The following is a 112,820-nucleotide window of genomic DNA, read 5'->3' as shown; positions in this document are numbered from 1 at the left end:
CTCAGGTCCTGCGCATAGGCCGTCAGGTCGATCCCCGGCAACTGCGGCAGCGATCCCGCCGCCGCCGCCAGATGGCGCGCAACCAAGGGTGCCAGATCGTCGTCGGCCATCACGTCTCGGACGTAGCGGCAGCCCGCGTGGAAGCCTGCATAGGCCAGCATCGAATGCGTGCCGTTCAGCATGCGCAGCTTCATCTGCTCATAAGGGGCGACGTCGTCGACGAAGATCGCCCCGGCGGCCTCCCAGTCGGGTCGGCCCAGCGGGAAGTGATCCTCGATCACCCATTGACGGAAGCCCTCGGTCTCGATCGCCGCCTCGTCGCGGAAGCCGGTCAGGCGCGCGGCCTCGGCCCGGGTCTCGTCCGTGGCCGCCGGGGTGATCCGGTCGACCATGGTCGAGGGGAAGGCAACCTCGGCCCCGATGCGCTCGGCCAGCGCCGGGTCGAGACGGCGGGCGAAATCGATGACCGCGCCACGCAGCAACGCGCCGTTGTCCGGGAGGTTGTCGCAGCAGAGCACCGTGAAAAGCGGAACGCCCGCCGCGAAGCGCAGCGACAGCGCCCGCACCAGCAGGCCCAACACCCCCGCCGGAGCCTCGGGCGCCTTCAGGTCCGCCTTCACCGCCGGATGCGAGGGATCGCACCCCTGCGCCGCCCGGTCGAGGCCGTAGGCCTTTTCGGTCACCGTCAGGCTGACGATCCGGCAGGCCGGGTCGGTCAGCGCCGCCATCACTTCCCCGGGCGCCTCCGGCAGCGCCAGCACCCGGCTCACGGCCGCGATCACATGCGCCTCGGTCCGGGCCGCGCTGCGTTCGATCAGGGTGTAGCGCCCGTCCTGCGGCGTGATCTGCGCCGCAGGTTCGACGGATCGCAGCGAGACGCCGGTGATCCGCCAGTCGCCGCCGGATCGCGCCAGCGCCGCCTCGGTGTAGGCGGCCTGGTGCGCCTTGTGGAACGCGCCGAAGCCGATGTGCACGATTCCCGTGCCGTGGGCGGCGGGATCATAGGCGGGGCCGATCCCTTCAGGCAGTGCGGCGGCGGCGGTCAGGCGCGGCAGTTCCATCGCTCAGGCCCCCGTGACCAGCGGATGGTCGAGCGCGGTCATGATCCCGCGCAGTTCGGCCAGACCCTTCAGCCGGCCGATCGCGGGATAGCCCGGCTGCGCGCGGCGCGTCAGGTCGTCGAGGATGTCCTGCCCGTGGTCGGGACGCATCGGGATCGACCAGTCGGCACGGCCCGCAGCGCGGCGCTTGCGCTCTTCGCCAAGGATCGCCGCGATCATCGCCACCATGTCGGTCTGGCCCGCCAGATGCTCGTCCTCGAAGAACGAGCCGCGGATCTGGGAGGGATCATCGAGCGAGACATTGCGCAGGTGCAAAAAATGCACCCGGTCGCCCATCCGGGTCATCATCCCCGGCAGGTCGTTGTCGGCACGGGCGCCGAGGCTGCCGGTGCAGAGGGTGATACCGTTCGCGTTCAGATCGACCGCCTGCATCACCTTGCCGTAATCGGCCTCGGTCGACATGATCCGCGCCAGGCCCAGCAGCGGGAACGGCGGGTCGTCCGGGTGGCAGCAAAGCCGCAGGCCCAGGTCTTCGGCCAGCGGGGCCACCTCGGACAGGAAGTCGATCAGGTTGTCGCGAAGGCGATCCTCGCGGATCGCGTCGTATTGCGCGAGATGCGCGCGCACATCCTCGAGCGTGAAGGACTCGGCCGCGCCCGGCAGGCCGAAGACGACGTTTCCGGCCAATTGGGCGCGGTCTTCATCGCTCATCTTCGCGAAGCGTTCCGCGGCCTCGGCCACCACCGCCTCGGGGAAGTCCTCGGCCGCGCCGGGGCGCGCCAAGACATGGATGTCGAAGGCCGCGAAGTCGATAAAGTCGAAGCGCATGCAGGTCGCGCCGGTCGGGCGCCGCCAGGCAAGGTCGGTGCGCGTCCAGTCCAGGACCGGCATGAAGTTGTAGCAGATCACCTCGATCCCCGCCTGCGACAGGTGCCGCATCGAGGTCTTCCAGTTTTCGACATGGCCGCGCCAGTCGCCCTGCTGCTTCTTGATATCCTCAGAGACCGGCAGGCTTTCGACCACTTCCCAGGCAAGGCCCGAGGGTGCGCCGTCGCGCATCGTGGCGATCTGGCGCTGGCGCGTCGCGATCTCTTCCGGCGTCCAGACCGCGCCGGTGGCCACGTGATGCAGCGCAGAGACGACGCCCTCGACGCCCGCCTGGCACATGTCGTCGATGCCGACGAGATCCTTCGGCCCGAACCACCGCCACGTCTGTCTCATGCTGTCCTCCCGCATTCCTGGCCTGACGCCTGTCCGCCACGACGTGGCCAGACGCCGCGGCATGACAATCCTCTATCATCCCGACTCGTGGTTGACTAGTATGGAAGTATGGAGCTATGGTCCGGGCCGGGAGGACGAGACGCGATGCACAGCAGCCTTGATCGGGAATCGGTGAATGCCGCCGCGGCCGTCGGACCGCAGCTGCAGCGCATCCTGCGCGAACGGATCATCCGCAACCGGCTGCGCCCCGGCGAGCGCATCTCGGAAGCCGAGATCGCGCTGCAGTTCGGCGTCAGCCGACAGCCGGTGCGCGAGGCCTTCATCAAGCTGGCCGAGGAAGGCCTGCTGGAGGTGCGGCCCCAACGCGGCACCTTCGTGCGCAAGATCTCTGTCGCCGCGGTGATGGACAGCCGCTTCGTGCGCGAGGCCATCGAGGCCGACATCGTCAAGCTTCTGGCCGAGGCGCCCGACGCCGCCCTGGTCCGCGAGCTTGACCGCCAGCTGGCCGCGCAGCGCGCGCTGGTCGATGTCGATCCGCAGAGCTTCCGCCCGCTCGACGACGAATTCCACCGCACCCTCGCCGAGGGCGCGGGCAAGACCCACGCCTGGAGCGTGATCGACGGCATGAAGACCCAGATGGACCGGGTCCGCCAGCTGTCGACCGAACGCTTCCCGACCGACAAGCTGATCGACCACCACACCCGCGTCGTGCGCGCCATCGAGGCCGGCGATCCCGCGGCTGCCGAAGCCGCGATGCGGCTGCACCTGCGCGAGATCCTGAACGACCTGCCGGTGGTGCAATCCAGCCTGCCGGAGCTTTTCGACTGATCCGGACCCCGGACACGCGATACCGACGACCCAAGGGAGGAACCATGACCGTCGCCACCAAGACAACCCGCCTTCTCGCCGCCGCGCTCGCCGCCTGCACGCTGCTGGGCGGCGCCGCCTCGGCGCAGGAAATCACGCTGAAGCTCGGCCACCTCGCGAACGAACAGAACATCTGGCACAAGGCCTCGGTGAAGTTCGGCGAAGAACTGTCGGCCCTGACCGACGGTCGCATCAAGGTCGAGGTCTACCCGAACGAGACGCTCGGCAAGGAAGTCGACCTGATCAACGGGATGCAGCTCGGCACCGCCGACATGACCATCACCGGCGAGTCGCTGCAGAACTGGGCGCCGATGGCCGCGCTGCTGGCGCTGCCCTATGCCTATACCTCGCTCGAGCAGATGGACGAGGTTGCCAGCGGCGAGATCGGCAAGGAAATCGAGGCCCAGATCATCGACAAGGCCGGCGTCCGCCCGATCGCCTACTTTGCCCGCGGCCCGCGCGAACTGACCTCGAACCGGCCGATCACCAAGCCCGAGGACCTGAACGGCCTGAAGATGCGCGTACCGAACGTGCCGCTGTTCCTGAACGTCTGGCAGGCGCTTGGCGCGCAGCCGACGCCGATGGCCTTCTCCGAGGTGTTCACCTCGCTGCAGAACGGCACGATCGAGGCGCAGGAAAACCCGCTGGCACTGATCCAGTCGGCAAACTTCAACGAGGTTCAGAAGAACATCAACATGACCGACCACGTCCGGTCCTGGATCTATCTGACGATCTCGGAACTGACCTGGGAGAAGCTGTCGGAAGACGACCAGAAGGCGGTGATGGAAGCCGCCAAGCGCGCCCAGGAGTATGAGCGCGGCCTGTTCGCCGACAACGAGACCGCGATCCGCAAGGATCTGGAAGCCAAGGGCGTGACCTTCACCGAGGTCGACCAGGCCGCCTTCGCCGCCAAGGCCAAGGACGCGGTCCTGTCCGGCGTCAGCGAAGAGATCCGCCCGACGGTCGAGAAGATCTTCGCGATGCAGAAGTGAGCCGCGATCGGGGGGCGGCCAACGCCCCCCGGTCCGCACGGCCCCGGGGGCGGGTTCCTCCCGCCCGCCCCTCTCCCCGCCTGACGTCCCCCTGAACTCCGGCGCCTGACACCCGGGCCCGAACCGGCCCGTCCGGAACCTGCCCGTCCAGCACCCGAAGGACCCACCCATGCTAGCCGTCATCCGAGCTGCCGAGGGCGTGATGCGCGCCCTGACCGGCCTGTCATTCGCCGTGATCATCATCGCCGTCATGATGCAGCTTCTCGGTCGCGCCGGCTGGATCCAGGCCGTGCTCTGGACCGAGGAGATCTCGCGCTTCGCCCTGCTCTACCTTGCCGCCTTCGGGGCGGGCCTGTCGCTGCGCACCGGCGACATGGTCAACGTCGACCTGATCGCCGAGGCTCTGCCCGGCGTCCTGCCTTGGGCGCTGCGCCTGCTGGGCAGCATAGCCACCTTCGGCTGTGCCGCGGCACTTGTCGCGCCCAGCTGGTTCTTCACCTCGATCGGCAAGCGCCAGACCGCGCCAGCCTCGGGGATCCGCATGGACCTGATCCATGCCTCGGTCCTCGTCCTGATGATCGGCCTCGCGCTCTTCGCCGGGCTGCGCATCATCGCCATGCTCCGCGGCACCGAGAACGGCCTGCCCCACAAACCCGAAGAGGAAGTCTGACCATGGATCTCGCCGTCCTTCTGGGCACCTTCATCGGTGGCCTGATCCTTGGGATCCCGGTGGCCATCACGCTGGCGCTGTCCTCGGTCGCCTATGTGCTTTACGCCGGCATGCCGCTGGTCGTGATCCCGCAGAAGATGTTCGCGGGCATGGACAGTTTCGTGCTGCTCTGCATCCCGGGCTTCATCCTTGCCGGCAACCTGATGAACATGGGCGGCATCACCGAGCGGATCGTCCGCCTTGCCCAAGCGATGGTCGGCTGGTGCCGCGGCGGTCTGGGGCTGACCAACGTCGCGGCCTCGATGCTGTTCGGCGGCATATCGGGCACCGCTGTCGCCGACGCGGCCTCGGTCGGCGGCATGATGATCCCGGGCATGAAGAAGGCGGGCTACCCGGCCGACTTCTCGGCGGCGGTCACCGCCGCCTCGTCGACCGTCGGGCCGATCATCCCGCCCTCGGTGCCGATGATCATCGTGGGCTCGCTCTCGGGGATCTCGGTCGGCAAGATGTTCATGGCGGGTGCGATCCCCGGCCTGCTGATGGGCTTCGCGATGATGTTCACCGCCTGGCTGATCGCACGGAAGAAGAACTTCCCGCGCCAGCCCTGGCAGGGCTTCGCCGAGCTGGGCAAATCGTTCCTCGGCGCCTTCTGGTCCGTCGCGATGACCGGGCTGATCATCGGCGGGCTGCTCTCGGGCTTCTCGACGCCCACTGAAACAGCCGTCGTCGCCTCGATCTATGCCTTCGTCATCGGCGTCTTCGTCTACCGCGACCTGCCGCTGCGCGCCGTGCCGAAGATCGTCATCGAAAGCGCGGTCTCGGCCGCGGCGATCCTGGCGCTGGTCGGCTTCGCCAACGTCTTCGGCTGGATCCTGGTGTCGGAACGCATTCCCCAGACCATCGCGGACGGCGTGCTGTCGATCACCGACAACAAGATCCTCGTGATCCTGCTGATCAACCTCGTCCTGCTTTTCGTCGGCATGTTCATGGAGACGATCGCGGCCTTGATCATCCTCTTCGTGCCGCTGCTGACGCTGGCACAGGGCGTGGGCGTCGACCCCCTGCATTTCGCGACCTTCGCGGTGCTGAACCTGATGATCGGCCTGACCACCCCCCCGGTCGGTGTCTGCCTGTTCATCTGCGCCAACATCGCGCGGCTACCGCTCGGGCCGGTGATCCGGGCCATCGCGCCCTTCATCCTGACCAACATCATCGTGCTGTTCATGGTCTCGTATTACGCGCCGCTCGCCACCTGGCTGCCGTCGCTGCTCGACAAGTGAGGACCCCGCCCATGGAAACCCGTATCTGCCGCCTGCACGGCCAGAACGACCTGCGCCTCGAGACCGCGACCTTCGATCCGCCCGGCCCCGGCGAGGTGCTGGTCGCCCCCGGTGCCGGCGGCATCTGCGGATCGGACCTGCACTATCTGCTGGACGGCGGCATCGGCACGATCCGGGTGCGCGAGCCGATCATCCTCGGGCACGAGGCGGCGGGCACCGTGGTCGAGATCGGCGCGGGGGTCGAGGGCCTCGCCCCCGGCGACCGAGTCGCGCTCAATCCCAGCCAGCCCTGCGGCACCTGTCGTTTCTGCACCGCCGGTCAGCCGCGCCACTGCCTGTCAATGCGCTTCAAGGGCTCGGCGATGCTTCTGCCGCACACGCAGGGCATGTTCCGCGACCGCATGGTGATCGCCGCCGAGCAATGCCTGAAGGTGGGCCCGGATGTACCGCTGGCCGCTGCCGCCTGCGCGGAGCCGCTGGCGGTCTGCCTGCACGCCCTGAACCGGGCCGAGGCCGTCGCCGGGCCACTGACCGGCAAGCGGGTGCTGGTGACCGGCGCCGGCCCGATCGGCGCGCTTTGCGTGGCGCTGGCCCACTGGCGCGGCGCGGCAGAGATCGTCGTCACCGATCTGCAGGACCGCACGCTCGAGATAGCCGCGGCGATGGGGGCCACCCGGACCGTCAACGTCGCGCACGACGGCGCGGTCATGGCAGAGTACGAGGCAGAGAAGGGCCAGTTCGACCTGGTCTTCGAATGCTCGGCCGCCGCGCCCGCGATCCGCACCGCGCTGGCCTGCCTTCGCCCCACCGGGACATTGGCGCAGGTCGGCGTCGCGGGCGAGCTGGCGATCCCGCTGAACGTGCTGGTCGGCAAGGAAATTAACTTCATCGGCAGCCAGCGCTTCGACATCGAGTTCGCACAGGCCGTCGCGCTGATCGCCTCTGGCACAATCCCGGTCGAGCGCATCGTCACCGCCTCGTTCCCCGTGGAAGAGGCGGCCGACGCCTTCAGAGTCGCCAACGACCGCACCCGCTCGGTCAAGGTGCAGCTGACCTTCGCCGGCGCCTGAGGCCGCGGTCGCCCTGCTCGCGGGCCTAGCGGGCGAGGGCGAAAAGACCGTCGAGGTCGAGATGCGCGGCAAGATGGGCGGCAAGCCCGTCGAGCGCGCTCTCGACCATCGGCCCCCAGGCCATGCCCGACCCCGTTGCGCCGAGCCCGGCAAGAAACGCCCGCCGGAAGGCGTCCTCGGCGAAGAGGCCGTGCAGGTAGCTGCCCATGACCAGCCCATCCGCGCTGAGCGCGCCCTCGGGTCGGCTCTCGACATGGGCGAAGGGGCGCGCGCGGTCCGCGCCCTCGGTCCGCCCGATGTGGATCTCGTATCCCTCGACCGCGCGACCGCTGGCGGCATGCACCGCGCGGGTCCGCGTCAGCCGCTTGTCGGGCGTCATCACCGTCGTGACGTCGAGCAGCCCGAGCCCCGGGTCCGCGCCAGCCGGCCCCTCGATCCCCTGCGGATCGGCGATCGATCTACCCAGCATCTGATAGCCCCCGCAGATCCCCAGCACCCGGCCGCCGCGACGGTGATGCGCGATCAGGTCGATGTCCCAGCCCTGCGCCCGCAGGAAGGCAAGATCGCCCCGGGTCGATTTCGACCCCGGCAGGATCACCAGCGCGGCATCGCCCGGGATCGGCTCTCCGGGGCGGACCATCACCAGATCGACGGCCGGCTCTGCCGCGAGCGGATCGAGGTCGTCGAAATTCGCGATGCGGCTCAGTGCGAGGCAGGCGATCTTCACGCCCCCCGCGCGCCGCACCCCGCGCAGGTCGAGCGCATCCTCGGCCGGCAGCGCCGTGGCGCCCGGATAGAACGGCAGGACCCCAAAACCACGCCAGCCGGTGCGCACCTCGATCATGCGGTAGCCATCGTCGAACAGCGTCGGGTCGCCGCGGAACTTGTTGATAAGGAAGCCAGCCACCAACGCGTCATCCGCGGGGTCGAGCACGGCCTTGGTGCCGACGAGCTGCGCGATCACCCCGCCGCGGTCGATGTCGCCCGCGATCACCACCGGCACCCCGGCCGCGCGGGCGAAGCCCATGTTGGCGATGTCGCCGGCGCGCAGGTTGACCTCGGCCGGGCTGCCCGCCCCCTCGACGATCACCAGATCATGCGCGGCCTTCAGCCGACCGAAGCTTTCCAGAACGGGCGCCATCAGCCTGGGCTTCATCGCGGCATAATCACGCGCCTTTAGGGTGGCGACCCTGCGGCCCTGCACGACGACCTGGGCACCGACATCGGTTTCGGGCTTCAGCAGCACCGGGTTCATGTCCGTCACCGGCTCCAATCCCGCAGCGCGGGCCTGCAGGGCCTGCGCCCGGCCGATCTCGCCGCCATCGACGGTGACCGCCGCGTTGTTCGACATGTTCTGGGGCTTGAACGGCGCGACGCTCAGCCCGCGCGCCCGCGCCGCCCGGCAAAGGCCCGCCACGATCAGCGACTTGCCGACGTTGGAACCTGCCCCCTGGATCATCAGCGCCCGCGTCATGCCCTGCCTCCGCCTGTCTCGGGCCTGTGATAGCGCAGGGCCCGGACGGCAGGAAGGGCGAGGCCGGGGAGACCGGCGGGATCAGTAGATGTAACGGATCTGGTCGGACCAGAACCGCTCGATCCGGCGCAGGCCCGAATTCAGATGTTCGAACCCGTCGAGCGACAGGGTATGGCGTTCCTCGATGGTGCCGGCCTGCCGCGCGAAGAGATCGGCGACCATCGCCCGCACCTCTCGCCCGCGCGGCGTCAGCTTCACCCGGACCGAGCGGCGGTCGATCGTGCAGCGCTCGTGATGCATGTAGCCGGCCTCGACCAGCTTCTTCAGGTTGTAGCTGACGTTCGAGCCCTGGTAATAGCCCCGGCTGCGCAGCTCGCCCGCCGTCACCTCGTTCTCGCCGATGTTGAACAGCAGCAGCGCCTGGACCGAATTGATTTCCAGCACCCCGAGGCGCTCGAATTCATCCTTGATGACGTCGAGCAGCAATCGGTGTAGTCGTTCAACCAGCGACAGCGTGTCGAGATAGCTGAGCATGTAGCCGGATCGGCTGCCATCCTTGAGCGGCGCGTGAACGGTCATCCTGTGCCCCCGGGTGTTGCGTTCCCGGGGATCGTGAGGATGAAATCCGAATTTTGTCTTAATCGGAGCGCTTCGAATGCACAGCACGCAGCGCCCGATGCCCGGGCGCGCTCAGCCGGCCGGGCGCAGGCGGGCGCGGGCGAAGGCCGCGATCTCGTCCAGCAGCGGCGCGATCGCCTCGGGCGCGGCCTCGGCCGAGGTGACCCAGCGGTAAAGATCCTGGTCGTTCTCTTCCAGCAGGATCTCGTAGACCGCGATCCGCGGCTCGGTCAGCGCGGCCAGATGCGCATCCGCCCAGGGCCCAAGGATCATGTCCATCTCCTTGGTGCCGCGCCGCCAGCTGCGCATCTTCAGCCGCTTCAGCCGGGCTTCCGCCGTCTCGGTCATCACTTCTCCTCCGCCAGCGCCGCCAGCTGTGCCTCGAGCCGTCCGAGCCGCGCGGCCAGCNGCCGCCAGCTGCGCATCTTCAGCCGCTTCAGCCGGGCTTCCGCCGTCTCGGTCATCACTTCTCCTCCGCCAGCGCCGCCAGCTGTGCCTCGAGCCGTCCGAGCCGCGCGGCCAGCCCCGTCAGTTCCGCCTTCACCCCGCGCACCTCGTCCAGCAGCGGCCGGAAGCCCGGGCGCCGCGCGCCCTCGCCCGGGGCCGCGGGGCCGTCGCCGGCCCCGGTCAGCAACCAGGGAATCGACACGCCGGTCACCCCCGACAGCATCTGCAGCTTGTTGCCGCGCGGTTCGGCCATGTCCTCTTCCCAGGCGACCAGCGTGTCAAGCCGCACGCCCAGCCGGGCCGAAAGCTCGTCCCGCGACAGGCCTGCCGCCTCGCGCGCGCCGGTCACCCGGTCGCCGAAGGTTGCGGTCTCGGGGCCGTACCAGTCATCGGACAGGTCTGTGGTCATCTCTTCCTGGACCTCGTCGGGCATCGGGCACCTCCTTCGTCCTTGAACGTCATCCCGTGCAAGCCTAAGACATGGCCCCGGCAGATACAAACCGGAGCACCCCCGACATGGCCTTCCTCTCCGACACGCTTTCGCGGGTGAAGCCCTCGCCGACCATCGCGGTCTCGAACCTCGCGCGCGAACTCGCCGCGCAGGGCCGCGACGTGATCGCGCTTTCGGCGGGCGAACCGGACTTCGACACGCCCGAGAACATCAAGGCCGCCGCGAAGGCCGCGATCGACGCCGGCAAGACGAAATACACCGCCGTCGACGGCCTGCCCGAGCTGAAGAAGGCGATCTGCGCCAAGTTCGAGCGCGAGAACGGCCTGCATTACAAGCCCAGCCAGGTCTCGGTCGGCACCGGCGGCAAGCAGATCCTCTACAACGCGCTGGTCGCGACCCTGAACCCCGGCGACGAGGTGATCATCCCGGCGCCCTACTGGGTCAGCTACCCCGACATGGTCTATCTCGCCGGTGGCGAGCCCGTCTATGTCGAGGGCCCGATGCAGACCGGCTACAAGATCACCGGCGAACAGCTGGAAGCCGCGATCACGCCGAAAACCAAGTGGTTCATCTTCAACTCGCCCTCGAACCCCTCGGGGGCCGGCTACTCGCGCGAAGAGCTGAAGGAACTGACCGACGTCCTCAAGCGCCACCCGCATGTCTGGATCATGACTGACGACATGTACGAGCACCTGTCGTTCGGCGACTTCAAGTTCTGCACCCCGGCCGAGGTCGAGCCCGAGCTCTATGACCGCACGCTGACCTGCAACGGCGTGTCCAAGGCCTATGCGATGACCGGCTGGCGGATCGGCTACTGCGCCGGTCCCGAGGCGCTGATCAAGGCCATGGGCATGATCCAGTCGCAGTCGACCTCGAACCCCTGCTCGATCAGCCAGTGGGCCGCGGTCGAGGCGCTGAACGGTCCGCAGGACTACATCACCGAAAGCCGCGACGTCTTCCAGCGCCGCCGCGATCTGGTGGTCGGGCTGCTGAACGAGTGCGAGGGCATCAAGTGCCCGATGCCCGAAGGCGCCTTCTACGTCTATCCGTCCGTCGCGGGCTGCATCGGCAAGACCTCGGCGGCCGGCACCAAGATCGACAGCGACGAGGCCTTCGCGACCGCGCTGCTGAACGAGACCGGCGTTGCGGTGGTCTTCGGCGCGGCCTTCGGCCTGTCGCCCAACTTCCGCATCAGCTACGCGACCTCGGACGCGCTGCTGACGGAGGCCTGCGGTCGCATCAAGACCTTCTGCGCCGGCCTCGTCTGAGGCCGGTCGGGATGGGCGATCTTCCCGACTACTACTTCAGGGTCCGCGAGAACGGCGCGGCGGTGTTCCGGGTCGATACCGAGAACCGCCAGCGCCGGCTGGAAATGGACCTGATCGCCATGGTCAACACCCGCAACGGCGAGATCAAGCCGCAGGGGGACCGCAAACTGTCGGACGAGGATCTCGCGCAGATCAGAAGCTGGCTGGCCGCGCGCCAGCAGCTGCTGGCCGCGCGGGACATCGACGACATCCTGCGCACCGTCGATCACCTGAACCTGACCGCGCACTGGGCGCAGACCAAGGCCGGGGAGGCGCAGCTCGAGCAGGTGACAGATGCGCTGCTGCTGGCGATGCACGACCTGCGCACCGTTCTGGTGAAGAAGAAGGCAGATCGGCTGACCCGGACGGGCGGCGCGCAGGACTGATCCGGCGCGTCCGCACGTCAGTTCATGCGCAGGCTCAGCCCCGCGCGGCCAAGGCGTCGGGCAGCGTCTCGGGCCGCAGGTATCCGCTCCAGAACCGCAGCATCAGCAGGATCGCCGCACAGGCAAGGCCGCTGACGAGACCGAACCACAGCCCCACGCCCCCCATGCCCATCGGGAAGGCCAGCAGGTAGCTGACCGGGATCCCGACGATCCAGTAGCTGAAGCTGGCGATCCACATCGGCGCGGCGGTGTCCTGCACCCCGCGCAACAGGGCCAGCGCCAGCGCCTGCAGCGCGTCGAACAGCTGGAACACCGCCGCAACCGCCAGAAGCGTGGTGCCAAAGGCCAGGATCTCGGCCGCGGCCGGGTCGTGATCCTCGACGAAGAGGCCGACGATCTGCCCGGGCGCCGACAGGAAGACCACGATCACCACCGAGGCCACCGCCATCGAAACCGCCACCGCCGCCAGCGCCGCGCGGCGCATCTCGACCGCCTGCCCCAGCCCGTGGAAGCGCCCGACCCGCACGGTCGCCGCGTTGCCGATGCCGATGTGGATCATGAAGGTCAGCGCCGCCGCCTCGAGCGCGATGCCATGCGCCGCCAGCTGGACCATGCCGATCCAGCCCATCATCAGCGCCGCGGCGTTGAAGAGGCTGCCCTCGGCGACCTGGGTCAGGCCGACCGGCAGGCCGCGCCGGGCGAGGTGGAAGAACACCGGCCAGTCCGGGCGCCAGAGGCGGCGGAACAGGTGGAAGCGGCGCATCGCCGGATGCCAGAAGGCGCAGGCGGCAACCACCGAAAGCGCCATGACCTGCGAACCGAGCGTCGCGAACGCCGCGCCCTTCAGCCCCAGCTCGGGCGCGCCCCAGTTGCCGAAGATCAACATCCAGTTCAGCACGCCATTCATCAGCGCCGCCGCCACCGTCGACATCAGCACGATCGACACCCGCTCGAGCGCTGCGGCGAAGCTGCGCAGCACCATCACCACCAGCGAGGGGATCAGACCCAGCCCGATGATGCGCAGATAGTCCTGCGCGCCCGCGGCAAGGCCCGGGTCCTGGCCGAACAGCTTCAGGATCGAGCCCGAGAAGTAGAAGACCGGATAGACCGCGCAGGCATAGATCAGCGACAGCCAGATCGCCATCCGCACGTCGCGGCGGACCTGCGTCTCGTCATCGCGGGCCATCGCGCTGGCGACCATGCCCATCGCGGCAGAAGCGAAGCCCGAGCCGAGGATGAACAGGATGAAATAGCTCGATGCGCCCAGCACGCCCGCGGCCAGCGCCCCGACGCCGTACCATCCCAGCATGACCGTGTCGGTCACATGCATGGCGAAATGCGCGAGCTGGCTGCCCGCAAGCGGCAGCGCCAGCCGGATGGTGGCGCGCAGGTGATGGCTGAAGGTGCGGGGGGCGGTTGTCATGGCCGCCACGCCATAGCGCGCGGGCCGACCGGATACCATCGAAGGTTGCGTGAGTCCCTCAGGATTTTCGGGCCCGTGGCGGGCCGGTAACGCTCGGTTGGCATCGCATCGGACCTCAGGGCAGGCGGATGTAGCCAAGCGCCATCGAGATGCTGCGCGCCGCCTCCATCACATGGGGCGCGATCTCCTTCAGCTGCTTGCGCTTGATCCGGCTGTCGGGGCCAGACATGCCGATCGCGCCGGCCAGATCGCCGTTGCGGTTCAGGACCGCACAGGCGCAGGCCGCGATTCCCTCGCGCCATTCGCCCTCGGGCACCAGCGCATAGCCCTGTTCGCGCGCGGTGCGGATGTCCTCGCGCAGCTCCTGGATCGTGGTGCGGGTGGTGTCGGTGTAGCGTTCCAACGGGTCGCCGAATCGTTCGAGGTACTCGTCGGGCATATGCGCCAGCATCGCCTTGCCGGTCGCCACCGCATGGGCCGGGGCGCGGGCGCCGACGCTGGTATGGGCGCGGATGTGATGCGCGCTCTCGATCTTGTCGACATAGACCGCCTCGATCCCGTCGAGCACGGACAGGTGCACCGTCTCGCCGGTGATCTCGGCCAGCCGCAGCATCGCCGGGCGCGCCACCTTGATCAGGTCCATCCGCCGGATGACATGGCTGCCCAGCTCCCAGATCCGGGTCGTCAGTTCGTACTGGCTGAGCGGCGGCACCTGCCGGACGTAGCCCTGCGAGATCAGCGTCGCGAGCAGGCGGTGCACGTTGCTTTTGGTCAGCTCGAGATCGCGCGCGAGCTCGGAGATGCCGCGGGGCTGGTCGCTGAGCGCGAGCGCCTCGATCAGGCGCAGCCCCTTGATGAATGCCTTGTCCATTGTCCGTCCGCTTCCCGGGCCCGGCCCGCCTGCACCGATGCCCGCAGACCAGACTTACATCGGGTCGCGGCGCGATGCCACGACCCGACGACGGTCACTGCGCCAGAAGCGCGTTCAGCTTCTCTTGCCCGTATTCCTCGTTGGTCATCTTGCCGTCGGCGGTCATGCCGCCCCAGTAGTCGGGGCTCCAGGCGATGGCCTTCTCGAGGTTGGTGGGGTTGTTGGCCCAGTATTTGCTGATCTCGGGGTCGGCCGCGGCATAGACCAGTTCCGAGGGCAGCGCGACCGGATAGGTCGAGGTCAGCTTCGCCGCGCGCTGCGCGTCAAGCCGCCAGGACAGCAGCTTCAGCGCATTGTCGTAGTTCGGCGCGCCTTTCGGGATCGCGAAGAAGTCGTAATAGACGAAGCCCTGGTTCCATTCGACCTCGAGCGGCGCCCCCTCCAGCGCGAGGACCGAGGACGAGCCGGTGTAGGCCATGCACATGTCGGCCTCGCCATCCAGCAGCAGCTGCGGCGCCTGCGCCGAGGTCGTCCACCACTTCGAGACATGGGGCTTGATCTCGGCGATCTTCTTCAGCGCCCGCTCGACATCCACCGGGTAGAGCTGGTCCTTCGGCACCCCGTCGGCCATCAGCGCCGCTTCCATCACGAAGCGCGGCCAGGCAGGCAGGCAGCGCTTGCCCGGGAATTTCTCGACATCCCAGAAGTCGGCCCAGCTTTTGGGCTGCTGCTCGGCATAGGTGTCGGTGTTGTAGACCATTGCCACGCCGATCACCTGCAGCGCGACGCCCTTGGGCCGCTTCAGGTTGTCGGGCATCGTCGCCAGCGTCTTCTGCGCCTCGGGCGACAGCTTGGAATAGTCGATGTCGGCCAGGCAGCAGTCGCCCAGCAGCTTGGTCTCCTGGTCGAAGATGAAGGTCAGGTCCCATTCGGTCTTCCCGGCCTCGACCTGCGCCTTGATCCGCGGTCCGGACCGCGCCTCCTGCACTGTGACGACGTCGATGCCCATCTCCTTCTCGAAGGTGTCGTACATCACCTCTCGAAGGGCATCGCCGTATTTCCCGCCGGGATCCTGCATCACCACCTCGCCATCGGCGAGCGCGGGTCCCGCCAGGACAAGCACCATCGCCAGGGACCTGATCAGCCCCCGGGGTCGTTCAAAAGCACGCATTCCATCTCCTCCCTAGGAATAGGCCTTGAATTGGAAAGTCAGTCCTCGCGCCGGCGCGTCAGCACCGGGCGGCACAGGACGATGCCGCCGATCACCAGCAACACCTCGAGCGTCGAGACCACGGCCAGAACCGGGTTCAGCTGGTAGTTGATGTCGGCCCAGAGCATCAGCGGCAGCGTCTTCATCCGCGGGCTCGACAGGAACAGCGACAGCACGAGCTCGTCGAACGAATGCAGGAAGGCGAAGAACACCGCCGCCGCCAGCCCCGGCGCAATAGCCGGCAGCGTCACCAGTCGGAACACGGTCAGCGGCGACGCGCCGTGGATCGCTGCGCCCTGCTCTTGCCGGCGGTCGACCGCCTGCAGCGAGGCCGCGACGATGACCACCACGATCGGGATGCCGCCCACCGCATGGGCCGCCGCCAGACCCAGATGCGTGCCGACCAAGCCCATCTTCAGGAACAGGCTGTAAAGCGACAGGCCCAGCACCACCGGCGGCACGATCATCGGGCTGACCAGCAGCAGCATCAGCACCGACTTGCCGCGGATCTCGCTGCGCACGATCCCCATCGCCGCCGTCGCCCCCAGCGTCACCGCGATCACCGCCGACAGCGCCGCGATGCCGACCGAGTTCGAAAAGGCATCCATCCAGTTCGAATCCGAGAAGAACTTCTCGTACCAGCGAAGCGACCAGTCCGGCGGCGGGAAGGTCAGGTAGCTGGCCTTGCTAAACGAGATCACCATGACCACGAGGATCGGCAGCATCAGCGTGGCGATCACGAGGCCGCCCATGATCCGCACCGTCCAGCGTCCGCAGCCGGCGGGCAGGCGCCCCATCAGGCGCAGCAGCGGCCAGCCGATCGCATCGGCGATCATCATCCCGGGGCCGCGGACCGCGGCACGTTCGCGGGCCGTGGCGCGCGGTTTCGACGGACCCGCCTGCAGCTTGCCGCCGCCCCAGATGAATTCGAAGCCCATGATCCGACCGGCGACACCGACGACCAGCAGCGTGATCACCAGCAGAACCACCGCCAGCGCCTGCAGGAAGCCCTCGCCGGTGACCGAATCCGCCTGCTGCGTGATGTGCATCGCGAACATCTGGTCGCCGGGTCCGCCAAGCAGCGTGGGCGTGATGAAGAAGCCCAGGGCCGCGACGAAGACCAGCAGGAAGCCCGCGCCGATCCCCGGGAAGGTCAGCGGCAGGAGCACGCGCCAGAACACCGCCAGTGGCCCCGCGCCCGAGGCGAGCGCCGCCCGGGTCAGGCCGTGATCCAGCCGTGCGACGCTGGCATAGATGCTCAGCACCATGATCGGCAGCAGAACGGCCGTCATCCCCAGCAGGACCGAGCCGCGGTTGAACAGCAGCGCCAGCGGCGTGTCGATGATCCCCAGCGTCTGCAGCAGCTTGTTGATCGGCCCGTTGCGGCCCAGCAGCACCATCCAGGCATAGGTGCGGATCAGGATCGCGATGAAATAGGGCAGGATCACCGCCGCTGCGATCAGCACCTGCGTGATCCCGCGGCTGCGATGGATGAGAAGCGCGGTGGGATAGCCCAGCACCGCACAGAGACAGGCGACGGTGAAGGCGATCTGCATCGTCCGCACCAGAGATTCCCAGTAGAGCGGGACCGAGAACACCCGGTCGAAATAGGTCCACCAGGTCGCGCCGGAGACCGAGACCCGCACCAGGTCGATCAGCGGCATCAGGTAGATCACCGCAAGGAACAGCGTCGCCGGCACCAGCAGCAGTGCCGGATTTTTCAGGCGCCGGCGCAGGCTGGCACCGGTGGCGGCGGCGGCCGGCAAGCTCGCGTCGCTCATGACAGCACCCAGCCGTCGGCCGCGCCCCATCCGACATGCACCCGCGCGCCGACCTGCGGCAGGCTGCGCGCCGCGGTGTCGGTGCAGCGGATCAGCAGGCTCTGGCCGTCGTCCAGTACGACCTCGACGCGCAGCACCTCGCCCAGGAACAGGGCCGAGGTGACGGTTGCGGCGACCGTCCCGGGCCCGCGCGTCTCGGACAGCGTGATGCGCTCGGGACGGATCAGCACCGTGGCGGTGCCGCCCGGGGTGCCGCCCGGCGCGCCGTCGCGCGATTCGGCCTCGAAGACATGGCCGCCGGGCAGCCGCAGCGTCAGGTGGCGCTCGTTGCGCCCGACCACGGCGGCGTCCAGCAGGTTGCTTTCGCCGACGAACGAGGCGACGAAACGGCTCTGCGGCTGGCGGTAGATTTCGGTCGGGCGGCCGACCTGCACGATGTGGCCCGCATCCATGACCGCGATGCGGTCGGACATGGTCAGCGCCTCGGACTGGTCATGGGTGACGAACAGAATCGTGCTGCCAAGGGTCTGGTGCAGATCGCGGATCTCGATCTGGATCGATTCGCGCAGCCGGCGGTCCAGCGCGCTCAGCGGCTCGTCCATCAGCACCACCCGCGGCCGCATGACGATGGCGCGGGCGATGGCGACGCGCTGCTGCTGGCCGCCCGACATTTGCGCCGGCGTCTTCCGCGCGTGCTCGGACAGGCGCATCATCTCCAGCGTCTCGGCCACGCGCCGGTCGGTGGTCTGCCGGTCCATCCCGGCCATGCGCATCGGGAAGCCCACATTCTGCGCGACGGTCATGTTGGGGAACAGCGCATAGCTCTGGAAGACCATGCCGAAGCCGCGCCGATGCGTCGGCACGTCCTGGATCGGGCGCCCGTCGACAAGGATCTGCCCGCCGTCGATCGACTGGAATCCTGCAATCAGGTTCAGAAGCGTGGTCTTGCCACTGCCTGAGGGGCCCAGAAGAGTAATGAATTCCCCCGGCTCGATGCTAAGGCTGATGCGGTCTGCGGCGCAGAATGCCCCGTACATCTTGGTCACGTCATTGATCGCGATCCCGGCGCCGATCACTTCGCGGCCGCGTGGCGTCGGGGCAGCCGGCATCGTTGACGCGTCAAGGCGCATGTCGCGCCGCGCCAGTATCTGAGCCATGTTTTCCTCCCTGCGTTCCATATTATAGAACGCCTTCCCACATTTATTGTCGGTCGGATTTTCCGCTTGTCAACATTTTCCGCGCAGCCCCTCGAAGAGCCCTGATTGGCTCGATCTGACGCCACGGCGGCTGCCTGACAGCGATTGACTTCCCCCGCCGCTGCCGCCTAGGCTGTCAATCAGAATGCCGTTCCACAATTCGGAACGCTTCGGGATCCGCCTGGGAGGCGCGGATCGACAGGGAGGAACCGGGATGGCAAGTGACCTGATGGCGCTGGCACGGCATGTCCGGCCGGGCATGACACTGGGGATGCCGGTGGATTACGCCGGCGTCTCGATGGCGATGACCCGCCCGCTGATCGAACATGGCGCAGGCGATCTGCACCTTGTCTGCGTTCCCACCGGCGGCTTGCAGGTCGACAAGCTGATCGGCGCCGGGCTGGTGCGCACGGTCGAGACGAGCGCGGTGACACTCGGCGAGGCGGGCGGCGCGCCGCGCTTCAACGCCGCGGTGCGCGAGGGCCGGATCGCGATCCGTGACGCCACCTGCCCCGCGATCCATGCCGGGCTGATGGCGGCGCAGAAGGGCGTGCCCTTCCTGCCGATGCGCGGCCTGATCGGATCGGACGTGCTGGCGAGACGCGGCGACTGGAAGGTCATCGACAACCCGTTCGCGACGGGCGGCGACCCGATCGCCCTGATCCCCGCGATCCATCCCGATGTCAGCCTCTTCCACGCGCCGATGGCCGACCGCAACGGCAATGTCTGGATCGGCCGGCGGCGCGAACTGGCGGCGATGGCCTATGCCTCGACCGAGACGCTGGTCACGGTCGAGCGGATCATCGACACCGACCTGCTGGCGGACGAGACGACGGCCGCCGGAACGCTGCCCGCGCTCTATGTCACCGCGGTGGCCGAGGCGCCGCGGGGCGCCTGGCCCTATGGCCTCTGGGGCGAATACGCGACCGATGTGGACGAGCTGCGCCGCTATGCCGCCGCCGCCCGCAGTGCCGAGGGCTTCGCCGCCTACATGGCGGAAACCGGGGTGGCGGCATGAGCCCGGTCCTGCCGCGAGAGATCCTGATCTTCACGATCGCGCGCCTGCTCGACGGGGTGCGCCATGTTGCGGTTGGGGCCTCGTCCCCGATACCGGCGGCGGGCGCGATGCTGCGCCGCGCGCTGGACGAAGAGCGGCGCCGCGTCCGCCTGTCGGTCCTAGGCTCCGTCCGCCACAACTTCTTCACCAACGGCTCTGCCGAACTGTTCGACAGCGCCGCGCAGGGCAGGCTCGACGCCTTCTTCCTGGGGGGTGGCCAGATCGACGGGCAGGCGAACGTCAACCTCGTGGGCACGGGCGACTATCCGCAGGTCGACGTGCGCTGGCCGGGCTCTTTCGGCTCGGCCTACCTCTATTTCACCGTGCCGCGGGTGATCCTGTTCCGCGAGGAACACAGCCCGCGTGTCATGGTCGACAAGGTCGATTTCATCTCGGCCCCCGGCACCAGCGCGCCCGGCGTCTACCGACCCGGCGGCCCGGTGGGGCTTCTGACCAGCCGCTGCTGGTTCAGCTTCGACCCAACCCGCCCCGGCTTCACGCTGGAAAGCCTGCACCCCGGCACGACGCTGGACGAGGTGCGCGCGGCCACCGGCTTCGACTTCCGCCACGGGCCCGCCCCGGCGACGACCCCTGCCCCCGATGCCGCGACGCTGGCCCTGATGCGCGGCCGGGTGATCGACGAACTGGCCGAAACCTATCCCGCCTTCTCGGCCGACTGGCGCCGGGATCTGGCCATCCACCACCGCGAAGGAGCCCCCGCATGACGCAGCCCGGATCCCTGGCAGACCTGCGGGTGATCGACGCGAGCCGCGTGCTCGGCGGTCCCTATGCCGGCCAGATCCTTGCCGATCACGGTGCCGATGTCGTCAAGCTCGAGCCACCCGCGGGGGACGAGACCCGCGGCTGGGGCCCGCCCTTCCTCGGCGACGCCGCCAGCTACTTCCTTGGCCTGAACCGCAACAAGCGCGGGATCGCGGTCGATCTTGCCGCCGATGCCGGGCGCGACCTGCTTCTGGCGCTGCTCGAAGACGCCGATGTCCTGATCGAGAACTTCAAGACCGGCACGCTGGAACGCTGGGGCCTTGGACATGAAGAACTGGCGCGGCGCTATCCGCGGCTGGTGCATTGCAGGATCTCGGGCTTCGGGGCCGACGGACCGATGGGCGGCCTGCCCGGCTATGACGCGGCGATCCAGGCGCTGTGCGGGATCATGAGCGTGAACGGCGAGGCCGGCGGCGCGCCGCTGCGGGTGGGCCTGCCGGTCGTCGACATGGTCACCGGGCTCAATGCCGCGCTGGGCGTGATGATGGCGATCCACGAACGCGCGACCAGCGGCCGGGGCCAGTTCATCGAGGCCAGCCTTTACGACTGCGGCGTCTCGTTGCTGCACCCCCACCTGCCGAACTATTACCTTTCGGGACAGGTCGCAGGCCGCTCAGGCAACGCGCATCCCAACATCTGCCCCTACGACTGCTTCGAAACCGGGACCGATCCGATCTTCCTCGCCGTCGGCAACAACCGCCAGTTCGCCACGCTGTGCGAGATCATCGGCCGCCCCGACCTGGCGGCCGACGCCCGCTTCGCCTCGAACAGCCAGCGCAACATCCACCGCGACGCGCTGAAGTCCCAGCTCGAAGCCGCGCTGGCCACCTTCGACTGCGAGACGCTGTCGCACCGGCTGATCACCTCGGGCGTGCCCTGCGGCGCGGTGCGCTCGATCGACCAGGTGGTGGCCGATCCGCACACGATCCACCGCGAGATGGTCGTCGACATCGGTGCCTACCGTGGCACCGGCAGCCCGATCAAGCTGGCCCGCACCCCCGCCAGCTATCGCCGGGCCCCGCCCGCCTTCGCCGAGCACAGCCTCGAGGTGCTGGCCGAACGCGGCATCGACCCCGAAAGCTACCGCGAGGTCCTGCCGGGCCTCGACCCCGCCACCAGCAAGAAACGGGCCTGACCGTGCAGATGACCGAAACCGAACCCACCGCGCAGACGCTGACCATCGGCATCATCGGCGACGGCTTCATGAAGCCCGCGGTCTTCGAGGCGGCGCTGCGCGAGCGCCTTGGCGACCGCCCCGTGACCCTGCGCAGCCTCGAGATGGACTGGCCGCTGCGGCTGAAGACCACCAAGCATGACCCGACGCTGCCGGTGGGCGAGTTCCTCGGCCGGCCAGAGGATTACTTCGACGCGCTCGCCGATCTCGACATCCTCGTCACCCACCTGACCCCGATCACCGCCGAAAGCCTGCGCCACGCGCCGCGGCTGAAGGTGATCGCCGTGGCGCGCGGCGGCCCGGTGAACATCGAGATGGCGGCGGCCCGCGCCCGCGGCATAACCGTCGTGAACACGCCCGGCCGAAACGCCTCGGCGGTGGCCGAATTCACCGTGGCCTCTCTGCTGGCCGAAACGCGCAACCTGCTGCGCGGCCACCGCAGCGTCGCCAGCGGCGAGTTCGCCCGCAGCTTCTATCATTACGACCATGTCGGGCCCGAGCTTTGCGAGCTGACCGTGGGCATCGTCGGCTATGGCGACATCGGCACCCGCGTCGCGCGCCTGCTGCAGCCCTTCGGCTGCAAGATCCTGATCTACGATCCCTTCAAGAAGCTGACCGAGGAAGAACGCGCGGCGGGGCTCGAGGCCTGCGACCTCGACGACCTCGTGCGCCGCGCCGACGTCGTCACCCTGCACCCCCGCGTCACGCCCGAGACCAAGGGCATGATGTCGCGAGAGCGGATCGCGGCGATGAAGCCCGGCGGCTACATCGTCAACACCACCCGCGGGCAGGTGCTGGACTACGCGGCCCTGCACGAGGCGCTGGTTTCGGGCCATCTGCGCGGCGCGGCGCTCGACACCTTCGACCCGGAACCGCCGCCGCCCGACTGGCCGCTGCTGTCGCTGCCCAACGTGACGCTCTCGCCGCATATCGCCGGGGCCTCGCGCCACTCTGCGCACAAGGCGGCGAAGATGATCGCCGAAGACATCGCCCTGATCCTCGACGGCCAAGCGCCGCTTTACCCCTGCAAGTGAGGTTGCCATGACCGACGAAGAGCGCGCGCTGCGCACGGAACTGATCGAAGCCTGCCGCAGCATGAACCGGCTGGGCATCAACAAGGGCACCTCGGGCAACATCAGCGTGCGTTGGGGCGACGGCTTCCTGATCTCGCCCACCGGGATCCCCTACGACAAGCTGACGCCCGAACATGTGGTGGCGATGAACTGGGACGCGAGCTACGCCGGAGAGGTCCAGCCCTCGTCCGAATGGCGCTTCCACCGCGACATCCTGCAGGCCCGGCCCGACCTGAACGCCGTGGTCCACACCCATTCGACCCATGCCACGACGCTGTCGATCCTCGGACGCGACATCCCGGCGATCCACTATGTCATCGCCGCCGCGGGCGGCAGCACGATCCGCTGCGCACCCTATGAAATCTTCGGCTCGCAAGAGCTGGCCGACCGCGTTGTCACCGCGCTTGAAGGTCGGCGGGCCTGCCTGCTGGCCCATCACGGGGTGATCGCCGCCCATGCCAACATCGCCCGCGCGCTGGCCCTGGCCGTCACCGTCGAAGAGCTGGCCAAGCAGTATCTGCTCTGCCTGCCGATCTGCGAACCACCGGTGCTGAGCGACGAGCAGATCGCCGAGGTGCTGGTCAAGTTCAAGACCTACGGCCAGCAGAGCTCTGCCGCGCTGGAAGGCCTGCGTCAGGCCTCGTGACCCATGCCCGAGATCCTGCTCTGCCTCGATTCCGGCACCACCGCCGTGAAGGCCGCGGCCTTCGACGCGGGCGGCCGGCTGCGCGCGGCGGCCGAACGGCCGAACGGCGCGCTGCGCCGCGCGGGCGAGCGGGTCGAGCAGGACATGGCGGTGACGCGGGACGAGGCGCTGGCGGTGCTGGCCGAGTGTGTCGCCCAGCTTGACGGGGCAGAGGTTTCGGCGCTGATCCTGACCGGACAGGGTGACGGCGTCTGGCCGGTCGATGCCGCGGGCGCGCCGCTTGGCCGGGCGATCACTTGGCTCGACGGTCGCGCGCGCGGCATCGCCGCCAGTCGCGGCCCGGCGCTCGACCGCGTGCAGGCGCTGACCGGCTCGCGCCCCACGGCGGCGGCGGCGACGCTGCAGCTTCTTTGGCTGCAGGAGGCCGAGCCGGACCGCTTCGCCCTGATCGCCCATGCCCTGCGCCTGAAGGAATGGCTGTTCCTGTCGTTGACCGGCGAGGTGCTGGCAGAGCCCGGAGTGCTGCTGCCGGTCTGGGGCGACTGGCGCAGCGGACGCATCCTGCCCGAGGTCGGCGAGACGCTGGGACTGACGCGGGCCGAGGCGCTGCTGCCCGCGACGCGCCCGGTCGGCGAGGCCCGCGCCGGCCTGCAACCCGACATCGCCGCGCGGCTGGGGTTGCCACCGGGCCTGCCGGTGCTGATCGGGCCGGGAGACGTGCAGTCGACCCTGATCGGGCTTGGCCTCGGCGTGCGGCCTGCGGTGACCCGCGCCTCGATCTTCGGGACCAGCGCGATCCACGCCTGCCTGCGCAGCGACCCAGACGGCATGCCCGAACGGCCCGCAGGCGCGATGGTCCAGCCCTTCGCGCTGGGGCAGGGCTATCTCTGCTTCCATCCCTCGTTCAACGGTGCCACCGCTTTGGCGCATATGGGGCGGCTTTTCGCGGACCTGCCGGCGGCCACCCCACCGCGCTATTCCGCGCTGATCCTGCAACCTTTCCTCGAGCCCGGCGGCGAACGCGCGCCCTGGACCGATCCGCGCGCCAGCGCGACGCTGTCGGGGCTGAACGCAGCCGCCGAACCGGCAGAGATCGCCTGGGCCGCGCGCGAGGCGCTGGCCTTCGTGACCCGGCGCAGCCACGCGATGATGGGCGCACCCGAGGGCGTGCTGTCGCTGGGCGGCGGTTTGGCCCGCGACGGCCATTTCGCGCAGTTCCTGTCCACGCTGACCGGTAGCCCGGTCGAGCGTAGCCCGGGCGGCCATGCCGGCCTGCGCGGTCTTGCCGCCATCGGCGCCCGCTTCCTCTTTGACACCGATACAATAAATCTCGATCAGCGCTGGCTTGGCGCGCCCGAAGAGCGTCTAGTGCCCGCAGCGGGAGCGGTCGCGGCCTATGCCGGGCGCAAGTTCCGACTGTTCTGCGAAATGGTCGAGACGGCGCAGTCCTTCTGGGGACCGCTCGCCCAGCTCAGATCCGAAGCCGAGGCCCTGATGAAAGACCCTGCCCCATGAACGGCGCCGACCTCCTGTGTGAAACCCTGCTGGCCAACGGCATCGACACCTGCTTCGCCAACCCCGGCACGTCAGAGATGCATTTCGTCGCAGCGCTGGACCGCCAGCCGCGGATGCGCTGCGTGCTGGGCCTGTTCGAGGGCGTGGTGACCGGCGCCGCCGACGGCTATGCCCGGATGGCGGACCGGCCCGCGGCGACGCTGCTGCACCTAGGGCCGGGCCTCGCCAACGGTCTTGCCAATATGCACAACGCCCGGCGCGCGCGCACGCCGATGGTGAACGTGGTCGGCGACCATGCGACCTACCACCTCGCCCTCGACGCGCCGCTGACGTCCGACATCGAAAGCCTCGCACGCCCGATGTCGCATTGGGTGGGCCGCGCGCAGACCGCCGCTGACCTCGGCCCGCGCACGTCCGAAGCGATCGCGGCCGCACGCGCCGGCGCCGGCGGCATCTCGACGCTGATCCTGCCCGCCGATGCCGCCTGGACCGACACCGACGCCGCGATCCCTGCCCCGGTCGCAGCGCCAAGCCTGACCGCGCCCGATCCGGCACAGGTCCGCGCGGCCGGGCAGGCTCTGGCGGGTGGCGCCTCGGTCACGATCCTCGCGACCGGCCTCGCCCTGCGCGAGGCGCCGCTCGCCCTTCTCGACCGCATCGCGCAGAAGACCGGCGCGCGGATCATGGCCCAACAGGCCAACGGCCGGATGCAGCGCGGCGCGGGCCGGGTCGCGATGGACCGCGTTCCCTATGTCGTCGATCAGGCCGTGGCCACGTTCGCCGCGACCGAAACGGTGATCCTCGTCGGCGCCAAGGCCCCGGTCGGCTTCTTCGCCTACCCGGGCAAGCCCGGCAGCATGCTGCCCGAGACCTGCCGCGTGATCCCCCTTGCCGGGCCCGACGACGACCTCGTGGCCGCGGTCGAGGCGCTGGCCGACGAGACCGGCGCGCGTGCGCTGCCGCAGGCGCGGGTTTCGGCGCGCGCGGCGCCAGAGCTTCCGCAGGGCGCGCTGACCCCCGACGCGATCGCGATCTCGCTCGCGCAGCTGATGCCAGACAACGCGATCGTCTGCGACGAATCCGTCAGTTCTGGCCGCGACTTCTTCAGAACCACTCACGGCGCCGCGCCGCACGACTTCCTGCAACTGACCGGCGGCGCGATCGGCGCGGGCATCCCGATGACGACCGGGGCCGCCATCGCCTGCCCCGACCGCAAGGTCATCGGGCTGCAGGCCGACGGCAGCGGCATGTACACGGTGCAGGGGCTCTGGACGCAGGCGCGCGAGCGGCTGGACGTGGTCACCATCGTCTTCGCCAACCGCCGCTACCAGATCCTGCATGGAGAGCTGGCCAATGTCGGCGCCGGCCAGCCCGGAGAGAACGCGCGGCGCATGCTCGACCTCGACGATCCCGCGCTCGACTGGGTGGGCATCGCCCGCGGCATGGGGGTCGAGGCCGCCCGGGCCGATACCGTCGCCGCGTTCCACGACATCCTCAGGGGCGCGCTTGCCGGCCGCGGCCCCTTCCTGATCGAAGCCGTCCTGTGAGGCCCCCGAAGATGATCCGTCGCATTCCGCACTGCAGCCACTGGGGCGCCTACACGATCCTCGTCGAGGACGGCCAGATCCGCGGCGTCGAGCCCTTCGAGCACGATCCCGCCCCCTCGCCGGTGATCCAGTCGGTCACCGAATGGGCGAAGCCGGACCGCCGCGTCCTGCGCCCGATGATCCGTGAAGGCTGGCTGGCCGCGCGCGAAGCCGCTGACCGGCGCGGCCGCGGGCAGGACCGGTTCGTCGCCGTCCCTTGGGACGAGGCGCTGGACATGGTCGCGGGCGAGATCCGCCGGGTGACCGCCGATCACGGGCCGGCGTCGATCTTCGCGGGCAGCTATGGCTGGACCTCCTGCGGGCGGTTCCACCACGCCTCGTCGCTGCTCAAGCGGATGCTGAACCTCTCGGGCGGCTTCACCGGCCATGTCGACACCTATTCGATCGCAGCGGGGCCGGTGATCCTGCGCCACGTGCTGGGTGACGAACGCGCCTGCGGCGGGCAGGCCAACACCCTGGACACCATCGCCGATCACACCGACACCCTTGTCGTCTTCGGCGCGATGTCGCCGCGCACCGCGCAAAGCGAGGCCGGCGGCATCGCCGGGCATTACCTCGAGGGCTACCTGCGAAAGATCGTGGCGCGCGGCACGCGGATCATCCATGTCTCGCCGCTGCGCGACGACCTGCCGGACTGGGTCGGCGCCGAATGGTGGCCGATCCGCCCGAACACCGACACCGCGCTGATGCTGGGCCTTGCCGGCGAGATCCTCGCCGCCGGCCTGCAGGATGACGACTTCCTCGCGCGCTGCACCAGCGGCTCGGACGCGTTGCTGGCCTACCTGCGCGGCACGGACGACGGCCAGCGCAAGGACGCCGACTGGGCCGCGGCGATCACCGGCCTGCCCGCCGACGCGATCCGCGCGCTGGCCCCGCGGCTGGTGCGGACCCGCAGCATGATCACCGTCAGCTGGGCGCTGCAGCGCGCCCATCATGGCGAACAGCCGTTCTGGGCCGCGCTCGGCCTTGCCGCCATCGCCGGTCAGATCGGCCTGCCGGGCGGTGGCGTCGGCTATGGCTACGGCTCGCTCGGCGGAGTCGGCGCGCCCTTCACCATCGGCAAGTCGCCGGGCATGTCGCAGGGCCGCAAGGCCATCGACAGCTTCATCCCCGTGGCGCGGATCAGCGACATGCTGCTGACCCCCGGCGGCGCCTACACCTATGAAGGCGAGGACCGGACCTATCCCGACGTGCGGCTGGTCTACTGCGCCGGCGGCAACCCCTATCATCACCATCAGGACCTCAACCGCCTAGCCGAGGCCTGGACCCGCCCCGAGACGATCATCGTGCAGGACCCGATGTGGACCGCGACCGCGCGGCGCGCCGACATCGTGCTGCCGGCCTCGACCTCGATCGAGCGCAACGACCTGGCCGGCAACAAGCGCAGCGACATGATCCTTGCGATGGGCAAGGCGATCGAGCCGCTGGGCGAGGCGCGCTCGGACTTCGCGATCTTCGACGCGCTGGCCACGCGGCTGGGTCACGGGCCGGCCTTCAATGAGGGCCGCGACGAGATGGGCTGGATCCGGCACCTTTACGACCAGAGCCGCAGCTACGCGCAAGACGAGCTGTCGTTCGAGATGCCGGACTTCGACACCTTCTGGAAACAGGGCTATGCCCGCTGCCCGGTGCAGCCCGACCACACCTACCTGGCCGAGTTCCGCGCCGATCCGGCGGCCGAGCCGCTGGGCACCGAAAGCGGCCGGATCGTGCTGGGCAGCCGGACGCTCGCCGCGCTCAGGCTGGACGATTGCCCCGCGCATCCGGCCTGGATCGAACCGGCCGAATGGCTGGGCGGCGGCGGCGCGGGCGAGCTGCACCTGATCTCGCACCAGCCCGAGGGCCGGCTGCACAGCCAGCTGGAAAACGCGCAAGCCAGCACCGTCCACCGCCGCGCCGGGCGCGAGCAGGTGCGCCTGAACCCCGCCGATGCCGAGACGCGCGGCATCGCCGATGGCCAGACCGTCCGGCTGTGGAACGCACGCGGCGCCTGCCTCGCGACCGCAAGGGTCAGCGACGACACCGCCCCCGGCGTCGCCGTTCTGCCGACCGGCGCCTGGCTGACCGAGGGCACCGACGGCACCGAGCTGGCGGGCAACCCGAACGTGCTCACGCTCGACATCGGCACCTCTGCCTTCGGTCAGGGCTGCTCGGCCCATACCTGCCTCGTCCGGGTGGAACCGCATGCCGGCGACAACCGCGACGCCATCGACACCTATCAGTCTCAGCTGGCAGAGATCCTGCCCGCCTAGGAGGAGGAGACCATGAACAAGCCCGCCACGCCCCCGCCGGAACCCGCCGTCAGCCGCTTCCCGGTGCCCCGGCTCGAGGACATGCCCGAGGACATCCGCGCCCGCATCACCGCGGTGCAGGAGAAATCGGGCTTCATCCCGAACGTGTTCCTGGTGCTTGCGCACCGGCCCGATGAGTTCCGAGCCTTCTTCGCCTATCACGACGCGCTGATGGACAAGCCCGGGAACCTGACCAAGGCCGAGCGCGAGATGATCGTGGTCGCCACCTCGAACGCCAACCAGTGCCAGTACTGCGTCATCGCCCATGGCGCGATCCTGCGGATCCGGGCCAAGGACGCGCTGATCGCCGATCAGGTCGCGGTCAACTACCGAAAGGCCGACATCACGCCCCGGCAGAAGGCGATGCTGGACTTCGCGATGAAGGTCTCGGCCACCGCGCACGAGGTGGGCGACGCCGACTTCACCGCGCTTTCGGCGCATGGCTTCACCGAGGACGACATCTGGGACATCGCCGGCATCTCGGCCTTCTTCGGCCTGTCGAACCGGATGGCGAACGTCACCAGCATGCGCCCGAACCCCGAATTCTACGCGATGGGGCGCTGAGATGGCGAAGGGCTACAAGGACATGCTGGCCGAGGCCGACGCCGTCGTCGCCTCGGTCACCGCGGCAGAGATCGCGCCCCGGATCGAGGCGGACGGGGTGGTGATGGTCGACATCCGCGATCCGCGCGAGCTCGAGCGCGAGGGGATGATCCCCGGCGCCTTCCACGCGCCGCGCGGGATGCTCGAGTTCTGGATCGACCCCGAAAGCCCCTATCACAAGCCGCGCTTCGCCGAGGGCGCGACCTATGTCTTCTATTGCGCCTCGGGCTGGCGGTCGCTGCTGGCGGCAAAGGTCGCACAGGAAATGGGCCTCGACGCGCGGTCGCTGCGCGGCGGTTTCGGCGGCTGGAAGACCGATGGCCACCCGGTGGCCGAGAAGACGCGCCCGGGCGGCTGAACCCCGTCAGGGTGGACGGCCCGGCAGGCGGGGAGGCCTGCCGGAGCGGCATCGTGCCCGGACGGGCCCGCCCGCCACGATCATGGGAGGACAGAATGCGCGACGACGCGACCCCGGAAACCGGGCCAGAAGCGGGTGCGCCCCCGGCGGCGCTGCTCGACAGGCTGCGCCGCTGCCTGCCGCCCGCGGCGCTGCTGACCGGCGAGGCGATCGGCTCCGCCTATCAGGAGGACATGCGCAACCGCCCCTCTGCCCGGCCGGGACTGGTCCTGCGTCCCTCGACCACTGCCGAGGTTTCGGAGGCGCTCGCGGCCTGCTCGGTCGCGGGACAGCCGGTCGTCGTGCAGGGCGGGCGCACCGGATTGTCGGGCGGGCACCGGGTACAGCCCGGCGAGGTCGTCCTGTCGCTTGAACGGCTGAACGCGCTTGGCCTCGTCGACCCCGACAGCCGCACGATCCTTGCAGACGCCGGCGTGCCGTTGCAGCGCGTGCAGGAAGCAGCAGCCGAAGCGGGCCTGATGTTCGGCGTCGACATCGGTGCCCGCGGCACCGCGCTCATCGGCGGCACCATCGCCACCAATGCCGGCGGGATCCGCGTTCTGCGCTACGGCAACCTGCGCGCGCAGGTCGCCGGGCTCGAGGCGGTGCTGCCCGACGGCGCGGTGCTGACTTCGCTGCGCGGGCTCGACAAGGACAACACCGGCTACGATCTGAACGGCCTTTTCATCGGCAGCGAGGGCACTCTGGGCGTCGTCACCCGCGCCCTCCTGCGCCTGCACCCGGCACCAAGGGTCGAGGCGAATGCGCTGATGGCGCTGCCGTCGGCCGAGGCGGCCCTTGCCCTGCTCGGCCGGCTGCGCGGCGTGGTCGGCCGCCAGCTTTCGGCCTTCGAGATCATGCTGTCGGACATTTACGGCGGCGTCGTCAGCCATCTGGGCCGCGCCGCACCGTTGCCGACCGGCGCGCCGGTCTATGTGCTGGCCGAGATCCAGTCAGAGGTCGCGGACGACGCCTGCGCGGACCGCTTCCCCGAAGCGTTGATGGCGGCGGTCGAAGAGGGGCTGGTGACCGATGCGGTGATCGCCCAGTCGCGGCGCGAGTTCCTGCAGTTGTGGGAGCTGCGCGACGCCTGCGCCGAGCATCTGCGCAGCCTTCCGAACCGGGTGAACTGCGACATCAGCGTGCCCAGCGCGCGGATCGCGGGGTTCCTCGACGCCAGCCGCGCCGCGATCCGCGCCCTTGATCCCGAGGCGCGCTTCCTCGTCTTCGGCCATATCGCCGACGGGAACCTGCATTACGTCTTCCAGACGAAGGCACAGGACGCGGCCGAGGCCTGCCTGATGAGGCTCGTGGCCGACTGGGGCGGGTCCGTCTCGGCCGAGCATGGCGTGGGGCTCGACAAGAAGCGCTGGCTCGGGCTGGTGCGCAGCCCGGCCGAGCTTGCGGCGATGCGCGGGATCAAGCGGGCGCTCGACCCCGCGGGGATTTTGAACCGCGGCCGGATCTTCGACCTCTGAGCGTCAATCCGTGGTGGCGAAGCGCCGCCAGGCCCAGGCCGCCGCCGCCGCGATGGCGACGATGATCCCGTAGACGGTGGCGGTCGCCAGCAACCCGGCCTGCGGCGCGATCAGCCCGGCGATCACCGTGGGCACCCCGAAGGCCAGATAGGACAGCACATAGAGCGCCGCGAACAGCTCGCCGCGTTCCTCGGGCCGGGCCAACGGGATCAGGCTGCGGATCGTGCCATAGAAGCAGGTGCCGAAGCCCACGCCGCTGATCACCAGACCGACAAGGTAAAGCGTCAGCGCATCTGCCTGCATCCCCGCGACCGACAGCAGCGTGCCCAGCGACAGCGCGGCCGATCCGGTCAGCAGCACCGCCCGCTGGTGGTAGCGCCGCGCAAGGAAAGTCGACAGCGCCCCGGTCCCGGCCAGAAGGAGGATCACCCCCGCCTCGGCCACCGGGTCGACGATGCCGAAGACCCGCGCGACCAGCCCGATGCCCAGCGAGAGGTAAAGCCCGCCGATCGCCCAGCCCGCGAAGACCGCGGGCGCGCTGCGCCGGAAAGCTGCCCGCGCCGCCGCCGGCACCCCGACTCGTGGCTTCAGCGCGGCCCAGACCCCCTCGTGGCGCGGCGAGGTCTCGGGCAGGCGCCAGCAGGCCAGCAGGAAGACGGCGTAGAGGATCGCGAGGCCACCGAAGACCTCGGCCTCGGGGCTGGCACCATATTTCATCGCGACGCCCGCGACCATCGCCCCCGCGGCAAGGCCGAACAGCGGCAGGACCGCGCTCCAGATCGCGGCGCTGCCGGGGCGGCTGCGCGGTTCGAACTCGACCGCGGCGGCCGACAGCGCGGGCATCAGCAGCCCGGTGGCCAGCCCCTGCACCGCCCGCGCCGCCAGCAGGCCGGCCACGGTTTCCGCCTGCCAGAACATCACCACCGCCAGCGCGAGCCCCGCGAAGCCCGCACTGATCGCCGGGCGCCGCCCGATGTGGTCCGACAGAGACCCCACCGTCAGCAGCGCTACCAGCAGCGCGACCGCATAGATCGCGAAGATGGCCGAGATCATCGCCGGGGCGAAGCCGATCTGCTGCTGCAGGACGGGATAGAACAGCGTCGGCGCGGCGGCGCCGGCCATCATGATCATCGCCCCCGACAGGACGAAGGTGAAGCCGGCGCGCGGCTCGGCGGTCGCGCTGCGGTCTGCGACGGCGGACATGGGCAATCCTCGGGTCTTCGGCGGCGCGCTGCAGGCACCGCCTCATGGTTCCAAATCTTTCGAACCATATCTACTGTCGCCGGGCCGACAGTTCAACTATATTCGAACCATGAACATCGAAGATCTTCCCCTCGAGGCGCTCGACCTGCCGCATCCCGCCAGGGAAGAGCTGGTACTGACGCAGGTGTTGTTCGCGCTCAGCGACCCGACGCGACTGGGGATCGTGCGCGAGATCGCGGCCGGCCCGAAGGAGATGGCGGCCTGCGATGCGCTGCGCCCCGACATCCCGAAATCGACCCGGTCGCATATGGCGAAGGTGCTGCGCGAGTCCGGCGTCGTGCGCAGCGAGCCGCATGGCCGCTGCCGCCTGCTGAGGCTGCGGCGCGAGGACCTCGAGGCGCGCTTCCCGGGCCTGCTGGACGCGGTGCTGGGCACCGCGTCCGCGCCTGATTGAAGCCAGGTTGGGGCCCGGTCGGGGCCCGGCTGAAAGGCGTCAGGCGCCCTCGACCTCGATCCGCCGACCCGTCTCGCCGTCGAAGATGTGCAGGTTGCGCCGCTCGAACCGCAGCGGCAGGCTCTGGCCCGACCGCGCCCCGGCGGTAGCGCCCAGCCGAACCGTGACCTCGCGCCCGGCCAGCAGGCAGATCGCCAGCGTGTCCGAGCCCAGTTCCTCCAGCACGTCGATCTCGACGGTGAAATCGGCCTCGTGCGGTGCGCAGGGCAGCAGATGCTCGGGCCGGACGCCCAGATCGACCGCCGTCCCGACCGGCAGCCGCAGCCCCGGCACCGCCAGCACGCCCCCGTCGAACGACAGCGCGACACCGCTGTCGGCGGCGATCACCGTCGCGGGCAGGATGTTGAGCTGCGGCGAGCCGATGAATTCGCCCACGAAGCGGCAGTTCGGTCGCTCGTAAAGCTCCAGCGGCGCGCCATGCTGCACGATGTTGCCGCGGTTCAGCACCACCACGCGGTCGGCCAGCGTCATCGCCTCGACCTGATCATGGGTGACGTAGATCGTCGTCGTGCGCAGCATCCGGTGCAGCCGCTTGATCTGGGTGCGCATCTCGACCCGCAGCTTGGCGTCGAGGTTCGACAGCGGCTCGTCGAACAGGAAGACCTTGGGCTTGCGCACGATCGCCCGCCCCATCGCGACGCGCTGCCGCTGGCCGCCCGACAGCTGGCCCGGCCGGCGGTCCAGCAGCTCTTCCAGCTGCAGGACCCGCGCGGCCTCGGCCACCTTGCGGGCGATCTCCTCCGGCCGCTCGCCGCGCATCTTCAGCCCGAACCCGATGTTCTGCGCCACGGTCATGTGCGGATAGAGCGCGTAGTCCTGGAAGACCATCGCCACGTCGCGGCCCTTCGGCTCGATGTCGTTCACCACACGCTCGCCGATGTGCAACTCACCGCCGCTGATCGGCTCGAGCCCCGCGATCATCCGCAGCATCGTCGACTTGCCGCAGCCGGAAGGCCCGACGAAGGCGACGAATTCGCCGTCCGCAATCTCCAGATCGACGCCGTGAATCGCCTGCACCGCGCCGTAGCGCTTGACGATCTGTTGCAGCTCTATCCGTGCCATTTCAGCAGCTTCCTCCATCCGGCGGCGCCGTTCCGCGTCGCTCCTCCGAAAATCACAATATCAATAATCTTGACATTATCAATAATAGACTGATTATCGATAACGAGACACAGGGGAGCGGGAATCGATGGGCGTTGCAGAGGCGGTGACTTCCGGCGGCTCGCTGGGCCGTAGCGCACAGGTCGCGCATGCCCTGCGCCGCGACATCGTGCTGGGCACCCGCGCCCCGGGCGAGGCGCTGCGCGAGCTGGAGCTTGCCCAGCAGTTCAACGTCGCGCAGGGCACGATCCGCGAGGCGCTGATGGGGTTGGCTGAGGAAGGGCTGGTGCGGCGCCGCGCCCGGCGCGACACGCATGTCGCCCCCTCGAACACAGACGACGTCGGCGAGCTGCTGCGGATCCGCCACGACATCGAATGCCATGCCGCGCGCCGGGTGATCGAGCGGTGCGACGACACGCTGCTGGCCGACCTCGGCCTGCAGCTGCAGGCCATGCAGTTCGCCGCCCTGCAGGAAGACGAGTATTCCCTGCTGGAACATGACTGCCGCTTTCACCTGCGGCTCTTTGCGGCGGCGGCGCTGCCGGTGGTCGAACCGATCCTGTCGCGCTGCCTCGTCCACACGCAGCGCTACAAGATCCTGAACAGCGCCCCGCAGAGCCGCGACCTGACCGCGACCGCGAACCGTCACCTGTCGATCCTTGATGCGGTGCGGGACGCGGACGAAGGCGCCCTCGCCACCGCGCTGTCGCACCACATCACCACCATCGTCGATTTCGGCCCCCCGCTTGGCCCGGCCGCGGGACGGGGGACCCAGGCATGAGCCCGCGGCCGGCGCCAGAGATGCAGGCCGTTCTGGACCGGATGCTGGCCGAGGACGGCCCCCAGCCGGACCCGACGACCCTCGCCCCGGCAGAGGGCCGTGCACTGTCGGAGGCCGCGAACCGGCGCTGGAACACGCTGCGCCCGGCGATGGCGCGGGAACTACAGGTCGAGATGCCGGCGGGTGGGCGGGCCACCGTCTTCGTGCCGCCGAACGACGATGGCCGCGGCGCGATCCTGTTCGTGCACGGCGGCGGCTGGGCCTTCTGTTCGGCCGCGACGCACGAGGGCGCGGCGCGGCAGCTGGCGCTGGCCGCCGGCGTGCCGGTCGCGACCTTCGACTATCGCCTTGCGCCGGAACATCCCTATCCCGCCGGGCTCGAGGACTGCCTTGCCACCTGGGCCTCGCGCGAGGCGCTGCTGCCGGGCCGAGCATGGTCCGTCGCGGGCGACAGCGCCGGGGCGAACCTCGCGGTGGCGATGATGCTGCGGCTGAACATGCGGGACCTGCCCGAGACGGGCCTGCTGTTCTACGGCGTCTTCGACGCGGATTTCGACAGCGAAAGCTACCGCGAGGTTGCCGAGGGCCCGGGCCTGACCCGTGCCAAAATGCGCCGCTACTGGGATTTCTACGCGCCCGAGGCCGCGCGGGCCGGCGACCCCTGCCTGACGCCCGCGACCGCGCCCGACGCGATGCTGGCGGCGCTGCCGCCGCTTTATCTGAACGCGGCAGAGATCGACCCGCTGCGCAGCGACAGCGAACGGCTCGTCGCGCGCCTGCGCGCGCTGGGCCGCAACGACCCGTTCGAGACCGTCGCCGGCGTCGTCCACGGCTTCATGCAGATGAGCCTTTGGCTGCCGCAATCCGTGGCCGCCTACGACCGCGCGGGAAAGGCCTATCGAGACCTGATCTGACCCACCCGCCACCGGAGGAGCGGTGGCGCAAGCCTGTTTCTGGGAGGAGACACCAATGAAGACGTCGATGACGCTTCTGGCCCTGATGGCCGGACTGGGCTGCGCGCAGGCGCAGGCCGACAGCACCGTGAAGTTCTGGTACCATTTCGACAACCCCGACAACCCGATGAGCGATCTGGTCTCGCGGTTCGAATCCGAGAACCCGGGCATCAAGATCGACGCCCAGAACGTTCCCTGGAACAGCTATTACGACAACCTCTACACCGCGATCGTCGGCGGCAACGCCCCCGATGCGGCGATGGTGAAGATGTTTGCCCAGCCGCGCCTGCTCGAGATGGAGGCGCTGGAGCCGATCGACGACCAGCTCGACGCCTGGCCGGGCAAGGCCGACCTGCTCGACAACCTGCTCGACCTCACCAAGGCGCAGGACGGCAAGCACTATTACCTGCCGGTGCAATACGTCGCGCTCTACCTCTATTACCGCGCGGACATGTTCAAGGAACTGGGCCTGACGCCTCCCGCCACCTGCGAAGAGCTGCGCGAGGACGCGATCAAGCTGACCCGCGACACCAATGGCGACGGCAAGATCGACACCTACGGCTTTGGCTTCCGCGGCGGCAAGTCCGGGCACGAGCACTGGGGCACCTTCACCCTGGGCGCGCCCGGCGTCAGCCTGGAAGAGGGCCTGACCTCCGAGGCCGGCGTCGCCGGCACCCAGCTCGTGATGGACCTCTTCGCCAAGGACAAGGTCTTCCCGCCCTCGGCCCCGAACGACGGCTTCCAGGAGATCATCGGCGCCTTCAAGACCGGCGTCACCGCGATGACCATCCACCATGTCGGCTCTTCCAAGGACCTGGTCGCGGCGCTTGGCGACAAGGTCTCGGCGGTGCCGGTGCCGGAATGCCACGGCGGCCGCTGGACGACCTTCGGCGACGAATCCACCGCGGTGCTGTCGGGCGCCTCGGACAAGGAGGCGGCGTGGAAGTGGATCTCGTTCCTGTCGACCGCCGGCAACAACGCGCAGTTCAACACCGCGACCGGCCAGCTGCCGATCACCAAGAGCGACACCAAGACGTGGAAGGGCCACGAGGCGCGCTTCGTCGAGGCGACTGAAAAGTCGCTGCCCTTCGCGCATCTGCTGCCGCTGTCGTCGAACACCGCCGAGTTCGTGAACACCGTCTGGCCCGCGAACATGCAGCGCGCGCTGCTGGGGCAGATCACCGCCCAGCAGATGAACCAGACCATCGCCGACCTCTTCGCCAAGCAATAAGCGCGCCCGCGCGGGCCGGGACTGATCCCCGGCCCGACCAAAGGAACCCGCCTGCCGGCCCCCGCCGCGCAGCCCAAGGGGATCATGCCCGATGACATCGATCTGCGCCTCCGACCAAGCCCGCCAGGGCTCGCCCGGGCGGGCGCGCCTCTGGCGGCAGGTGCTGCCGCTGGCGCTGCTGTCGCCCGCCGTGCTGGTCACGCTGGCCATCGTCTTCTTCCCGATGGTCCAGACCGCCTGGATGAGCCTGCATCACTATGTCCTGTTCCGTCCCAAGAGCTTCGACTGGGTCGGGCTGCAGAACTACGCCGCGGTCCTGCAGGACGAGGTGTTCTGGATCTCGTTGCGACACACGATCCTGTGGATCGTGCTGACCGTTCCGGCACAGGCGCTGCTGGGGCTGGCGACGGCGCTGCTTCTGAACCAGAACTTCCCCTGGCGGCCGGTGGCGCGTGCGCTGATCATCATTCCCTGGGCGCTGCCCTCGGTGGTGATCGCCCTGATGTGGAGCTGGATCTACGACTCGAACTACGGGATCCTCAACGACCTGCTGCTGCGGGTGGGCATCCTCGAGTCCTCGATCCCCTGGCTGGCCAACCCCGGCACCGCGCTTTACGCGATCATCCTCACCCTGACCTGGCAGGGCTTCCCCTTCTTCGCGGTCATGATCCTGGCCGGGCTGCAGTCTATCCCGAAAAGCTACTACGAGGCCGCCTCGCTCGACGGTGCCTCGACGCTGCGCCAGTTCTGGCACATCACCCTGCCCGGCATCTCGGGCGTGCTGTTCACGGCGGTCCTGCTGCGCACGATCTGGGTCGCGAACTCGATGGACGTCATCTTCGTGATGACCGGCGGCGGCCCGGGATATTCGACATACACCCTGCCGCTCTATGCCTTCCTCGAAGCGCGCACCAACCTCGACTTCGGCTATGGCTCGGCGATCGCGCTCACCTTCACGCTGATGCTGCTGGCGGTCGTCGTGCTCTACCTGCGCCGCAGCGCGCGGGAGGTGCGCTGATGGCCCTCGCCCGCAAGTCCACCGCCCGCCGGATCCTGACCGTCGATCTGCCGATGGCCGCGATCCTTGTCTTCACGCTCGGGCCCTATCTGTGGATGGCGCTCACCTCGCTGACCGCCGAGGACAAGCTCTTCACCCGCGGCCCCTCGGTCTTCGACCTGGTCTGGAGCAACTACGCCCGGCTCTTCGACAGCGTCGGCTTCGCACGCAACATGCTCGACAGCCTGATCATCGCCTCGGGCACCGTGGTCGTCGGCCTGTCGCTGTCGGTCACTGCCGCCTACAGCTTCTCGCGCTTCGAGTTCCGCGGGAAGAAGCTGCTGCTGCTGCAGTTCCTGCTGATCAACATGTTCCCGATGGTGCTGCTGATCCTGCCGCTGTTCATCCTGATGCGCCAGCTCGGGCTGCTCGACACCCATCTCGCGCTGATCGTCGCCAATTCGACCATCGCCATCCCCTTCTCGGTCTGGATGATGACCAGCTACATCAACGGCATCCCGAAATCGCTGGACGAGGCCGCGATGACCGACGGCTGCTCGCGGCTGCAGGCGATGGTGCGGGTCATCCTGCCGCTCTGCGCGCCGGGGATCATCGCGACCGGGATCTACATCTTCATCACCGCCTGGAACGAATACCTCTACGCGCTGACCCTCGGCGGGCAGAGCGTGCGCCCGATCACCGTCGCCGTGCAGACGATGATCGGCGAATACCAGGTGCAATGGGGCCTGCTGACCGCCGGCGGCATCGTCGGGGCCATGCCCGCCACCCTTCTCTTCCTGATCGTGCAGCGCCGGTTGGTCGGCGGGCTGACGCAGGGCGCCGTCAAGGGCTGAGCCCCGCGCGCCCGCCGGGCACGCGCATTCAAACGAGGACAGAACGTGAAAAACCCCATCGGCATCATCTCGATGCAATACACCCGGCCCTTCACCAACAGCGCCCTGCCCTATCTGGCCAAGACCCGCGCGCTGGGCTTCGACTTCATCGAGCTTCTGGTGCCCGAACCCGAAGACGACATCGATCAGGCCGAACTGCGCCGGATCTGCGAGGGCGAGGGGCTGGGCCTCGTGCTGGCGGCCCGCGTGAACCTGCAACGCTCGATCGCCAGCGAGGACGCGGGCGCCCGTCAGGGCGGCATCGACTACCTGACCTATTGCATCGAGGTGGCCGAGCGGACCGGCGCCCGGATCATCGGCGGGCCGCTTTACGGCGAGCCGCTGGTCTTCGCCGGCCGCCCGCCCTTCCCCTGGTCGGCCGAACAGATCGCCACCCGCGCCGCCCGCACCGTCGAGGGTCTGGCGAAGGTCGCGCCCCGCGCCGCCGACGCGGGCAAGGTCTTCGGGCTCGAGCCGCTGAACCGCTTCGAGACCGACATCGTCAACACCGCCGGACAGGCCGACGAGGTGGTCGATGCGGTCGCCTCGCCGGGTCTGGGCGTGATGCTCGACACCTTCCACATGAACATGGAGGAACGCTCGATCCCCGACGCGATCCGCCGGACCGGGTCGCGCCTCGTGCATTTCCAGGCCAACGAGAACCACCGCGGCTTCCCCGGCACCGGCAACATGGACTGGACCGCGATCATGCGGGCGCTGAGCGACGCGGGCTACGCCGGCCCCGTCTCGCTCGAGCCGTTCCGCCGCGACGACACCCGCGTGGGGTTGCCGATCGCCCACTGGCGCGCCCCGCACGAGGACGAAGACGACAAGCTGCGCGCGGGCCTCGGCCTCGTGCGCGCAGCCCTCACCCTTGCAGAGGTCATGCACTGATGACGATCAGGATCGGATGGATCGGCTGCGGCCGCCATGCCACGTGGATGCTGATGCCGCAGCTCGCCCGCAGCGGCTTCGAGATCGTGGCGGTCTGCGACCGAGACGAGGCCGCGGCCCACGCCGCCGCCCGCCAGTTCGGGGCGACCGAAGTCTATGGCGACTACGCCGAGATGATCGCCTCTGCCCGGATCGACGCCGTCGGCATGGCCGTCGGACCCGAGGTGCATTACCGCGCCACGCTCGCCGCCATCGCCCGCGGCCTGCCGGTCTTCATGGAGAAGCCGCCGGGCGCCACCGCCGCACAGGCCGAAGAGCTGATGCGCGCCTCGGAGGCCGCGAAGGTGCCGGTGACCGTGGGCTTCATGAAGCGCTACTCGACCGGCAACCGCATGGCCAAGCGGATCCTCGACGGCGACGCCTTCGGGCCGGTGCTGGGCATCCACGGCAGCTACATGACCGCGCCCACCTATTTCGCAGGCGAGGTCGACTACACCGGGTTCTACCTGCACCACTGCGTCCACTACATGGACCTGATCCCTTGGTTCGCCGGGGCGGAATTCGCCGACGTGCAGCTGCGCAAGTCGGTGCCCGGCCCGGGCCGGATGCTGCTGCACATGAACTTCGCCTGCGAGAACGGCGTGATCGGCAACGTGATCATGGGCACCGTGCAGTCGCGCGGCACGCCGATGGAATTCGTGCAGGTGATGGGCGACCAGAACCGGGTCGAGGTCGAGAATGTCATCAACCTCGCGTGGCACCGCAACCCGCCCTTCAAGGCCGAAGACCCGCAGGCGACGCTCGATCCGGGCTGCGACACATTGGTCTGGACGCCGAATTTCACCGCCGCGGCGAACGAGGATCACAAGGGCTACCACGCGCTGCTTCTCGATGTCGCGGCGGCGCTGGAAGGCCGGGCCTCGCCCGCGCCGGTGATCCGCGACGGCTGGCTGGCCATGCGCCGGCTCGAGCGGATGATCGCCCTGATCGAGGGCTGAGCGTCGCGGCGTCGCGCCGCCGGGGCCTCGCCCTGCGGCGCGGGTCGGGGTAAGCCGGGACCGTCCGCGGCCCCGGCCGCCTTCCCTGCGCGAGGATGACATGCAGCCGCTTCCCCAGATCGCCGCCTTCGCCGAAGACCTCGTGGCGCTGCGCCGCGACTTCCACCGCCACCCCGAGATCGGCTTCCAAGAGCACCGCACCTCGGCCCGGATCGCCGAGCTACTGCGCGGCTGGGGGATCGAGGTCGCGACCGGCATCGGCGGCACCGGCGTCGTCGGCGTGCTGGACGGCGCGCGCCCCGGCCGCACCATCGGCCTGCGCGCCGACATGGACGCCCTGCCGATGGAGGAGCGCACCAACCTGCCCTACGCCTCGGTCAACGAGGGCGTGTTCCACGGCTGCGGCCACGACGGCCATGTCACCATGCTGCTGGGCTGCGCACGCTACCTTGCCGAAACCCGCGACTTCGCCGGCCGCGCGGTCTTCATCTTCCAGCCCGCGGAAGAGGGGCTTGGCGGCGCGCGGGCGATGCTGGCCGACGGCCTCTTCGACCGCTTCCCCTGCGACGAGCTCTACGGGCTGCACAATTCGCCTTATGGCGGGCTGGGCGACCTGCGGATCCGCCCCGGCCGGGCACAGGCCGGCGCGGCCTTCTTCGACATCCGCATCGAGGGGCGCGGCGCGCATGGCGCGGCCCCGCACATGGGCCGCGACCCGGTGGCGATCGGCGCCGCACTCGTCGGCGAGCTGCAGCAGATCGTCGCCCGCACCATGGACCCGACCCATCCCGCCGTGCTCTCGGTCACCCGCTTCCACGCCGGCAACGCCTACAACGTCATCCCCGAGGTGGCAGAGCTGGCCGGCACCGTGCGCTTCCTGCACGAGGCGGATGAAGGTCTGATCGGCGCCCGGATGCAGGCGATCTGCGACGGGCTCGCGCTGGCGCATGGGGTGACCATCACGCTCGACTTGCGCCACGTCTTCAGCGTACTCGAAAACGACCCGGGCCGCGTCGAGGACATGCTGGCCGCCGCGCGCGAGGTCATGGGCGAAGGCGCGCGCGCGGATGCCGAGCTGACGATGGGCTCCGAGGACATGGCCGACCTGCTGGCGGTGGTTCCGGGCGCATTCTTCAACCTCGGCCACGGCGGCGACGTGCCGCTGCACAACCCCGGTTTCCTCTTCGACGATTCGGTCCTTCCGGTCGGTTCGAGCGTCTTCGCCCGCCTCGTCGAGCGTCGCGGCGCCGCCGCCGCGTAACAGTTCTGCAAAAATTTTGTGCAGCGGCGCGGTGACGCGCCGCTTCCTGCGCCCCTTCCCGGGCGCAGGCCCTCACGGGACTTGCCCGAGGGCTGCCCGCGCGCAAATGATCCGCTTACTGGAACTTCGGTTCCATAAATCGGAACAAGAGGCCCGGGTGACCATCCTTCACAACGCCGCCGACGTCCTGCGCTGCTTCGGAACCGGGTGCTCGGACATCACGGTGACCGAGGTGACGGCGCGTCTGGGCCTGCCCAAGGCCTCGGCCTCGCGTCTGCTGAAGGCGATGCGCGACTGCGGCATGCTCGAGACCATCGGCGAGACGCGCCGCCACCGGCCCGGGCGCATGATGCTCGACCTCGCCGCGGCCTTCCGGCACTCGTCCGGGCTCATCGGCCGGGCGAGCGAGGTCGTCGCGGCGACCACCCGCCGCTTCGGCCATACCGGCTACGTCTCGCTGCGCGACGGGCGCGAGGTCACGGCCATCGCCGATTTCGAGGGCACGAACCAGCTGCGGGTCGTGTCGAACATCGGCCGCCGCCTGCCCGCCCATGCCAGTTCGACCGGCCGCACCCTGCTGGCGCGGATGACCGACGCCGAGGTCGCCCGGCTTTACGAAGGCCACGACGACCTGCCGGCGCTGCTGGCGCGCCTGCAACAGGTGCGCACCGAGGGCTTCGCCGTCTCGACGCAGGAAACCACCATGGGCGTCGAAGGCATCGCCATCGCCGTGGCGGATCCCGCCACCGACGAGGCGGTCAGCCTCTGCATCGTCTATCCCCACACCCTGGTCACCCCCGGCGAGCGCGACGAGATGGTCGCCATGCTCGGCGAGGGTGCCCGGGAGATCGCCGCCTCGCTGGGCGACGCGGCCTTCACCCCGCCCCTTCTCAAGAACAGGATCCCGGAATGAGCCCTGCCACCCCCCGCTGGCGCGTCGGTTTCGACATCGGCGGCACTTTCACCGACTTCGTGCTCTATGACGGCCAGACCGCCAGCGTCGCGCTGCACAAGCGGCTGACCACCCCGCACGACCCGTCGGAGGCCGCGCTGAAGGGGTTGGAAGAGATCCTGCAGATGAACGGCGTCACCCATGCCGACCTCGGCGAGATCGTGCACGGCACGACGCTGGTGACCAACGCGGTGATCGAGCGCAAGGGCGCGCCGGTCGGCCTGATCACCACCGAGGGCTTCCGCGACGTGCTCGAGGCCGGGACCGAGCAGCGCTACGACATCTACGACCTGTTCGTGACCTTCCCCGAGCCGATGGTCCGCCGCGACCTGCGCCTTGAAGTGGCCGAGCGGATCGACGCGACCGGCACCGTCGTCACCCCGCTCGACGAGACCGCGGTGCTGCGCGCGGCCGAGGCGCTGGTCGCCGCCGGCTGCGAGGCGATCGCGGTCGCCTTCCTGCATTCCTACATCAACCCCGACCACGAACGCCGTGCCGGCGAGATCATCCGCGCCGCCTTCCCCGAGATCTCGGTCTCGCTTTCGGCCGAGGTCGTGGCCGAGATGGGCGAGTACCAGCGGATCGTCACCACCGCCGCCAACGCCTTCGTGCAGCCGCTGATGCACCGCTACCTCACCCGGCTCGAAGGGGCGCTGCGCGACCGGGGCTTCGCGGGCCCGCTGCGACTGATGCACTCGGCGGGCGGGCTCGTCTCGCTCGAGACGGCGCGCGACTTCCCGATCCGCCTGCTGGAAAGCGGCCCCGCCGGCGGCGGGCTTGCCACCGCGCTCTTCGGCAAGGCCGCCGGGCTCGAGGACGTGATCTCCTTCGACATGGGCGGCACCACCGCCAAGGCCTGCATGATCGAGCATGGCCGCGCCGAGGTCGCCCCGATGATGGAGGCCGCCCGCGTCCACCGCTTCACCCGCGGCTCCGGCCTGCCGATCAAGGCGCCGGTGATCGAGATGATCGAGATCGGCGCCGGCGGCGGCTCGATCGCGGCGATCGACGAGGTCGGCCTGCTGAAGGTCGGCCCGCATTCGGCCAGCTCGGACCCGGGCCCGGCCTGCTACGGCATGGGCGGCCTGCAGCCCACCGTGACCGACGCGAACCTCGTGCTGGGCTATTACGACCCCGGCTTCTTCCTTGGTGGGCGCATGACGCTCGACCTGCCGGCCGCGCGTGACGCCATCGGCCGCGTCGCCGCGCCGCTCGGCCTCGGGATCGAGGAAGCCGCGCTGGGCATCCACAAGGTCGTGGTCGAAAGCATGGCCTCGGCCGCCCGCGTCCATCTCGTCGAACGCGGCAAGGACCCGCGGCAATACGCGATGGTCGGCTTCGGCGGCGCCGGTCCCGCCCATGCCGTCGACGTGGCCCGCGCCATGGGCATCGCCAAGGTGCTGGTGCCGCCGGCCTCGGGCGCGGCCTCGGCGCTCGGCTTCCTTGCCGCGCCGCTCTCGCATGAAGGCGTGCGCTCGCAACGCATCGAGCTTGCGCCGGGCTTCGACGTCGCCGCGGTGAACGCGATCTTCGACGGGCTCGAGGCAGAGGGCCTGCACCATCTCGAACGCGCCGGCGTCGCGAGGGCCGACGCGATCCTCGAGCGCACCGCCGACATGCGTCTGGTCGGCCAGATGCACGAGATCTCGGTCACCCTGCCCGCCGGGCCGATCACCGAGGCCGACCTGCCCGCGATCCGCGCGGCCTTCGTCGCCACCTACTCGACCCGCTTCGCCGCCCCCTTCGAGGGCGCGCGCTTCGAAGCCGTCAACTTCCGCTCGCGCGTGTCGGGCCCGACGCCGCAGCTGGCGCTGACCGGCGCGGCCGGCGGCGGCGACACCGGCGCCAAGGTGAAATCGACCCGCACCTGCCACTTCGAGGAAGGCGCGTTCGAGACCAAGGTCTACGACCGCTACGCGCTGCGCCCCGGCGACGAGATCGCGGGCCCGGCGATCATCGAGGAACGGGAATCGACCACCGTCGTCGGCCCCGCCGACAAGGTGACCATCGACGGCAGCCTCACGCTCTGCGTCGAGATCGGCGCGCTGCCCGCGGCCGACGCGCTGGTGACCGAGGGCATGTCGCGCGCCGAGGCGGTGGCCAAGATCGAGGCCGACCCGATCGGGCTCGAGATCATGTGGTCGCGCCTCGTGAATGTGGTCGAGGAGATGTGGCTGACCGTCTGCCGCACCGCCTTCTCGCTGGTGATCGCCGAAAGCCAGGACTTCGCCTGCGAGCTTCTGGACCGCGACGGCGAGACGCTGGCGCACTCCCCGCGCGCCATGCCGGTCTTCAACCTGACGCTGCCGCTGGCGGTCAAGGCGCTGCTGAAGCGCTACCCGGCCGAGACGCTGAAGCCCGGCGACGTGCTGATCACCAACGACCCCTGGCTCTGCGCGGGCCATCTCTTCGACATCGCGATCGTCACCCCGGCGTTCCGCGACGGCAAGCTGGTGGGCCTGATGGGCACCGTCGGCCATGTCTCGGACATCGGCGGCACCAAGGACTCGCTCCGGGCGCGCGAGATCTTCGAAGAGGGCCTGCAGATCCCGCCGATGAAGCTGATCGACGCGGGCAAGCCGAACGAGAGCCTGATCGAACTGATCCGCGAGAACGTCCGCAACCCCGATCAGGTGCTGGGCGACATCTTCTCCTTCGTCGCCGCGAACGAACTGGGGGCCGAGCGGCTGCGCGCCTTCATGTCGGACTACGGCATGGCGGATCTGGGCGCGCTGGCCGAGGTGGTGCAGGGCCTGTCCGAAAAGGCGATGCGCGATGCGATCCGGGCGATCCCGGACGGCGACTACCATTCGGTCATCACCAACAACCCGCTGGGCGAGGTGCTGACCTACCCGGTGAAGGTGACGGTGGCGGGCGACAGCCTGTCGGTGGATTTCGACGGCGCGCCGCCGCAGCTGCCGCAGGGCGGGCTGAACTCGACCCTGAACTACACCGCGGCGCACACGACCTATCCGCTGAAATGCATGCTCACCCCCACGGTGCGCGGCAACGCGGGCTGCTACCGTCCGTTCTCGGTCACCGCGCCCGAGGGCTCGATCCTGAACCCGCAGCGGCCGGCGGCGGTGAACATCCGCACCCGCACCGGCTGGTACATCGCGCCGAACGTCTTCGCCGCGCTGTCGGGCGCCGCGCCCGAGGCGGTGCAATCGCACACCGGCCTGCCGACCGTGGCCAATGTCTATGGCAAGGATGCGCAGGGGCGGCTCTATTCCGACATGCTGTTCTCGGGCGGCGGTCAGGGCGGCTCGGCCCGCGGTGATGGCCAGTCGGCGCTGCTCTGGCCGACCTCGGCCGCCAACACCTCGATCGAGCTGATGGAAAGCCGCGCCCCGATCCTGGTGATCGAGAAGACCTTCGCGCAGGACTCGGGCGGCGCCGGCAAGATGCGCGGCGGCCTCGGTCAGCGCGTGCGGTTCCGCAAGATCGCCGACGACGGCCTGCCGATGCTGGCCTCGATCTATCCCGAGGGCGTCAACAACCCGATCGACGGGCTGTTCGGCGGCCATCCCGGCGGCTCTGCCGCGGGCCGGATCCTGTCGCCCGAGGGCGAAGTGACCCGCGATCTCGGCACCGGCGACCTGGTGACGCTGACGCGCGCCTCGGAAATCGTCGAGATCGTGCTGGCCGGCGGCGCGGGCTATGGCCCGGCGGCGGAACGCGACCCGGCCGCGGTCTCGCGCGATCTCGCGCTGGGATACATCTCGCCCGAACATGCGGCGGCCTTCTACGGAGTGACCGCCGCACCGCAGGCAGCCCCGGCGGCCGGTGCGGGCGCCAGCGCCGATCCGGTCAAGTGACAACCACGAGCCGCCGGGACCAACCGGCGGCCGCCCCCCCGGCCCGGCACCACCCCGCCGGGCGCACCGCCCGACAAGGAGCAAACCCCGTGACCTCGACCTTCGACCTCTCGCGCCGGACCCTGCTGGCGCTCGCCGGTGCCGGGCTCGCCTCGGCCGTGCTGCCCTCGCGCAGCTTCGCCCAGGCCGGTGGCCGGATGCTGGTGATCGCCTCGAACCAGGACATCCCGAACTTCGACCCGCACACCTCGTCGGGATATTCGGCCTCGTTCCTTCTGCGCAACACCTACGACCCGCTGGTGCGCGTCGCCAAGAACCCGCCCGAAGCGGTGCCGGCGCTGGCCGAAAGCTGGGAGATGGGGGCCGATGGCACCAGCTACACCTTCAAGCTGAACCCGGCCGCGGTCTTCCATTCCGGCGCCCCGGTGACGGCCGCGGACGTGGCCTATTCCTTCACCCGCGCGATGACGCTGGCCAAGGGCAACTCGTGGATGCTGCGCGGCATCCTCGACCCGGCCAAGGTCGTGGCCGCCGACGACAAGACCGTCACCTTCACGCTCGAGAAGCCCTTCGCCGCCTTCCTCGCGGTGCTGCCGTGGTTCCCGATCGTCGAGAAGGCGCTGGTCGAGGCGAACCTCGGCGCCGACCAGGGCCAGACCTGGCTGATGACCAACACCGCCGGTTCGGGCCCCTTCACCGTCGGCCGCTTCCAGGTCGGCACGATGTACTACCTCGCCCGCGCCCCCAAGGCCTGGCAGCCGGGTGGCGGCAATCTGGACGGGATCATCTGGCAGATCGTGCGCGAAACCGCGAGCCAGCGCCTGATGCTGCAGCGCGGCGAGGCGCATGTCGCCGTCGACCTGACGTCCGAGGACATGGATGCGCTTCAGGGCGCGGCCGGCGTCACCCGGGTGATCGAGCCCGAGTACCGCACCTTCTCGATCAAGATGAACACCGCGCATGGCCCGCTGGCGGACATCAACCTGCGCAAGGCGATCAGCTACGCGACGAACTACCAGGCGATCCTCGACGCCGCCGGCTATGCCGACCTGATGGTCGGGCCGCTGCCGAACGGCATCATGGGCCATGACCCGCAGCTCGACGTGCCGCGGATGGACCTTGCGAAGGCGAAGGAATTCCTCGCCAAGTCCGCGACGCCCGAGGGCGGCATCACCCTTAAGATGGTCCATGTCTCGGGGCTGGAACAACAGCGCCGCTGGGCGCTGATCATGCTCGACAGCCTCAAGGCGCTGAACATCACGCTGGAAATCCAGCCGATGAACTGGCCGGACATGGTCGCGGCCTGCGCCAAGCCCGAAACCTTCCCCGACCTGTTCCCGGTCTACCAGACCGCGAACTACGGCGACCCGGACAACATCGCCTTCGCCGCCTACCACTCGTCGCGCAACGGCGGCTGGCAGAATGCGGTCTACAAGAACCCCGAGGTCGACGCGCTGATCGAACAGGGCCGCACCGAGATCGACCCGGCCAAGCGGCAGGAGATCTACGAGGCGTTCCAGAAGGCGGTCGTGGCCGATGCGCCCGACGTCTTCGGCGTGCTCGAGCGGCGCAAGCTCGCGATGCGCGACGCGGTGGCGGGCTACGCCTTCTGCCCGGTCGCCTCGAACGCGGTCGAGTGCTGGCCGCTGTCGCTGTCCTGACCCCTGTCTGACGACCGGTCCGGGCCGCCCCGCGGCCCGGGTCCCGCCCTAGAACGACACCTGCCGACCACCGCCCACCGCCCACCGCCTGCCGCCCACCGCCCGCCGGAGACCCGATGATCCGTTTCATCCTGCGCCGCCTGCTTCTGCTGATCCCCGTGATCATCGGGCTGACGATGATCATGTTCGCCATCGCCCGGCTGCTGCCCGGCGATCCGGTCGGCCTTGCCGCCGGCCCGAACGCGACCGCGGCCGAACGCGCCGCGCTGGCCACCGAATTCGGTCTCGACCGTCCGGTGTGGGAACAGTACGCGACCTATGTCGGCGGGCTGGCGCATGGCGACTTCGGCACCTCGCTGCTGACCCGCCGCCCGGTCGGCGCCGATCTGGCCGCCTACCTGCCCGCGACGCTGGAACTGGTCTTCGCCGCCATGTTCATCGCCGTGGCCCTGGGCATCCCGCTGGGCCTGATCACCGCGCTCTGGCGCAACCGCTGGCCCGACTATGTCTCGCAGGTGCTGGCGATCGGGGCGATCTCGATGCCGCGCTTCTTCCTCGGGCTGCTGCTGCAGCTGTGCTTCGCGATGTGGCTGATGTGGCTGCCGCTGGGCGGCCGGCTGCCGATCATCGTCTTCCCGCCCGAACCCATCACCGGCTTCATCACCCTCGATGCGCTGCTGACCGGCGACTGGCAGGTCTTCACCACCGCGCTGCGCCACCTGATCATGCCCGCCGTCGCGCTGTCGCTGTCACCCCTTGCGACGATCATGCGGATGATGCGCGCCTCGACCATCGAGGTCATGGGCCAGGACTACGTGATGACCGCCCGCGCGCTGGGTCTGCCGCGCCACAAGATCCTCGGCCGGGTCATCGCCCGCAATGCCGTCTCGGCCACGCTCACCGTGATCGGGCTCTACTTCGGCTGGCTCCTCGGCGGCACCGTGCTGGTCGAGACGGTGTTCGACTGGCCGGGCCTCGGGCTTTACGCCACCAAGGCGATCCTGTCGCAGGACATGATGCCGGTGATCGGCGTCGCGCTGGTGATCGGCCTGATCTTCGTGCTCGCCAACCTGGTGATCGACCTGGCCTACGGCCTCATCAACCCGAAGGTCCGCTACGCATGACCGACACCTCCGCCGCCCCCGCCCCGGCAAAGGCTCGCAACGATGGCGTGGCCCGGATGCTCTACCGCTTCCGGCAAAGCCGGCTGTCGATGGTCGGTGCCGCGCTCGTCGCGCTGGTGCTGTTCTTCGCGGCCTTCGGCCCGATGCTGGCCCCCTACCCCGGCCATGTCGCCGGCGGGGTCGAGACCGCGTCGCGCTTCCAGCCGCCCTCGGTCGCGCATCCCTTCGGCACCAACGAGCTTGGCCAAGACGTGCTGTCGCTGACCATGGCCGGAACGACCGTCTCGGTGCTGGCGGGCTTCGGCGTGGTGTTGATCGGTGCGCTGATCGGCACCGTGGTCGGCGCCGTCGCGGGGTATGTCGGCGGCTGGACGGACGAGGCGCTGATGCGCTTCACCGACCTCACCCTGACGATCCCGGGCCTGATCCTCGCGATGGCGATCGCGGCGGCGCTCGGCCCCGGCTTCCAGAACATGGTGCTGGCGATCTCGCTGTCCTGGTGGCCCGGCTACGCGCGGCTGGTCCGCGGCGAGGTGCTGGCCGCGCGGGAAGAGGTCTATGTCACCGCCGCCCGCGCCACCGGCGCCGGGCCCGGGCGGATCCTGTTCCGCCACGTGCTGCCGAACTGCGTCTCACCGATCATCGTGAAGATGTCGCTCGACATGGGCTTCGCGATCCTGACCGTGGCGGGCCTGGGCTTCATCGGCATCGGGGTCCGGCCGCCGACGCCGGAATGGGGCACCCTGCTGTCGAACGCGCGCAGCTACATGCCGGACTACTGGTGGACGGCGATGGCCCCGGGCATGGCGATGTTCGTCGCGGTCTTCGGCTTCAACCTGCTCGGCGACGGGCTGCGCGACATCCTCGATCCGAAAGGCCGCCGCTGATGACCGCGCCGCTTCTGGAAATCCGCGACCTGCACCTGACGATGCGCTCGTTCCACGGCGAGGCGCATGTGCTCAACGGCGTCGAGCTGACGGTCGAGCGTGGCCAGATCTGGGGCCTCGTGGGCGAGTCGGGCTGCGGCAAGTCGCTGACCGGCCTGTCGATCTCGCGCCTGGTCTCGACACCGCCGGGGCGCTACCCCTCGGGCAGCGTCCGGCTCGAGGGGCAGGAGCTGACCACGCTGCCGCCGCGCGCCATGCAGGCGCTGCGCGGCAAACGGATCGGCATGATCTTCCAGGACCCGACCACCAACCTGAACCCGACGGCGCGGATCGGCACCCAGCTGACCGACGTGGCGCTGGCCGCCGCCGCCCATGATCCGCGGGTGCTGGGCAGCGAGCGGCGCCTTGGCGCCTTCGCCCGCAAGGCCGCGGCGCGCAAGGTGGCAGTCGAGATGCTGGCCCGCGTCGGCATCCCCGATCCCGAGACGCGGATGCAGAGCTATCCGCACGAATTCTCGGGCGGGATGCGGCAGCGGGTGCTGATCGCGATGGCGCTGATCGGCCGGCCCGACCTTCTGATCGCCGACGAGCCGACCACCGCCCTCGACGTCAGCGTGCAGGCGCAGATCCTGTCGCTGCTGAAGGGCATGGTCAGCGACCACGACATCGGGGTGATCCTGATCACCCACAATCTCGGCGTCGTGTCCGAGACCTGCACCCATGTCGCCGTCATGTATGCCGGCAACGTGGTCGAGCGTGGTCCGGTGTCCGAGGTTCTGGGCCGCCCCCGCCACCCCTACACCCGCGCGCTGATGGCCGCGATCCCGACACGCGGCACCGCCCGCGGCGCGCTGAAGGGGCTCGAGGGCACGGTGCCCGACCTCGTCCGCCCGCCCCCCGGCTGCCGCTTCGCCCCGCGCTGCACCCGCGCGACCGAGACCTGCCGCACCGCCCTGCCGGCGATGCGCCCGCTTGGTCCCGGCCACGAGGTCGCCTGCCTGCACCCGATCGAGGAGCCCGCCCATGTCTGAGCCGATCCTGCAGATCGAGGGCGTGACCAAGACCTATCCCGGCCGCGCCGGGCTCTTCGGCCGCTCGGCCCCGGTGCAGGCGCTCAAGGGCGTCTCGCTGTCGGTCGGACGCGGGGAAAGTTTCGGGCTGGTCGGTGAAAGCGGCTCGGGCAAGACGACGCTCACCCGATCGATCCTGCGGCTCGAAGAGCCGACCTCGGGGCGGATCCTGTTCGAGGGGCAGGACATGGCGACGCTTTCGCCCGCCGCGATTCGGGCGCTGCGGGCGCGGATCCAGATCGTCTTCCAGGACCCCTATGCCTCGCTCAACCCGCGGATGACCGTGCAGCAGATCATCTGCGAACCGATGGTGGTGCACCGCGCTACGCTGGGCCTGAGCGCGGCCCAGCGGCGCGACCGCGCGGCCGAACTGCTGACGCTCGTCGGCCTTGGCCCGCAGCACCTGTCGCGTCATCCGCACGAATTCTCGGGCGGGCAGCGGCAGCGCATCGGGATCGCCCGGGCGCTGGCCCCGAAGCCCGACCTGCTGCTGCTGGACGAGCCGACCTCGGCGCTGGATGTCAGCGTGCAGGCACAGGTGCTGAACCTGCTGATCGAACTGCAGGACCGGCTCGGCCTGACCTACTTCTTCATCAGCCACGACCTTGCAGTGGTGCGTTACCTCTGCGACCGGGTCGCGCTGATCCACCGCGGCACGCTGGTCGAGCAGGGCCCGACCGAGCGCATCTTCGACGCTCCCGAAAGCGACTATGCCCGCGGGCTGATCGCCGCGGCGCCCGAGGTCCGGCAAAGGGCTTGACTGCGGGCCTGACCCCGGGCGCCGACAGGACGGGCGAAACTGTGCGAGCGCCGCCGAAGCGGCGCCGGCGCCTCAGGCGTCCAGCCAGCCCGGCGGCAGCCGAACGTGCTTGATCGCCCGACGATGCGCCGTGTAGGCGCAATGGATCGTGCCGTCCGGTGCCTCGATCAGCATCGGATAGCTCAGCTCCTTGTTGTGACCGTCGACCGAGTTATTGCTGACGCAGGTGCCGGGGCCGTCCTCGACCACGCGGCGCAGCGGGAAGCTGCGGCCCTCGTCCTGCGACACCACGATCGCCATCGGCGCGCGCGGCACGCCCCAGATCGGAACGATACCGCCCTCGGTGCTGGCATCGGGCCGGTCGTCGCTTTCCTCGAGCTCGTCATACAGCGACGCGCGGCGGTCGCTGTGCATCTGCGCGTTGACCGGGTTGCAGATCATCGCGATGCGCCCGTCGCGCAGCCGGATCACCCCGATCGACGAGTTGTTGTTGGGCACGTCGGTGGCCCCGGTCACCGTCCAGCTTTCGCCGCCGTCGGCGCTTTCCGCCCGCCAGACGAAATCGGCCTGCCGGCGGCGATAGAAGGCCGCCATCCGGCCGCCGCCCAGCGGCACGATCGACATGTGCACGCAGCCGAGCGACCCGGGCACATGCACCATCCGCCAGCTCGCGCCGCGATCCTCGCTGATCGCCACCGCGGCGGTGTCATGCGCCCCCGTCCACCGCTGGCCCGGGCGCTGCACGCAGAGGAACAGCGGCAGAAGCCAGGCGCCATCCTCGCGCACGACGACCGGCGCGCGCACGAAGGTGCCCGCCGGCAGCGGCAGCGCCTCGGGCGCGTCGGAAACCACGCCATTCGGCCCGGGCATCAGCTGCCGGGTGCGCACCAGGCTCGAATCCTGATTGCCGGCAATCTGCGCGGTGTGGAACAGACGCAGCGCCCCCGTCCCCGGCTCGACGAACAGAACCGGGTTCTGCTCGGAGCGTTCGGGATCGTCGCTGACCCGGCTCGCCTCGCTCCAGCGGTCCGACCCGGGGGCCAGCAGCGCGACATGGCTCGAGATATCGGACTTCCCCTCGAGGCTGCCGGCGAACCAGGCGCAGGCCAGTTGGCCGTCGGGCAGCCAGGCAAGGAAGGCCGCGTGGTTCTGGACCATGGGCGAGGGCAGGAAGGCGGTGCCGACACCAGAGGCATCGGTGGCGATCTCGCCGGTCATCCGCAGGGCAATCTCCTCGGGCGTCATGTCCATCTCCTCCTCGTTCGTTCGACGGCGAAGCGACTCTGTCGCTTTACGGATAATTGTCAAGTTGACAAAATATTGATCGCGAATACTGCACTGTAATCGCACGAGTAATTTCGATGAAGCTTGCGTAAAAATTTGCGCTACGCGACAAATCTACCCCAATTTACAAATCATCGGCATGTTGTCAGTTTCCGCACCTGCGCCACCCGGGTGTCGGCGCCACCGGAGTCGGGGTGCGGCCAGCACCGCGCCGAAGAAGAGGTTGTCGATGTCGACGATGATCGGCGTGGCCGGCCCAGCCCAGCCCAGCCCAGCCCAGCCCAGCCCAGCCCAGCCGGGCATCTATTTGAAACCCACAAGGGCCTACAGTCAGGGGAACAGCGCATTGCGATCAGCGTCAGAAGCGTGACCCTGCCGGGGATGAGCCCCGACAGCAGGAACAGGGTCAGCGCGACCCATCGCCCGGCGCGCATCGCGATCCCCAGCGCGATCCCGCTGCAGACGGCGGGCGCCATTTTGCCCGGCGGCATCGCAACACCAGCACCGCGGCCCGCGCCCGATAGATCCAGACGCCGACGGCGGGAAAGACACGGTCGCAAAGCCGTTGCTGGCGCGGGCGCATGATCCGTTCTAACCCTCGCAACTGCGGAACCGGCGCTCAGAGCGCGGCGGGGTTCAGCACCCGCGCCGGGCGCCCGCCCGACAGCAGCGTCACGATATCCTCGACCACCATCAGCCCCATGTTCTCGACCGCTTCCAGCGTGTCCGCGCCCGAATGCGGCATGAACACCGCCTTGGGATGCGCGAAGACCGGGTGCGACACATCCGGCGGCTCGGTCACATAGGCGTCGATCGCCACCCCGCCCAACTGCCCCGTGTCCAGCGCCGCCGCCACCGCGTCGAGATCCACGACCTCACCCCGGGCAAGGTTCAGAAGCCGCGCGCCGGGCTTCATCCGCGCGATGGCCGCCGCGTCGATCAGCGCCGCGTTGTCCTTGCCGCCGAAGATGTGCAGCGACAGGTAGTCGGAAGCCTCGATCAGCCGTTCGAAGGGCACGATCTCGATGCCATGCGCGGCGGCGAAGGCGGCATCGGCATTGGGATCGCTCGCCATCACCTGCATCCCAAGACCGCGGGCCTTTCGCGCCAGCGACCGGCCGATGTTGCCGAAGCCCAGCACCCCCAGCGTCTTGCCGCCCAACTGCGTGCCGACCTGCCGCTGCCAGCCGCCCGAGGCGACGCTGGTGTGGCCGGCCGGGATCGCGCGGGCCAGCGCGAACATCAGCCCCACCGCAAGCTCGGCCACCGCATCGGCATTCGCGCCCGGCGTGTTCAGCACCGGCAGCCCGCGCGCCGTGCAGGCGGGAATGTCGATGGTGTCGGTGCCGACGCCATGCTTCAGCACCGCCTTCAGCTGCGGGCCCGCCGCGGCCAGCAGATCCTCGGTCACCGGCACCAGTCCGGCGACCAGGAAATCCGCCCGCCCGATGTGATCGAGCGCGCCACCAAAGGGCAGGCTCGTGTCGATGCAGCGCACCAGGTCCAGCCCCGCGGCCTCGATCCGCTCCGGCACCCGTCCATGCCGCCCGAAGGCCGGCGAGGTGCTGACGACGACGGCCTTTCCGGACACGCTCATGCCCGGACCGCGGCCTTGCGGTTGGCGGCCAGCCGCGCGGCATAGTCCAGCGCGCAGATCATGTTGGCGTGGTTCGCCAGACCCTTGCCGGCAATGTCGAAGGCGGTGCCGTGATCGACCGAGGTGCGGTCGATCGGCAGGCCCAGCGACACGTTCACCGCGGTGTCGAAGGCCACCAGCTTGATCGGGATATGGCCCTGGTCGTGATACTGCGCGATCACCAGGTCGAAGGCCCCGGAATAGGCGCGGTAATAAACCGTATCGGCCGAGATCGGGCCGACGACGTTGATCCCCTCGGCCTTCGCCAGCTCGACGCCGGGGCGGATCGCATTGTCATCCTCGGTGCCGAACAGCCCGTTCTCGCCGCAATGCGGGTTGATGCCGGCAACGGCGATGCGGGGGTTCTCGTAACCCATGCGCTTGAGGTGTTCGTGCCCGGTGCGCACCGTGGCCAGCACCCGCTCGGGCGTGGCGCGGGTGATCGCGGTCGAAAGCGAGACATGGGTCGAGACGTGGATCACCTTCAGACGCTCGGACGCCAGCAGCATCCAGGACGATTTCGACCCCGTCAGATGCGCAAGCATGCCGGTGTGGCCGTCATAGTGATGGCCGGCGGCGTTCAGCGCCTCCTTGTTGATCGGCGCGGTGACGATCCCCGCGGCCGAACCGTCCAGCGACATCTTCACCGCCTGGTCGATGTAGCGGAAGCTCGCCTCGCCGCAGGCCGGATCGAGCACGCCGAATTTGCCGGGCAGGTTCGGCACGTCGACATGGCGCAGGATCAGCGCGCCCGACGCCGCGGCACTGCCGTACTCGGCGATCGCGATGTCCGAGCCGGCGCCCCGGCGGGCGCGCTCGATGGTGTCGCGGTCGCCGATGACCACGAAACCGGCGCGCGCCTCGGGCGCCATCTGCGCCAGCGCCTTCACCGTCACCTCGGCGCCGACGCCGGACGGGTCGCCCATGGTGATCGCGATGGGGGGACGGGTGGTCATGGCTTCTTCCTCCAGCAGCTTGCGCCCATTCAAGACCCGAGTCAGGACAAGTTGTCAACTGAAGATGGCCGCGCAGATATGGCGTTATCCACCGTCATCACTGGGTTTACGCGCCTCAACGCCAAGAATGACACCAAGTTTCCGCGGGATGTGCTTTACATCTTTACGACGCTGCGCCAGTCTCGACCAAGGAGGACCTGCCATGAAAGTGATGATCGTCGCGGATGACCTGACCGGTGCGCTGGACAGCGCCGCGCCCTTCGCGATGGCAGGGCTGCGCACCGTGGTGCTGCGCCGGATCGAGGGAATCGGCTCGGTCGGCCCGGGCACCGAGGTGCTCGCGCTCAGCACCGGGTCGCGCGACGGCAGTCGCGAGGCCGCGCAGGCGGCCGTCGCCCGCGCGCTCGACCTGCTGCCGCGACCGCCAGAGATCCTGATGAAGAAGGTCGACTCGCGCCTGAAAGGCCATATCGCGGCCGAGACCGGGCTGCTGGCCGACTGGGCCGGCCGCGGCCGCTGTCTCGCGCTGCCCGCGATCCCGGACATGGGCCGCGTCGTGCGGGCGGGCGCGGTGACCGGCAGCGGTGTCGCGACACCGATCCCCGTCGCCGCCGCCCTGTCGCCCCTCGCCGCCGACGCGCCGGATTGCGCGTCCGATGGCGATCTCGACGCCGCGCTGGAGGCCGCGGGGTCGTTGCGCGACCTCGTGCTGGTCGGCGCCCGCGGGCTGTCCGCCGCGCTGGCCCGCCGCATCGGCCGCGGCCTTACCCCATTGGCCGGCAGCCTGCCCGCGCCGCTGCTGATGGCCGTGGGCTCGCGCGATCCGATCACGCTGGCGCAGATCGCGGCGCTGGAAGGCATCCCCGCCGAGCATGCCCCCGACGGGCGGGGCCTGAAGACCCCGGACACGGGCTACACGGCCCCCGTCACCCTCGTGCGGATGACCGACGGCGGCGGCGGCGTGCCCGCGGCCGAGGCCGGCGCCCGCTTCGCCCAGGGCATCGCCGCCCGGATCCGCCGCAGCCCGCCCGCCACCCTGCTGGCCTGCGGCGGCGAGACGGCGAACGCGGTCCTCGCCGCGCTGGGGATCGACCGGCTCGACCTCGACGGCGACATCCTTCTCGGCATCCCGCTGGCCCGCGCGCAGCTCGATGGTGTCCCGCTGGCCATACTCACCAAGTCCGGCGGCTTCGGCGGCGCGGAAAGTTTGCGGGCCCTCGCCGACATGGTTAAAAGCGCGGACGGCTTCGCCCTACCGCTCGGATTGGCGACCTGATGCAGGAGAGGGCAAGAATGCGGCCATCGCTCGCCGACCGGATCTATCACCAGCTCTACGGCCGGATCGTCAACGGCGACTATCAGGCGCAGCAGAAGCTTCCCGCCGAAACCGTGCTGGCAGAGGAACTCGGCGTCTCGCGCCCGATCCTGCGCTCTGCGCTGGAGCGGCTGCGCGAAGAGGGTCTCGTCTACTCGCGGCAGGGGGCGGGCAGCTATGTCCGCCAGCCGCAGAAGCAGACCAGCCTCGGCTTCGCGAAGGTCGAGACCATCGCCGACATCCAGCGCTGCTACGAATTCCGCATGACGCTCGAGGTCGATGCCGCCCGCCTCGCGGCCGAGCGTCACAACGACGAGGCGCTGGCCGAGGTCGAACAGGCGCTGGCCCTGATGAGCGCCGCCACCGGCTCGCGCCAGCACCGCGAAGACGCGGATTTCGCCTTCCACATCGCCGTCGCCCGCGCCGCGAACAACCATTACTACGAAGCCGCGATGCGGGCCCTGCGCGAGCACATCCATGTCGGCATGAAGCTGCACGGCCAGTCGCTGATGTCGGATGGCACCTGGGCGCTGGAGCGGGTTCTGGCCGAGCATACCGGCGTCTTCGAGGCGATCCGCGACCGCCAGCCCGACGAGGCGTCGAGCAGGATGCGCGCCCATATCGAAAGCTCGCGCACGCGGCTGTTCGGGGGCGGCTTCGTGGATCTGCGGATGTAGGCGAAAGGCCGGCGGCACCTGCGCCCCCGGCCGTTCCGTCAGATCAAAGCGGCGCCGGCAGCGCCACGCCCAGCCGGTCCGCATGCGGAACGAGGCTCGCGATGATGCCGTCATGCAGCCGCACGCCCTGCGCCAGCCCCTCGGCCTTGCGGCGCGCGGCGTTCTGGCCGGGCAGCCGCACGGCCGACACGCCGGGACGCGGCGGATTGCTGCGGCAGGCCTCGGCCAGCCAGCCGGTCTGGCGCAGGAAGGCCTCGCGCCCGCCGAAAGCCTCGGGGTCCCAGACCTGCACCGTGAAGGCGCAGCAGGTGCCCTTCGGCGCATCGGCCCGGCCCCAGCCGGCCAGACCCTGCGTCACCGCCTCGGCCTGCAGGGCCATGCCATAGCCCTTCTGCCCGTGATCGAGCCCGCCGACCGGCATCAGCGTGCCGCCCGCCGACAGCACCTGCGGATCGCGCGCGGGCGCACCCGCGGCATCCATCAGCCAGTCGTGCTCGTACTGCCGCCCCTCGCGGATCATCCGCTGCGCCATGTTCACCGTGGTGATCGAGGCCGAGATGTCGATCAGGATCGGATCGCCCGGCGTCGGGATGCCATGCGCGACCGGATCGGGGGTATAAAGCCCGCGGGTCCCGCCGAACGGCGCCACCTGCGCGCCCGAAGGCGAGGACGAGGTGATCGAGGCCATCATGCCCTGCCCGGTCGCGATCGGCAGATAGGCCGCCAGGGCGCCGATATGCCCGCTGTCGCCGACGACGACGGTGCAGGTTCCGGTCTCGGCCGCGCGGGCGACGGCCAGCGTCACCGCCTCGGCAGTCAGCCAGGCGCCCGGCAGGCGGTTGCCCCGCCAAGCCACCGCGGCCGGGCGGTCCGAGATCACCTCGTAATCGCCCGCCCCGTTCAGCACGCCGTCGGCCAGCAACTGCAGATACCAGCCCGCCAGCGCAAGGCCGTGGGTGGTGTGGCCCATCAGGTCGGCTTCGACCAGATAGGTCGCGACCGCCTCGGCCTTGGCGGGCTCGACCCCGGCGGCGGCGAACAGCGCCCGGGCCGCGGCCAGCAGGTCGGCGGCGGCGTAGCGATCGGCGCAGGTTCCGTCGGCGCTCATGCCGGGACAGCGCCCAGCAGGTCGTATTTCTTCAGGATCTCGGCGATCTGCGCATCCTGCTTGGGGTCGGGCAACAGCGCGGGCTGCCGGCTGGCCCCCACCGAATTGTCCATCACCCACAGCGCGCGCTTCACCAGCGCCGGCGGATAGCCCAGACCGTAAAGATCCTTGCGGAAGTTGCCGAAGATCTGCTGATAGCGCGCAGCCTCGTCCATGTCGCCGGCGTTGAACGAGCGGCAGATCCCGGCGACCACCTCTGGCATCACGTTGCCCAGACCCGAGATCGCGCCCTTCGCGCCGTTCTGGAACGACCAGAGCACGAGGTGATCGGGGCCGGAATAGACATCGAAGCCCTCGACCTCGCGACCGATCGCCAGATACTGCTCGAGCGTCTCCTGCGCGCCGCCGGAATCCTTGATCCCCATGATGTTTCCATGCGCGGCCAGCTGGCGGGCCGTCGCCGGCTCGATGTGGTTCTGGGTGCGCGCCGGGATGTCGTAGAGATAGGTGGGGGTCGCGACGGCATCGGCCACCGTCGAGAAGTGGCGCACCATCCCGTCCTGCGTGCAGGCGATGAAGAACGGCGTGATCACGGCGATGCCGTCGACGCCGATGCGGTCGAATTCCTTCGCCAGCTTCACCGTCTCGAAGGTCGCGGGCATGCCGGCGTTGACGATGATCTTGGCCTTGCCCTTCACCTCGGCGGCGACGCGACCGCAGAGCTCGACCTTCTCCTCGAAGGTCAGCGCGGTGAAGTCGCCGTTGGTGCCGGCGCACATGATGTTGTTCCCGGCGGCGACCTGGCGGCGGACCTGCGCAAGCGTGGCGTCGTAGTTGATGGTTTCGTCATCGTTGAAGCAGGTGACGAGGGCGACGAAGACTTCGCTCTGGCTCATGGGTCCTCCGGTCGGGCGCGAGACATCGGAGGTGCCGGGCCCTGCCCGCCCTCCCGCGCAGCCGGACCGGGCGCTCCTCCGCCCCGCTGCTGCCGTGGAAACTTGCGCCGCGGGGTCAACTTGTCAACAGAGAAAGCGAAAAAGCGGGTCGATTCGAACGTGCCACACGGTGCCATGTCCGCGGCACGGGACAAGCCACGGCGCAGAGCGTGATCCTTAAAATATTGCTTTTACGCAATTTATCTTGGATATCACATCTATCACCACACGAGAGAGGCTCGCTGAATGGCGTCCTGAACCGCCGCAGCGCAGGAATTGACAAATATTACAACACGGCTTTACCTGTCCCGACGCAGGGCGCGCCGCCCCGGCCGTGATGCGGCCCGGCCCGCGCCGATCTTCTGGCCAAGATGCCGGAAACATTGAATGATCTGGAGGATCCCCATGGCGACGCTCGATTCCGCGCTGGAGATGCAGCGCCCGCCCGTAGTCAGGTTCGGACAAGGCGCGCTTGCCGCACTGCCCGACTGGCTGGCCGCCGAGGGCGTGACCCGCGCCTTCGTGATCGCCGACGCGTTCAACGGCTCGCGGCTCGACCAGCTCGGCCTGGGTGCGGTGCCGGCCTTCACCGAGGTGATGCCCGAACCCGATCTGCCGAACCTGACCGCCGCCGTCGTCGCGGCCGAGGCGGCGGCCCCCGACGCGATCATCGGCTTCGGCGGCGGTTCGGCGATGGATCTCGCGAAGCTCGTCGCGGTGATGATCGGCAGCGGCAAGGCCCTGTCCGAAATCTCGGGCCCGAACCGCGCGCCGCGTCGTGGCGTCCGGCTGGTGCAGGTGCCGACCACGGCCGGGACCGGCTCGGAGGTCGGCACCCGCGCACTGATCACCGATCCGGCGACGATGAACAAGATCGCGACCGAAAGCCGGCAGATGCTGGCGGACGCGGCCTTCATCGACCCGCATCTGACCGCCTCGGTCCCGGCCTTCATCACCGCGGCGACCGGCGTCGACGCGATGGCGCATTGTGTCGAGGCCTTCACTTCGAAGCGAGCGCATCCGATCATCGACGCCTATGCCATTGAAGGCACACGACTTGTGGGCGCCTTCCTGCCCCGCGCGGTCCGCGCCGGCTCGGATCTAGAGGCGCGGGCGGCATTGTCGCTTGCGGCCTTCTATGGCGGCGTCTGCCTTGGCCCGGTGAACACCACCGCCGGCCATGCCATCGCCTATCCGCTGGGGACGCGCCACAAGATCGCCCATGGCATCGCGAATGCGCTGATCTTCCCGCATGTTCTGGCCGCGAACCGGGCCGCCGCCCCGCAGAAGACGGCGCTGGTCTGCGAGGCCCTCGGCTTCGAGGGCCGCACCGACACCGAGGTGCTGGAAGGCGCGATGGGCTTCTGCCGCGGGCTCGGCCTCGACATGGCGCTGGCCGCGCATGGCGTGCCCGAGGACGACCTGCCGGCGATGGCGGCCGAAGCGCATGCGATCCGCCGCCTGCTGGACTGGAACCCGCGCGACCTGTCCGAGGCCGACATCCTGGCGATCTACCGGCAGGCCTACGGGGCTACCGTGCCGGCCTGACCCCCGCCGCCGCGCCGCCGGCCACGGCGCGGCGATTCCACCACGGGCGCGCATCTGTCATCGCGCCGCGCCCGGAACCGCCACCAATATTGTCAAATTGACCAACCGTTGACTTCAGGGGAACCCAATCTAGATCGCTGCTAACAAACGGTAATTCCTATACAGAGCGCCGCGATCGGGCCGGATACCCCGCAAGAGAGAAGAACAGTTGACAAGTTGCCGGTGAATTCGTCACCTTGGGCCATCCGGCCGAGGAGGCAGAGGCCGGCAGGGACCATGCGGACGACATGTCCGCCCGTCGGATCGCAGCGGCAGGGACCGCAGCGCGGCGGCAAGATCAGGTGATCAGGGAGGATCAGATGCTACGCAAGCTTGGTGTCGCCGCGGTAGCGGCTCTGTGGACGCTGCCCGGTGTCGGAACCGGCGCGGCGCAGGCGGCCGATGGAGAGGTCACGATCGTGCTGGGCGAGAATGTCGACCTCGTCGAGCCCTGCATGGCCACCCGCTCGAACATCGGTCGGATCGTGCTGCAGAACATCAACGAGACGCTCACCGAATTCGACGTGAAGGGCGACAAGGGCGTGATGCCGCGCCTGGCCACCTCGTGGGAGGAAACCACGCCCGGCACTTGGCGCTTCCACCTGCGCGAGGGCGTCAAGTTCTCGGACGGGACCGATTTCGACGCCACCGACGTCCAGCATTCGTTCGAGCGCGCGATGTCCAGCCAGCTGACCTGCGAGACGCCGCGCTACTTCGGCGACACCAAGCTGTCCTATGCCGTCGTCGACCCGCACACCATCGACATCACCGCCGCTCCGGCCCAGCCGATCCTGCCGCTGATGCTGTCGCTGGTCACCATCGTCCCCTCGGAAACGCCGATGGAATTCATCCGTGAACCCGTGGGCACCGGTCCCTACAAGCTGACCGAGTGGAAGCCCGGCCAGAACATCGTGCTGAGCCGGCGCGACGACTACTGGGGCGACAAGCCCGCGGTGACCAAGGCCACCTACGAATTCCGCACCGACCCGGCCGTGGCCGCCGCGATGGTCGCGCAGGGGGAAGCCGACCTCGCGCCCTCGATCTCGGCCATCGACGCGACCGACAAGACCACCGACGTCTCGTATCTGAACTCGGAAACCTTCTACCTGCGCATCGACTCGGGCGTGGCCCCGGTCAGCGACAAGCGCGTGCGCGAGGCGATGAACCTGGCCATCGACCGCGACGCCTTCATCGGCACGCTGCTGCCCGAGGGCGTGGTCAAGGCCGCGGCGCTGGTGCCGCCGACGACGCTGGGCGCGAACCCCGACGTGCAGCCCTGGCCCTTCGATCCTGAAAAGGCGAAGGAGCTGCTGGCCGCGGCCAAGGCCGACGGCGTGCCGGTCGACACGCCGATCACGCTCGTCGGCCGCTCGAACCTGTTCCCGAACGTGCTGGAAACGGTCGAGGCGATGGCGCAGATGCTGCAGGACGTGGGCTTCACCGTGAAGGTCCAGATGATGGAAGTCGCCCAGGTCGAAGAGCTGTACAACAAGCCCTACAAGGACGGCCGCCCGCCCTATGCCCTGGCCGTGCAGCATGACAACAGCCGCGGCGACCCGGTGTTCACCATGTTCTTCAAGTACGACAGCGAAGGCCGCCAGTCGGGCATCTCTGACCCGAAGGTCGACGAGCTGATCGCCAAGGCCACCGCCGCCACCGGCGACGAGCGCACCAAACTCTGGCAGGAGCTGATCGCCTATGTGCATGATGGCGTGGTCGCCGACGTGCCGCTGTTCCACATGGTCAACTTCGCCCGCATCGGCAAGCGCGTGAGCTTCGAGCCGACGATCGCGACGAACTCGCAGCTGCAGCTGAGCGACATCGCCTTCAAGTGATCCGATCCGGGGGGCGGCGACCCGCCCCCCAACACCATCCGCGGCGTCAGCCGCGTCGGCCCAGGGAGGAGGACCCCCATGTCGAAAGTCACCAGCAGGATCGTGTCCAGCCTGTTCTCGCTGATCGCGCTCCTCGTGCTTGTCTTCTTCCTCACGCGGCTGACGGGCGACCCCGCCACGCTGTTCCTGCCGATCGACGCGACCCCGCAGATGATCGAGAACTTCCGCGAGCTGCACGGGCTGAACGACCCGGTGATCGTGCAGTTCGGCCGCTATGTCTGGGATGTGCTGCATCTCGACTTCGGCGAAAGCCTGACCCAGGCCCGCCCGGCGATCACCGTCGTGCTCGAGGCCTTCACCTGGACGCTGCAGCTGGCGGTGATCACCATCGTGCTGGTCAGCCTCTGCGCCATCGTCATCGGCTCGCTCGCCGCGCACCGCCCCGGCGGCCTCTTCGACCGCTTCGTCTCGGTCCTGTCGCTGATCGGCGCCTCGGCCCCCGATTTCTGGATCGCCATCGTCGCGATGATCATCTTCGCGGTGAACCTCGGCTGGGTGCCGACCTCGGGCACCGGCTCGGTCTGGCACTGGATCCTGCCGATCTCGGTGCTGTTCATCCGCCCCTTCGGCCTGATCCTGCAGATCGTCCGCGGCTCGATGCTGCAGTCCTTCGGCTCGCTCTACGTCAAGACCGCCCGCGCCAAGGGCGTCGGCAACCGCGCGATCATCTTCGTGCACACCCTGCGCAACGCCATGCTGCCGGTGATCACCGTGATCGGCGACCAGGCGGCGGCGATGCTGAACGGCGCCGTGGTGGTCGAGACGATCTTCGGCTTCCCGGGCGTCGGCAAGCTGATGATCGACTCGATCCTGAACCGCGACTTCAACGTTATCCTTGCCGCGATCATGGTGACCGCCGTCGCGATCTTCCTGATGAACCTTCTGATCGACCTCGCCTACGCGCTGCTCGATCCGCGGATCCGGACCTGAGGCCATGACGATGACCAACAGCCTGACCACTCCCGGCATCGGCCGGCCGACCAAGCCCAAGGGCCCCGCCGCCCGCTGGCTGTCGATGCTGTGGCGCGACAAGTTCGCGACCATCGCGGTGCTCTTCCTGATCCTGATGATCCTCGCCGCGATCTTCGGCCCGATGCTGTTCGACGCCGCCGCGCAGAAGCAGAACCTGCGCGCCCGCAACGCCCCGCCCTTCACGCTGGATGCCGGATGGCTGGGCGTGCTGGGGGCGGATTCGCTCGGCCGGCCGATCCTGCCGCGGATCCTCGTCGCCGCGCAGAACACGCTGATGATCGCCGCCGGCGCCGTGCTGGGCTCGTCGGTGATCGGCGCCCTGCTGGGCCTCGTCGCCGGCTACTCCTCGCAGCGCATCGGCACCGTCATCATGCGACTGGCCGACGTGATCATGTCCTTCCCCTCGCTGCTGCTGGCCGTGGTCGTGCTCTACATGCTCGAACCCTCGGTCGGGAACCTGGTGCTGGTGCTCGCGATCACCCGGATCCCGGTCTACCTGCGCACCACCCGCGCCGAGGTGCTGGAGATCCGCCATCGCATGTTCGTCGAGGCGGCAGAGGTGATGGGCGCCTCGCGGATGCGGATCATGTTCTTCCACATCCTGCCGATGGTGGTGCCGACGCTGGTGACCATCGCCACGCTCGACTTCGCCTTCGTGATGCTGGCCGAAAGCTCGCTCTCGTTCCTCGGGATCGGCATCCAGCCGCCCGAGATCACCTGGGGCCTGATGGTCGCGCAGGGCAAGCAGTACATGAACACCGCCTGGTGGCTGGCGTTCTGGCCGGGCCTCGCGATCATCCTGACCACCATGTCGCTGAACCTGCTGTCATCCTGGCTGCGCGTGGCGCTGGACCCGACCCAGCGCTGGCGGCTCGAAACCGGAGGCAAGACCCGTGGCTGACCATCTTCTCGAAGTCCGCGACCTCTCGGTCCAGTTCCACACCGCCGGCGGGATCGTGCGTGCCGTGCGCGGCATCAGCTGGCATCTCGACCGCGGCGAAACCCTTGCGATCCTGGGCGAAAGCGGCTCTGGTAAGTCGGTCTCGGCCTCGGCGATCATGAACCTGATCGACATGCCCCCGGGCGAGATCACCAGCGGCGAGGTCCTGTTCGAGGGCCGCGACCTACTGGGCATGAGCCCCGAGGCCCGGCGCGAGATCAACGGCCGGCGCATCGCGATGATCTTCCAAGACCCGCTCGGCCACCTGAATCCGGTCTACACCATCGGCTGGCAGCTGACCGAAGCCGGCCGCGTCCACGGGCTGGCCGCCGCCGCGGCCGAGGCCCGCGCGCTCGAACTCCTGACCCGCGTCGGCCTGCCGCAGCCGAAAGAGGCGATGGGCAAGTATCCGCACGAATTCTCGGGCGGGCAGCGCCAGCGGATCATGATCGCGATGGCGCTGGTGATGAAGCCCGACATCGTCATCGCCGACGAACCCACCACAGCGCTCGACGTGACGGTGCAGTTCGAGGTGCTCGAGCTGCTGCGCGAACTGCAGCGCGAGATGGGCATGGGCCTGCTGCTGATCACCCATGACCTCGGCGTCGTGGCCGAGGTCGCGGACCGCGTCGTGGTGATGAACGCCGGCGAGATCGTCGAGCAGGGCACCCCCGCGCAGGTCTATCATGCGCCGAAGCACCCCTATACCAAGAAGCTGATCTCGGCCGCGCCGGGACGCGGCGCGATGCACGAACCGTCGCCCGATGCCGAGCCGATCCTGAAAGTCGAGCGCCTGTGCAAGACCTTCGGCGCGTTCAAGGCGCTCGACAACGTGTCCTTCACGCTGCGCCGGGGCGAGACGCTGGCGATCGTGGGCGAAAGCGGGTCCGGCAAGTCGACCTCGGCGCGCTGCATCCTGCGCCTGAACGAGGCCGACAGCGGCACCGCCCACTGGAAGGGCCGCGACCTGATCGCGATGCCGCGGTCGGAGCTTTTCGCCATGCGGCGCGAGATCCAGATGGTCTTCCAGGACCCGACCCAGTCGCTGAACCCGCGGATGTCGGTCTATCGTATCATCTCGGAAGCCTGGGCGATCCATCGCGACATCCTGCCCAAGGCGCGCTGGCGGGCGCGGGTCGAAGAGCTGCTGGAACAGGTGGGCCTGCAGCCCGAACATGCCGACCGCTATCCGCACCAGTTCTCGGGCGGGCAGCGCCAGCGGATCGCCATCGCGCGCGCACTGGCGCTCGAGCCCGACCTGATCATCTGCGACGAGGCGGTCTCGGCGCTCGACGTGTCGATCCAGGCGCAGGTGATCGCGCTTCTCGACAAGCTGCGGCGCGAGCTTGGCATCGCCTTCATCTTCATCGCCCACGACCTGCCGGTGGTGCGCGACTTCGCCGACCACGTGATGGTGATGGAGAAGGGCCGCGTGGTCGAGATCGGCACCGTGCGCGAAATCTTCGAAAGCCCGCGTCAGCGCTATACCCAGCGGCTGCTGGCCGCAGGTCTCGACCCGGATCCGCAGATCCAGCGCGCCCGCAGCGCCGTTCCGGCATGACGGCGGTCGAGCAACCGTGACGCCCTGCCCCGGAACCCGGCCCGCCCGGGGTCCGTTCTTCCGCCACAGCGTCGCGGCGGAGGCAGACGATGACCGGTTCCCAGCAGCATCACCCCGACCGTCAGGATGACGACACGCCCCATGACCACGGGCCGGCAGGCGGCTGGGGCTCGCTTGGCGGGGTGGCGCGGATCGCCGGCGACACGCCGGTACCGACGCGGGCGCTGTCGATCCTGGCGAAGCTGAACAAGCCCGGCGGCGTCATGTGTTCGTCCTGCGCCTGGGCCAAGCCCGCCAAGCCCCACCGCTTCGAATTCTGCGAGAACGGCGCGAAGGCGACGCTGTGGGAACTGGACGAACGCCGGGCCGATGCCGATTTCTTCGCCCTGCATACCCTGCGCGAGCTGCGCGGCCTGCATGATCACGATCTCGAGGCCGCGGGGCGGCTGACGGAGCCCCTGCGCTACGACCCCGAAAGCGACCGCTACCTGCCGGTCGGCTGGCAGGCGGCCTTCGACGAGATCGGCGCGATCCTGAAGGCGATGCCGCCCGAGCAGGCGGTGTTCTATGCCTCGGGCCATGCCGGGCTCGAGGCGGCCTATCTCTACGCGCTCTTCGCCCGGGCGATGGGGCACCAGAACCTGCCGCAGTCGTCGAACATGTGCCACGAGACGACCTCGGTGAACCTGCAAAGCTTCATCGGCACCCCGGTCGGCACCTGCACGCTCGAGGATTTCGAAAGCTGCGACGCGATCTTCTTCTTCGGCCAGAACACCGGCACCAACAGCCCCCGCTTCCTGCACCAGCTGAAGGACGCGGTGAAACGTGGCTGCCGGATCGTCACCTTCAACCCGCTGCGCGAACGCGGGCTGATCGCCTTCACCGATCCGCAGAACATCGGCCAGATGCTGACCGGGGGCGAGACCCCGATCTCCGAGAAGTACTTTCAGGTCCGCCCCGGCGGCGACATCGCCGTGCTTGCGGGGTTGATGAAATGCGTGCTGGCGGCCGAGGATGCGGCGCCGGGGACCGTGCTCGACCATGACTTCATCGCTGCCGAGACCACCGGTTTCGCAGAGACCATCGCCGCCGTGCGCGCCTTCGGCTGGGACGAGATCGAGACGACCTCGGGCCTGAGCCGCGCGATGATCGAAGAGGCGGCCGGGATCTATCTGGGGGCCAGCCGCGTGATCGGCATCTACGGCATGGGGCTGACCCAGCATGTGAACGGCTGGCTGAACCTCGGGATGCTCTGCAACCTTCTGATGCTGCGCGGGAACATGGGCCGGCCGGGCGCCGGCATCTCGCCGGTGCGGGGCCATTCCAATGTGCAGGGCCAGCGGAGCGTCGGCATCGGCGAGAAATCCGCGCATATGCCGGCAGAGCGTCTGCGGGCGCTCTTCGGGATCGAGCCGCCCGAGAAGGACGGGATGAACGTCGTCCATGCCTGCGAGGCGCTGCTGCAGGGCCGGGTGCGGGCGATGCTCTCGCTGGGCGGCAACCTGCTGCGCGCGCTGCCCGACCGGGACCGGATGGAAGCGGCCTGGCCCGCGCTGGACCTGACGGTGCATGTCGCGACGAAGCCGAACCGCTCGCATCTGGTGCCGGGCCGGGTCAGCTTCCTGCTGCCCTGCCTGGGGCGCACCGATATCGACAGGCAGGCCAGCGGGCCGCAGGTGGTGTCGATGGAAGACTCGCTGTCGCATGTCTACGGCTCGATCGGGCAGGCGGAGCCGCCGGGCGAGGCGCTGATGTCGGAAGTGGCGATCGTGGCCGGGATCGCGGCGGCGACGCTGCCCCCGAACCCGCGCCTGCGCTGGCAGGACTGGACGGCGAATTACGATCTGATCCGCGATCTTATCGCGCAGACCTACCCGGAGGGCTTCCACGACTTCAACGACCGGCTGTTCCAGCCCGGCGGCTTCTACCGCGGCAACCCGGTGAAACGACGCGAGTGGAAGACCGACAGCGGCAAGGCGCAGTTCACCGCGCCCACCACGCTGTCGGCCCTTGGCCAAAGCCCGCGGGGCGACGAGATGACGCTGATCACCCTGCGCTCGAACGACCAGTTCAACACGACGATCTACGGCTTTTCGGACCGGCTGCGCGGGCTTGAGGGCAGCCGCGACATCGTGCTGCTGAACCGCGACGAGATCGCCCGGCGCGGGTTGGCCGAGGGGCAGCGGGTGACGCTGGAATGCGCGGTCGAGGATGGCGTCGCGCGGCGGATCGAGGGGCTGACCGTCACCGCCTATGACCTGCCGCCGGGCTGCATCGCGGGCTATTACCCGGAACTGAACCCGCTGGTGCCGCTGGGATATCACGAGAAGCACTCGCAGACGCCGGCCTACAAGGGCACGCCGGTGCGGGTGCTGGCCGATCCGGATCAGCCCAGCACGTAATCGGGTGCGATACTCTCGCGCAGCACCGTGCGCCCGTTCGGCAGGTCGTTGCCCTCGGCCCGGGCCAGCGCCGCCGCGGGGTCGAGCCCGTGGTCGGTCCAGCGCCGCACCAGCCGCTCGGTCAGGACGTCCTCGTCGATCCTGAGCGCGACGGTGATGTCCCACAGCGGCGCCAGATCGCGCCATCCGGGCCGGTCGAGCAGCAGGTAGTTGCCCTCGAAGATCAGAAGCCGCGCGGCCGGATCGACCTGCCCCGCGCCGGGCACGGTGCGGTCCGCGGCGCGGTCGAACAGCGGATAGGCGGGCGATGCGCCGCCGCGGATCGCGCGGACCAGCGCCACGAAGCCCGCGACGTCGAAGGTTTCCGGCGCACCCTTTCGCGCGCGAAAGGTTTTGGCGTCCAGCCAGTCGTTGTCATGGTGGAAGCCGTCCATCGGGATCACCTGCGCCTGCGGACCAAGCCCGCGCGCAAGCTCTTCGGCCAGCGTGGACTTCCCGGCGGCGGGGGGGCCCGCAAGCGCCACGAGGCGGCGCGGGGAGGTCCGCGCCGCCTCGCTCAGGATGCCCAGCAACTGCCCGGCATCGACTGGTCTCATGCTGCAATGCTTTCGCCGGGGGGCGCCTTGGCGCCGGTCATCAGCGCCACCGCATCCGACATCGAGCAGTCCTCGGGCCGCACCGTGCAAAGCCTGCGCCCCAGACGGTGGACATGGATGCGGTCGGCGACCTCGAACACATGCGGCATGTTGTGCGAGATCAGGATGATCGGGATCCCGCGCGCCCGCACGTCCTGGATCAGGTCCAGCACCTTGCGGCTTTCCTTGACGCCAAGCGCCGCGGTGGGTTCGTCGAGGATGATCACCTTCGAGCCGAAGGCCGCCGCCCGCGCCACCGCCACGCCCTGCCGCTGGCCGCCCGACAGCGTCTCGACCGGCTGGTCGATGTTCTGGATCGTCATCAACCCCAGTTCCGACAGCTTCTGGCGGGCGATGTCGCGCATCGCGCCATGGTCGAGCTTGCGCAGCCATTGCCCGGTGAAGCCCTTGGCGCGGATCTCGCGCCCCATGAACATGTTGTCGACGATGGACAGGGCCGGCGACAGCGCGAGCGTCTGGTAGACGGTGGCGATGCCGGCCTCTTGCGCCTGAAGGGGCGAGGCGAAGCTGACCTCCTGCCCGTCGAGGGTGATCGACCCTGCGTCGATCCGGATCGCGCCCGACAGCGCCTTGATCAGCGAGGATTTTCCGGCGCCGTTGTCGCCGATCACCGCGAGGATCTCGCCGGGGTAGAGGTCGAAGTCGCAATCGTCGAGCGCGGTGACCCGGCCATAGCGCTTCTGCAGACCGCGGGCGGAGAGGATGGGGGCGTTCATGCCGAGACCTTTCTGATCCACTGGTCGATGGCGACCGCGATGATGATGAGCCAGCCGATGGCGAACACCTGCCAGAGAACGTCCACCCCGGCGAGCCGCAGGCCCGACTGGAAGACGCCGACGATCAGCGCGCCGAAGAGCGCACCAAGGATCGAGCCGCGACCGCCGAAGAGCGAGATCCCCCCGATCACGACCGCGGTGATCGACTGCAGGTTGCCCTCGTAGAAGGCTTGCGGCGAGATCGAGCCAACCCGCCCGATCGAGGCCCAGGCGGCGATGCCGCAGATCAGCCCGGCCAGCGCATAGACCGACATCAGCGTGCGGCGGGTGCGGATGCCGGCCAGCTCTGCCGCCTCGGCATCATCGCCCACGGCATAGACATGGCGGCCCCATGCGGTCTTGTTGAGCATGTACCACAGCACCAGGAACACCACGACCATCAGGATCGAGCCCCAGGTGATCCGCGCCGAGCCGATGGCGATCGTCTCGCCGAAGACCTTCAAGAGCGGCGCCGCGGCGTCGATGTCCTGGCTGCGGATCGACTGCGCCCCGGACAGCCAGAGGTTCAGCGCGTAGAAGATCGACCAGGTGCCCAGCGTGGTGATGAAGGGCGGCAGCTTCACGCGGGTGACGAGGAAGCCGTTGAACATCCCCGCCGCCGCACCGCCGGCAAAGGCGATGACCAGCGCGAAGATCGCGGGCACGCCCGAGAAGACCGCGAGGTTGCCGGCGATCACCGACATCAGCACCATGATCGCCGCAACCGACAGGTCGATGCCCGCGGTCAGCACGATCAGCGACTGCGCCGCGGCGAGGATGCCGATGATCGACACCTGCTGCATGATCAGCGTCAGGTTGAAGGCCGAGAAGAACTTCGATCCCGAGATCACCCCGAAGACCGCCACGGCCCCCAGAAGCACGATCACCGGCACCAGCGTGGGATTGGAATGCAGAGCGTGCTGCAGCTGCTCGACGGGCCCGCGGCGGTGCGGATCGAAGGCGGCGACGCGGCGGTCGGCGCCGTCGATCACCGTCTCGAACTCCTGCGCGGGGCGTCGCGACGACGGGATGGTTTCGCTCATGGCGGCCTCATCTGTTGAAGGGACGGGGTCCCCGGGGGGCGTGGGGGCCCCTCCGGGGTCGGCGCGGCATCAACGATGCCGGGCCGTGGCAACGGGCCTCAGCCCCAGCACTTGTCCATCGCCTCTTTCGAGGTGATCGAGGGGATGCCGTCGACCGGCTGGTCGGTGACCAGCTCGACGCCGGTGTTGGTGAAATCGAGCCCTTCCGAGGCCCTGGGCTTCTCGCCCGTCTCGGCATAGGCCTTGATCGCCTCGATCCCCATCGAGGCCATCTTAAGCGGGAACTGCATCGAGGTGGCACCGATCACGCCGCCGGCCACGTTCTTCACCCCCGGGCAGCCGCCGTCGACCGAGACGATCAGGGCTTGGCTTTCCAACCCCACGGCCTTCAGCGCCTCGAAGGCGCCGGCGGCGGCGGGCTCGTTGATCGTGTAGACGAGGTTCACCTCGGAGTCCTTCTGCAGAAGGTTCTCCATCGCGGTGCGCCCGCCCTCTTCGTTGCCGTTGGTCACGTCGTTGCCGACGATGCGCGGGTCATCCTCGTCGCCCATCTTGGTCGGGTCCTTGATGTCGACGCCGAAGCCCTTGAGGAAGCCGTTGTCGCGCAGGTAGTCGACCGAGATCTGCGAGGGGTTGAGGTCCAGCAGCGCGATCTTCGCCTTGGCGGTATCGCCCATCTTCGCCGCGGCCCATTTGCCGATCAGCTCGCCCGCCAGTAAGTTGTCGGTGGCGAAGGTCGCATCGGCGGCGTCGATCGGCTCGAACGGCGTGTCGAGTGCGATGACGAGAACCCCCGCCTCGCGCGCCTTGCCGACCACCGGCGCCAGCGCGCGACTGTCAGAGGGCGTGATCAGGATGCCCTTCGCCCCGGCCGCGATGCAGCTTTCGACCGCCGCCACCTGCGTTTCGACATCGCCGTCGATCTTGCCGGCATAGGTGTTCAGGGTCAGCCCAAGCTCCTTGGCCTTCGCGCTGGCCCCTTCCTTCATCTTCACGAAGAAGGGGTTGGTGTCGGTCTTGGTGATCAGGCAGGCCGTGGTGTCGGCGGCCGAGGCGGCCCCCGCAGCAAGCACCAGCGCCAGGGCAGAACCCGCGAACAGCGTCTTCATCGTCATCCTCCCAAAAGGTCACGCGCCGCCTGCCCCACGGGCCTTGCCGGCGCCTCCGCTCCTCCAGCGGATCGAGGATCAAACTGCCGCGATTCCCGCTGTTGGTCAATAAGTAAATCCATTCGATTTATTAATTGCGTGGCGGCCCCGCTGAGGGCATGCTAGGCAGGGATCGGGGAGGATCTGTCATGGATGGCAATGACCGCATCGGCGCGCGTTCGGGCGTCAACCAGATCGGGGTCCGGGCGCATAACGAGCGGCTGATCCTGTCGCTGGTGCGTCGCGGCGGCGGGCTGCCGGGGGCAGAGATCGCCAAGCTGACCGCGCTGTCGCCGCAGACAGTGTCGAACATCCTGCGAAAGCTCGAGAACGACGGATTCATGACCCGGGGCGCGCCGCAGCGGGGGCGGGTCGGCAAGCCCTCGATCCCGATGCAGATCGACCCCGACGGGGCGCTGTCCTTCGGGATGAAGCTGGGACGACGTTCGGCCGATCTCGCGGTGCTGGACCTCGCGGGCAGGGTGCTGGGGCAGAGCCAGATCACCTATCCCTACCCGATGCCCGCAGAGATCTTCGCCTATCTGCGCGAGGGGATGCAGGCCCTGTCGCAGGCGCTGACACCGCGCCAGCGCACCCGGCTGGCGGGCATCGGCGTCGCCGCCCCGGCCGAGATCTGGAGCTGGGTCGACGTGCTGGGCGCGCCCGCCGACTTCTCGGTCTGGCGCGAGATCGACTTCGCGGCCGAGGTCGCGGCCTTTTCGGACCTGCCGCTGTTTCTGGTCAACGATGCCACCGCCGCCTGCCGGGCCGAGCATGTCTTCGGCCGCGGCCGCGACCTGACCGATTACGCGTATTTCTTCATCGGCTCGTTCGTCGGCGGCGGGGTGGCGCTGAACGGCAGCGTGGTCGAGGGGCTGCAGGGCAATGCCGGGGCCTTCGGCGCGATCCGGGTGCCCGGACAGGACGGGGGCACCGCGGCGCTGATCGACGAGGCCTCACTCTACCTGCTCGAGAACGCGCTGAGCGGGGCGGATCTTCCGGCCGGGGCGCTCTGGCACCAGCCGCAGGACTGGTCGCGGCTGGGCCCGGCACTGGAGGATTGGATCGCGCGGGCGGCGCGGGCGCTGGCCCATGCCGCGCGGGCGGTCTGCGCGGTGATCGACTTCCCGGTGGTGCTGATCGACGGCGCCTTCCCGACCGAGGTGCGCGCCCGGCTGGTGGCCGCCGCCCGGGAAGAACTGGCGCGGCTCGACCTGCGCGGGCTGACCGCGCCCGCGATCGAAGAGGCGGCGGTGGGCGGCAATGCCCGCGTCATCGGCGCCGCCACCGCACCGGCGATGGCGAAGTTCTTCGAGTTCTGATCGGACGGCCTGCGCCGGTTAGTCCGGCTCGGGCGACCAGCCGAGCGCGACCGAGATCTCGCGCGCGGCCTGCGTCACCGCGCGCCACTCGGCCTCGGCCGGCCTGTCGGGGATGAACTGCACGAGGTTCACCGCCGCGAGCACCCCCACCAGCGTCCCCGCCCCGTCGAGGATCGGCGCCGCCAGCGCGTTCAGCCCGATCGCCGCCTGGTTCGCGCCCGTGGCCCAACCCTGCGCCCGGATCTCGGCGAAGTGGCGGCGCAGCACCCCGGGGTCGGTGATCGTCTCGGGCGTGCTGGCGGGCAGCGGCCCGGCAAGGATCGCCTCGCGCCGGGCCTGATCGAGATAGGCCGCCGCGCATTTCCCCTGCGCCGAGTTGTGATAGCCCAGCGTCGAGCCCTGCCGCACCCCGATCTCGATCTGCAGGTGCCCCGACAGGGTCAGCGCGATCCGCACCCCGTCCGGCTCGGGCGTGCTCAGCACGCAGGAATGGCCCAGCCGGTCGCGCAGCTCGCGCATCGGGCGCAGCGCGACGGTGGCCAGATCGGTGTTCTCGCCCACCATCCGCCCCAGCGTCATCAGCCGCGGCCCGGCCCGGTAGCGGTCCGAGGGCGGCGATTGCGACAGGTAGCCCTGCCCGACCAGCGTCCGCAGGTGCCGGAAGATTCGGCTCTTGGTGGTGTCGAGGGCCGAGGCAAGCTCGGTCACGCCCACCGATCCGCGCGTCGCCGCGACCTGTTCGAGGATCCGCAGCGTCAGAACCACCGCCTGAACGCCGTCGGCGCCCGCCTTGCCGTCTGCTTCCAAGTCCTTGTCCACGTTTGCCATTCCCGTCGTTCCGCCACGTTTCGCATCCGGGGGGACGCTCAGGGTGGTTGACAGCCACGCCCCGCCCGCTGCATCGTATCGCTTGAGGATATGCTGTATCGCCAGTCGATACAAGTAGGGAGGAGACATCAATGACCACCGCGCCGGACCCGGTCCGCGCGGCCAGCTTCCGCTCGCGCTTCAGGGCGCGGCAGAAGCTGGTCGGCACCTTCATCAAGACCCCCAGCATCCATGCGACCGAGATCCTCGGCGGTCTCGGCTTCGATTTCGTCGTCATCGACGAGGAACACGCCCCCTTCAACCGCGAGACCACCGACCAGATCCTGCTGGCCGCCCGCGCCGCCCGGATCGCCGGCATCGTCCGCGTGGCCGACATCTCGCAGGCGCTCTCGGTGCTGGACTGCGGCGCCGAGGGCATCCTGATCCCGCATGTCGACAGCGCCGAGCGGGCCCGCAAGGCAGTGGCGGCCTGCCGCTATCGCGGTGGCAGCCGGGGCTTCAGCAATTCGTCGCGCGCCGGAGGCTACGGCGCGCTGGGCATCGCCGCCCATGTCACGGAGAACGACGAGCGCGTGACCGTCATCGCGATGATCGAGGACCCGTCGGCGATCGAGGTCATCGACGAGATCCTCGCGGTCGAAGGGCTGGACGGGATCTTCATCGGCCGCGGCGACCTGACCGTGGCCTATGGCGAGACGACGATGTCCTGCGAGGCCACGACCGCCGCCACCGCCAAGGTGCTGGCCGCCGCGCGCCGCGCCGGCAAGCCCGCGGCGATCATGACCGCGGGGGCCGAGGAATCCGCCGGCCACATGCGCAACGGCGCGTCCTGCTTCATCACCGCCTCGGATCAGGGCTTCCTGCGGCAGGCGGCATCGGCGGTGCTGGCGGCCTATGGCGCGCTGCCCGCGGCACTGGAACCGGAGACCTCGAATGTTTGACCCTTCGGATCCCCGGGCCGGGCTGGCCGTCGCCAAATCCTCGGCGGTGGCGCCGGGACGCTTCTTCCCAGCCGAGCTTGGCCTGTTCCATGACGCGCCCCCGCAGATCGACGATGCGACCGGGCAGACCTGGTTCCTGCGCGGCGCGAATTTCGTGATCGCCCTCACCCGCGCCCTGCCCGGCGCGAGCTTTGCCCGCGAGGCCCAGCCCGATGAATATGTCGTGCTGCTCGACGCGCCGGACACCCGCGCGGTGATCGAGGCGCAGGGCGCCGCGGGGGCCGAACGGGTCGAGGTGCCGGGCCATTCTCTGGCCTTCGTGCCGCCGGGCGCCAGCCGGGTGACGCTGCCCGAGGGCGGGCTGCTGGTGCGCCTGTTCACCGCCCGCGCGGCAGACATGGTCGCGGCCTGCCCGAACGCGGCCGCCTACGACCCGCCCCATGCCCGCATCCCGGCCTTCGCGGCCTGGCCCGCGCCGGCCGACGGCTGGCGGATCCGCCACTACTCGCTGGACGTGCCGCCGACGCCGGGCCGCTTCGGGCGGATCTTCCGCTGCACGACCTTCATGGTGAACATGCTCGATCCGCAGATCGGCCCGCGCGACATCACCAAGCTGTCGCCGCATCACCACGACGAGTTCGAACAGCTCTCGCTCTGCCTTGCCGGGCGCTTCGTGCATCACCTGCGCTGGCCCTGGACGGTCGACCTGAACGACTGGCGCGCGGACGAGGCGATCGAGGTCGGCGCGCCCTCGGCCACGGTGATCCCGCCGCCGGCCATCCACACCTCGCGCGGGACCGACCCGGGGCTCAACCAGCTCGTCGATGTCTTCTGCCCGCCGCGCGTCGACTTTTCCGAGAAACCCGGCTGGGTGCTGAACGCCGCGGACTACCCGATGCCCGCGACCGAACCTGCAGGCGAGGAGGCCTGACCATGGACCATGTCGATACCGAACCCTTCGTGAGCAAGGTGGGCGACGCCGCCCGCGAGAAGCAGGTGAACGACCTGCTCGTCGGCGCGGTGGACCTGCACTGCCATTCGGGCCCCGCGGCGATGCCGCGGATCCTCGACCACCACGAGGCGATGATGGAGGCCGCGGCGGCGGGGTTCCGCGCGGTGCTCTACAAGGACCACTTCTATCTTGGCGTCGCGCAGGCGGTGATCCTCGAAAAGCTGTTCCCGGAAACCGGGGTGAAGCTTTATTCCGGGATCGCGCTGAACAACGCCTCGGGCGGGATCAACCCGCATGCGGTAGACCATGCCGCGAAGATCGGCGCCAAGATCGTCTGGCTGCCGACGCTGTCGGCGGAGAACCACATCCGGCAGGCCGAGGGCGCGGCGAAGAGCTTCCCGAAGACCGCCAAGAAGATGCTGGACCCGATCCCGCTGTCGGGACTGGACGCGAACGGCCGCGTCAGCGACGCCGTCAAGCAGGTCTGCGACATCATCGCCGAGGCCGACATCATCCTGTCGGGCGGCCATCTGCCCGCGCATGAGCTGATCAAGATCTTCGAAGAGGCCAAGGCCCGCGGCGTGCAGAAGCTGCTGGTCAACCACCCGACCTATGTCGTCAACTGCACCGACGACGACATCCGCGAACTCGTGTCGATCGGCGCCTACATGGAGCATTCGATCTGCATGTTCGTCGAGGGATCGGCCCATCACTTCTCGAGCGACGACCTCGCGCATCTGATCGAGGTCGCGGGGCCGGACCACACCGTGCTCTGCTCGGACCTCGGGCTGCGCGGCAGCCCGCGCCCGGTCGAGGGCTATCGCCAGATGGTGCGGCTGCTGCTCGACCTGCAGATCCCCGAGGCGCAGATCCGCACGATGATCGGCCACAACGGGGCGAAACTTCTGAACCTGAACTGACCCATACCAATTTCGGCCGATCAAGGGGGGAGAGACCATGATCACCAGACGGAGTCTTCTGATACGCAGTGCCGCCGCCTCGGCGGTGATCGCCACGCCCTTCGTCGCGCGCGCCGCGGCGATCCCGGCGAAGATCGCCCATGCCGCGGCCGAGAGCCACCCGGCGCACATCACATGCCTCGAGTTCAAGAAGGCGCTGGAAGAGCTGGCGCCGGGCGCGTTCCAGCTGCAGATCTTCCCGAACCGGCAGCTGGGCGATGACAAGCAGAACCTCGAAAGCGCGATGGCGGGGGTGCTGGAGTTCGCCGGTGTCTCGGGCGCGACCTTCCCGGCGGTGACCGGACGGCAGGCGCTGAACGCCTGGCAGCTGCCGTTCCTGGTCAAGGACTACGCGCATTTCGAGAAGCTCGCCCTGTCGCCGCAGGGCCAGGCGCTGCTCGACGATCTCGCGCCCGCGGGCATCGTCGGCCTGACCACCGTCGATATCGGCCAGCGCCACTTCCTGTCGGCCACGCATCCGGTGACGAAGCTGCCCGATTTCGCGGGGCTGAAGACGCGGATCGTGCCGGTGCCGCTGCACAAGCAGATCTGGGAGACGATCGGCACCGCGCCCATCGGCCTGCCCTATGGCGAGATCTACGGCGCGCTCGAGACCAAGGTGCTCGACGCGCTCGAGATCAACGTCTCGTCGATCATCGGCGAGAACCTCTGGGAGGTCGGCAAGAACTTCACGCTGACCGGCCACTATCCGTGGCACAACCTGGTGATCGCCAACCAGGTGTTCTTCGAGGGCCTCAGCCCCGATCTGCAGCAGGCCGTGCGCGAGGCCGGCCGCCGGGCGGTCGCGCCGACGCTGGCCTACACCAAGAAGCAGGACGAGGACGGCCGCGCCTTCCTGACCGAGAAGGGCGTCACCATCAGCGAACTCGAGGACCTGCCGGCCTTCAAGGAGAAGCTGAGCCCGCTCGTCTCGGAATGGGCGGCGAAGGACCCGCTGATCGGCGCCTTCGTCTCGGCCGCGCAGGCCGAGACCTGACGCCGGGCGCCGGGCGGCGCCGCCGCCCGGCCCAATCGCCTGGCCCTGCGGGCCAATGGGCCTGCCCACCGATTTTTCCCGACGCGACCCGCCCGAACAGCCGGAGCCGTTCCATGTCCCACCCGACACCACGCCCCGCCGCCGCGGGGCCGACACCGCCGCTCGTCCGCCTGTACCGCGCCTATTGCGCGGTCGTGCGCTCGCTGGTCGGCACCGCGATGCTCGCCCTCGTCGCGATCATGATGGCGCAGGTGCTTGCCCGCTATGTCTTCGGCGGCTCGCTGATCTGGGCCGAGGAACTCTGCCGCTACATCCTGATCTGGATCACCTTCCTGTCGCTGGGACTGGCCTGGGACCGGGGCGAGTTCGTGGCGCTCGACCTGCTGACCGGCGGGCTTGCGCAGGCGGTGCAGCTGGCGATCCGCACGGTGCTGGCCGTGCCGATCCTGTGGTTCCTGTGGCTGATCGGGTCGAGCGGGCTGACCTATGCCCTGCGCTTCAAGGCGCAGACGATCCCGGCGATCGACTTCATCTGGACCAACCTGACCGGCGGCCCGGCCGGGATCCCGATCACCTACGTCTACATCTCGGTCACCGTTGGCTGCGCGCTTCTGGCCGCGCATGTCGTCGCCGGGCTGATCGTCGACATGATCGCCTGGCGGGCGGGCCGGCAGATCCACCACCTTCCCGCCACCGCCCAGCAGGAGCTGTGACATGACCGCCTTCTTCGGGATCTTCGCGCTGCTGCTCGCCTCGGGAACGCCGATCGCGCTGGCGCTCGGCATCGGGGGCGCCGCCTATCTGTGGATGTCGGGCAACTGGATGCTGGCGCTGGCGCTTCCGCAGCGGATGATGGCCGGCATCGACCAGTTCGTGCTGCTGACCATCCCACTGTTCATCCTGGCCGGGGCGCTGATGAACGTCGGCGGCCTGACCGACCGCATCGTGGTCTTCGCCCGCGCCATGGTCGGCCACCGGCAGGGCGGCATGTCCTCGGTCACGGTGCTGTCCTCTGGCTTCTTCGCCGGCATCTCGGGCTCGGCCACCGCCGAGGCCTCGGCGCTCGGCTCGATCCTGATCCCGACCATGCGCCGGCAGGGCATTCCGCCCGCCTATGCCGCGGCGCTGGTCGGCGTCAGCTCGATCATGGGGCCGATCATCCCGCCCTCGCTGACGATGATCGTCTACGGAGTGCTGTCGGGCGCCTCGATCGGGCAGCTGTTCATCGCCGGCGTCGTGCCCGGCATCCTGCTGGCGGCGGGCCTGCTGATCTATGCCAGCTGGCGTGCCCGCCGCGACGGCTTCCCGGTGACCGAACGCATGGGCTGGGCCGACCGCCGCCGCGCCACCCTGCGCACCCTGCCCGCACTGATCCTGCCGCTGATCATCCTCGTCGGCATCAAGGGCGGGATCTTCACCACGACCGAGGCCGCCGCCGTCGCCGTCGTCTATGCGATCATCGTGGGCTTCCTCTACCGCGACCTGACGCCGGGCAAGGTCTGGGAGGCGGCGATCGCCACCGGCATCGCCTCGGCCGCGATCCTGTTCATCACCGCCGTCGCCAACATCGTGGCCTTCGTCTTCACGCTGGAACAGGTGCCGACGATGGTGGCCGGGGGCATCGCCTCGATCACCGAGAACCCCTGGCTGATCCTGCTGATGCTGAACGTGCTGCTCCTAGTGCTGGGGATGTTCCTCGAGCCGATCTCGATCCTGATCCTGACGATGCCGGTGCTGCTGGCGCTGCGGCAGCTGATCGGGATGGACCCGGTGCAGTTCGGCACGATGGTGGTGCTGAACGTGGTGATCGGCATGGCGACGCCGCCGGTGGGGATCCTGCTGTTCATCGTCTCGGGCACCTCGCAGCAGCCGGTGACCGCGGTGATCCGCGAGGCGCTGCCGCTGATCGGGATCGCGCTGGCGGTGCTGATGCTGATCGCGCTGATCCCGCAGCTGACGCTGCTGCTGCCGACGCTGTTCCCGTCGTGACGCCATCTCGGGTTCCGGACGCCACGTCCCGCTTGCCGGGCGGGCGTCCGGGGCACGATCCTTCCCCAGCGAGGTCCCCATGCGCTGCCTGATCCTTCATGCCCATCCCGAACCCACGTCCTTCAACGCGGCGATGACCGCGCAGGCCCGCGCGGCCCTGCTTCGGGCCGGGCACGAGGTCGAGGTCTCGGATCTTTACGCCGACGGGTTCGACCCGATCGCCGGCCGGCACGACTTCACCACCACCGCCGACCCGGACCGGTTCCACTATCAATCCGAGCAGGCCCATGCCGCCCGGCACGAAGGCTTCGCCCCGGATCTTGCGCGCGAGCAGGCCCGCGTCGCCGCGGCCGACCTGCTGATCCTGCAGTTCCCGCTGTGGTGGGGCGGCCCGCCCGCGATCGTCAAGGGCTGGATCGACCGGGTGCTGGCCTACGGCTTCGCCTATGTCGACGCCCACCGCTTCGACACCGGCCTGTTCCGCGGCCGGCGCGCGCTGATCGGCGTCACCACCGGCGGCACGCCCGCGCGCTTCGCCCCCGACGGCGTCTATGGCCCGATCGAGCAGGTGCTCTATCCGATCCGGCGGCTGGCGCTGGAATACATGGGCTACGAGGTCGAGCCGGTGTTCACCGCCCATGCCGTGCCCCGGCTTCCGGCCGAGGACCGCGCAGCCCTGCTGGACGATTGGGAGGCGGCGGTGCTGGCCGCCGCCGCGCGCACCGCGCCGGTCGCCCGCGCGGGAACCCGTCCCCTTGACCTCGTGCCCGCAGACGCCTGGAGCCGCAACGGATGACTACACCGCGCCCCGCGCCCCTGACCCGCGACGCCTATCGCCACCTGCGGCGGATCGAGCTGCGCTGGAACGACGCCGACCGCTTCGGCCATGTCAACAACGCCGTGCATCAGGCGCTGGTCGACAGCGCGATCAATGCCTGGGTGATCGGCACCGGCACCGCGGACGCGCGCCACGACCCGGTGATCCCGCTGGTGGTCGAGACCCGCTGCCGCTTCTTCGCCGAGCTCGACTATCCCGGCGCGGCAGAGATCGGCCTCAGGGTCGCGCATCTGGGCACCACCTCGCTGGGATACGAGGCCGGGATCTTCGCCGAGGGCGCCGGGGAACCGGCGGCGCAGCTTCTGTTCACCCATGTCTATGTCGACCGCGTCACCCGCCGCCCCGCGCCGATCCCGCCGGCGCTGCGTGCCGCGCTGGCGGCACTTGCGCCCTAAGCCGGCACGGAAGGCGCCAGCAGCGCGATCCGCGACACCGCCGGCACCAGCGGGAACAGCGCCGCCTGCAGCGAATGGTAGAGGTCGGGCTTGCCGCGGAACTGCCGCTCGACCGGCTGGCCATCGGCGTCGATTTCCGGGAACCAGCCACCCTGCGCGGGGTCGATGAAACGCGCCGCCGCGAAGCGCCACAGGCGGCGATACCACTCTTCGTCCTCGCCGCCGCCGCCCAGCTTCAGCAGCACCGCCACCGCGCCGATCGCCTCTGTCACCGGCCACCAGTAGCGGTCCGCGATCGCGACCCGGCCGCTGCCGCGTTCCAGCGTGTAGGCCAGACCGCCGCCCGGCAGCCAGGCATCGGACAGGGCCTGCGCGATCAGTCGCCGCGCCGCGGGCTCGATCCCGTCGGCGGGCCGGCCGCGCAGATCCCAGGCCTGCAGCGCAAGCCGGCCGAGTTCCAGCGAATGCCCCGGCGTGGTGCCCGCGGGCCGGAACATCGGGTTGCCGGCATAGTCGTCATCGACGCGCCAGTCGGCGGTGTAATGCTCGGGCAGCCGCCAGCCCTCGGCCGGGGCCAAACGCAGCAGGAAAGCCTCGAGAATGCTCTGCGCCCGGTCGAGGAACAGCGCCTCGCCCGTCGCTTCATGCGCGGTCAGCAGCGCCTCGACCCCGTGCATGTTGGCGTTCATCCCGCGATAGGTCGAGAACGGGCGCCAGTCGCGGGTGAACTCGTCGCAGAACAGGCCGTGCTCCGGCTCCCAGAACCGCGACCACAAAAGTCCTGCGGCCTCGTCCAGCAGCGCATCGGCCTGCGGGTGGCCCGCGATCCGGGCGCTGGCCGCCGCCAGCAGCACGAAGACATGGCCATAGGCCAGCTTGCTGTCGTCCACCGGGCGGCCGTCGTGGGTGACCGACCAGAACCAGCCCCCGTGCCGCGCGTCGCGCTGCCGTCCGGCGAGGAAGGCCATCCCGGCATCGACGAGCGGGTCAAGACCGGCATGGCCGAAGCGCATCGCCAGCGCCGCCGAATGCACCAGCCGCGTGGTGGTGTGCAGTTCTTGCGGGGCGCCGGCGATCGGCCGGCCCTGCCGGTCGAACACATCGAACCCGCCATCGTCGCGCAGGCTGGCGCGGAACAGGTCAAGCTGGCGCCCGGCCTCGGCCCGCAGCCACGCGCGGTGGACGGGATCGTCGAGCCAGCGCGGCGCGGCGTCAGAGGCAATCGGCAGGGTCTGGGTCATCGGCTCACCGCGCGTCGGAATTGCGCCGATCATAGCCCACGCATCGCCGCGAACCAGAGGGGGGCCCGGCCCGCCCTCACCGCGCGGCCCCTTCCAAAGCGCGTTCCAGCTGCCGGGCGAAATTCGCCGCCGCAACCGGCAGCGAGCGGCCGCGCAGCTGCGCGAGGTAAAGCACCCCGGGCGGGATGTCCCGGACGCTGAGCGGGCGTGAAACCAGCCCGCCCATCGCGCCGGCGGGCGGCAGGCCGATCGGGATCTGGAAGGTCACCATCGGCTCGAGCCCGGGGTAGTTGCGCAGGAACTCGAAACTGTCCGAGGTGATCGAGGGGCTCAGCGCCACGCCCGAGCGGCGCATCGCGGCATCCATCATGTGGCGCACCGCATAGGGCTCGCTCGGCATTCCCAGCGGATGACCCACGAAATCCGACAGCCTGAGTTCCGCCTTCGCGGCCAGCGGATGGCCCTCGCACATCACCGCGTGGATCGGCTGCGCCGCGGTCGCCAGCACCTGCACCTCCGACAGGCGCACCGGCTCCAGCACCAGCGCGATGTCGGCCTCGTGGTCGACCAGCGCGCGCTCGGCGCGTTCGCGGTCGCGCAGCGCGATGTCGAAGGTCACCAAGGGATGCGCGCGGCGATAGGCGGCGATCTCGCGCGGCAGGAAATAGGGCAGCAGCGCCTGGCTGCAAGCCACCCGGACATGCCCGCGCCGCTCGCCCGAGAGATCGGCGATCTGCGAGCGCACCCGGTCGAGATCGGCACGCTGGCTGCGGATGTGCTGGACCAGCAGCTCTCCGGCCGGGGACAGCCGCACCCCGCGCGGCAGCCGTTCGAACACCGGCGCGCCCAGTTCGCGCTCCAGCGCCAGAAGCCTGCGGTTCAGCGCGGTCGAGGTGATCGCCAGCCCCTCGGCCGCGGCCCGGATCGAGCCGGCGCGGGCGATGGCCTCGATGAAGGTCAGGGTGTTCAGGCTCGCCATGAGTGCTGCAATTCCTGCATCGCTTTGCTGAGAAACTAGCAGCAGACAGCAGCGCAGGCGAGCGTAACCTCTTGGATGAACGCCACCGACAGAACCGGCGTCCTTCCCAACAGCGAGGATTTCAGATGGCCGATTTCCTGACCCGCCGCCGCTTCATCGCAAGCTCTGCCGGACTGGCCGGCGCCACCGCGCTTGGCGGCTTCGCCCTGCCGGCCCGCGCCGCAAGCGAGCTGACCGTGGGCTTCATCTATGTCGGACCCCGCGACGACTACGGCTACAATCAGGCCCATGCGCTCGGCGCCGCGGCAGTGAAGGCGATCGAGGGCGTCACCGTCGTCGAGGAGGAAAACGTCGCCGAGACGCAGGACGTCCAGCAGACGATGGAATCGATGATCAACTTCGACGGGGCGGGCCTCTTGTTCCCGACCTCGTTCGGCTATTTCGACCCCCATATCCTGACCGTGGCCCCGAAGAACCCCGACGTGCGGTTCGAACATTGCGGGGGCCTGTGGAAAGAGGGGATGCCCGCCAACACCGGCAGCTACTTCGGCTATATCGGCATGGGCCAGTACCTGAACGGCATCGCCGCGGGCCATGCCTCGAAGTCGAAGAAGATCGGCTTCGTCGCCGCCAAGCCGATCCCGCAGGTGCTTCTGAACGTGAACTCGTTCCTGCTGGGCGCGCGCTCGGTCGATCCCACGATCACCTGTCAGGTCATCTTCACCGGCGAATGGTCGATGGCGGTGAAGGAGGCCGAGGCCACCAACGCGCTGGCCGACGCCGGGGCGGACGTGATCACCTGCCATGTCGACAGCCCGAAGGTGGTGATCGAGACCGCCGCCAGCCGCGGCGCCTTCGTCTGCGGCTATCACGCCGACCAGTCGAGCCTCGCGCCCGAGAAGTACCTGACCGGGGCCGAGTGGAACTGGGCCAAGGTCTATACCGACATGGTCAGCGCGACGATGAAGGGCGAGCCGATTCCGAACTTCGTGCGCGGCGGGCTGTCGGACGGCTTCGTGAAGATGTCGCCGCTGGGTCCGGGCAATTCGGACGCCGCGCGCAACCAGTTCGAAGCCACGCTGGCCGAGATCATGAAGGGCGGCTTCTCGGTCATCAAGGGACCGCTGAAGGACAATGCCGGCAAGACGGTCGCGACCGAGGGGCAGGCCTTCGCCGAAACCGACGTGGCGCTGGAGTCGATGGGATATCTCGTCGACGGCGTTCTCGGCTCGACCTCGTGATCCGGCCATGAGCATCGGTATCGGGATGAAGCGGCCGGCAGAGGCCGGTCGCCCGGCCTGGGTGATCCCGCTGGCCGGCAAGGTCGAGGCGCTGGCCCTGCCGCTTCTGTCGCTGCTGGCAGGGCTGGCGCTGTTTGCGGTGTTTCTGGCGCTGCAGGGCCGCAGCCCGGTCGATTTCTACGCGCTGGTCTACAAGGCGGGCTTCGGCACCGCCTTCAGCTGGCAGAACACCCTCGCCCGCGCGGCGCCGCTGCTGTTCGCGGCGCTCTGCGTGGCGATCCCGGCGCGGCTGGGCCTTGTGATCATCGGCGGCGAGGGTGCGATCGTGCTGGGCGGCGTGATGACCGGCGGGCTTGCCGCCCATGTCGCGGGGCTGCCTGCGGGCATCGCCATGCCGCTGCTGGCCCTGGCCGCGGGCCTGACCGGCGCGGTCTGGATCGGCCTGTCGGGCGTGCTGCGCCAGTGGCGGGGGGTGAACGAGACCATCGCCTCGCTTCTGATGGCCTATATCGCCATCGCGCTGATGAACCATCTGGTCGAGGGGCCGCTGCGCGACCCGGCCAGCCTCAACAAGCCCTCGACCGCGCCGATCGAGGCCGCGCTGAAGGTCGGCACGATCCCCGGCTGGTCGGTGCATTGGGGGCTGGTGGTGGCGCTGGGGGGCTGTGGGCTGGCCTGGGTGCTGATCGAGCGCACGACGCTGGGCTTCGCCGCGCGCATCGCCGGCGGCAACATCCGCGCGGCGCAGGTGCAGGGCCTGCCCGTGGGCAGGCTGGTGGTGGGCTTCACCGCGCTGGGCGGCGCCTTCGCGGGGCTTGCGGGCTATTTCGAGGTCTCGGCCGTGCATGGCTCTGCCAATGCCTCGCTGGCCGCGGGTTATGGCTACACCGGCATCCTGATCGCCTTCCTCGCCCGGCAGAACCCGCTGGCCTTGATCCCGGTCGCGCTGCTGCTGGCGGGGTTCGAGGCCTCGTCCGGCCTCGTCCAGCGCCGGATGGACCTGCCCGATGCCACGATGCTGGTGCTGCAGGGCTTCGTCTTCGTGGCGCTTCTGGTGGGCGACAGCTTCCAGGGCCGCCTCGACCTTGCCCGCCGCCTGTTCCCGGAGGAGCGCAAATGAGCACCGACATCGGCCTTTGGGCCGTTCCCCTCGCGATGCTGGGCGGCGCGATCCGCGTCTCGACCCCCTTCCTCTTCGTCTCGCTGGGCGAGGTGATCACCGAACGCTCGGGCCGCATCAACCTTGGGCTGGAAGGCACGCTGGTCTTCGGCGCGATGTCGGGCTACGCGACGGCGGTGCTGACCGGCTCGCCCTGGCTTGGGGTCGGTGCCGCCGCGCTGGCCGGCGCGGGTTTCGGGCTGATCCACGGGCTGCTGTGTTCTCTGCCCAAGGTCAACGACATCGCGGTGGGCATCGCGCTGATGCTGCTGGGGATGGGGCTCGCCTTCTACTTCGGCAAGCCCTTCATCCAGCCGGTCGCCCCCGACCTGCCGGCCTTCGACCTTGGCTTCTGGTCCGGGTTGCCGCAGGTGCAGGCGGCGCTGAAGGTGAACGTCCTTTTCGTCATCGGCATCGCGCTGGCCTTCGCGCTGGCCTGGGCGCTGAAGAAGACCCGCGCAGGCCTGGTCCTGCGCGTCGTCGGCGACAGTTCCGACGCCGCCCGCGCGCTGGGCATCCGCCCGGCCCGGGTCCGCATCCTCGCCACCGCCTTCGGCGGCGCGATGGCGGGGATCGGCGGCAGCTACCTGTCGCTTTACTACCCCGGAAGCTGGAACGAGGGGATTTCCTCGGGCCAAGGGCTGATCGCGGTGGCGCTGGTGATCTTCGCCCGCTGGTCGCCGACGGCCTGCCTTGGCGCGGCGCTCCTCTTCGGCGCGGCGGGCGCGCTTGGCCCCGCGCTGCAATCGGTGGGCATCACCGGCGGCTACTACCTGTCCTACGCCGCACCTTACGTGCTGACCCTGATCGTCCTCGTGATCTCGTCCTCGAAGACCGCGGCGCTGACCGGCGCCCCCCGCGAACTCTCGCTCACCAAATGACCGGAGCCAAAGCGATGAACGTCCAGACCCAGACGCCTGCCAAGGAAGACGGCACCACCATCCGGTCAGAGCCCTATCGCTGGCCCTGGAACGGCGACCTGCGGCCCGAAAACACCGCGCTGATCATCATCGACATGCAGACCGACTTCTGCGGGCCGGGCGGCTATGTCGACGAGATGGGCTATGACATCGCCCTGACCCGTGCGCCGATCGGCCCGATCGGGCGGCTGCTGTCCGCCTTCCGCGAGCGCGGCTTCATGGTGATCCACACCCGCGAGGGGCATCGGCCCGACCTGTCGGACCTGCCCGCGAACAAGCAGTGGCGCTCGCGCAGGATCGGGGCGGGGATCGGCGATCCGGGCCCCTGCGGGCGGATCCTGACCCGCGGCGAGCCGGGATGGGAGATCATTCCCGAACTGGCCCCCCTGCCCGGCGAGGTGATCATCGACAAGCCCGGCAAGGGCTCGTTCTGCGCGACCGATCTCGAGATGATCCTGCGGCTGAAGGGCATCGACAACATCGTGCTGACCGGGATCACCACCGATGTCTGCGTCCACACCACGATGCGAGAGGCCAACGACCGCGGTTTCGAATGCGTGATGCTGACCGACTGCTGCGCCGCGACCGATCCGCGCAATCACGCCGCGGCGATCGAGATGATCAAGATGCAGGGCGGGGTCTTCGGCGCGGTCGCCAGTTCCGACGCGCTGCTGATGGCGATCGCATGAGCGTCATCGGGGCCGCGCCCCCGCCCCATGCCGCGATCGGCCTGCAGACCATCGCGATGACCATGCGCTTCGGCGCGATGACCGCGCTTGACGCGGTGTCGATCACCGTGCCCGCCGGCAGCTTCCACGTGCTTCTGGGCGAGAACGGCGCCGGCAAGTCGACGCTGGTGAAATGCATCATGGGCTTTTACCACGCGACCTCCGGCGAGCTGATCGTCGACGGGCGCGAGGCGAAGGTGACGGACCCGCGCGATGCGCACCGGCTGGGGCTCGGCATGGTCTACCAGCATTTCACGCTGGTCCCGGCGCTGAGCGTGGCCGAGAATCTGGTGATCTCGCGGCCCGACGTGCCCGCGGTCATCGACTGGGCGGCCGAGCGGCGCGACCTTGCCGCCTTCATGGACCGGATGCCGTTCCGCGTTCCGCTCGACGCGCCCGTGCACCGGTTGGCGGCGGGCGAGAAGCAGAAGCTCGAGATCCTGAAACAGCTCTATCTCGGGCGGCGGTTCCTGATCCTCGACGAACCGACCTCGGTCCTGACGCCCGACGAGGCGGACGAGGTGCTGGGCCATGTCCGCGGCCTGTGCGACGCCGGAGAGATCACGGTGCTGATGATCAGCCACAAGTTCCGCGAGGTGATGGCCTTCGCCGATGCCGTGACCGTCCTGCGCCGCGGCCGGCACGTCGGCGGCGGGCAGGTCGCGGACCTGACGCCCGCCGACATGGCCGCGATGATGATGGGCGAGGCGAAACCCCTCGCGCCGGCCGCGCGGCTTGCGACCGAGGGCGCGCCGGTGCTGGAACTGGACGGCCTGCGCGCCCGCGACCGCTCGGGCTATGGCGAGATCGCCATCGACGGGCTGAGCGTGAGGGGCGGCGAGGTCGTGGGCATCGCCGGCATCTCGGGCAACGGCCAGATGGAGTTGATGGAGATCCTGACCGGCCAGCGCCCCGCCACCGGCACGATGAAGGTCCACGGCCAGCCCTATGCCGCGACCCGCGCCGAAAGCCGCCGCCACCGGGTCCGCACCCTGCCCGAAGAGCCGCTGTTCAACGCCTGCGCGCCCGCGATGACCGTGGCCGAGAACATGGCCTTCCGCAGCTTCGACGCCGAGGATACCGAGCGGCCGCGCTTCTGGCTGTCGCGCCGCGCGATGCGGGCGCGGGCCGAGCGGCTGACCGCCGACTACAAGGTGCGCCTGCCCTCGATCGACGCCCCGATCCGGGCGCTGTCGGGCGGCAACGTCCAGCGCGCGGTGCTGGGGCGCGAGCTCGACGGTGCGGTGGACCTGCTGATCATCTCGAACCCCTGCTTCGGGCTCGATTTCACCGCGGTGGCCGAGATCCGCGCGCGGATCATGGCGGCCCGCAACCGCGGCGCGGCGGTCCTGCTGATGAGCGAGGATCTCGACGAGATCCTCGAGCTGGCCGACCGCGTGGTGGTCATGTCGGAAGGACGGCTCGTCTACCATTGCGCCGCGGCCGAGGCTGACATCGCCACCATCGGCCATCACATGGGAGGACACGCATGATCCTGGACGCCCGCCCCTTCCCGCTGGACTTCGATCCCGCCACCACCGCGCTGATCGTCATCGACATGCAGCGCGACTTCATCGAGCCGGGGGGCTTCGGCGCCTCGCTCGGCAATGACGTGACGCTGCTGCAGGCGATCGTGCCCACCGTCGCCGACCTGATCGCTGGCTGCCGCGCCGCCGGGATCGCGGTGATCCACACCCGCGAATGCCACCGCCCCGACCTTGCCGACTGCCCGCCCGCCAAGCGGCTGCGCGGCTCGCCCTCGCTCAGGATCGGCGATCCGGGGCCGATGGGCCGGGTGCTGATCATGGGCGAGCCGGGGGCAGAGATCGTGCCCGAACTGGCCCCCGCCCCGGGCGAGATCGTGATCGACAAGCCCGGCAAGGGCGCCTTCTACGCCACCGACCTTGGCGCGCATCTGGCCCGGATGGGCACCCGCACCCTGATCTTCGCCGGCGTCACCACCGAGGTCTGCGTGCAGACCACGATGCGCGAGGCCAATGACCGCGGCTTCGACTGCCTGCTGGCGACCGATGCCACCGAAAGCTACTTCCCCGCCTTCAAGGCCGCCGCCATCGAGATGATCCGCGCCCAGGGCGCGATCGTCGGCTGGACCGCGCGGACCGGACAGATCCTGCGGGTGCTGGAGACCGCCGATGCCTGACCTGTCTGCCGTCCTCACCCCGCGCGGCTGGCATGACCAGCCCTATGAACCGTTCCGCGACGGGATCGAGATCTGCCGCCTTTGGCAGGGCCCGCCCGATGTAGCACTTCTGCGCTACCGCCCCGGCGCGGTCGCGCCGCGCCATCGCCACGCGGGGCTGGAAACGATCCTGGTGCTGGAAGGCAGCCAGAGCGACGAGACCGGCACCTATGCCGCGGGCAGCGTCATCTTCAACCCGGAAGGCACCGAGCATTCGGTCTGGTCCGAGGAAGGCTGCGTCGTGCTGATCCAGTGGGAGAGACCGGTGCAGTTCCTGGCCGGGGAGAGCGCGGCATGACCGACCTCTCCATCGCAGCACTTCACGCCCATTACGCCGCAGGGGGACACCCGATCGGGGTCTTTGCCGGGATCGCCGATCGGTTGGCGGCGTCGAACGATCCCGGCATCTTCATCACCGCCTGCACGCCCGTGCAGTTCGCAGCCGCGCTGGACGCGCTGCCGCCCTTCGACCCGGCGGCCTTCCCGCTGTGGGGCGTGCCCTTCGCGGTCAAGGACAACATCGACGTCGCGGGCCTGCCGACCACCGCCGCCTGCCCGGCCTTCGCCTACACGCCCGACCGCGACGCCGAGGTCGTGGCGCGGCTGCGCGCCGCGGGCGCCGTGGTCATCGGCAAGACCAACCTCGACCAGTTCGCGACCGGGCTCGTCGGCGTGCGCAGCCCCTACCCCATCCCGAAGAACGCGCTGAACCCCGATCTCGTCCCCGGCGGCTCGTCCTCGGGCTCGGCGGTGGCGGTGGCGCGGGGGATCGCGACCTTCGCGCTTGGCACCGACACCGCGGGCTCTGGCCGGGTGCCGGCGGGGCTGAACGGGATCGTCGGGCTGAAGCCGACCCTCGGGCTCCTGTCCGCCGCGGGCATGGTCCCGGCCTGCCGGACGCTCGACACGGTCTCGGTCTTCGCCGCGGGGGTCGCCGATGCCTGGGCCGTCACCCGCGTCGCGGCCGGGTACGATCCGCAGGACGCCTATTCGCGCCCGCTGCCCGCGCCGCGGCTGGAGACGCTGCCGCGCCCGGTGATCGGCGTGCCCGACTCGGGCTCGCGCATCTTCTTCGGCGATGCCGCACAAGAGGCCGCCTTCGACGCGGCGCTGGCGCGGATGCGCGCGCTGGGGGCAGAGCTGCGCGAGATCGACCTTTCGCCCTGCTTCGACGTGGCCCGGATGCTTTACGAGGGCGCCTGGGTCGCGGAACGGATGGCCGCGATCGAGCCCTGGATGGCGGGCGACGCGCCCGAGGTCCATCCCGTCACCCGCCGGATCGTCGCCGCGGCGACCTCGCTGACCGCGGTCGACGCCTTCCGCGGCTTCTACCGGCTGGCGGAGCTGCGCCGGAAGGCCGAGCCTGCGCTCGCCGGGCTCGACATGCTCTGCGTGCCGACCTACCCGCGCCCGGTGACGCTGGCCGAGATCGCGGAAGACCCGATCACGCCCAATGCCCGGCTCGGCACCTACACGAACTTCGTCAACCTGATGGATCTCTGCGGGCTGGCGGTCCCGACCGCGCCGCGCGCCGACGGGCTTCCCGGCAGCGTGACGCTGCTGGCCCGCGCGGGCCTCGACGGCCGGCTTGCGGATTTCGCCGCGCGGATCGAGGTCGATGCCGCGCTGTCGCCCGGCGCCGGTCTTGCACGCCCGGCCCCGCTGGCCCTGCCGGCGCCGGAACCGGACGAGCTGGTGGTGGCCGCGGTCGGCGCGCACATGACTGGGCTGCCGCTGAACCACGAGCTGACCCGGCTCGGCGCGCGCTGCCTCGGGGCCGCGCAGACCAGTGCCGACTACCGGCTTTACGTCCTGCCCGGATCGGCGGTGCCGAAGCCCGGCATGGTCCGCGACGCCGCGGGGGCCTGCATCGATGTCGAGCTCTGGGCGCTGCCGATGGCGGCGGTCGGGGCCTTCCTCGCCGGGATCCCGTCACCGCTGGGGCTGGGCACCGTCACGCTCGAGGACGGCCGCAGCTGCAAGGGCTTCCTGTGCGAGGCGCAGGCCCTGCAGGGCGCGGAAGAGATCACCCGCTTCGGCGGCTGGCGCGGCTTCCTCGCGGCCCGCACCGCGGCGGCGGAATGACTCAGCTGTCGAAGCCGAACAGATGTTCGATCGCTTCCCAGCTGCGGTCCATCGGCCAGGCCGCCGACAGCACCGGCACGCCGATATGGCCGTAGTAGATCGACAGCTGGTCCTCGGCACTTTCCTCGTCCGAGCCGTCGACCCCGGCCAGATACAGCGCCGAGACCAGCCCGGTGCGGTCCGAGCCCGACTTGCAATGCACCAAGAGCGGCTTCGGCATGTCGCGCAGCAGTCGGATGATCTCCTGCGCCTCGGCGGCCGAGACATCCTTGCTGGCCGACATCCGGTAATCGGCATGGCTCAGGCCAAGCCGCTTGGCGGTCGCGATCTCTTCGCGGTACCAGCCCTCGTGCTCTTCGGCGCCGCGCAGGTTGATCACGCTGCGGATGCCGTTCCGCGCGACCATCTCTTCCAGCATCTGCGCATCAGGCTGGGCCGAGCGGTAGAGTTCGCCACGCACCACGGTGTGGACATTGCCCGAGACCTGAAGCCAGCCGAGGTAGCCAACAAAGCCCGCCAGAAGCACCGCGAGAGTGATCCCGCACCGCTTCGCCCTGCGCCAGCCGCATCTGGTCATCCGCCCCGAACCCTCTGATTCGTCCCTCTCCGCCGTGATAGCGCAGTCAGGCCGCATCGGGAGAGGATTTCTTGACCGCGGGGAAGTCGATCGCCACCCGCAGCCCCGGATCGGCACCTTCCAGCCGAAGCTCGGCCCCGTGCAGATCGGCGATCACCGCGACCAGCGACAGGCCCAGCCCGCTGCCCGGCGTCGTGCGGCTGCGCTCGAGCCGGTAGAGACGGCGCAGGACATTGCCGCGCTCTGCCTCGGGGATGCCGGGGCCGTCATCCTCGACCGCCAGGCGAGCGCCGCCGGCATCCTCAGCCAGCGACAGCCGGATCCGGCTGCCCGGCGCGGTGTGGCGCAGGGCGTTCTCGATCAGGTTGGCGATCACCTGCCCCAGCAGCGCCCTGTCGCCCGTCACCCGCACCGGGCCCGGCGCGATCGCCAGATCCAGCCGGTGGCCGCTGTCTTCGGCCGAGGGCGCGTAGACTTCGCCCAGCGTGCGCGCGATCTCGGCCAGATCGACCAGGGCGAAGCGCGCGCGCGGGCTGCCACCCTCGATCTGCGCGATCTGCAGAAGCGCCTGGAAGGTCGCGGCAATGCCCTCGGTCTCGGCCCCGGCCTTGTCGGCCAGCGCCAGCGCCTCCTCCGGCAGACCTTCGACCCCGCGCAGCCGTTCGAGCAGCACCGAGACCCGCTGGATCGGCGTCTTCAGGTCATGCGCGATATCGGCCGAAACCTGCCGCAGCGCCTCGGTCGCGGCCTCGCGGGCGCTGGCCATGTCGTTGATCCGCTCGCCGATCACCGTCAGGTCGTCGTCGCGCCGATGCGGGCCCGCGACCCGCGCCGACAGCTCGCCCGCCGCGATCCGGTCCAGCACCGCGCCCAGCCCGTCGATCCGCCGCCCCGTGCGCCGCGCGATCCAGACCCCGCCCGCCATCGCGATGACGACGCTGGGAAGAAGGCTGACCAGCAGCAGGGTGACATAGGCGCGGCCCAGATCCTCGATCTGGCTCTGGCTGGCGGCGACCGTCAGCAGGCCCCCGCGCAGCCGCGCGGTGAAGGCGAGATAGGGCAGATGGTTTTCCAGTTGCAGGTCTTCCAGCGGGTAAAGCCGGAACCCCTCTTCGCCGGGCGCCAGATAGCCGTTGCCATAGCGCCGGCCGTCCGGGGAAAGATAGCTGATGATCCGCCGCCGAGGGTCGGTCGCCTGCGCCTCGGCATTGACCAGATCGCCGATCGCGCCCGGCGTCGGTGCCGCCGAATAGCCCGCCACCGCCGCGCGCAGATCGTCGCGCAGCCCTTCGGCCAAGGACGCGCGGGTCACGGCGTAAGAGGCCGCGAGCGTCGCAAGGCTCGCCAGCACGAACAGCGCGACCAGCCCCGCGGCCAGCCGCACCGGCGTCGACAGCCACAGGCGCCGCGATCGGCTCATTCCGCGATCCGGTAGCCCGCGCCGCGCACGGTCTCGATCAGTTCCTGCGCGAAGGGCTTGTCGACCTTGGCGCGCAGCCGGCTGATATGGGTCTCGACCACGTTGGTCTGCGGATCGAAGTTCAGGTCCCAGACCGCCTCCAGCAGCATGGTGCGGGTCTGCACCCTGCCCTTGCGCCGCATCAGATGTTCCAGAAGCGCGAATTCGCGCGGCAGAAGGTCGATCTCGACCCCGCCGCGCGTCACCCGGCGCCGGATCAGGTCCATCTTCAGATCGCCCGCCGCCAGCACCGTCTCTTCGGCCTTCATCTGCGGCCGCCGCGCCAGCGCCGCCAGCCGCGCCGACAGCTCGCCGAAGGCGAAGGGCTTGGTCAGGTAGTCGTCGCCGCCCGCGTTCAGCCCCTCGATCCGGTCGTCGACCCCGCCGAGCGAGGTCAGGAACAGCACCGGCGTGCGGTTGCCGGTCGCGCGCAGCGTCCGCACCAGACTGAGCCCGTCGAGCCCGGGCAGCATCCGGTCGACCACCATCACGTCGTAATCGGCGGTCGAGGCGCGGATCAGCCCCTCGCGGCCCTCGGTCAGCAGGTCGACCGAATGCCCCTCGCGCGCGAGGCCGTCGACGATGTAATCGCCGGTGGTCCGGTCGTCCTCGAGCACGAGTATCTTCATGTCGTCTCCGCTCCGGGTGCGGGTGGCAGTCTGGTTGGCAGTCTGGGTGGCAGCCTCGGGCATGGCCCTTCCTCCAGTTAGGCGAAACCCGCGCGTTTGGCGAGTGTCCCCACCCATCTGGCGCGCTGGCCTCTCGCCCGCCTGACGCCCGGATTACAGAACCGTAACCCGCTGATCCCGGTGGATTACAGACATGTAATCGCGCTGACAGGCAGTCTTGAAAGCCCGGGCCCAGATTGACCCCATGCCGAGCCGCAGCGGGTCTTCCGACGGAGAGCGGCACGAAACAGTCACACCGGAGGATACCATGTCCATTCGCACCCTCACCCGTTCCAAGACCCTGTCCGGCCTCGCGCTCGCCTCGGTGGTCGGCGCCGGCGGTGCCGCGATGATCACGGCCTCGCCCGCCCTCGCCGTGCCCCCCGGCGGCTACGCGGACCTCGTCGAGAAACTTGCCCCCTCGGTCGTCTACATCGAGGTGACCGAGAAGCAGCCCGAGATGAACGACCAGCAGCGGGCCCAGATGGAGATGATGCAGGAACTGCAGCGCCGCTTCGGCGTGCCGGGCATCCCTCCGGGCGCCATGGAAGGCAATTCGAAGCCGGTGATGGGCGTCGGTTCGGGCTTCATCGTCGGCAAGGACGGCACGATCGTCACCAACAACCACGTCGTCGACGGGGCCGAGACGGTGAAGGTCAAGCTCTCGGACGGGCGCAGCTTCGACGCCAAGGTGATCGGCACCGACCCGATGACCGATGTGGCGGTGATCAAGATCAGCGCGGATGTCGACCTGCCGGCGGTCAGCTTCGGCGACAGCGACACCATCCGCGTCGGCGATGCGGTGCTGGCGGTCGGCTCGCCCTTCGGGCTGGGCGGCACCGTGACCTCGGGCATCATCTCGGCCAAGTCGCGCGACATCCAGGCCGGGCCCTATGACGACTACATCCAGACCGACGCGGCCATCAACCGCGGCAACTCGGGCGGGCCGCTCTTCAACGAGGCGGGGCAGGTGATCGGGGTCAACACCGCGATCTTCTCGCCCGACGGCGGCTCGGTCGGGATCGGGTTCGCGGTGCCCTCGGACCTGGTGCAGAACGTCGTCGGCCAGATCGAGAAGGGCGGCGAGATCGAGCGCGGCTGGCTGGGCGTGCAGATCAAGCCGATGAGCGACGAGGTCGCGCAGGTGCTGGGCTATGCCGAGCAGAAGGGCGCGGTCGTGGCCGCGGTGGTGCCGGACAGCCCGGCGGCCAAAGCGGGCCTGCAGCCGGGCGACATCCTGATGCAGATCGGCGCGACCAAGATCGGCGACGTGCGTGACCTGACACGCGCCGTGGCCGACACCAAGCCCGGCACCAACGAGAAGATCACCGTGCTGCGCCACGGCAAGAACACCGATCTGGACGTCACCATCGGCAACCTCGCGAAGTCGAAGGACGCCTGATCGAAGGCACGACGCCTCCGTCTGTACCTCGGAGCGCGCGAAGGGGCCGGTCGTCTTTTGGGGAGCGACCGGCCCCTTTCCTATGTCTCGGGCGGGGCACCGGCGGGCGGCAGGATCGGACCCGCGAAGGCTCCATCCCGCCGATGCACGCTCACCATCCTGCCGGCGCGGACAAGGCCGAGCGAACTGCCGTAACGTTCGCAGGACGGCGACGGAGCGACCCGTGGCAAGGCGGCAGACCACGGACCGCGCGGATCCGCCGAACCGCCCCCCTACAGCCCCGACAGCTTCCCGCCCAGTTCCTCGGCCGCCTTCATCACCACGCCCGCCAGTTCTGGCACCGCCGCGGGCGTGACCCTTGCGGCAAGGCCAGAGATCGAGATCGCGCAGACCGGCTCGCCCGCGGCCGAGAACACCGCCGCCGCCACGCAGCGCATGCCCGCCACGAATTCCTCGTCATCGACCGCATAGCCCTGCGCGCGCACCCGCGCGATCTCGGCCATCAGCGCGCCGGCCGAGGTCAGGCTGCGCGGCGTCTTCGGCGGCAGGCCGTGGCGGGCGACCAGCGCCTCGATCGCCGCATCGGGCCAGCTCGCGACGATCGCCTTGCCCATGCCCGAGCAGGTCACCGGCGTGCGCCCGCCCGGCGAGGCGATCGCGCGCATGATCTCGCGGCTTTCGACCTGCGCCACGGTGCGCACCACGCCGTCTTCCAGCACGCCGAGGTTCGCCGTCTCGCGCGTGGCGTCGCGCAGCCGGCGCAGGATCGGCAGCGCAGGGGCCACGATGTTCTCGCGCCGGGTGAAGGCGGTGCCGACAGCGAAGGCGCGACGGCCCACATACCAGCGGCCCGTCGCCGTCGCGAACTGCACGAAGCCGCGCTGCTCCATCGTGGTCAGCAGGCGATGCGCGGTCGACGGCGCAAGCCCCACCGCCCGCGCCGCATCCGACAGCCGCGCGCCCTCTGCGGTTTCCGCAAGGTGTTCGATCAGGGCCAGCGCCCGGTCGACGGACTGCACCATCGGCGGATCTCCTTCCACATCGTGGAAAGCATACGCCTGTCGGCTCAGCGCCGGAAGAGCGCCACCTGCTCGGGCACCAGCCGCTCGCCGTTACCCTCCTCGATCAGCCGCTCATAGGCCGCAAGCACGCCGCGCGCCACGTCGTCGCGCGTGCCCAGATCGGCGACCATCCGGCGGTAATAGCCGATGTCCTTCAGCCCGTTGGCGTTGCTGAACCGCATCGAGGACACGTCGCCGGTCAGGATGAAGGGCGACAGCCGGTCGAGCGCGGCCCCATAGCCGCCGCCGCGCTTCAGGCAGTCGACCAGCACCTCGGGCGCGATCCCGCCCTCGGCCGCCGAGGCCGCGGCCTCGGCCAGCAGCGTCGCGGTGCCGAGCGAGACGAAGTTGTGCAGAAGCTTCAGCCGGTGGCCCGCCCCCGGACCTCCCGCGTGGAAGCGGTTTTCGGAAAAGGCGGCCAGCAGCGGCTCGACCACGGCCAGATCCTCGGGCGCGCCGCCGATCAGCAGGTTCAGCCGGCCCTCCTCGGCCTCTTTCGGCGTGCGCGTCATCGCGGCGTCAAGGAACCGTCCCCCCGCCGCGGCGACCTTCGCCGCCAGCGCCTCGGTCGAGGCCGGAATCGCGGTCGAGCAGTCGATGACGAAGGTGCCCGCGCGCAGCACCGGCAGCACCCGGCCCAGCACCTCTTCGACCTGCGGCGAGCCGGTGACGCACAGCAGCAGCACGTCGCAGTCCGCGGCCAGCGCCTCGACCCCGTCCACCCGGGCGGCGCCCGCCGCCAGCAGGTCGTCCACCGGCTGGTTGCCGGGGTGGTCGAGGAACGACAGCGCGAAGCCCCGGCCCAGGATGTTCTTCGCGATGCCGTGGCCCATCAGGCCGATGCCGACCATGCCGATGCGGTTCATGGGGTCTCCTTCAGAAACCGTCCCGCAGTCCAAGCGACAGCGCGGGCACGTAGGTTATAAGCAGCAGCAAAGCCAGAACCGTGCAGACCGGCACCAGCAGCGAACGGAACATGCGCTGCACCGGGATGCCCGCCACCTGCGCCGCCGCGAACAGGTTCACGCCAAGCGGCGGGGTGATCATCCCCAGCGCGAGGTTGACCACGATCACCACCCCGAAATGCACCGGGTCGACGCCGAAGCCCACCGCGATCGGGGTCAGGATCGGCGCCAGCACCAGGATCGCGGCCGAGGTCTCGACGAACATCCCCACCACCAGCAGCAGCAGGTTCACGAACATCAGGAAGCTGACCGCGCTGTCGAACCGCCCCTGCGCCCAGCCGCCGACCACCGCCGGCAGGCCCGACAGGCTGACGAGGAACGAGAACAGCCCCGCCGCGCCGATGATCAGCATGATCGCGCCCGTCGACAGGGTCGCGGCCCGGAAGATCGCCGGCAGGTCGCGCCAGCCGATCTCGCGGTAGATGAAAAGCCCCACCACCAGCGCATAGACGGCCGAGACCGCGGCGGCCTCGGTGGGCGTGAAGATGCCGCCGTAGATCCCACCCAGGATGATGACCGGCAGAAGCAGCGCCCAGAAGGCGCGCGCGGTGGCGGTCAGAACGCCCAGCCGATCATCGCCGTCGCGCTTGCCCAGACCCTTCACCCGGCACCAGATCTGCACCATCGCCACCAGCCCCGCGGCGATCAGCAGCCCCGGCACGATGCCCGCAAGGAACAGCTGCCCCACCGAGGTGTCGGTCGAGACCGCGTAGACGATCATCGGCACTGACGGCGGGATGATCACTCCCAGCTCGGCCGAGGCCGCCTGGATCGTGCCCGCCATCGGCACCGGATAGCCATGCGCGCGCATCGCCGGGATCAGGATCGCCCCGATCGCGAAGGTGGTGGCGACGGACGAGCCCGAGATCGCGGCGAAGATCATGCAGGTGACGACGCAGGTCGAGGCAAGCCCCCCCTGCATGCCGCCCACCAGCGACTTGGCGAAGTCGACCAGCCGGCGCGAGACACCGCCGTGGGTCATCAGCTGCCCGGCGAGGATGAAGAAGGGCACCGCCAGCAGCGGGAAACTGTCGAGGCTGGTGAAGATCTTCTGCGGCACCACCAGCATCGCCGGGCGTCCGGTGATCCAGATCCCCACGACCGAGGCGAGCCCGATCGACACCGCGACCGGCACCGACAGCGCGAAGAAGCCGATCAGGGCGGTGACGAGAACGCCGTTCATTCGCCGTCCTCCAGCCGCGCCGTGACAGGGCGCAGTTGCGCCAGCAGCACCCCCGGGATCGCCAGCGCCGCGCCCACCGGGATCGCCGCGTAAAGCCAGGACCGCGAGATATCCAGCATCGCCACCGACTGGCGCGAGACACTCAGCGACAGCTTCGTGCCGAAGAACACCAGGATGCCCAGGAACAGCAGCACGCAGAGCGTCACCGCCCAGCCGATCCAGCGGTCGGCGGCCTTCGGCAGGGCCGCGCGCAGCACCTCGAGCGGGATCATCGCCGCCAGCCGGAACCCGGCGCCGGCGACAAGGAACACCATCCAGATCACCACGGCACGGGCCACGACCTCGGTCCAGGCCCAGCTGTCGCCCAGCAGGAAGCGCGTCACCACCTGCAGGAACACCAGCCCCAGCGCGACCGCCATCAGCAGCGCCGCCAGATTGTGGGTCAGGCGGATCAACCGCTCGCCCGCGCCAAGCATCGCGTCGCGCATGCTGCCTCCCTCCCTTCGCCTCCGCGGGGGACTATGACCGCGCGCGCCGGGCTCTGCCAGCCCCCCGCGCCCGCGATCCGCCGCGGGTGACGCCCCGTCAGCTTGCGCCGGCGCCCCGGATCGGAACTGGCATCTGCCGCCCGACCGGATCATCCTGCGCGCGGCCCGGAGCGGGGCCACACGGGAGGTGCATCATGAAGATCGACACGAACCTCTGGTTCGATCCGCGCAATCTGTTCGTCGGTGGCGGCTGGCGCCCGGCCTCGGGCGGGACCCTGAGCGTCGAGGACCCCTCGACCGCCGAGACGATCGGCGAGATCGGCCGCGGCACCGCCGCCGACATCGATGCCGCGGTCGAGGCGGCCGAGGCCGCGCTCGAGGGCGACTGGGGCCGGATGAGCGCGACCGAGCGCGGGCGCATCCTGACCGAGATGGGCCGCATCGTCCTGCGCCGCGCCGAAGAGCTTGCCCGCATCGAGGCGCTGGACGTCGGCAAGCCGATCCACCAGTCGCGCAACGATTCCGTGGCGCTGGCCCGCTACCTCGAATTCTACGGCGGCGCCGCCGACAAGGTGCATGGCCAGACCATCCCCTATCGCGACGGCTTCACCGTCTACACCCTGCGCGAGCCGCATGGCGTGACCGGTCACATCATCCCGTGGAACTACCCGATGCAGATCCTCGGCCGGTCTGTCGGGGCGGCGCTGGCGATGGGCAATGCCTGCGTGCTGAAACCGGCCGAGGATGCCTCGCTCTCGTCGCTGGCCTTCGCCGCGATCGCCGAAGAGGCCGGGCTGCCGGCCGGCGCGCTGAACGTGGTGACCGGCCTTGGCGCAGAGGCCGGCGCGCGGCTGGCCGCGCATCCGGGCGTGCATCACCTCAGCTTCACCGGCTCGGTCGCGACCGGGCGGCACATCCAGGCGGCGGCCGCGGCGAACGTCGTGCCGGTGACGCTGGAACTGGGCGGCAAGTCCCCGCACATCGTCTTCGACGACGCCGATCTCGATGCGGCGATGCCGGTGCTGGTCGGGGCCTGCATGCAGAACGCGGGCCAGACCTGCTCGGCCGCGTCGCGGGTGCTGGTGCAGCGCGGCGTCTACGACCAGGTCCGCGCCCGGATGGCCGAGATCTACGGCCGGCTCGAATCCGGTCCCGCGATGGGCGGCCACGACCTTGGTCCGCTGGTGAACGCCAAGCAGAAGCGCATCGTGTCGGACTACATCGCGCTGGGCCGGGCCGAGCTGACCGTGGCGGCCGAAGGGCGGATCCGCGACGATGCCGCGCCCGCGGGCCATTTCGTCCCGGCGGTGCTCTTTGCCGAGGTGCCGCCCGATCACCGGCTGGCGCAAGAAGAGATCTTCGGCCCGGTGCAGGTGCTGATCCCCTTCGAGGACGAGGCCGAGGCGCTGAAGATCGCGAACGGCACCGACTACGGCCTTGTCGCCGGGGTCTGGACCCGCGACGGCGGGCGGCAGATGCGGATGGCGCGCAAGCTGAACGTCGGTCAGGTGTTCCTGAACAACTACGGCGCCGGCGGCGGGATCGAGCTGCCCTTCGGCGGCACCGGCCGTTCGGGCCACGGACGCGAGAAGGGATTCGAGGCGCTCTTTGGTTTTTCGCGCCTGAAAACCGTCGCTGCCGCGCACGGATGACGCCACGGCAGCGATAATCGCATCGAATGGTCAAAATTGTGGAAGTCCGTTCCACACCTGCGGTTGCAGGACGGGCGAAGCATGCCTATTCATTAACGAATTAGGAGTATTGATCGCATGCGTTACCGTTCCCTGCCCCCTCCAATTCCTCCGGAGAGCGAGAGCCAGCCCCGTCAGAAGATCGTCCGGCGCAAGCTGTCGGACGAGGTTCTGGACCGGCTGCAGGAAATGATCGAGACCGGGGCATTGGCCCCGGGCCAGACCCTGCCCTCGGAACGGGAATTGATGGACCGTTTCGGCGTCGGCCGCCCGGCAGTGCGCGAGGCACTGCAGCAGCTGCAGACGATGGGCCTGATCACCATCGCGCATGGCGAGCGCAGCCGGGTCAACGCGCTCAGCGCCGACAGCGTCCTGCAGCGGATCGACGCGGTAGCCCAACTCCTGCTGCTCTCCGAGCCGCAGCAGCTGGGCCACCTGAAGGACGCCCGCCACATGTTCGAATGCGGCATGGTGCAGGCCGCGGCCCGCAACGCCACCCCGCAGGATGTGGCCGACCTGCGCGCGATCCTCGCCGACCAGGTCGAACGGATGGACGACGCCCGCGCCTTCATCGCCGCCGACATCCGCTTCCACAGCCGCATCGCCGTGATCTCGGGCAACCCGCTGTTCACCGCGATCAGCCAGACCATGCTGCGCTGGATCTTCCGCTATCACGAAGGCCTGCTGCACTGGTCGGGCCAAGAGCAGGTGACGCTGGCGGAACATCAGCGCATCGTCGACCAGATCGCTGCCGGCGACGCGCACAATGCCTGCCTCGAGATGGGCAAGCATATCGAGCGGTCGAACGCGATCTACATCAAGTCGCTCTGACGAAGGTCAGCCGGGCGCGCGGCGGCGCACTGACGCCGGCCGCCCCGGGATCGACAGCGCCGCATCGGCGCGCGGGCTGCGTGCGATCACCCGGCCCTTCGACACCACCGCCAGCCGCGCCGGGCGCAGCCGCAGCACATCGACGGGGGTCTTCGCGTCCAGCACCACCAGCGAAGCCATGTTGCCCGGCGCGATGCCGTACCCCTCCAGCCCGAGGATCGCGGCATTGGTTTCGGTCACCATCTCGAAGCAGCGGGCCATTTCCGCGGGATGCGACATCTGCGCGACATGCAGCCCCATGAAGGCCACGTCCAGCATGTCTGCAGTGCCCAGCGAATACCACGGGTCCAGCACGCAGTCCTGCCCCCAGCCGACGCGGATCCCCGCCGCCTGCATCTCGCGCACCCGCGTCAGGCCACGGCGCTTCGGGAAGCTGTCGTGCCGGCCCTGCAGCATGATGTTGATCAGGGGGTTCGGAATGGCCGAGATCCCGGCCTCGGCGATCAGCGGCAGCAGCTTCGAGACATAGTAATTGTCCATCGAATGCATCGAGGTCAGGTGGCTGCCCGCCACCCTGCCCTGCAGCCCGTGACGGATGGTTTCATCCGCAAGCGCCTCGATATGGCGGCTCATCGGGTCGTCGGTCTCGTCGCAATGGATATCGACCCTCAGGCCCCGCTCTGCGGCGATCCGGCAAAGCTCGGCCAGCGAGGCCGCGCCGTCGGCCATGGTGCGCTCGAAATGCGGGATGCCCCCCACCACCTCTACGCCCATGTCCAGCGCGCGAAGCGTGTTCACCCGCGCCGTCGGGTCGCGGTAGAAGCCGTCCTGCGGGAAGGCCACCAGCTGCAGGTCGATATAGCCTTTCACCTTCTCGCGCAGCTCGAGCATCGCCTGCACGCCCAGAAGTCGGTCGTCGCAGGTGTCGACATGGCTGCGGATCGCCAGCAGCCCCATCGAGGCCGCCCAGTCGCAATAGTCGAGCCCGCGCGCGACCATATCGTCGACCGTGACGATCTGCTTCAGCTCGCCCCACAGCGCGATGCCTTCCAGCAACGTGCCCGAGGCATTCACCCGCGGCAGGCCATAGCTCAGCGTCGCGTCCATGTGGAAATGCGGATCGACGAAGGGCGGGCTGATTAGATCGCCGGAGGCCTCGATCACCGTGCCCGCGGTGACGCCCTCGGGCAGCGTCTCGACCGCGACGATCCGGTCGCCGCGGATGGCGATGTCGGTGACGCGCCCGTCGGGCAGCGTCCCGCCCTTCACGATCAGATCGAACTCGGCCATCTCGCGGCTCCTTATCTTTCGCCCTTGCGGAAGGGCACCATCAGCGCCGCCGGCACCGCCGCGCGGCGCGACATCACGATCAGCGCCAGGATCGACAGCAGGTAGGGCAGCATCAGGAACACCTGATAGGGCACCGCAGCCCCCAGCCCCGTCTGCTGCAGCCGGATCTGCGCGGCATCGAAGGCCGCGAACAGGAACGCCCCCGCCACTGCCTTGCCGGGCTTCCACGCCCCGAACACGACCAGCGCGATGCAGATCCAGCCGCGGCCGTTGACCATCTCGAAGAAGAACGAGTTGAAGGCGGACAGCGTCAGGAAGCTGCCGCCCACCGCCATCAGCCCCGAGCCCGCGATCACCGCGCCCATCCTCAGCCCCGCGACCGACAGGCCCTGCGCCTCGACCGAGGCCGGGTTCTCGCCCACCGCCCGGATCGCGAGGCCCAGCGGCGTGCGCGCCAGCACCAGCGACAGCACGATCGCCACGCCATAGGCCAGATAGGTCAGCGGCGTCTGGTCGAAGAAGGCGGGCCCTAGAACGGGGATCTGCGACAGGCCCGGCACCGGCCAGGTCGCGAAGGCCTCGATCTTCGGGGGCGAGGTCACCTCGGGCAGCGCCAGCCGATAGGCGTAATAGCTCGACGCGGTGGCAAAAAGCGTGATCCCGATCCCCACCACGTGCTGCGACAGCCCGAAGAGCACGGTCAGCACCGAATGCAGCGCGCCGAAGGCCATGCCGGTCGCGAAGGCCACCGCGACCGCCGGCCAGAGCCCGAAGCCCGCATAGGCCGCGTACCAGCCCGAAAAGGCGCCCGCGACCATGATCCCCTCGATCCCGAGGTTCAGCACGCCCGCGCGTTCGCACAGCAGTTCGCCCAGCGTCGCGAAGATCAGGGGCGAGGCGATGCGCACCATCGCCACCCACAGGCTGACCGAGATCAGGATGCCCCAAAGATCGCTCATGCCCGGCGCACCCGGTAGCGGGTCAGCATCAGCGCCAGCACCATCGCCAGCAGCGCGAAGGCCAGCAGCATGTCGGCGATGTAGGTCGGCACCTCGGCCGCGCGGCTCATGCTGTCGGCGCCCACGAAGATCGCCGCCACGAACAGGGCCGCCAGCACCACCCCCAGCGGATTGAGCGCGGCGAGCATCGCCACCACGATCCCGGTGTAGCCATAGCCCGGGCTCAGATCCAACGTCAGGTTCCCCTTCAGCCCCGCAACCTCGGAAAAGCCCGCCAGCGCCGCCAGCCCCCCCGACAGCGCCGCGGTGCGGATCACCACGCCGGGCACGCCGATGCCCGCGAAGCGCGCCGCGGCCTCGCCCGCGCCGACGGCCCGCATCTCGAACCCGGCGACGGTCTTGCGGTCGATGATCCAGACGGCGACCGCGGCGAGTATCGCCAGCGCGAAGCCCCAGTGCAGCCGCAGCCCTGTGACGATCCGCGGCAGCCGCGCCTCTTTCGCCAGCGCCGCCGATTTCGGCCAGCCCATGCCCATCGGATCCTTCAGCGCACCTTCCAGCAGCATCGAGACGACAAGCAGCATCACGAAGTTCAGAAGCAGCGTCGTCACCACCTCGTCGACGCCGAAGCGCAGCTTCAGCACCGCCGGCCCCAGCAGCATCAGCGCCCCCGCGACCATCGCCGCCAGCGCGATCACCGGGATCAGCACGGCCGAAGGCCAGGGCAGCGCCCCGGTGCCCAGCAGCACGGTGACCAGCGCGCCCGCGTAAAGCTGCGCCTCGGCCCCGATGTTCCACAGCCGCGCCCGGAAGGCGACGGCCACGGCCAGCCCGGTGAAGATCAGCGGCGTCGCCCGGTTCAGCGTCTCGAGCAAGGCAAATTTCGAGCCGACCGCGCCCTTCACGATCAGCCCCAGCACCGCCAGCGGCTCGGCCCCGGCCGCGAGCGCCAGAAGCGCCCCCAGCGCGGCGGTCGCGACCAGCGCCAGCACCGGCGGCAGCATCCGGCGTGCGGGTGTCGGCGCGGCGATCGGTTCAAGCCGCATGATCGAACCCCTGCCCCGCCATCCACAGCCCCAGATCCGCCGTGCCGATGGTGCCGCGCGCGAAGCCCGGCGACAGGCGGCCTTCGGACATCACGTGGATCACGTCCGACAGCGCCGTCACCTCTTCCAGATCCTCGGAAATCAGCAGCACCGCCGCGCCGCGCGCCCGCGCCTCCAGCAGCCGCTCCTGCACGAAGGTCACTGCCCCGATGTCGAGCCCGCGCACCGGCTGGTTCGCCAGAATGACCTTCGGCGCCTCTTCCAGCACCCGGCCGAGGATCAGCTTCTGCATGTTGCCGCCCGACAGCAGGCGAATGCGGGCGTCCGGCCCCGGACAGCGGATGTCATACGCGGCGATCAGCCTCGACGTATGAGTTCGCGCCGCCGCCCAGTCGATCCAGCCCGCGCGCGAGAACCGGGGATCGCGCAATGTCTCCAGCACCGCGTTCTCGGTCAGGGAGAAGTCGCCGATGGTGCCGGTGTGGTGGCGATCCTCGGGGATCCGCGCGATCCCCTGCCCCACCGCCCGGCGCGGCGACCAGCCCTGCACCGGCGCCCCGCCGATCTCGATCCGCCCCGCGACCGGCGAAGTCAGCCCGCCGATCAGAGACGCGAGCGCCCCCTGCCCGTTGCCCGATACCCCCGCAAGCCCGGTGATCCGCCCGGCGACCAGATCCAGATCGACGCCGCGCAGATCCGGCCGGAACCCGGCGGTGGAAACGCCCGCCAGCCGCAGCGCAACCCCGCCCTCGCGCGCGGGCGCAATCGCCGGGGCCGCGACCTCGGCCCCGACCATCATCGCGGCCAGCTGCGCCGGGCTGGTGCCCCCGATCGCGACCTCGCCCACTGCCCGGCCATGCCGCAGCACGACGACGCGGTGCGCAATCGCCATCACCTCGTGCAGCTTGTGCGAGATGAAGATCACCGCCAGCCCCTTCGCAACCGCCTTGCGCAGGGTCGAAAACAGCGCCTCGGCCTCTTGCGGGGTCAGCACCGCCGTCGGCTCGTCAAGGATCAGCACCCGTGCGTCACGGTAGAGCGCCTTCAGGATCTCGACCCGCTGCCGCTCGCCCACCGACAGGTCGGCGACCCGCGCCATGGGATCGACCGCCAGCCCGAAGTCGCGCGCCAGCGCCTCGATTCGCGCCCGCGCCGCCGCCCGGCCCGAGCGCAGCCGCCAAAGCCCGCGTGTGCCCAGCATCAGATTGTCGAGCACGCTCAGGTTCTCGGCCAGGGTGAAATGCTGATGCACCATGCCCACGCCCGCGGCCAGCGCGGCACGGGGCTGGCCGGGGGGCAGCGCCTGCCCCCCCACTTCGATCGTGCCCCCGTCGGCCGTGTAATGGCCGAAGAGGATGTTCATCAGCGTGGTCTTGCCTGCGCCGTTCTCGCCCAGCAGCGCCACGACCTCGCCGGCCGCGACCGACAGCGAGATCGCGTCATTCGCCACCAGCGTGCCGAAGCGCTTGGTGACGCCGGTCAGGCGCAGCGCGGGCGTCATCTCAGGCCTTGGGTTCCGCGTCGTTGACCTCGACCACGAACGAGCCGTCCTTGATCGCGGCCTCCTTGGCGGTGACCAGATCGACCGCCTCTTTCGGCACCTTGCCCTCGAAGGTGCCCAAGGGTGCCAGCGTCGCCCCGCCCGCCTCCATCAGCGAATAGACACCGTAATCCTCGGATTTGAACTCGCCCGCCTTCACCTTGGCGATGGCGGCGTTCAGCGTCGGCTCGAAATGCCACAGCGCCGAGGCCACGACCGTCTCGGGATAGTCGCCCTGCGTGTCGATCACGTTGCCGATCGACAGAACGCCCTTCTCCTTCGCCGCGTCCGAGACGCCGAAACGTTCGGCATACATCACGTCGGCCCCGGCCTCGATCATCGCGAAGGCGGTCTCCTTGGCCTTCGGCGGGTCGAACCACGAACCGATGAAGCTGATCTGGAAGGTGGCGTCGGGCCGCGTCTCCTTCACGCCGGCCATGAAGGCATGCATCAGCCGGTTCACTTCCGGGATCGGGAAGCCGCCGACCATGCCGATGTTGCCCGACTTGGTCATGGCGCCCGCGATGATCCCGCTCAGGTAGCTCGCGTCCTGGATGTAGTTGTCGAAGACGCCGAAATTCTCCAGATCGCCCTCGGGCTTGAAGCTCGATCCCATCAGGAAGGCGGTCTTCGGATAGTCGGCGGCGACCTCGCGCGCCTCCTGCTCGACCCCGAAGATCTCGCCCACGATCAGCTGGGTGCCGGCCTCGGCATATTCGCGCATCACCCGCGGATAGTCGGTGTTCGAGGTGTTTTCCGAATAGGTATACTCGATCTCGCCCGCTTCCTGCGCGGCGAGCGCGGCCTTGTGGATGCGGCTGACCCATTGCTGCTCGACCGGCACGGTGTAGATCCCGGCAACCTTGATCTTCGCGCCCTGCGCCCGCGCCATGCCCGCGGGCAGAGCCAGCGCAAGGGCCAGGGCGGCACCGCTTGCCAGCAGGTTGCGGCGGGTGATGGTCGGCGTGGTGGTCATGGCAATCGTCTCCCTGTCGTTCGTATGATTATGGTTTTCAGCAGTTGTGCCAAAGTTTGACCGATTGGAAAGAAAAAACCCGCGCCGGATCGCTCCGGTGCGGGTCTGGTGCCCAAGACGCAGGCAGTCGCGGGATGGCCCGCGATCAGGTGATGGTCTCTTCCACCCCCGCCTCGGCGCTTTCATCGCTGAGCGTGTCGAACAGGCCTGTCGTCGCCTCGCGCCAACGAGTGATGTTCCACCGCTTGGCCGAGGCGCGCAGCTCCTTCATCCGGGCCCGCTTCTCGTCTGCGCCCATCGCCAGCGCCTGATCCAGCGCGCGATCCATCGAGGCATGGCTGAACGGATTGACCGGAATCGCCCCGTTCAGCAGCACCGCGCAGCCCGCGAATTCCGACAGGATCAGCGCGCCGTCCTTCTCGTGCCCCTTGGCAACGCAATACTCCGCCGCCACCAGATTCAGCCCGTCCGCCAGCGGCGTGATCGAGCAGACATCCGCCGCGCGGTAGTATGATACCAGCTCCGCCAGCGGGATCGCGGTCGAGATCAGCGAGACCGGCTGCCATTCGAAAGTGCCATGGGTGCCGTTGATCCGGCCCGTCAGCTCTTCGATCTTGACCTGCACCTCTTCATAGGCGGTCATCCCCCGGTTCGCCCCGACCGAGACCAGCATCAGCCGAACCTTGCCCTTCAGCTCGGGCCGGCGGATCAGCAGCCGCTCGAAGGCCTCGAGCTGCTCGATGTTGCCCTTGGTATAGTCGGTGCGGCTGACCGACAGCACCAGCTGCCCGTCGCCCATCCAGTCGCGGATCGCCTGCACCTTCTCGGCGACCTCCTGCCCCTCGGACAGCTCCTCGAGGTAGTCGTAATTCACGCCGACCGGGTTCGTTTCCACATGCACCTTGCGGCCCTTGTAGTCCATCAGCACCGGGGTGAAGCGTTCCGACAGCGCCGCGCCGCGCGGCGTCAGGCTGTCCTCGGTGCGCCGGTCGCTGATCGTGCGGGCCGAGGTCAGCGAATGCGCGACGCTCGTGAAGTTCTGCGCATAGCGCGGGATGTGGAACCCGACCGAGTCGCAGGCCAGAAGCGAGCGCACGATCTCTTCCCGCCAGGGCAGCACGTTGAACATGTCGGCCGAGGGGAAGGGCGTGTGGTGGAAGAAGCAGATCTTCACCCCCGGCTTCAGCTGGCGCAGGTAGCCCGGCACCAACCACAGGTTGTAGTCATGGATCCAGACCACGCCATCATCAGAGACGACATTGGCCGCGGCCTCGGCGAAGGCCCAGTTCACCTCGCGGAAGGTCGGCCAGTCGACGGGGTCGTAGTTGTAGCGCTCCTTGAAGCCGTGAAGGATCGGCCAGAACGCCTCTTTCGAGGTGACGTGATAGAAGCTTTTCACCTGCGCCGGGGTCAGCGGCAGGCGGCTGACCTTGTACTTGCCATAGCTGTCGTCGATCTCGATCACCCGCTCGAAGTCGGGGTTCGCGGGATCGTCGGCATGTTTCCAGGCCACCCAGGCGCCATTGCCCATCTTGCCCATCACGCCCTTCAGCGTCGGCACGATGCCGTTCGGGCTGCGGTTCTCGCGCAGCTCGACGGTACCGTCCTCGAGCACATGCTCCTCATAGGGCTGGCGGTGATAGACGACGACGAGATCGGATTTGGCCTGGCTCATGCGAAGACCTCCGCCGGCGGGGTGGGATGCAGCCCGAAGGCCCGGATCGCCTCGGCGATGCCGCCGGTGCCGGGCAGGTCGCAATGACGGGCCAAGGGCAGGCTGCGCGTCGCCTCCAGAAGCCCCGCCTCGCTCTCGCCCACCACGGCGCCATGCAGGCCGGTCAGGAACATCGACAGGTCGTTCAGCGTGTCACCCGCCACCAGCACCCGGTCCTTCGGAATGCTCAGCTGCTCCAGCAGCCGCAAGAGCGACGGCCCCTTGCTGACGCCCCCCGGCAGCACGTCCAGATAGCAGCCGTGCGAGATCAGGATGTCGAGCCCCGCCGCCTCCAGCTCGGCCACCGAGGCCGGGTCATAGGCGACCGGGTCCCAGTGATAGGAGACGCGGTGGCGGAACGGCGTCTGCTGTTCCGAAAGCCCCGGCGCGTCCTTCAGCACCGAGCGGATCCAGTCACCGCGGTCTTGCCACGCGTCACGGATGTGGCTTTCCAGCGCCGCGATCGGCGCCAGCCCCCCTGCCCCGCGATCGACGCCGGCAATGGTGGTGCCGACATCGCCCACGACGTAATCCGGCCAGGGCGCGCCCCCCGAGCCGCACAGTTCCGCAATGAAGCCCGGATCGCGGCCGGTGACGAAGATCAGCCCGACCGCCTCGCGTCGCGCCTCGATCCAGTCGTAAAGGCTTTTGCGCATCTCCGGCGTGCCGCCCAGGAAGGTGCCGTCGAGATCGGTCGCCAGCACGAATTTCCACGCGCTGCGGTCGCGCACCAGGGCGGCCGCGTCGATCTGGTGTTCAGCAAGCAGGGTCATCCGGTCATATCCTCGAAGCGGCGCGTCACGGCCTCAACGGCGGGATGCGCGAATTCCAGTTCAAGCCCGCGCCGCTCGGCACGGATCGGTGCGGCCCAATAGGCCGCGAAAGCCTCGCCGATCACCGCGTCCTCGGCGGTGATCGCGCGCACCATCTCGCAGATCGGCATGTGCAGGTTCAGCCGGCGCGCCAGATCGGTGACGGTGACGGCATTGTGCCGCCCCTCGACCACGACCGGACGCCCCTCGAAAACCTCGGCATCGCCCAGCCCCTGCCCGCGCTGGAACCCGTAGGAGAAGTTGCGCGACTGTTTCGACGAGCAGGTCAGCATCAGGTCGCCAAGGCCGCCAAGGCCGGTGACGGTCTCGCGCCGCCCGCCCAGCCGCACCGCCAGCTCCTTCATCTCGTCCAACCCTCGCGTGATCAGCGCCGCGCGGGAGTTCTCGCCGAAGCCCGCGCCGGCCAAGATCCCGCAGGCGATGGCGATCACGTTCTTCACCGCGCCGCCGACCTCGACCCCCGGCATGTCGTCAGAGACATAGGGCCGGAAACTGTCGGTCGTCAGCGACAGCGCCATCCGCGCCGCGGCGCGCTTCGCCGGGGGGATATGCGCGTCAGAGGTGCAGGCGACGGTGACGGCGGTCGGATGCCCGGCCGCGGTCTCGGTCGCGAAGGTCGGCCCGGTGACAGTGCCGATCGGCCGCTCCGGGGCCATCTCGGCCGCGACATCCGACATCAAGAGGCCCGAGCCCTTCTCGATCCCCTTGGCGCAGACGAAGACCGGCACGCCGCGCGGGCTCAGTCCCGCGATCTGCTCGGCCATGCCCCGGATCGTGGTCGAGGGCGTGACCAGCAACACCGCCTCGGCCCCGCTCAGCGCCGCCGCCATGTCGGTGGTGGCCGCGATCCGCGCCGGCAGGTCGATGCCCGGCAGATAGCGCTCGTTGCGATGACGCGCGTTGATCTCGTCAGCCAGAGCCGCATCGCGCAGCCAAAGCCGCACCTCGCGCCCGGCCCGCGCCGCGACCGAGGCCAGCGCCGTCCCCCAGGCCCCGCCACCCAGAACGGCGATGCGGTGATAGGGTCGCGGCGCGTCCATCGCGGCCTCGCTCGACTTGGGGTTCAGGTCCGGCATCGGGTCAGGTGCGGGCCGCACCAAGGCGGCCTCTCCCGGCTCGGGTTTCGGCAAGGGCTGCTCTGGCCCGGCGACGGTCGGGTGGCTGTCGTCTGGTTTCTGCATGTGCGAGATAGTCTAGGGCAGGTTCCCGCTCATGGCCACCTCGCCCCGGGACTTTCCGCCCACACCCGCCGCAAGCAACTGGAATGAAATGAAAATTTCTGCCTTGATCCGCAGCCGGGCCCGAACCTTCTCGGAATCCCGGTCGAGGTCCAGAAAGTTAATGTGTTTTCATAAACTTAGCATAATTGCCAATTGGCAATTTCCGCTTTCGCACTGGTAAAAATATCCCGGGGGGAGGCCCGGCACGGGCCCGGGGGGCAGCGCC

At 69.4% G+C, this 112,820-nt stretch carries 102 protein-coding genes (1 of these 102 cut by a window edge); 62 read left to right on the top strand and 40 right to left on the bottom strand.

Features of this window, described 5'->3' with window-relative positions; all coding sequences use genetic code 11:
• Positions 1–1,061, bottom strand: partial view of a mannitol dehydrogenase family protein gene (locus V8J36_RS15275; RefSeq protein ID WP_336468178.1) — the 5' portion only. Its footprint begins 433 nt before the window's first position; the window shows 1,061 of its 1,494 coding nt (coding positions 1–1,061); the start codon lies at positions 1,059–1,061; the stop codon falls past the left edge of the window.
• 3 nt (positions 1,062–1,064) lie between these two features.
• Positions 1,065–2,282: a mannonate dehydratase gene (gene uxuA / locus V8J36_RS15270; RefSeq protein WP_336468177.1), complete on the bottom strand. Its 1,218-nt coding sequence runs from the start codon at positions 2,280–2,282 to the stop codon at positions 1,065–1,067.
• A gap of 144 nt (positions 2,283–2,426) precedes the next feature.
• Here uxuA and V8J36_RS15265 point away from each other — a divergent pair, with 144 nt between their 5' ends.
• The 5 genes from V8J36_RS15265 (at position 2,427) to V8J36_RS15245 (ending at position 7,161) form a co-directional block, all read left to right on the top strand.
• Positions 2,427–3,110 carry a GntR family transcriptional regulator gene (locus V8J36_RS15265; protein WP_336468176.1) on the top strand — a complete coding sequence of 228 codons (684 nt, stop codon included), beginning with the start codon at positions 2,427–2,429 and terminating at the stop codon, positions 3,108–3,110.
• 44 nt (positions 3,111–3,154) lie between these two features.
• A complete protein-coding gene (locus V8J36_RS15260) occupies positions 3,155–4,141 on the top strand; it encodes a TRAP transporter substrate-binding protein (RefSeq protein ID WP_336468175.1) in 987 nt (328 codons plus the stop codon).
• Positions 4,142–4,310: 169 nt separating this feature from the next.
• Positions 4,311–4,811 carry a TRAP transporter small permease gene (locus V8J36_RS15255; RefSeq protein ID WP_336468174.1) on the top strand — a complete coding sequence of 167 codons (501 nt, stop codon included), beginning with the start codon at positions 4,311–4,313 and terminating at the stop codon, positions 4,809–4,811.
• Positions 4,812–4,813: 2 nt separating this feature from the next.
• Positions 4,814–6,091, top strand: a complete 1,278-nt coding sequence (locus V8J36_RS15250) for a TRAP transporter large permease (RefSeq protein ID WP_336468173.1) — start codon at positions 4,814–4,816, stop codon at positions 6,089–6,091.
• An 11-nt stretch (positions 6,092–6,102) separates the two neighbouring features.
• Positions 6,103–7,161, top strand: coding sequence for an L-idonate 5-dehydrogenase (locus V8J36_RS15245; RefSeq protein WP_336468172.1), 1,059 nt, complete (start codon positions 6,103–6,105; stop codon positions 7,159–7,161).
• A 25-nt stretch (positions 7,162–7,186) separates the two neighbouring features.
• Here the strand turns inward: V8J36_RS15245 and V8J36_RS15240 are convergent, their stop codons facing one another.
• The 4 genes from V8J36_RS15240 to V8J36_RS15225 form a co-directional block, all read right to left on the bottom strand.
• Positions 7,187–8,635 (bottom strand): cobyric acid synthase, encoded by a 1,449-nt coding sequence (locus tag V8J36_RS15240; RefSeq protein ID WP_336468171.1) that lies wholly within the window; start codon positions 8,633–8,635, stop codon positions 7,187–7,189.
• A gap of 81 nt (positions 8,636–8,716) precedes the next feature.
• Positions 8,717–9,214: a MarR family winged helix-turn-helix transcriptional regulator gene (locus V8J36_RS15235; RefSeq protein ID WP_336468170.1), complete on the bottom strand. Its 498-nt coding sequence runs from the start codon at positions 9,212–9,214 to the stop codon at positions 8,717–8,719.
• Between the two features lie 111 nt (positions 9,215–9,325).
• Positions 9,326–9,601 (bottom strand): FAD assembly factor SdhE, encoded by a 276-nt coding sequence (locus tag V8J36_RS15230; protein ID WP_336468169.1) that lies wholly within the window; start codon positions 9,599–9,601, stop codon positions 9,326–9,328.
• A gap of 115 nt (positions 9,602–9,716) precedes the next feature.
• Positions 9,717–10,133 (bottom strand): helix-turn-helix domain-containing protein, encoded by a 417-nt coding sequence (locus tag V8J36_RS15225; protein ID WP_336468168.1) that lies wholly within the window; start codon positions 10,131–10,133, stop codon positions 9,717–9,719.
• An 83-nt stretch (positions 10,134–10,216) separates the two neighbouring features.
• Here V8J36_RS15225 and V8J36_RS15220 point away from each other — a divergent pair, with 83 nt between their 5' ends.
• Both V8J36_RS15220 and V8J36_RS15215 read left to right on the top strand, forming a co-directional pair.
• Positions 10,217–11,419 (top strand): pyridoxal phosphate-dependent aminotransferase, encoded by a 1,203-nt coding sequence (locus V8J36_RS15220; RefSeq protein ID WP_336468167.1) that lies wholly within the window; start codon positions 10,217–10,219, stop codon positions 11,417–11,419.
• Positions 11,420–11,430: 11 nt separating this feature from the next.
• Positions 11,431–11,844, top strand: a complete 414-nt coding sequence (locus V8J36_RS15215) for a hypothetical protein (RefSeq protein ID WP_336468166.1) — start codon at positions 11,431–11,433, stop codon at positions 11,842–11,844.
• Between the two features lie 34 nt (positions 11,845–11,878).
• Here V8J36_RS15215 and V8J36_RS15210 read toward each other — a convergent pair whose 3' ends face one another.
• The 5 genes from V8J36_RS15210 to V8J36_RS15190 all read right to left on the bottom strand — a co-directional run bounded on the left by V8J36_RS15210 (position 11,879) and on the right by V8J36_RS15190 (position 18,286).
• Complete coding sequence (locus V8J36_RS15210) at positions 11,879–13,267, bottom strand: MATE family efflux transporter (RefSeq protein ID WP_336468165.1); 1,389 nt, start codon at positions 13,265–13,267, stop codon at positions 11,879–11,881.
• A gap of 115 nt (positions 13,268–13,382) precedes the next feature.
• On the bottom strand, positions 13,383–14,138 hold the full coding sequence (locus V8J36_RS15205; RefSeq protein ID WP_336468164.1) for an IclR family transcriptional regulator: 756 nt from the start codon (positions 14,136–14,138) through the stop codon (positions 13,383–13,385).
• 94 nt (positions 14,139–14,232) lie between these two features.
• A complete protein-coding gene (locus tag V8J36_RS15200) occupies positions 14,233–15,264 on the bottom strand; it encodes an extracellular solute-binding protein (protein WP_336468163.1) in 1,032 nt (343 codons plus the stop codon).
• 83 nt (positions 15,265–15,347) lie between these two features.
• Positions 15,348–17,129, bottom strand: a complete 1,782-nt coding sequence (locus tag V8J36_RS15195; protein WP_336468162.1) for an ABC transporter permease subunit — start codon at positions 17,127–17,129, stop codon at positions 15,348–15,350.
• Positions 17,126–18,286: an ABC transporter ATP-binding protein gene (locus V8J36_RS15190; RefSeq protein ID WP_336468161.1), complete on the bottom strand. Its 1,161-nt coding sequence runs from the start codon at positions 18,284–18,286 to the stop codon at positions 17,126–17,128. Before V8J36_RS15190 ends, V8J36_RS15195 begins: the two co-directional genes overlap by 4 nt.
• A gap of 253 nt (positions 18,287–18,539) precedes the next feature.
• On the opposite strand from V8J36_RS15190, the gene V8J36_RS15185 reads away from it, so the two are divergent.
• The 11 genes from V8J36_RS15185 (at position 18,540) to V8J36_RS15135 (ending at position 30,949) form a co-directional block, all read left to right on the top strand.
• The gene (locus tag V8J36_RS15185; RefSeq protein ID WP_336468160.1) at positions 18,540–19,343 is read left to right on the top strand and encodes a CoA transferase subunit A; all 804 of its coding nucleotides are present in this window, start codon (positions 18,540–18,542) and stop codon (positions 19,341–19,343) included.
• A complete protein-coding gene (locus V8J36_RS15180) occupies positions 19,340–20,107 on the top strand; it encodes a CoA-transferase (protein ID WP_336468159.1) in 768 nt (255 codons plus the stop codon). The genes V8J36_RS15185 and V8J36_RS15180 overlap by 4 nt, the downstream gene beginning before the upstream one ends.
• Positions 20,104–21,300, top strand: a complete 1,197-nt coding sequence (locus V8J36_RS15175) for a CaiB/BaiF CoA transferase family protein (protein WP_336468158.1) — start codon at positions 20,104–20,106, stop codon at positions 21,298–21,300. Before V8J36_RS15180 ends, V8J36_RS15175 begins: the two co-directional genes overlap by 4 nt.
• Positions 21,301–21,308: 8 nt before the next feature.
• Positions 21,309–22,373: a 2-hydroxyacid dehydrogenase gene (locus V8J36_RS15170; RefSeq protein ID WP_336468195.1), complete on the top strand. Its 1,065-nt coding sequence runs from the start codon at positions 21,309–21,311 to the stop codon at positions 22,371–22,373.
• A gap of 7 nt (positions 22,374–22,380) precedes the next feature.
• Positions 22,381–23,058 carry an L-fuculose-phosphate aldolase gene (locus V8J36_RS15165; protein WP_336468157.1) on the top strand — a complete coding sequence of 226 codons (678 nt, stop codon included), beginning with the start codon at positions 22,381–22,383 and terminating at the stop codon, positions 23,056–23,058.
• 3 nt (positions 23,059–23,061) lie between these two features.
• On the top strand, positions 23,062–24,573 hold the full coding sequence (locus tag V8J36_RS15160) for an FGGY family carbohydrate kinase (RefSeq protein ID WP_336468156.1): 1,512 nt from the start codon (positions 23,062–23,064) through the stop codon (positions 24,571–24,573).
• Entirely contained in the window at positions 24,570–26,120 is a 1,551-nt protein-coding gene (locus tag V8J36_RS15155) for an acetolactate synthase large subunit (RefSeq protein ID WP_336468155.1), read from the top strand. The genes V8J36_RS15160 and V8J36_RS15155 overlap by 4 nt, the downstream gene beginning before the upstream one ends.
• 11 nt (positions 26,121–26,131) lie before the next feature.
• Positions 26,132–28,432, top strand: coding sequence for a molybdopterin guanine dinucleotide-containing S/N-oxide reductase (locus V8J36_RS15150; protein WP_336468154.1), 2,301 nt, complete (start codon positions 26,132–26,134; stop codon positions 28,430–28,432).
• A gap of 12 nt (positions 28,433–28,444) precedes the next feature.
• Positions 28,445–29,035, top strand: a complete 591-nt coding sequence (locus V8J36_RS15145) for a peroxidase-related enzyme (protein ID WP_336468153.1) — start codon at positions 28,445–28,447, stop codon at positions 29,033–29,035.
• A 1-nt stretch (position 29,036) separates the two neighbouring features.
• Entirely contained in the window at positions 29,037–29,432 is a 396-nt protein-coding gene (locus V8J36_RS15140) for a rhodanese-like domain-containing protein (protein ID WP_336468152.1), read from the top strand.
• Positions 29,433–29,527: 95 nt separating this feature from the next.
• A complete protein-coding gene (locus tag V8J36_RS15135; protein WP_336468151.1) occupies positions 29,528–30,949 on the top strand; it encodes an FAD-binding oxidoreductase in 1,422 nt (473 codons plus the stop codon).
• A 3-nt stretch (positions 30,950–30,952) separates the two neighbouring features.
• Here V8J36_RS15135 and V8J36_RS15130 read toward each other — a convergent pair whose 3' ends face one another.
• On the bottom strand, positions 30,953–32,152 hold the full coding sequence (locus tag V8J36_RS15130) for an MFS transporter (RefSeq protein WP_336468150.1): 1,200 nt from the start codon (positions 32,150–32,152) through the stop codon (positions 30,953–30,955).
• A gap of 109 nt (positions 32,153–32,261) precedes the next feature.
• Here V8J36_RS15130 and V8J36_RS15125 point away from each other — a divergent pair, with 109 nt between their 5' ends.
• Positions 32,262–32,606 carry an ArsR/SmtB family transcription factor gene (locus V8J36_RS15125; protein WP_336468149.1) on the top strand — a complete coding sequence of 115 codons (345 nt, stop codon included), beginning with the start codon at positions 32,262–32,264 and terminating at the stop codon, positions 32,604–32,606.
• 39 nt (positions 32,607–32,645) lie between these two features.
• Here V8J36_RS15125 and V8J36_RS15120 read toward each other — a convergent pair whose 3' ends face one another.
• Positions 32,646–33,728: an ABC transporter ATP-binding protein gene (locus V8J36_RS15120; RefSeq protein WP_336468148.1), complete on the bottom strand. Its 1,083-nt coding sequence runs from the start codon at positions 33,726–33,728 to the stop codon at positions 32,646–32,648.
• Between the two features lie 127 nt (positions 33,729–33,855).
• On the opposite strand from V8J36_RS15120, the gene V8J36_RS15115 reads away from it, so the two are divergent.
• From V8J36_RS15115 to V8J36_RS15045, 15 genes are all read left to right on the top strand, one after another.
• The gene (locus tag V8J36_RS15115; protein WP_336468147.1) at positions 33,856–34,548 is read left to right on the top strand and encodes a GntR family transcriptional regulator; all 693 of its coding nucleotides are present in this window, start codon (positions 33,856–33,858) and stop codon (positions 34,546–34,548) included.
• Positions 34,545–35,462 (top strand): alpha/beta hydrolase, encoded by a 918-nt coding sequence (locus V8J36_RS15110; RefSeq protein ID WP_336468146.1) that lies wholly within the window; start codon positions 34,545–34,547, stop codon positions 35,460–35,462. Before V8J36_RS15115 ends, V8J36_RS15110 begins: the two co-directional genes overlap by 4 nt.
• 55 nt (positions 35,463–35,517) lie before the next feature.
• Positions 35,518–36,732, top strand: coding sequence for an ABC transporter substrate-binding protein (locus V8J36_RS15105; protein WP_336468145.1), 1,215 nt, complete (start codon positions 35,518–35,520; stop codon positions 36,730–36,732).
• A gap of 91 nt (positions 36,733–36,823) precedes the next feature.
• Positions 36,824–37,750 carry a carbohydrate ABC transporter permease gene (locus V8J36_RS15100; protein WP_336468144.1) on the top strand — a complete coding sequence of 309 codons (927 nt, stop codon included), beginning with the start codon at positions 36,824–36,826 and terminating at the stop codon, positions 37,748–37,750.
• The gene (locus V8J36_RS15095; protein ID WP_336468143.1) at positions 37,750–38,583 is read left to right on the top strand and encodes a carbohydrate ABC transporter permease; all 834 of its coding nucleotides are present in this window, start codon (positions 37,750–37,752) and stop codon (positions 38,581–38,583) included. Before V8J36_RS15100 ends, V8J36_RS15095 begins: the two co-directional genes overlap by 1 nt.
• Before the next feature lie 45 nt (positions 38,584–38,628).
• The gene (locus V8J36_RS15090) at positions 38,629–39,516 is read left to right on the top strand and encodes a sugar phosphate isomerase/epimerase family protein (protein WP_336468142.1); all 888 of its coding nucleotides are present in this window, start codon (positions 38,629–38,631) and stop codon (positions 39,514–39,516) included.
• On the top strand, positions 39,516–40,514 hold the full coding sequence (locus tag V8J36_RS15085; protein WP_336468141.1) for a Gfo/Idh/MocA family protein: 999 nt from the start codon (positions 39,516–39,518) through the stop codon (positions 40,512–40,514). Before V8J36_RS15090 ends, V8J36_RS15085 begins: the two co-directional genes overlap by 1 nt.
• Before the next feature lie 100 nt (positions 40,515–40,614).
• A complete protein-coding gene (locus V8J36_RS15080; protein WP_336468140.1) occupies positions 40,615–41,775 on the top strand; it encodes an amidohydrolase in 1,161 nt (386 codons plus the stop codon).
• A gap of 157 nt (positions 41,776–41,932) precedes the next feature.
• On the top strand, positions 41,933–42,688 hold the full coding sequence (locus V8J36_RS15075) for an IclR family transcriptional regulator (protein WP_336468139.1): 756 nt from the start codon (positions 41,933–41,935) through the stop codon (positions 42,686–42,688).
• Complete coding sequence (locus V8J36_RS15070; protein WP_336468138.1) at positions 42,685–46,545, top strand: hydantoinase B/oxoprolinase family protein; 3,861 nt, start codon at positions 42,685–42,687, stop codon at positions 46,543–46,545. Before V8J36_RS15075 ends, V8J36_RS15070 begins: the two co-directional genes overlap by 4 nt.
• Positions 46,546–46,634: 89 nt before the next feature.
• Positions 46,635–48,206 (top strand): ABC transporter substrate-binding protein, encoded by a 1,572-nt coding sequence (locus V8J36_RS15065; protein ID WP_336468137.1) that lies wholly within the window; start codon positions 46,635–46,637, stop codon positions 48,204–48,206.
• Positions 48,207–48,322: 116 nt separating this feature from the next.
• The gene (locus V8J36_RS15060) at positions 48,323–49,330 is read left to right on the top strand and encodes an ABC transporter permease (RefSeq protein ID WP_336468136.1); all 1,008 of its coding nucleotides are present in this window, start codon (positions 48,323–48,325) and stop codon (positions 49,328–49,330) included.
• Complete coding sequence (locus tag V8J36_RS15055; RefSeq protein WP_336468135.1) at positions 49,327–50,217, top strand: ABC transporter permease; 891 nt, start codon at positions 49,327–49,329, stop codon at positions 50,215–50,217. The genes V8J36_RS15060 and V8J36_RS15055 overlap by 4 nt, the downstream gene beginning before the upstream one ends.
• Positions 50,217–51,248: an ABC transporter ATP-binding protein gene (locus tag V8J36_RS15050; RefSeq protein ID WP_336468134.1), complete on the top strand. Its 1,032-nt coding sequence runs from the start codon at positions 50,217–50,219 to the stop codon at positions 51,246–51,248. The genes V8J36_RS15055 and V8J36_RS15050 overlap by 1 nt, the downstream gene beginning before the upstream one ends.
• Positions 51,241–52,047: an ATP-binding cassette domain-containing protein gene (locus V8J36_RS15045; protein WP_336468133.1), complete on the top strand. Its 807-nt coding sequence runs from the start codon at positions 51,241–51,243 to the stop codon at positions 52,045–52,047. Before V8J36_RS15050 ends, V8J36_RS15045 begins: the two co-directional genes overlap by 8 nt.
• A gap of 72 nt (positions 52,048–52,119) precedes the next feature.
• Here V8J36_RS15045 and V8J36_RS15040 read toward each other — a convergent pair whose 3' ends face one another.
• The 3 genes from V8J36_RS15040 to pdxA all read right to left on the bottom strand — a co-directional run bounded on the left by V8J36_RS15040 (position 52,120) and on the right by pdxA (position 55,923).
• Positions 52,120–53,298, bottom strand: a complete 1,179-nt coding sequence (locus V8J36_RS15040; RefSeq protein ID WP_336468132.1) for a sialidase family protein — start codon at positions 53,296–53,298, stop codon at positions 52,120–52,122.
• A gap of 652 nt (positions 53,299–53,950) precedes the next feature.
• A complete protein-coding gene (locus V8J36_RS15035) occupies positions 53,951–54,928 on the bottom strand; it encodes an NAD(P)-dependent oxidoreductase (RefSeq protein WP_336468131.1) in 978 nt (325 codons plus the stop codon).
• A complete protein-coding gene (gene pdxA / locus V8J36_RS15030) occupies positions 54,925–55,923 on the bottom strand; it encodes a 4-hydroxythreonine-4-phosphate dehydrogenase PdxA (protein ID WP_336468130.1) in 999 nt (332 codons plus the stop codon). Before pdxA ends, V8J36_RS15035 begins: the two co-directional genes overlap by 4 nt.
• Before the next feature lie 202 nt (positions 55,924–56,125).
• On the opposite strand from pdxA, the gene V8J36_RS15025 reads away from it, so the two are divergent.
• Positions 56,126–57,199, top strand: coding sequence for a four-carbon acid sugar kinase family protein (locus V8J36_RS15025; protein WP_336468129.1), 1,074 nt, complete (start codon positions 56,126–56,128; stop codon positions 57,197–57,199).
• Positions 57,200–57,216: 17 nt separating this feature from the next.
• Complete coding sequence (locus V8J36_RS15020) at positions 57,217–57,915, top strand: FadR/GntR family transcriptional regulator (protein ID WP_336468128.1); 699 nt, start codon at positions 57,217–57,219, stop codon at positions 57,913–57,915.
• A 43-nt stretch (positions 57,916–57,958) separates the two neighbouring features.
• Here the strand turns inward: V8J36_RS15020 and V8J36_RS15015 are convergent, their stop codons facing one another.
• Both V8J36_RS15015 and V8J36_RS15010 read right to left on the bottom strand, forming a co-directional pair.
• A complete protein-coding gene (locus V8J36_RS15015) occupies positions 57,959–59,023 on the bottom strand; it encodes an Ldh family oxidoreductase (protein WP_336468127.1) in 1,065 nt (354 codons plus the stop codon).
• Complete coding sequence (locus V8J36_RS15010) at positions 59,020–59,919, bottom strand: dihydrodipicolinate synthase family protein (RefSeq protein WP_336468126.1); 900 nt, start codon at positions 59,917–59,919, stop codon at positions 59,020–59,022. Before V8J36_RS15010 ends, V8J36_RS15015 begins: the two co-directional genes overlap by 4 nt.
• 444 nt (positions 59,920–60,363) lie before the next feature.
• Between V8J36_RS15010 and V8J36_RS15005 the strand changes: the two genes are divergently transcribed.
• The 6 genes from V8J36_RS15005 to V8J36_RS14980 all read left to right on the top strand — a co-directional run bounded on the left by V8J36_RS15005 (position 60,364) and on the right by V8J36_RS14980 (position 69,315).
• Positions 60,364–61,506 (top strand): iron-containing alcohol dehydrogenase, encoded by a 1,143-nt coding sequence (locus V8J36_RS15005; protein ID WP_336468125.1) that lies wholly within the window; start codon positions 60,364–60,366, stop codon positions 61,504–61,506.
• Positions 61,507–61,865: 359 nt separating this feature from the next.
• Positions 61,866–63,380, top strand: a complete 1,515-nt coding sequence (locus V8J36_RS15000) for an ABC transporter substrate-binding protein (RefSeq protein ID WP_336468124.1) — start codon at positions 61,866–61,868, stop codon at positions 63,378–63,380.
• Positions 63,381–63,458: 78 nt separating this feature from the next.
• On the top strand, positions 63,459–64,370 hold the full coding sequence (locus V8J36_RS14995; RefSeq protein WP_336468123.1) for an ABC transporter permease: 912 nt from the start codon (positions 63,459–63,461) through the stop codon (positions 64,368–64,370).
• A 4-nt stretch (positions 64,371–64,374) separates the two neighbouring features.
• Positions 64,375–65,313, top strand: coding sequence for an ABC transporter permease (locus tag V8J36_RS14990; RefSeq protein ID WP_336468122.1), 939 nt, complete (start codon positions 64,375–64,377; stop codon positions 65,311–65,313).
• The gene (locus V8J36_RS14985; protein WP_336468121.1) at positions 65,306–66,913 is read left to right on the top strand and encodes an ABC transporter ATP-binding protein; all 1,608 of its coding nucleotides are present in this window, start codon (positions 65,306–65,308) and stop codon (positions 66,911–66,913) included. The genes V8J36_RS14990 and V8J36_RS14985 overlap by 8 nt, the downstream gene beginning before the upstream one ends.
• Positions 66,914–67,002: 89 nt before the next feature.
• On the top strand, positions 67,003–69,315 hold the full coding sequence (locus tag V8J36_RS14980; protein ID WP_336468120.1) for an FdhF/YdeP family oxidoreductase: 2,313 nt from the start codon (positions 67,003–67,005) through the stop codon (positions 69,313–69,315).
• On the opposite strand, the gene V8J36_RS14975 is transcribed toward V8J36_RS14980, so the two are convergent.
• The 4 genes from V8J36_RS14975 to V8J36_RS14960 all read right to left on the bottom strand — a co-directional run bounded on the left by V8J36_RS14975 (position 69,300) and on the right by V8J36_RS14960 (position 72,878).
• A complete protein-coding gene (locus tag V8J36_RS14975) occupies positions 69,300–69,911 on the bottom strand; it encodes a phosphoribulokinase (RefSeq protein WP_336468119.1) in 612 nt (203 codons plus the stop codon). The two genes, V8J36_RS14980 and V8J36_RS14975, sit on opposite strands and share 16 nt — an antisense overlap.
• Positions 69,908–70,687, bottom strand: coding sequence for an ATP-binding cassette domain-containing protein (locus tag V8J36_RS14970; RefSeq protein ID WP_336468118.1), 780 nt, complete (start codon positions 70,685–70,687; stop codon positions 69,908–69,910). Before V8J36_RS14970 ends, V8J36_RS14975 begins: the two co-directional genes overlap by 4 nt.
• Positions 70,684–71,769, bottom strand: coding sequence for an ABC transporter permease (locus tag V8J36_RS14965; RefSeq protein ID WP_336468117.1), 1,086 nt, complete (start codon positions 71,767–71,769; stop codon positions 70,684–70,686). Before V8J36_RS14965 ends, V8J36_RS14970 begins: the two co-directional genes overlap by 4 nt.
• A gap of 98 nt (positions 71,770–71,867) precedes the next feature.
• Positions 71,868–72,878 carry a sugar ABC transporter substrate-binding protein gene (locus V8J36_RS14960; RefSeq protein ID WP_336468116.1) on the bottom strand — a complete coding sequence of 337 codons (1,011 nt, stop codon included), beginning with the start codon at positions 72,876–72,878 and terminating at the stop codon, positions 71,868–71,870.
• Positions 72,879–73,066: 188 nt separating this feature from the next.
• On the opposite strand from V8J36_RS14960, the gene V8J36_RS14955 reads away from it, so the two are divergent.
• Positions 73,067–74,239, top strand: coding sequence for an ROK family transcriptional regulator (locus tag V8J36_RS14955; RefSeq protein ID WP_336468115.1), 1,173 nt, complete (start codon positions 73,067–73,069; stop codon positions 74,237–74,239).
• Between the two features lie 18 nt (positions 74,240–74,257).
• Here the strand turns inward: V8J36_RS14955 and V8J36_RS14950 are convergent, their stop codons facing one another.
• Positions 74,258–75,067 carry an IclR family transcriptional regulator gene (locus V8J36_RS14950; RefSeq protein ID WP_336468114.1) on the bottom strand — a complete coding sequence of 270 codons (810 nt, stop codon included), beginning with the start codon at positions 75,065–75,067 and terminating at the stop codon, positions 74,258–74,260.
• 131 nt (positions 75,068–75,198) lie between these two features.
• Here V8J36_RS14950 and V8J36_RS14945 point away from each other — a divergent pair, with 131 nt between their 5' ends.
• The 8 genes from V8J36_RS14945 to V8J36_RS14910 all read left to right on the top strand — a co-directional run bounded on the left by V8J36_RS14945 (position 75,199) and on the right by V8J36_RS14910 (position 82,138).
• The gene (locus tag V8J36_RS14945) at positions 75,199–76,008 is read left to right on the top strand and encodes an HpcH/HpaI aldolase family protein (protein WP_336468113.1); all 810 of its coding nucleotides are present in this window, start codon (positions 75,199–75,201) and stop codon (positions 76,006–76,008) included.
• Complete coding sequence (locus tag V8J36_RS14940) at positions 76,001–76,939, top strand: hypothetical protein (RefSeq protein WP_336468112.1); 939 nt, start codon at positions 76,001–76,003, stop codon at positions 76,937–76,939. The genes V8J36_RS14945 and V8J36_RS14940 overlap by 8 nt, the downstream gene beginning before the upstream one ends.
• 2 nt (positions 76,940–76,941) lie before the next feature.
• Positions 76,942–77,880, top strand: coding sequence for a DUF6282 family protein (locus tag V8J36_RS14935; RefSeq protein ID WP_336468111.1), 939 nt, complete (start codon positions 76,942–76,944; stop codon positions 77,878–77,880).
• 37 nt (positions 77,881–77,917) lie between these two features.
• Entirely contained in the window at positions 77,918–78,916 is a 999-nt protein-coding gene (locus V8J36_RS14930; RefSeq protein WP_336468110.1) for a TRAP transporter substrate-binding protein, read from the top strand.
• A gap of 113 nt (positions 78,917–79,029) precedes the next feature.
• Positions 79,030–79,629, top strand: coding sequence for a TRAP transporter small permease (locus tag V8J36_RS14925; RefSeq protein ID WP_336468109.1), 600 nt, complete (start codon positions 79,030–79,032; stop codon positions 79,627–79,629).
• A gap of 1 nt (position 79,630) precedes the next feature.
• Positions 79,631–80,905, top strand: coding sequence for a TRAP transporter large permease (locus tag V8J36_RS14920; RefSeq protein WP_336468108.1), 1,275 nt, complete (start codon positions 79,631–79,633; stop codon positions 80,903–80,905).
• A gap of 79 nt (positions 80,906–80,984) precedes the next feature.
• Positions 80,985–81,701 carry an NAD(P)H-dependent oxidoreductase gene (locus V8J36_RS14915; protein WP_336468107.1) on the top strand — a complete coding sequence of 239 codons (717 nt, stop codon included), beginning with the start codon at positions 80,985–80,987 and terminating at the stop codon, positions 81,699–81,701.
• The gene (locus V8J36_RS14910; protein ID WP_336468106.1) at positions 81,698–82,138 is read left to right on the top strand and encodes an acyl-CoA thioesterase; all 441 of its coding nucleotides are present in this window, start codon (positions 81,698–81,700) and stop codon (positions 82,136–82,138) included. The genes V8J36_RS14915 and V8J36_RS14910 overlap by 4 nt, the downstream gene beginning before the upstream one ends.
• Here the strand turns inward: V8J36_RS14910 and V8J36_RS14905 are convergent.
• Together V8J36_RS14905 and V8J36_RS14900 are read right to left on the bottom strand one after the other, a co-directional pair.
• On the bottom strand, positions 82,135–83,379 hold the full coding sequence (locus tag V8J36_RS14905) for an AGE family epimerase/isomerase (RefSeq protein WP_336468105.1): 1,245 nt from the start codon (positions 83,377–83,379) through the stop codon (positions 82,135–82,137). The genes V8J36_RS14910 and V8J36_RS14905 overlap by 4 nt on opposite strands.
• A 76-nt stretch (positions 83,380–83,455) precedes the next feature.
• On the bottom strand, positions 83,456–84,358 hold the full coding sequence (locus V8J36_RS14900; RefSeq protein ID WP_336468104.1) for a LysR family transcriptional regulator: 903 nt from the start codon (positions 84,356–84,358) through the stop codon (positions 83,456–83,458).
• A gap of 125 nt (positions 84,359–84,483) precedes the next feature.
• Between V8J36_RS14900 and V8J36_RS14895 the strand changes: the two genes are divergently transcribed.
• The 8 genes from V8J36_RS14895 to atzF are packed head-to-tail and all read left to right on the top strand — an operon-like array spanning position 84,484 to position 92,691.
• On the top strand, positions 84,484–85,599 hold the full coding sequence (locus tag V8J36_RS14895; RefSeq protein ID WP_336468103.1) for a BMP family ABC transporter substrate-binding protein: 1,116 nt from the start codon (positions 84,484–84,486) through the stop codon (positions 85,597–85,599).
• A 7-nt stretch (positions 85,600–85,606) separates the two neighbouring features.
• On the top strand, positions 85,607–86,719 hold the full coding sequence (locus V8J36_RS14890; RefSeq protein ID WP_336468102.1) for an ABC transporter permease: 1,113 nt from the start codon (positions 85,607–85,609) through the stop codon (positions 86,717–86,719).
• Positions 86,716–87,639 carry an ABC transporter permease gene (locus V8J36_RS14885; RefSeq protein WP_336468101.1) on the top strand — a complete coding sequence of 308 codons (924 nt, stop codon included), beginning with the start codon at positions 86,716–86,718 and terminating at the stop codon, positions 87,637–87,639. Before V8J36_RS14890 ends, V8J36_RS14885 begins: the two co-directional genes overlap by 4 nt.
• Before the next feature lie 14 nt (positions 87,640–87,653).
• A complete protein-coding gene (gene biuH / locus V8J36_RS14880; protein WP_336468100.1) occupies positions 87,654–88,367 on the top strand; it encodes a biuret amidohydrolase in 714 nt (237 codons plus the stop codon).
• Positions 88,364–89,899 carry an ABC transporter ATP-binding protein gene (locus V8J36_RS14875; protein WP_336468099.1) on the top strand — a complete coding sequence of 512 codons (1,536 nt, stop codon included), beginning with the start codon at positions 88,364–88,366 and terminating at the stop codon, positions 89,897–89,899. Before biuH ends, V8J36_RS14875 begins: the two co-directional genes overlap by 4 nt.
• Positions 89,896–90,567: a cysteine hydrolase family protein gene (locus V8J36_RS14870; protein WP_336468098.1), complete on the top strand. Its 672-nt coding sequence runs from the start codon at positions 89,896–89,898 to the stop codon at positions 90,565–90,567. The genes V8J36_RS14875 and V8J36_RS14870 overlap by 4 nt, the downstream gene beginning before the upstream one ends.
• Positions 90,560–90,904 carry a cupin domain-containing protein gene (locus tag V8J36_RS14865; RefSeq protein ID WP_336468097.1) on the top strand — a complete coding sequence of 115 codons (345 nt, stop codon included), beginning with the start codon at positions 90,560–90,562 and terminating at the stop codon, positions 90,902–90,904. The genes V8J36_RS14870 and V8J36_RS14865 overlap by 8 nt, the downstream gene beginning before the upstream one ends.
• Positions 90,901–92,691: an allophanate hydrolase gene (atzF, locus tag V8J36_RS14860; protein ID WP_336468096.1), complete on the top strand. Its 1,791-nt coding sequence runs from the start codon at positions 90,901–90,903 to the stop codon at positions 92,689–92,691. The genes V8J36_RS14865 and atzF overlap by 4 nt, the downstream gene beginning before the upstream one ends.
• 1 nt (position 92,692) lies before the next feature.
• Here atzF and V8J36_RS14855 read toward each other — a convergent pair whose 3' ends face one another.
• The 3 genes from V8J36_RS14855 to V8J36_RS14845 are packed head-to-tail and all read right to left on the bottom strand — an operon-like array spanning position 92,693 to position 95,356.
• Positions 92,693–93,268, bottom strand: a complete 576-nt coding sequence (locus V8J36_RS14855; RefSeq protein ID WP_336468095.1) for a tyrosine-protein phosphatase — start codon at positions 93,266–93,268, stop codon at positions 92,693–92,695.
• 46 nt (positions 93,269–93,314) lie between these two features.
• Entirely contained in the window at positions 93,315–94,688 is a 1,374-nt protein-coding gene (locus V8J36_RS14850) for a sensor histidine kinase (protein WP_336468094.1), read from the bottom strand.
• Positions 94,685–95,356: a response regulator transcription factor gene (locus V8J36_RS14845; RefSeq protein ID WP_336468093.1), complete on the bottom strand. Its 672-nt coding sequence runs from the start codon at positions 95,354–95,356 to the stop codon at positions 94,685–94,687. The genes V8J36_RS14850 and V8J36_RS14845 overlap by 4 nt, the downstream gene beginning before the upstream one ends.
• Positions 95,357–95,663: 307 nt before the next feature.
• Here V8J36_RS14845 and V8J36_RS14840 point away from each other — a divergent pair, with 307 nt between their 5' ends.
• Positions 95,664–96,797, top strand: coding sequence for a Do family serine endopeptidase (locus V8J36_RS14840; RefSeq protein ID WP_336468092.1), 1,134 nt, complete (start codon positions 95,664–95,666; stop codon positions 96,795–96,797).
• Positions 96,798–97,069: 272 nt separating this feature from the next.
• On the opposite strand, the gene V8J36_RS14835 is transcribed toward V8J36_RS14840, so the two are convergent.
• The 4 genes from V8J36_RS14835 to V8J36_RS14820 are packed head-to-tail and all read right to left on the bottom strand — an operon-like array spanning position 97,070 to position 100,494.
• On the bottom strand, positions 97,070–97,819 hold the full coding sequence (locus V8J36_RS14835) for an IclR family transcriptional regulator (RefSeq protein ID WP_336468091.1): 750 nt from the start codon (positions 97,817–97,819) through the stop codon (positions 97,070–97,072).
• Between the two features lie 44 nt (positions 97,820–97,863).
• Positions 97,864–98,724 carry an NAD(P)-dependent oxidoreductase gene (locus V8J36_RS14830; protein ID WP_336468090.1) on the bottom strand — a complete coding sequence of 287 codons (861 nt, stop codon included), beginning with the start codon at positions 98,722–98,724 and terminating at the stop codon, positions 97,864–97,866.
• 10 nt (positions 98,725–98,734) lie between these two features.
• On the bottom strand, positions 98,735–100,006 hold the full coding sequence (locus V8J36_RS14825) for a TRAP transporter large permease (protein ID WP_336468089.1): 1,272 nt from the start codon (positions 100,004–100,006) through the stop codon (positions 98,735–98,737).
• Positions 100,003–100,494: a TRAP transporter small permease gene (locus tag V8J36_RS14820; RefSeq protein ID WP_336468088.1), complete on the bottom strand. Its 492-nt coding sequence runs from the start codon at positions 100,492–100,494 to the stop codon at positions 100,003–100,005. Before V8J36_RS14820 ends, V8J36_RS14825 begins: the two co-directional genes overlap by 4 nt.
• 194 nt (positions 100,495–100,688) lie before the next feature.
• Between V8J36_RS14820 and V8J36_RS14815 the strand changes: the two genes are divergently transcribed.
• On the top strand, positions 100,689–102,146 hold the full coding sequence (locus V8J36_RS14815; RefSeq protein WP_336468087.1) for an aldehyde dehydrogenase family protein: 1,458 nt from the start codon (positions 100,689–100,691) through the stop codon (positions 102,144–102,146).
• A 117-nt stretch (positions 102,147–102,263) separates the two neighbouring features.
• Positions 102,264–103,016 (top strand): transcriptional regulator NanR, encoded by a 753-nt coding sequence (gene nanR, locus V8J36_RS14810; protein ID WP_336468086.1) that lies wholly within the window; start codon positions 102,264–102,266, stop codon positions 103,014–103,016.
• Positions 103,017–103,022: 6 nt separating this feature from the next.
• Here nanR and V8J36_RS14805 read toward each other — a convergent pair whose 3' ends face one another.
• The 8 genes from V8J36_RS14805 to V8J36_RS14770 all read right to left on the bottom strand — a co-directional run bounded on the left by V8J36_RS14805 (position 103,023) and on the right by V8J36_RS14770 (position 112,555).
• Positions 103,023–104,306, bottom strand: coding sequence for an amidohydrolase family protein (locus tag V8J36_RS14805; protein WP_336468085.1), 1,284 nt, complete (start codon positions 104,304–104,306; stop codon positions 103,023–103,025).
• 11 nt (positions 104,307–104,317) lie between these two features.
• Positions 104,318–105,265 (bottom strand): ABC transporter permease, encoded by a 948-nt coding sequence (locus V8J36_RS14800; RefSeq protein ID WP_336468084.1) that lies wholly within the window; start codon positions 105,263–105,265, stop codon positions 104,318–104,320.
• Positions 105,262–106,311, bottom strand: coding sequence for an ABC transporter permease (locus V8J36_RS14795; protein WP_336468083.1), 1,050 nt, complete (start codon positions 106,309–106,311; stop codon positions 105,262–105,264). Before V8J36_RS14795 ends, V8J36_RS14800 begins: the two co-directional genes overlap by 4 nt.
• Positions 106,301–107,812 (bottom strand): ABC transporter ATP-binding protein, encoded by a 1,512-nt coding sequence (locus tag V8J36_RS14790; RefSeq protein ID WP_336468082.1) that lies wholly within the window; start codon positions 107,810–107,812, stop codon positions 106,301–106,303. The genes V8J36_RS14795 and V8J36_RS14790 overlap by 11 nt, the downstream gene beginning before the upstream one ends.
• A 1-nt stretch (position 107,813) precedes the next feature.
• Positions 107,814–108,827, bottom strand: coding sequence for a BMP family protein (locus tag V8J36_RS14785; protein ID WP_336468081.1), 1,014 nt, complete (start codon positions 108,825–108,827; stop codon positions 107,814–107,816).
• 145 nt (positions 108,828–108,972) lie between these two features.
• The gene (gene ggpS, locus V8J36_RS14780; RefSeq protein WP_336468080.1) at positions 108,973–110,502 is read right to left on the bottom strand and encodes a glucosylglycerol-phosphate synthase; all 1,530 of its coding nucleotides are present in this window, start codon (positions 110,500–110,502) and stop codon (positions 108,973–108,975) included.
• A complete protein-coding gene (locus V8J36_RS14775; RefSeq protein ID WP_336468079.1) occupies positions 110,499–111,314 on the bottom strand; it encodes an HAD family hydrolase in 816 nt (271 codons plus the stop codon). Before V8J36_RS14775 ends, ggpS begins: the two co-directional genes overlap by 4 nt.
• Positions 111,311–112,555, bottom strand: coding sequence for an NAD(P)H-dependent glycerol-3-phosphate dehydrogenase (locus tag V8J36_RS14770; RefSeq protein ID WP_336468078.1), 1,245 nt, complete (start codon positions 112,553–112,555; stop codon positions 111,311–111,313). The genes V8J36_RS14775 and V8J36_RS14770 overlap by 4 nt, the downstream gene beginning before the upstream one ends.
• Positions 112,556–112,820: the final 265 nt, after the last annotated feature.

Source organism: Frigidibacter sp. MR17.14 (genome assembly GCF_037095735.1).
In the GTDB taxonomy this organism is placed as follows: Bacteria; Pseudomonadota; Alphaproteobacteria; order Rhodobacterales; family Rhodobacteraceae; genus Frigidibacter.
Note: the sequence above shows the minus strand (reverse complement) of the source record. Positions and strands in the feature narration are given on the sequence as shown.

What these genes read in the sequence shown, in the direction of transcription:
- V8J36_RS14855 (WP_336468095.1), bottom strand. Translation starts at nt 93,268, where the DNA reads ATGACCAGATGCGGCTGGCGCAGGGCGAAGCGGTGCGGGATCACTCTC.
- V8J36_RS14905 (WP_336468105.1), bottom strand. Translation starts at nt 83,379, where the DNA reads ATGACCCAGACCCTGCCGATTGCCTCTGACGCCGCGCCGCGCTGGCTC.
- V8J36_RS15160 (WP_336468156.1), top strand. Translation starts at nt 23,062, where the DNA reads ATGCCCGAGATCCTGCTCTGCCTCGATTCCGGCACCACCGCCGTGAAG.
- V8J36_RS15015 (WP_336468127.1), bottom strand. Translation starts at nt 59,023, where the DNA reads ATGAGCGCCGACGGAACCTGCGCCGATCGCTACGCCGCCGCCGACCTG.
- V8J36_RS14955 (WP_336468115.1), top strand. Translation starts at nt 73,067, where the DNA reads ATGGATGGCAATGACCGCATCGGCGCGCGTTCGGGCGTCAACCAGATC.
- V8J36_RS15205 (WP_336468164.1), bottom strand. Translation starts at nt 14,138, where the DNA reads ATGGACAAGGCATTCATCAAGGGGCTGCGCCTGATCGAGGCGCTCGCG.
- V8J36_RS15115 (WP_336468147.1), top strand. Translation starts at nt 33,856, where the DNA reads ATGGGCGTTGCAGAGGCGGTGACTTCCGGCGGCTCGCTGGGCCGTAGC.
- V8J36_RS15175 (WP_336468158.1), top strand. Translation starts at nt 20,104, where the DNA reads ATGACGCAGCCCGGATCCCTGGCAGACCTGCGGGTGATCGACGCGAGC.
- V8J36_RS15145 (WP_336468153.1), top strand. Translation starts at nt 28,445, where the DNA reads ATGAACAAGCCCGCCACGCCCCCGCCGGAACCCGCCGTCAGCCGCTTC.
- V8J36_RS15170 (WP_336468195.1), top strand. Translation starts at nt 21,309, where the DNA reads ATGACCGAAACCGAACCCACCGCGCAGACGCTGACCATCGGCATCATC.
- V8J36_RS15140 (WP_336468152.1), top strand. Translation starts at nt 29,037, where the DNA reads ATGGCGAAGGGCTACAAGGACATGCTGGCCGAGGCCGACGCCGTCGTC.
- V8J36_RS14820 (WP_336468088.1), bottom strand. Translation starts at nt 100,494, where the DNA reads ATGCGCGACGCGATGCTTGGCGCGGGCGAGCGGTTGATCCGCCTGACC.
- V8J36_RS14805 (WP_336468085.1), bottom strand. Translation starts at nt 104,306, where the DNA reads ATGGCCGAGTTCGATCTGATCGTGAAGGGCGGGACGCTGCCCGACGGG.
- V8J36_RS14865 (WP_336468097.1), top strand. Translation starts at nt 90,560, where the DNA reads ATGCCTGACCTGTCTGCCGTCCTCACCCCGCGCGGCTGGCATGACCAG.
- V8J36_RS14790 (WP_336468082.1), bottom strand. Translation starts at nt 107,812, where the DNA reads ATGACGCCCGCGCTGCGCCTGACCGGCGTCACCAAGCGCTTCGGCACG.
- V8J36_RS14980 (WP_336468120.1), top strand. Translation starts at nt 67,003, where the DNA reads ATGACCGGTTCCCAGCAGCATCACCCCGACCGTCAGGATGACGACACG.
- ggpS (WP_336468080.1), bottom strand. Translation starts at nt 110,502, where the DNA reads ATGAGCCAGGCCAAATCCGATCTCGTCGTCGTCTATCACCGCCAGCCC.
- V8J36_RS15025 (WP_336468129.1), top strand. Translation starts at nt 56,126, where the DNA reads ATGAAAGTGATGATCGTCGCGGATGACCTGACCGGTGCGCTGGACAGC.
- V8J36_RS15185 (WP_336468160.1), top strand. Translation starts at nt 18,540, where the DNA reads ATGGCAAGTGACCTGATGGCGCTGGCACGGCATGTCCGGCCGGGCATG.
- V8J36_RS15225 (WP_336468168.1), bottom strand. Translation starts at nt 10,133, where the DNA reads ATGCCCGACGAGGTCCAGGAAGAGATGACCACAGACCTGTCCGATGAC.
- V8J36_RS15020 (WP_336468128.1), top strand. Translation starts at nt 57,217, where the DNA reads ATGCGGCCATCGCTCGCCGACCGGATCTATCACCAGCTCTACGGCCGG.
- V8J36_RS15150 (WP_336468154.1), top strand. Translation starts at nt 26,132, where the DNA reads ATGATCCGTCGCATTCCGCACTGCAGCCACTGGGGCGCCTACACGATC.
- V8J36_RS15245 (WP_336468172.1), top strand. Translation starts at nt 6,103, where the DNA reads ATGGAAACCCGTATCTGCCGCCTGCACGGCCAGAACGACCTGCGCCTC.
- V8J36_RS15200 (WP_336468163.1), bottom strand. Translation starts at nt 15,264, where the DNA reads ATGGTGCTTGTCCTGGCGGGACCCGCGCTCGCCGATGGCGAGGTGGTG.
- V8J36_RS15095 (WP_336468143.1), top strand. Translation starts at nt 37,750, where the DNA reads ATGGCCCTCGCCCGCAAGTCCACCGCCCGCCGGATCCTGACCGTCGAT.
- V8J36_RS15045 (WP_336468133.1), top strand. Translation starts at nt 51,241, where the DNA reads ATGTCTGAGCCGATCCTGCAGATCGAGGGCGTGACCAAGACCTATCCC.
- V8J36_RS15110 (WP_336468146.1), top strand. Translation starts at nt 34,545, where the DNA reads ATGAGCCCGCGGCCGGCGCCAGAGATGCAGGCCGTTCTGGACCGGATG.
- V8J36_RS14795 (WP_336468083.1), bottom strand. Translation starts at nt 106,311, where the DNA reads ATGCGGCTTGAACCGATCGCCGCGCCGACACCCGCACGCCGGATGCTG.
- V8J36_RS15260 (WP_336468175.1), top strand. Translation starts at nt 3,155, where the DNA reads ATGACCGTCGCCACCAAGACAACCCGCCTTCTCGCCGCCGCGCTCGCC.
- V8J36_RS14835 (WP_336468091.1), bottom strand. Translation starts at nt 97,819, where the DNA reads ATGGTGCAGTCCGTCGACCGGGCGCTGGCCCTGATCGAACACCTTGCG.
- V8J36_RS15235 (WP_336468170.1), bottom strand. Translation starts at nt 9,214, where the DNA reads ATGACCGTTCACGCGCCGCTCAAGGATGGCAGCCGATCCGGCTACATG.
- V8J36_RS15005 (WP_336468125.1), top strand. Translation starts at nt 60,364, where the DNA reads ATGGCGACGCTCGATTCCGCGCTGGAGATGCAGCGCCCGCCCGTAGTC.
- V8J36_RS14925 (WP_336468109.1), top strand. Translation starts at nt 79,030, where the DNA reads ATGTCCCACCCGACACCACGCCCCGCCGCCGCGGGGCCGACACCGCCG.
- V8J36_RS14775 (WP_336468079.1), bottom strand. Translation starts at nt 111,314, where the DNA reads ATGACCCTGCTTGCTGAACACCAGATCGACGCGGCCGCCCTGGTGCGC.
- V8J36_RS15055 (WP_336468135.1), top strand. Translation starts at nt 49,327, where the DNA reads ATGACCGACACCTCCGCCGCCCCCGCCCCGGCAAAGGCTCGCAACGAT.
- V8J36_RS15070 (WP_336468138.1), top strand. Translation starts at nt 42,685, where the DNA reads ATGAGCCCTGCCACCCCCCGCTGGCGCGTCGGTTTCGACATCGGCGGC.
- V8J36_RS15125 (WP_336468149.1), top strand. Translation starts at nt 32,262, where the DNA reads ATGAACATCGAAGATCTTCCCCTCGAGGCGCTCGACCTGCCGCATCCC.
- V8J36_RS15220 (WP_336468167.1), top strand. Translation starts at nt 10,217, where the DNA reads ATGGCCTTCCTCTCCGACACGCTTTCGCGGGTGAAGCCCTCGCCGACC.
- V8J36_RS14850 (WP_336468094.1), bottom strand. Translation starts at nt 94,688, where the DNA reads ATGAGCCGATCGCGGCGCCTGTGGCTGTCGACGCCGGTGCGGCTGGCC.
- V8J36_RS15210 (WP_336468165.1), bottom strand. Translation starts at nt 13,267, where the DNA reads ATGACAACCGCCCCCCGCACCTTCAGCCATCACCTGCGCGCCACCATC.
- nanR (WP_336468086.1), top strand. Translation starts at nt 102,264, where the DNA reads ATGCGTTACCGTTCCCTGCCCCCTCCAATTCCTCCGGAGAGCGAGAGC.
- V8J36_RS15215 (WP_336468166.1), top strand. Translation starts at nt 11,431, where the DNA reads ATGGGCGATCTTCCCGACTACTACTTCAGGGTCCGCGAGAACGGCGCG.
- V8J36_RS14945 (WP_336468113.1), top strand. Translation starts at nt 75,199, where the DNA reads ATGACCACCGCGCCGGACCCGGTCCGCGCGGCCAGCTTCCGCTCGCGC.
- V8J36_RS14935 (WP_336468111.1), top strand. Translation starts at nt 76,942, where the DNA reads ATGGACCATGTCGATACCGAACCCTTCGTGAGCAAGGTGGGCGACGCC.
- V8J36_RS15230 (WP_336468169.1), bottom strand. Translation starts at nt 9,601, where the DNA reads ATGACCGAGACGGCGGAAGCCCGGCTGAAGCGGCTGAAGATGCGCAGC.
- V8J36_RS14890 (WP_336468102.1), top strand. Translation starts at nt 85,607, where the DNA reads ATGAGCATCGGTATCGGGATGAAGCGGCCGGCAGAGGCCGGTCGCCCG.
- V8J36_RS15040 (WP_336468132.1), bottom strand. Translation starts at nt 53,298, where the DNA reads ATGGACATGACGCCCGAGGAGATTGCCCTGCGGATGACCGGCGAGATC.
- V8J36_RS15250 (WP_336468173.1), top strand. Translation starts at nt 4,814, where the DNA reads ATGGATCTCGCCGTCCTTCTGGGCACCTTCATCGGTGGCCTGATCCTT.
- V8J36_RS15050 (WP_336468134.1), top strand. Translation starts at nt 50,217, where the DNA reads ATGACCGCGCCGCTTCTGGAAATCCGCGACCTGCACCTGACGATGCGC.
- V8J36_RS14965 (WP_336468117.1), bottom strand. Translation starts at nt 71,769, where the DNA reads ATGAGCGAAACCATCCCGTCGTCGCGACGCCCCGCGCAGGAGTTCGAG.
- V8J36_RS15010 (WP_336468126.1), bottom strand. Translation starts at nt 59,919, where the DNA reads ATGAGCCAGAGCGAAGTCTTCGTCGCCCTCGTCACCTGCTTCAACGAT.
- V8J36_RS14910 (WP_336468106.1), top strand. Translation starts at nt 81,698, where the DNA reads ATGACTACACCGCGCCCCGCGCCCCTGACCCGCGACGCCTATCGCCAC.
- V8J36_RS14770 (WP_336468078.1), bottom strand. Translation starts at nt 112,555, where the DNA reads ATGCAGAAACCAGACGACAGCCACCCGACCGTCGCCGGGCCAGAGCAG.
- V8J36_RS14930 (WP_336468110.1), top strand. Translation starts at nt 77,918, where the DNA reads ATGATCACCAGACGGAGTCTTCTGATACGCAGTGCCGCCGCCTCGGCG.
- V8J36_RS15190 (WP_336468161.1), bottom strand. Translation starts at nt 18,286, where the DNA reads ATGGCTCAGATACTGGCGCGGCGCGACATGCGCCTTGACGCGTCAACG.
- V8J36_RS14975 (WP_336468119.1), bottom strand. Translation starts at nt 69,911, where the DNA reads ATGAGACCAGTCGATGCCGGGCAGTTGCTGGGCATCCTGAGCGAGGCG.
- V8J36_RS14940 (WP_336468112.1), top strand. Translation starts at nt 76,001, where the DNA reads ATGTTTGACCCTTCGGATCCCCGGGCCGGGCTGGCCGTCGCCAAATCC.
- V8J36_RS14800 (WP_336468084.1), bottom strand. Translation starts at nt 105,265, where the DNA reads ATGAGCGATCTTTGGGGCATCCTGATCTCGGTCAGCCTGTGGGTGGCG.
- V8J36_RS15180 (WP_336468159.1), top strand. Translation starts at nt 19,340, where the DNA reads ATGAGCCCGGTCCTGCCGCGAGAGATCCTGATCTTCACGATCGCGCGC.
- V8J36_RS15135 (WP_336468151.1), top strand. Translation starts at nt 29,528, where the DNA reads ATGCGCGACGACGCGACCCCGGAAACCGGGCCAGAAGCGGGTGCGCCC.
- V8J36_RS14875 (WP_336468099.1), top strand. Translation starts at nt 88,364, where the DNA reads ATGAGCGTCATCGGGGCCGCGCCCCCGCCCCATGCCGCGATCGGCCTG.
- V8J36_RS14900 (WP_336468104.1), bottom strand. Translation starts at nt 84,358, where the DNA reads ATGGCGAGCCTGAACACCCTGACCTTCATCGAGGCCATCGCCCGCGCC.
- V8J36_RS14815 (WP_336468087.1), top strand. Translation starts at nt 100,689, where the DNA reads ATGAAGATCGACACGAACCTCTGGTTCGATCCGCGCAATCTGTTCGTC.
- V8J36_RS15265 (WP_336468176.1), top strand. Translation starts at nt 2,427, where the DNA reads ATGCACAGCAGCCTTGATCGGGAATCGGTGAATGCCGCCGCGGCCGTC.
- V8J36_RS14845 (WP_336468093.1), bottom strand. Translation starts at nt 95,356, where the DNA reads ATGAAGATACTCGTGCTCGAGGACGACCGGACCACCGGCGATTACATC.
- V8J36_RS15130 (WP_336468150.1), bottom strand. Translation starts at nt 32,152, where the DNA reads ATGTCCGCCGTCGCAGACCGCAGCGCGACCGCCGAGCCGCGCGCCGGC.
- atzF (WP_336468096.1), top strand. Translation starts at nt 90,901, where the DNA reads ATGACCGACCTCTCCATCGCAGCACTTCACGCCCATTACGCCGCAGGG.
- V8J36_RS14885 (WP_336468101.1), top strand. Translation starts at nt 86,716, where the DNA reads ATGAGCACCGACATCGGCCTTTGGGCCGTTCCCCTCGCGATGCTGGGC.
- V8J36_RS14950 (WP_336468114.1), bottom strand. Translation starts at nt 75,067, where the DNA reads ATGGCAAACGTGGACAAGGACTTGGAAGCAGACGGCAAGGCGGGCGCC.
- V8J36_RS15105 (WP_336468145.1), top strand. Translation starts at nt 35,518, where the DNA reads ATGAAGACGTCGATGACGCTTCTGGCCCTGATGGCCGGACTGGGCTGC.
- V8J36_RS14920 (WP_336468108.1), top strand. Translation starts at nt 79,631, where the DNA reads ATGACCGCCTTCTTCGGGATCTTCGCGCTGCTGCTCGCCTCGGGAACG.
- V8J36_RS15000 (WP_336468124.1), top strand. Translation starts at nt 61,866, where the DNA reads ATGCTACGCAAGCTTGGTGTCGCCGCGGTAGCGGCTCTGTGGACGCTG.
- V8J36_RS14995 (WP_336468123.1), top strand. Translation starts at nt 63,459, where the DNA reads ATGTCGAAAGTCACCAGCAGGATCGTGTCCAGCCTGTTCTCGCTGATC.
- V8J36_RS14840 (WP_336468092.1), top strand. Translation starts at nt 95,664, where the DNA reads ATGTCCATTCGCACCCTCACCCGTTCCAAGACCCTGTCCGGCCTCGCG.
- V8J36_RS15155 (WP_336468155.1), top strand. Translation starts at nt 24,570, where the DNA reads ATGAACGGCGCCGACCTCCTGTGTGAAACCCTGCTGGCCAACGGCATC.
- V8J36_RS14785 (WP_336468081.1), bottom strand. Translation starts at nt 108,827, where the DNA reads ATGACCACCACGCCGACCATCACCCGCCGCAACCTGCTGGCAAGCGGT.
- V8J36_RS14970 (WP_336468118.1), bottom strand. Translation starts at nt 70,687, where the DNA reads ATGAACGCCCCCATCCTCTCCGCCCGCGGTCTGCAGAAGCGCTATGGC.
- V8J36_RS15165 (WP_336468157.1), top strand. Translation starts at nt 22,381, where the DNA reads ATGACCGACGAAGAGCGCGCGCTGCGCACGGAACTGATCGAAGCCTGC.
- uxuA (WP_336468177.1), bottom strand. Translation starts at nt 2,282, where the DNA reads ATGAGACAGACGTGGCGGTGGTTCGGGCCGAAGGATCTCGTCGGCATC.
- V8J36_RS15240 (WP_336468171.1), bottom strand. Translation starts at nt 8,635, where the DNA reads ATGACGCGGGCGCTGATGATCCAGGGGGCAGGTTCCAACGTCGGCAAG.
- V8J36_RS15120 (WP_336468148.1), bottom strand. Translation starts at nt 33,728, where the DNA reads ATGGCACGGATAGAGCTGCAACAGATCGTCAAGCGCTACGGCGCGGTG.
- V8J36_RS14825 (WP_336468089.1), bottom strand. Translation starts at nt 100,006, where the DNA reads ATGAACGGCGTTCTCGTCACCGCCCTGATCGGCTTCTTCGCGCTGTCG.
- V8J36_RS15060 (WP_336468136.1), top strand. Translation starts at nt 48,323, where the DNA reads ATGATCCGTTTCATCCTGCGCCGCCTGCTTCTGCTGATCCCCGTGATC.
- V8J36_RS14915 (WP_336468107.1), top strand. Translation starts at nt 80,985, where the DNA reads ATGCGCTGCCTGATCCTTCATGCCCATCCCGAACCCACGTCCTTCAAC.
- V8J36_RS14895 (WP_336468103.1), top strand. Translation starts at nt 84,484, where the DNA reads ATGGCCGATTTCCTGACCCGCCGCCGCTTCATCGCAAGCTCTGCCGGA.
- pdxA (WP_336468130.1), bottom strand. Translation starts at nt 55,923, where the DNA reads ATGACCACCCGTCCCCCCATCGCGATCACCATGGGCGACCCGTCCGGC.
- V8J36_RS15035 (WP_336468131.1), bottom strand. Translation starts at nt 54,928, where the DNA reads ATGAGCGTGTCCGGAAAGGCCGTCGTCGTCAGCACCTCGCCGGCCTTC.
- V8J36_RS15100 (WP_336468144.1), top strand. Translation starts at nt 36,824, where the DNA reads ATGACATCGATCTGCGCCTCCGACCAAGCCCGCCAGGGCTCGCCCGGG.
- V8J36_RS15085 (WP_336468141.1), top strand. Translation starts at nt 39,516, where the DNA reads ATGACGATCAGGATCGGATGGATCGGCTGCGGCCGCCATGCCACGTGG.
- biuH (WP_336468100.1), top strand. Translation starts at nt 87,654, where the DNA reads ATGAACGTCCAGACCCAGACGCCTGCCAAGGAAGACGGCACCACCATC.
- V8J36_RS14990 (WP_336468122.1), top strand. Translation starts at nt 64,375, where the DNA reads ATGACGATGACCAACAGCCTGACCACTCCCGGCATCGGCCGGCCGACC.
- V8J36_RS14870 (WP_336468098.1), top strand. Translation starts at nt 89,896, where the DNA reads ATGATCCTGGACGCCCGCCCCTTCCCGCTGGACTTCGATCCCGCCACC.
- V8J36_RS14830 (WP_336468090.1), bottom strand. Translation starts at nt 98,724, where the DNA reads ATGAACCGCATCGGCATGGTCGGCATCGGCCTGATGGGCCACGGCATC.
- V8J36_RS14960 (WP_336468116.1), bottom strand. Translation starts at nt 72,878, where the DNA reads ATGAAGACGCTGTTCGCGGGTTCTGCCCTGGCGCTGGTGCTTGCTGCG.
- V8J36_RS15080 (WP_336468140.1), top strand. Translation starts at nt 40,615, where the DNA reads ATGCAGCCGCTTCCCCAGATCGCCGCCTTCGCCGAAGACCTCGTGGCG.
- V8J36_RS15255 (WP_336468174.1), top strand. Translation starts at nt 4,311, where the DNA reads ATGCTAGCCGTCATCCGAGCTGCCGAGGGCGTGATGCGCGCCCTGACC.
- V8J36_RS15195 (WP_336468162.1), bottom strand. Translation starts at nt 17,129, where the DNA reads ATGAGCGACGCGAGCTTGCCGGCCGCCGCCGCCACCGGTGCCAGCCTG.